The organism is Paenibacillus sp. URB8-2 (assembly GCF_013393385.1).
Classification (GTDB): Bacteria; Bacillota; Bacilli; order Paenibacillales; family Paenibacillaceae; genus Paenibacillus_AQ.
In genome coordinates, this window is record NZ_AP023239.1 from 4496181 (window position 1) to 4611523 (window position 115343).

A 115343-nucleotide genomic window follows, 5' to 3' on the forward strand; every position below is an offset into this window, starting at 1 on the left:
AGCATCGGCAAAACCGCTTGCTCCCCGGCCTGAGGCCCGTGGCTCAGGCCGCGCTAGAAATCGTCGTCGCCTACACTCCTCATTTTCCGTCCTAAACGGGTCCTTACGATCAGAACGAGCGCCGCTCCAGCGGCCAGCGAGCCAAGCGCCCTGAGGAGCGTGCCGCTTCCGGCAGCCAGCGGAAGCCACAACGCGAGCGCGAATGCCAGATGCGCCCGGAACACGAAGGAGACGGTGCTGCGGCTCCGGCTGTTCTCCGGCAGCGGATAGACCGTCAGCCAGAAGGATTCGCCGTGCAGCTTCGACAGGGCGGAGAGCTGGACGCCGATGATGAACAGGAAGAACAAATAAATCCCGGCGCCGACTAGGCTGCCGCGGTTCCACCACTCCAGCACCAAAGCCAAAACTCCAAGTCGCAGCACTATGCCCAAAATATCGCCGCGAGCAAAACTTTTGGTCAGTAGATAGCGGTAGGCGCTGTCCGGTCTCCAAGGAAGTCCCGCCCCCCAGCGAGAGAGCCAGCGGCGGAAATAGACACGCTGCTGGCGTCCGGGAACCTCGACGAACCAGCCGAGCAGCATTTGGGCCCGGCCGCTCTGAACCTTCTCCTGAGCGATCAGCCGCTCCCAGGGAACGGCGTGCCGGGCAGGTACGGCAAGAGCCGCCAGATAAGCCGCCGCCAGCAGCATGGAGAAGCCCATTCCTTTATGGAAAGGCTGCCACAGCCAGGCGGCGATGATCAGGCCGCCCACCGCCCAGCGCAGCAGGCGATACCCCGCAGAGGCGGCTAGGGAGAGCATCTTCAGCTCCCGCCAGCAGCCGTAAGCGGAGAGAAGCTTTACGCCAAGGAGCAGCGCGGCGGTGACTAACAGAGACTTCGGCGATTCCTCCGTGCGTATGTACAAAGGCCACAATATTAAGAGCGCCATAAGGAGCCGCAGGCTCTTCCAAACGGTTCCCCTGATCCAGGCCGGTGCAAAATACTCGTGCATCCGGTGCTCCTGCGGCAGCAGGAAGACGGCATCCGCAGGCTGCAGATAAGTGCGGAAGCTGCTATGAACCGCGGCCGGCAGCAGCGCCGCCAGCATGATCCAGCGGATCGGCACGCCGGATGGAATATCCTTCAGCACCGAAGTATACCAGGCCGAAAACGCGATAAGGATGAACAGCAGCACGAACGCCACGCCGCTCTGGATAATATAGCCCACATAGGGAAGGAGCTTGCCGGCCGCTCGGCTGCGCCGTTCCCCTTGCAGCTCTTTCAGATCCATGCTACTTCCCTCCCTGGACCAGCTCGTAGAACAGTTGCTCCAGCGGCAGGCCCGGCTTGCCTGCGGCAGCCCCTATTTCCGCCAAGCTACCCTCGGCGATGACCCTGCCCTGGTGCAGCACGATGAAACGGTCGCAATAGTTCTCGATCGTGGAGAGGATATGGGAACTGAGCAGAATGGATGAACCCGATTGCTTGATCTCCAACATGAAGTCCAGCAGCGAGCGGATGCCGAGCGGGTCGAGGCCGAGAAAAGGCTCGTCGATTACATACAGCGCCGGACTCGCGACAAAAGCGCACATGATCATCACTTTCTGCTTCATCCCTTTGGAGAGATGGCCGGACAGGCTGTCCATCTTATCTTCCATCCGGAACAGCTCCGAAAGGCGGCGGCTGCGGGCCTCGTAATCGGTGCGGCTCACACCGTAGGCCCTGGCCGTAAATTCCACATGCTCGCGGACCGTCATTTCTTCGTACAAGAGCGGCGACTCGGGCACAAAGGATAGCGCGCTGTGATACCCTGCCGAATCGTTGTCCCGCGTTCTGCCTTGAACGGCGATTCCGCCTTTATGCGGCGTCATCAAGCCGAGAATATGCTTCATGGTGGTGCTCTTGCCTGCTCCGTTCAGACCGATCAGCCCGACCATCTCCCCCGGCTGTACCTGCAGGGAAATATCGTGCAGCACCGGCTTGTTCAGGCTGTACCCGCCGGTCAGGCCCGCAATCTCCAGTACGGGAGCCGCACTCATTGCCCGTCACCTCCGGACCTTTTGTCCTTCAGCCATTTGGGCGCTCCCTTGTTCTTGCGGTTGCGCTCCCGCTCCGCGTTGCGGGGCTTGTTGCCCGCGGGAGCGGACGCCTGGGCTCCGCGCGGCCCGGAGCCCGTCCTGCCGCCCGGTGCCGCCGGGCGCGCCTTGCCGCCGCGCGGCTCCTCGTGACGCCCATTCTCGGCGTCACGGCCGGCCTGCCCGCGCCCGGCCGCGCCCCCCGGTGCCGGCGCGGCGTGCGGGCGGATGCCGGCGGTCCGCACCGCCGGCAGGCCGCTGCGCGGCTTCTCGCGGCGCGGGCCTGCGCCGCCGCGCACTTCCTCCGGCGGCAGAATTTTGCCGCCGTACAGCGCGCGTTCGCTCAAGTCGATGCCGAGCTCACGAGCGAACTTGCGCATAATGAACGTCTGCTGCGGCGTGACGATCGACAGCGACAGGCCGCTGCGGCCCATTCGTCCCGTCCGTCCCGCCCGGTGCACATAGTGCTCCGCGTCGAACGCGGGATCGAAGCTGACGACAAGCGGCAAATCCTCGATGTCCAGCCCGCGCGCCGCCACGTCGCTCGCAACCAGCACAAGGAATTTGCCCTCCCGGAAACGGCCCAGCACCGTGCTGCGCGTCACCTTGTCGGCGTCGCCGTACAGCGCCGCCGCCGTCAGTCCGAGGTGATTCAGTTTGGCTTCCACCTCCGCAATCGCCTCAGCCGTGTTGACGAAGACAATCGCCCGCTTCGGATTGTAATAGCGAAGCACCCGCCGAAGCGCATCGACCTTGTCCCGCTCCTCCACGGCGATATAAAGATGCTCCAGTCCGCGCGCCGTCCTAGCCTCCGGATCGATGCCGACCTCGGCCGGATCGTTCATGACCTTGGAGGCCAGCGCCCGCGTCTCCGGTCCGATCGTCGCCGACAGCATCACGAGCTGGCGGCTGCGCAGGGCGCTTGCGATAATCTTCTCCAGTTCGCCCGCCCCGCCGAGTTGGAACATTTGGTCCGCCTCGTCGAGGACGATCGTGGCGACCTCGTGCATCTTCAGCTTGCGCAGTCCGATCAGCTCACGCACACGTCCCGGTGTGCCCACGACCAGCTGCGGATGCTCGCGCAGCCTTTCGATCTGGCGTCCGACCGCCGCACCGCCGATCAGCCCGAGCGTACGGATGCCGCGTCCCTCGCCGTAACGCTCCGCTTCGCGCACAATCTGCATCGCGAGCTCCTGAGTCGGGGCAAGCACCAGCTTCTGGACCGCTCGGAGCTGCGGATCGATTCCTTGCAGAAGGGGCAGCAGGTAAGCCAGCGTTTTGCCCGTTCCGGTCTGGGAAGCTGCGAGCACATCCCGTCCTTCCAGCAGCAGCGGAATAGTCTCCGCCTGAACGGGAGAAGGAGAGGTGATGCCGAATTCCGTCAATCGGGCTTCAAGGTCTTCCTGGATGCCGATAGCCGCAAAAGAAGCTTTATTCATAGGGAAATTCATCCTTTTCACTGTATAGTATCCATTCATTATATGCCAAAAAGGCCTATCCACCAAATGGAAGGCCATCTGCTCTTCTTTATGCTATTTCCGGTTAAGCATCTTGTAAGTCAGCTTGTCCGCCAGCCGCGGGAACAGCCCGTACAAGCGAATGCTGGCAGCCGCCAGCCTTGGCAAATCCAGCTCTTCCTTATCCTTCTCCATCAGTTTCACTATCTTTTCGGCGACATATTGAGGACTCATCATGAAGCCGCCCACATTCTTGACGTAGTCTCCGGAGGGATCGGCCAGATTGAAAAACTCGGTCTCAATCGGTCCCGGATTGACCGCCGACACGGTAATGCCGCTGTGGCGCAGCTCCTGCCTCAGCGCGTTTGTGAAGCCGAGGACGGCATGCTTCGAGGCGGTATAGGCCGCCGCCCGCGAGGTGCCGATCTTGCCGGCCATCGAGGCCACATTGACGATCTGTCCGCTTCCCCGCTCCAGCATATGCGGAACTGCCGCCTTGGTGCAGCGGACGACGCCCATGTAATTAACGTTCATCATTTCATTGAACTCTTCGACCGGCATTTCCGTGAAGTCCCCGAACCTGCCATAGCCCGCATTATTGAGCAAAATATCGATTCTGCCGTACGCCGCAATAATCTTGGCGAAAGTCTCTTCCACTTCGCCGGAACGGCTCACATCGCAGCGGTATAGTCCGTACCCTCCCGTTATCCCTTCCGCAGCAGTCTTCAGCTTGTCCTCCGACCTGGCAAGCAGCACAGGAATGGCTCCGCGCTGTCCGAGCAGACGCGCCGTAAGCGCGCCGATGCCGCTGGAAGCGCCGGTGATGACTACGATTTTACCCTTAAGCTCCATCGCCCGACCCTCAGCTCCTATCTTGCTTGATGACATACTCTCTCTTACAATTCTAAGAGATCATCACCTGAATATCCAGCTCACCGATTCCGTCCATAACGAGGGGAATACTCAGCGCTTTGCGGGGCAGGAAGGCTACCAGATTTTCGGATTTCAGTACTTGGGGAGGCGTGATATCCACCACAACGCCCTGATTGGACAGCATGGTGCTCGCGTTGCCGCTGATCATGTTGCCTAGCTCCGAAATGGCGCTTTGCCCCATCTCGTCCATCTCCGCAATGGGATAGCCGCCCATCATGGCAGACACCATGCGCAGCGCCACATGTTCCGCAATGCCAAAAACGATATCGCCGCTAAGCTCCCCCGTCATTCCGACTTTTATCCATATATGGTTATCGAACAGCTCAATATCTTTTATTCCCAAATTTCCGGTCGATGGCGAGACTTGAATCACCTGTTCAATTACAACGCGCGCAGATTCCAAAAACGGATTAATCACTTCTGCCTTCATAATAGTGCTGAGTCCCCCTTTGCCGGACTTAAGTCATATTCCAAAAGTCCCACGACGATCTTGGTATAGTATATCTCATATATCGGCACAATTCACCAAAAATTAATGCTTGTCCCAAGGAAATAAACGAAGGGGTGAGCGGTGTCATTGCCCTGCCGGATAGAATCTCCTATAATTTAATTAAATGCCAACGTTCGGCGTAAACTATGTACATAACCGATAAGTCAACAAATGGTTGGCCAAGGGAGGTATTCCATGAACATCAGCCAACTGGAGACGCTTATCATGATCTCCAAAACGATGAGCTTCCGCAAGGCGGGAGAACTACTCAATCTGACCCAGCCGGCAGTTTCCGCTCAAATCAAGAGCCTTGAGGAAGAGTTCAAGACCCAGCTAGTGGACCGGAACCAGCCCGTTACGCTGACGGACAAGGGACAGGTATTCCTTACGCATGCGGAGCAGATCGTAAATATCGTCGACGATTTAAAGCTGAGGCTTGCCGACCTGGATGAAACGCCGCAGGGCCACATCATACTGGGGACGACGACCTCCATCGCGATCCAGATTCTGCCGCGTATTCTATCGTATTTTCAGGACCAATTTCCTCATATCAAAACATCCATCCAATCCATGTCCTCTACGCAGATCTATCAGCATGTCGAGAACGGCCTCGTCGATGTCGGCATCGGTTACCTGATCGGAAACAGTCCTAGCATGAGCACTTCCACCCTCTACTATGATACTTTCGAACTGGTCGTGTCCCCGAGACATCCGCTGGCTTCGGCGCCCGGAGGCGCCCGCGTCGAGGTGCTTGGCCAAACTCCGCTCATTCTGCTCTCGCCCGATACGGTCGGACGGATGTTCGCAGAAGAGGTGTTTGCCAAGCACGGCATTCAGACCCATGTCATCATGGAGCTGACAAGCAGTGAAGAAGTGAAGCGGATGGTGGAACTGGATCTGGGCGCAGGCATCATTTCCAAGCAGTCGGTGGCGGAGGAAGTCCGTGCGGGAACACTCAAGATTATTCCGATCATGGAGCTGGAGGTAACCCATCCCGTCGGAGTTATCACCAAATCGGGAAAATATGTCAACTCGGCCATGCGGCAGTTCCTCAGCGATCTTAAAGGGATGCCGGAGACGCAGTTTATCGGTTCGGAATAGGACGTCATTAATTTACACAATTTGGCCTAAGGAGATGTTCTTTCAATGAAATTCGACCTGCATACCCATCATTTCCGCTGCGGCCACGCCGACGGAAACATTCGTAATTACGTTGAGGCCGGCATTAAGGTAGGGCTCGGAGTCATAGGCATTTCGGATCACACCCCCTATTTCGGAGATCCGAGCGATCAAGCTTTTCCGCATATTGCCATGGCCAAATCGGAATTCGCCGCTTATGTGGAAGAAGTGCTCGCCTTGAAAAAAGAGTATGAAGGCGTAATCGACGTCCTGCTTGGCATTGAATCCGACTATTTCCCGGAGCATGTGGAGACGTACCGGAAAATGCTGGACGCGTATCCTTTCGACTACGTGATCGGCTCGGTGCACAACACGGGGGGCCTCAGCATTTTTAACAAAGGACGCTGGAAGGGCCTGGAGACCAAAGAGAAGATTGCGATCAAAACAGAGTATTACCGGCTTATCTCCGAGTCCGCCCGCAGCGGCATGTTCCAAATCCTCGGCCATATCGACGCCATGAAGGGCAACTATCCCGATTTCTCGAATATTCTTGCCCCGGGACCGCTCGACGATTGCCTGAAGGTCATTGCCGATAGCGGTGTGGCGATTGAGATCAACACCTCCGGAAAGACCAAGCTGAGCGGCGGCTGGTACCCTTCGGACGACATCCTGGAACGGGCGCTGCGCTTCGGCGTGGAGGTAACGTTCGGGTCGGACGCGCACAAGCCGTCAAGGGTAGGCGACGAGCATGAAGCGGTGGCGGCCCGGTTGAAGGAAATCGGCTTTACCTCCTGGGTTTACTACAAGCAGCGGCAGAGAGTAGAGCTGCCATTATAAGGATGGATAATCCGCGGCAGCGTGAGCTGGAGGGTGCAAGGATTAACATGGGACGGCGGGAAAAAGATAACAGCGGCAGTTCGGGAGACTTTGACAGGTCCCGGCTGCCGCTGTTTATTAATTCACCTCTGCATCTTATCCGCAAAATGTAATCCTTTGGCCGTCATTGCCTGCCTCAGTTGATCCAACGCTTTCGGACCCATTCCATGCAGTTTCAGAAGTTCCGCTTCGCCAGCCTCCGCAAGCTGCTCCAAAGTCAAATACCCCGCCCCCTGAAGCGCTCTTCTTGCCGGTTTGCTCAGTTTTTCGGGAAACCCGCTTTGCGGACCGGCAATATCGTGCTCGTCCATCAGATCCCTCCTTCCTTGTTCCCTGTACTTCCATTTTACCTATTAGGCTAATGATGGATACCCCCAATCGGCGCTCTCTATGGCAGGGCTGTTTCCCGCCCAAGTTACGGACTAAGGACATGTTTGGCTGAAACGCATTGACATAACGGCAAAACCGAAATAAAATTGGTAACACCAATATTGGTATTACCAATTCGATTTTTAAGCATTACTCAATGCATTCGGAATGGACTTACCCCGGTCTTTATGGGGAGAGGAGGACCGTCCTGTGATTACTCCCAAGCTGCGCAATACGGCTTTGCTTGTGGCCGGTTGTTATTTCATGGAGAACCTTGACAGTACCATTGTTACAACGGCGGTGCCCGTAATGAGCCGGGCGCTTGATGTCTCTTCGGCTCAAATGGGACTGATTGTTACCGCATACATGGTCACGTTGGCCGTGTTTATCCCCATCAGCGGCTGGCTTGCCGAGAAGTTCGGAACCCGGCCGGTATTTCTGTCGGCCATCGCGATCTTTACGATCGCTTCGCTTGCCTGCGCGCTGTCTCCAACTCTTGAAGTGCTTGTCGCCGCGCGGGTACTGCAAGGATTCGGGGGCGCGATGATGGTTCCGGTCGGCCGCGTGGTTGTCATCAAGCATACGGAGAAGCGGGATCTGCTGAAAATCATGTCTTATCTTGTCTGGCCCGGGCTGATCTCGCCCGCCATCGCGCCGCTTGCCGGCGGACTCATCATCACGTACGCCTCGTGGGAATACCTGTTTCTGATTAACATCCCGCTTGGCATTGCCGGATTTATCGCCGCCTGGAAACTGATCGACGACAGCGCCGAATCGGCACCGTCCAGACTGGACGTAACCGGAGTAGCGCTCACGGGCATCGGGGTAGGCGGTCTGACTTACGCGGCGCATGTGCTTGCAGATTCCGGGGCCGCCTGGAGCAAGGGTTTGCTGTTGGCAGCGGTCTTCCTTATCGTCGCCGTTATCGCCGTCAAGCATCTGTTGACCGTCTCCAACCCGATTGTGGAGCTGCGGATATTAACTATCCCGACCTTTCGCTCCTCTCAGCTCGGCAGTTCCCTGTACTGGATGATGGTCGGATCCGCGCCTTTTATGCTGACACTGCTGTTTCAGAACGTCTTCGGCTGGAGTCCGACGCTTGCGGGCGGCATTGTACTGTTTATTTTTGTCGGAAACATCGGCATTAAGCCTGCGACGACCTTCCTGATCAACCGGTTCGGCTTTCGCCGCGTTCTGATCGTTTCTACAGCAATCGGCGCACTGACCATGATTCTGAACGGACTGATTACGCCGGCTGTTCCGATCGTGCTTATTGCCCTGCTCACGCTGATCAGCGGCATTGTCCGCTCCACGGCGCTAACGGCTTATACCACAATGGCGTACAGCGATATTTCGCCGGAGAATACGCGTCATGCCAATGCGCTGGCGTCGACGATGCAGAACCTTGCCGCCGCCTTTGGCATCGCCTCGGCAACGGTGGTGCTGCGCGCCGGGGAGCCAATTGCGAAGTGGGCTACCGGATCTTCCGGCAGCTCGGGAGCTTATACCGTATCTTTCTTTATTTTGGGCATCATCGCTTCATTGGCGACGCTGGAGGCGGTACGGCTTGACCCGGCCGCAGGCAATGCTCTCCGGCGGAAGCAGACCGGCGAAAGTCTGAATAGTCCTAATTAAAGTCTCCAAGACGTCCGAACAAAAAAATGGACCCGATTTCTCGGGTCCCAACAAAATCTATATTTTCAAAAGGGGGTCATGTATACAGTTTACCCCGGCACTGTTAGAGTTTGATAACGGCATTATTTCATTTGTGTAACAAGTGCTGACCCGCTGTGGCCGCTATCCTTCCGTCCGGCGAAGGGTAAATACCGTCAGCTCCGGGCGGCACATAAACCGGAACGGCATATACGTTTCCCCAAAGCCCCGATTGACATACAGCTTCCTGTTCGGTTCCCCTACCGTATAGAGGCCGCTAATATACTTGGCCGACCCGTCCGGCAGAAAGGGAGGCCCCACAAACGGAATACGAATCTGTCCGCCGTGGCTGTGTCCGGACAGCTGAAGCTGAATGGAGTATTCCAGCACGAAATCCGCATAATCCGGCTCGTGCATGAGCAGCACCGTGAACATGCCTGGCGGGATGCCGCCCATCGCCGCCTTCGGATTGGGACCTGGGCTGTTGATCAGATAATCCTCCATTCCCGTGACGGCGATGGCTTCCCCCCCTTTCTCGAGAAGGACATGATCATTGCGCAGCACCTTGAAACCGGCAGCCTCCAGCAGACCGACCAGCTGCTCGGCATGCTTGTAATCATGATTGCCGAGCACCGCAAATTTGCCCATCGGCGCAGTCAGACCGGCAAACAGAGGAACGGACTCCACCAAATCCTCCGGATAGCTGTCGACGATATCGCCGCTGAAGCAGATCAGGTCCGGTTCCGCCTCCCGGATATGGCGCACCAGCCGCTTGACATCATCGGCATCCTTGTTGAAGCCGAGATGCACATCGCTGAAATGAACAAGCTTCATTCCCGAAAACGCGGCGGGAAGCTCTTTCCAAGCCAGCGTTAGATGGGTAATATCCAGCCAGCGCGTCTCTCCCTGCCAGCTGTAGCCGCCCGTCAGCAGACCCGCGCCGATTAACGTCGCCGCTCCGCGGGCCAGAAACTGCCGGCGCGTTATTTTTTTGCCGCCCGTTCCGGGTGATGAAGAATCGGCCAAATTGCCGTATCCGCCGCCTGCGGCGTTAACTGAAGATTTGTTTTGCGCCGGTTCGTTCATTGGCCTTTTCCCCTTTCGCACCTGAATTTCTTTGCTCCGCACCGGCTGCCGACCTCTCATTCGTCTTGCGCCGGCGCCCTGAGCGGTTTATTTACCGGGTTTTTGCCCGGCTTTGCTTTGCTTGTCCGCTCAATGTCCTCCACTGGATTTCAATTCATCCTTTACCTTGTCCTTCACTTCATCCTTAACCTCGGTTTCGATGTCCACTTCGATCTCGGCCTCAATCTCTTCCTCCGGCTCGTTCCCGAGAATTTTGCGGAACAGGCCCAGCATCGCCAGCGCGTAGTACACCGTAATGAAACTGAATCCGATCTGCATGATGACCACAAGCCGAGAAGTGTTGTCTATCGGGGCGATGTCCCCGTATCCGACGGTTGTAAAGGTCGCGACGCTGAAATACAGGAACGAGATCAACTGCGTGAGCAGGTCATTCCCGATTCCTTCTCCCTGAAAGGAGGACTGGCCTGCGAAGCCAAACAGAACAATACAATCAGGGTGCGCAAACCGCGAGTTCCCGTTACGAGAGAGTTCATGCTGATTACATTCAGCAAATCTCCCACGGAAAACAGCACATAGATGAGGAGCGGCACAACCAAAACGCCCTTGCTCACCCATTTGATCTTGACCCGGTAGAAAAAAACGGCCATCAGCACCACCACCGCCGTATTGAGGACCCACATCCATCCGTCCATGATTGTTCGCTCCTGTTCGAGGTCCCCCGGGCACCCGGGAAAATTAATCAGTCGCCGCTTTCGGGCTTCCGGAAACCGTCAAAGCCGCACCAAAAACTGCCGGGTCGGGATGGAAGCTCTCCGGCATCCGGCAGGCTCGAGGCCCTTAAGGCCGCCGCTTCAGTTCCCCTTCGGCTATGGTTACGCTGATTGGCGTCTCCGGCGTGGCGCTGTACGCCGCCGCAAGTCCTTGGGAGGCTGCCTCGCTCCGGGGCACCCGGCGCACCGGCAGCGTCACTTCAAACGATTCGGTGAACGGGTAAGGATCGAGCAGCAGCGTCGTTCCCCGCCACTCGGCCGTGATAATCCGTCCGCCGGTAAAATCAAATTCCTCTGTACCTGAGAAGCCATCCTTGAACCAGGGATGGATATCCTTCGTCTGCGTTCCGGGCTCGTGCAGCCCGATGAACAGCGACAGATCGTCGCAGAACTGCAGCAGCCGGCTGTCGTAATACAGCTCCGCCTCGCCGATGGCCGCTTTCGACTGTTCCAGCTCCCGGTGAATCCAGGAACGGCGCTTCTCCTCTTTCTGGAGGTAGATGGTCAGCTCGGGGCTGTTCTCGCCGGACACTTCGATCAGGCGTTCATAATGCAGGCTGCATAGCAGCGCGCCGTAAAGAGTCACCGTCTCGATCTCGTCCAGACCCCGCCGGTAGAAAGTCAGCTTCGGCACGACGGGGAAATCGATAAAGCTGTACGGCGCTTTGGCCGTATCGTTCCAGAAGGGAGTCTCATCCAGATCGACCCAGCCCCGGTCATGGTTGGCTATCGCATACAGCACTTCATCCGAATGGCGCTTCCGGGGCACCTCTTCCTCTCGGAACCTCGCTGCAAATTCTCCGGCCAGCCGCCCGTGGTCATGCTGTTTGATCATGACAAACTTCTCATCCTGCTCCCGACAAATCACCGCCATACCTCCCAGTAGATGCCATTTCCATGCATTAATACGGAGATTATAACATATTTGCCTGGGGGATTTGGAATCGGTGGCAGCGGAAGAAGCGGTGCATGAAGCGGCGAAAGAAGTGCCGGAAGAATAGCCGGAATGGGCATCGCGTTCGTTCGGGCGTGGGTCCCGGCCTTTGCCTTCGTCCAGGCTTGGACGTTTGCCTGGCGTTCGTCTAGCGTTCTTCCGGGCCACGGCGTTTGCCTGGACGGTTGTCCGGGCTTTCTCCTGAGCTTTAACCTTCGCCTATTCCCGCACCGATTATAACGGCTCGACGCCTGCCATGAAATAATCTATTACCTGAAGCAGATCTTTGGACAGTTCATCCGATTGCAAAAATGCCTTCATTTCGCGGACCACCCGTTCCCGGTCATGGCCGAACATTTCCACGGCTCGGGCTATCTTTTCCCAGTTCGCCAGATCGAGACGGAATTCTTCCCCGCTCATCGGAACCCCATGCGATTCCACATACCAGTCCGCGTTATACCCGTATGCCGTTGACAGCAGCTTCAAAAAGGCCGCGCTGGTATACTTGCGCGGACCGCCGTAAACGGAGGGTCCCAGCGCATCGCCTAGAAACAGCACCCGATCCTCCCTGACATGCAAAATGCAGCTGTCGGAGGAATGGTCCCCTCCCACATGCACCAATTCGCAAACAACGCCGCCGAGATCGAACTCGATCCGGTCCCGGAACAGAATATCCGGCTGAGTGATGCGGATGTCCCGGCGGCTGCCGTACTCCTTGCGAATATCGGCGGCGCTGTCTTCGCTAATGATCCCATCCGAAATCAAGCTCAGGAGACAGCCGTCCGACCAGTCCAGCCCTTGGAGCGAAGACAGCACCCGGCCTGTTTCCACATAGGCTGCTGCCGGGAGGTTCCAGGCCTGCATGCCAAAGGTGTGGTCCCAGTGCCAGTGGGTCAGCGCCAGAATTTCCGGCTGGCGGACCCCGCGCCGCTTAAGCTCCCTGCGGAACAGCTCCGCATGCCCCGGCGAATTGCCGGCATCCATGAGCAGAGTCCGCCGCTCTCCTGCAATGGCCGCGAGGATGGGACGGTCCGTTTCATGCTCGGCATGCATGATGATGACATGCGGGCTTAATTGTTGATAATGGTGTGTCATGTACAGCAGCTCCCCTTTTCCGCGTCAAGTGCATCCTTTGGACAAAAACAAAATTGGCGTACAGTGATCAAGCCAAAATTCGCGCGCTAATCAGGCATTGGATGGATGGAACGGAAATTCTCCCGCTTATTTTTCAAAAAGAGGGCTTGATTAGGGTCCAGACTGGAAAATCTCCATCATAATCCGGCAATTTGGTCGGTGATAGAGAAAATACGGACAATAAGACGGAGGTTTTCCCGTTTAACGTCTTAATTATTGTTTTTTTCGAAAATAAGACGGAGGTTTTCCCCTTCATCCCTGTGTCTGTACAAGATCGAGCGCTGGTATCATGCAACGTTTAGGCTTTGTGCGCATAATATCTCCATGTTGTATTAAAACCGGCTTTTATTCAAGGCAAAAGAATAGGCCGCCGCCGGATCGTTGTCCGGGGGCGGCCCGCTGTAGAGGGTCCGGCACCTGCTATGGATACTTGCTACGGATACTTGCTACAGATACTTGCTATGGAGCTTACACGCCTAGCCACCGCTTGAACATATGCTTAGTCGTCTGCTTGTTGATTTCGGCGATGGAAGTCGTAAGCGGGATGCCTTTCGGGCAGGCGCGCACGCAGTTCTGCGAGTTGCCGCAGCCCTCGATCCCGCCGTCCGTCATCAGCGCCTCCAGCCGGTCCTCGGCGTTCATCTCGCCCGTCGGATGGGCGTTGAACAGGCGGACTTGGGAAATGGCCGCCGGACCGATAAAATCGGTCTTCGCATTGACGTTCGGGCAGGCCTCCAGGCAGACGCCGCAGGTCATGCATTTGGACAGCTCGTAGGCCCACTGCCGCTTCTTCTCGGCCATACGCGGGCCCGGACCGAGATCGTACGTTCCGTCGATCGGAATCCAGGCTTTTACCTTTTTAAGCGCATTGAACATCCGGGTTCGGTCGATGACCAGATCGCGCACCACAGGGAAAGTGCTCATCGGTTCGACGCGAACCGGCTGCTCCAGATTGTCAATCAGGGCGGCGCAGGCCTGGCGCGGCTTGCCGTTGATGACCATGGAACAGGCGCCGCACACTTCCTCCAGGCAGTTTGATTCCCAGCAGACCGGGACCGTGGCATCGCCTTTGGCATTGACCGGATTGCGCTGAATTTCCATCAGGGCGCTGATCACGTTCATTCCCGGACGGTAAGGAAGATCGAATTCCTCTGTATAAGGCGCGCTCTGTGGATCGTCCTGGCGGGTGATGATAAATTTCACGTTTTTGGGAGCTGCCGCTGTTTCCGCCATAGGTTACCCCTCCTAAAAGTTTTGATAGCATAATCTGCTATGAAATCACTTCGCAAAACTGCTTCGAAAGCGTGGACTTAGTTTTGATAGCATAATCTGCTATGAAATCACTTCGCAAAACTGCTTCGAAAGCGTGGACTTAGTTTTGGTAGCATAAGCTGCTATGAAATCACTTCGCAAAACTGCTTCGAAAGCGTGGACTTAGTTTTGATAGCATAATCTGCTATGAATTCACTTCGCAAAACTGGCTTCGAAAGCGTGGGCTTAGTTTTGTCAGCATTGGCTACAATAGCTTGGGCTTAAGTGTAATAGCATCGGAACGAACCGATTATTAGTCCTTGGAGTAGTCGCGGACCCGCGGAGGAATCAGCGATACATCGACGCCTTCGTACGAAATGGCCGGGCCGTCCGGCGTCCAGGACGCCTTCGTCGTCTTCAGGAACTCCTCGTCGTTGCGCTTCGGAAATTCCGGCTTGTAATGCGCGCCCCGGCTTTCGTTGCGCAGCAGCGCACCGAGCGTCATCGCCTCAGCCAGCTCCAGCATGTTCCACAGCTGCCGGGTAAAGGCGACCCCCTGGTTGTTCCAGCGCGAGGTATCGCTCATATTGATGCCCCGGTAGCGCTCCTTCAGTTCCTTGATTTTGCCTATGGTTGCCTCCAGCTTCACGTTATGGCGGACCACCGTCATGTTGGCTGTCATCCACTCGCCCAGCTCTTTATGAAGGACATAGGCGTTCTCCGTCCCGCTCATGCCAAGCAACGATTCGTATTTGTCCTGCTGCACGCGCCGGTAGCCGTCGAATACGGAAGAGGATACGTCCTGCACTGATTTTTTAAGCCCCTTAATGTATTCAACCGCCTTTGGCCCCGACACCATGCCGCCGAAAATGGCCGACACCAGCGAGTTCGCGCCCAGCCGGTTCGCTCCGTGATATTGGTATTCGCATTCTCCCGCCGCAAACAGGCCGGGAATATTCGTCATTTGGTTGTAATCGACCCACATGCCGCCCATGGAATAATGGACCGCCGGGAAGATTTTCATCGGGATTTTGCGCGGATCGTCGCCCATGAATTTCTCGTAAATCTCGATGATGCCTCCGAGCTTGACGTCCAGCTCCTTCGGATCTTTATGCGAAAGGTCTAGATAGACCATATTCTCGCCGCCCACGCCAAGCCCCTGGTCTACGCAGACATTGAAAATTTCTCGTGTGGCAATATCGCGAGGCACCAGATTGCCGTAGGCCGGATATTTTTCCTCAAGGAAGTACCACGGCTTGCCGTCCTTGTAGGTCCAGATTCGCCCGCCTTCGCCGCGCGCCGATTCGCTCATGAGCCGCAGCTTGTCGTCGCCGGGAATGGCCGTCGGGTGAATCTGAATAAACTCGCCGTTCGCGTAGTGAACGCCCTGCTGGTACACGGCGCTTGCAGCCGTGCCCGTGTTAATGACCGAGTTGGTCGTCTTGCCGAAAATAATGCCCGGACCGCCGCTCGCCAGAATAACCGCGTCCGCCGGGAACGTCTCGATTGCCATCGTGCGCAAATCCTGCGCGCAGATGCCGCGGCAGACGCCCTCATCGTCGATAACGGCGGAGAGAAATTCCCAGTTCTCATGCTTCGTTACGAAGCCTTCGACCTCCCAGCGCCGTACCTGCTCGTCAAGCGCGTACAGCAGCTGCTGGCCGGTCGTCGCTCCCGCAAAAGCCGTCCGGTGATGCTTCGTTCCTCCGAACCGGCGGAAGTCAAGCAGCCCCTCCGGCGTGCGGTTGAACATGACGCCCATCCGGTCCATCAGATGGATGATGCCCGGGGCCGCCTCGCACATCGCCTTGACCGGAGGCTGATTGGCGAGAAAATCCCCGCCGTATACGGTGTCGTCAAAATGCACCCAAGGCGAGTCGCCCTCGCCCTTCGTGTTGACGGCGCCGTTGATGCCGCCCTGCGCGCAGACCGAGTGCGATCTTTTGACGGGAACAAGCGAGAAGAGATGGACATGAACGCCGGCCTCTGCCGCCTTGATGGTTGCCATCAGGCCGGCCAGGCCGCCGCCTACGATAATGATATCGGCTGTTGCCATGACAGGTTCACTCCCTTATTGGATGACAGTATTTGCAGTTTGGACAATAGCCTCAGCTGTATTGAAATCGCTGTCACGGAACGTGACGAGCGACAGCAGGAACATAAACGTCACCAGGACGAACAGGCCCATGCATAAATAGGACGATACCCGCTGCGAACGGGGACCGATCGTGACCCCCCAGCTAACGAGGAAGGACCACAGCCCGTTGGCGAAATGGAAGCAGGCCGCAACGATGCCGATGATATAAAAAGCAAGCCAAAACGGCTGGGTAACGATATTATGCATCACGCCGCCGAGCTCTTCATGCGTAACATGGCCAAGCGCCACTTGAACCCGGGTTTCATACAGATGCCAGATGACAAAAATAAAGGTGATGATGCCGCTGACCCGCTGAAGCGTATAACGCCAGTTTCGTTCAAGATTGTAACGATTCAGGTTCGGCTTTGACTGATAGGCGATATACAGACCGTAGACGCCGTGGTACAGCAAGGGAAGCCAGATAAACAGCAGTTCCAGGAAGAAGACGAGCGGCAGGCTGTTCAGCCACAGCACACTGTCTTTGAAGCCGGTAGCGCCCCCCTCCACCGCCGAGAAATTCGTCAGCATGTGCTCGATGAAAAAAAACGCGAGCGGGATTACGCCGAGCAAGGAATGAATCTTTCTGGAATAAAAGCCTCTCATAATGCGGGGTCCCCTTTCCGAATAAAACAGCGTTTTCATTAATCAGCATACACCTGCGGGGCGGTGGTTGAAACAGGAAATTGCAGGCTTTCATCTGCCAAAAAACCAGTTCCGCCAATCCTCTTCCGCTCCCGATAAGGCTTTGCTTCATTTTTCACAAATTATGAATATTTTGTGTCACTTTGTATGTTACTCTTTTTTATCTTATAAGGGAATTGCAATCTAATTATTATACGTTATAAATTATATGCATAAGGTGACAGTCAATTAATCCGTTCTGGAGAAGCCGGAAGGAGTGACGTTATGTTTGACGATCTTGATATTTTTGCCGCTGTTGTAGAACAATCAAGCCTGAATAGAGCTTCCCGTCAACTGAATTTGTCACAGCCCGCCCTGTCGCGCAAAATCTCCAAGCTGGAGGAACGGCTGGGCGTAACGCTGTTCAACCGGTACGGCAAAAAGCTGGAGCTAACCGAGGTCGGACGGTTGACTTACACCTATGCCTTGGAGCAGCGGCAACAGCGCGCCAAATTCTTGGAGGCGATCTCCAAGTTCAAGCAGGGCGAGCCGCTGTCCGTTGCGCTTGGCGCCAGCCTGACCACCCTGCAGACAACCCTGCCGCCTCTCGTAAACGCATACATGGAAAAATATCCTGCCGCCGAGCTGAAGCTGGTTACGGGCAAGACGCATGAGATTGTCACTTCGGTGCGTGAAGGACGGTCCGAAGTCGGCATCATCGCATCCGCCACCGCCGAGCCCGGCCTGCGCTGCATCCCGCTGTTCGAGGACCAGCTGCGGCTAGTCGTTGCCGGACATCACCCGCTCGCAGGGCTGCCCCGGCTTGAGATGGAGCATTTGAACGGGCTGCCGATGATCCTCTTCTCAAAGGGAACCTGGTACCGCCGCATGACGGACGACCTGTTCCAGCGCAGCGGCATTCAGCCGGATATCCGCATGGAGATCGATTCCTTCGAGGCGATCATCCGGCTGCTGCCGACGATCAAGGCGGCGGCGCTGCTGCCCAATTCCTACCTCCGTCCGCAGCTGCTGTCGGGAGGCGGACTGGCCTCCTTGCACATCAAGGAACTGGAGCTGACCCAGCGGACCACCTGTCTGATCTACCGCGACACCGGCGACCTAAGCGCTGCGGCGCGCAGTCTGGTGCAGGTGACGGAAGAGGTGTTCAAGGCTGGCCGGCCGGCCTCTCACTAAATTGGCTATGCTGAGAAAAAGAAAGACTCTCTTCAGCCGCAGGGCCGAAGAGAGTCTTTCCCATTGCATCTTCCATTGCGACTTTTGTCATCTGCCGAAAGCGTAAGGTCAAGCCTCCGTCTCCCCGCCGTTCATCGCGTCTTCCTCGAACCGGTCGATGCTCTCATTGGAGCCGATAACCACCATGATATCGCCCGCATACAAGTAATCATGCGCGGTCGGAGCGACAATAATCCCGCCTGCGCGGTTCAATGCGATAATGCTGCAGCCGTATTTCGCCCGGGGATTGATCTCGGCAAGACTCTTGCCGTCCATGCAGGACGGAACGGTCAGCTCGACGATCTTGTATTCCTTGGACAGCTCGATGTAATCGACCAGATGCGGAGTCACCAGCTGATGCGCCACGCGGACCCCCATGTCCCGCTCCGGAAAAATGACCCTGTCCACCCCGAGCTTCTCCAAAGCGCGTCCGTGCAGGATGGAAATCGCCTTGGCCACCACCATTTTGACACCCAATTCCTTCAGGAGAATGGCTGTAAGGATGCTGCGCTCCATATTGTCTCCAATCGCCACAATGCCGCAGTCCAGGTTCCGGACGCCCAGCGACCGCATGACGCCCTCATCCGTGGCATCCGCCATGACGGCATGCGTCAGCTTGTCGGTCATCTCCTCCACCCGTTCTTCGTTGTGGTCGATGCCGAGCACTTCATATCCCATCGCCATCAGTTCAAGCGCCAGACCGGCGCCGAAGCGGCCAAGGCCGATCACGACAAATTGCTGTGCTTTCATTCCCGTTATCCCCTTATCCGATAATCATTTTGCCTTCCGGGTAGCGATACAATTCCTTACCCTTTTTCGGTCCCAGTGCATAAGCCAGCGTCAATACGCCCAGCCTGCCGGCGAACATGGTGAGACAGATGAGGATTTTGCCCGCCATAGACAGATCCGGCGTAAGCCCCAGACTGAGCCCTACCGTAGCAAAGGCCGATGTCGTCTCGAACAGCAGATTCAAAAAGGGCGCATCCTCCGTGGTCGATAGCACCATCGAGACGGCGACGATCAGCAGCAAGGCCAGCAGAGTAATCGTCAGCGCCTTGAACACCCGTTCCTGAGCCAGACGGTAGCGGAACAGCACAATATCGTCACGGCCGCGCAACATCGCGATTACCGCTCCGATCATAATAGTAAAGGTAGTCGTCTTGATGCCGCCCCCGGTCGAACCGGGAGAAGCCCCGATGAACATTAGAATCACGATAAAAAACTGCGAGGCCTGCCTGAGGCCCGTCATATCCAGGGTATTGGCGCCGGCCGTCCGCGGAGTAACGGATTGAAAGAGCGCCGTCCATATTTTCCCTCCCCAGCCGAGTGAGCCCATCGTGCGCGGATTCGTAAACTCGAATATAAAAAGCACGAGAGCCCCGATCACGATCAGCGCGGCGGTCATGGACAGCACGACCTTGCTGTGCAGCGATAGCCTGCGTTTGCGCCGGTAATCCATAATATCCGACATCACGATAAAGCCGATGCCGCCGGAGACGATCAGAAACATAACTACGATATTGACAACCGGATCGTCGGCATAGCCGGTCAAGCTGCGGTATTCGCCGAACAGATCGAAGCCCGCGTTGTTGAACATTGAGACGGCATGGAACACGCCGAAGAAAGCCGCCCGTCCCAGCGGCATATCAAAAGCCCAGCGGAACGTAAGGAGAACTGCTGCGCAGGCCTCGATCACCAGAGAATAAATCAGGACGCTGCGGATCAGCCGGACGATCCCTTCCATAGAGCTCTGATTCATCGCTTCCTGCAGCACCAGCCGCTCCCGCAGCGAAATTCGCCGCCGGAACACCAGGGCAAACAATGTCGCCATCGACATGAAACCGAGGCCGCCGACCTGGATCAGCAGCATGATGACAATCTGCCCAAAGGTCGTGAAGAACGTGCCTGTGTCTTTTACAACCAGCCCGGTAACGCAGGTGGCCGATGTGGACGTAAACAGAGCGTCCAAAAAACCAATAGAATGCCCCGGAACATGCGAAACCGGCAGCATCAGCAGCAGGGCTCCAATCAAAATGATGACGGCAAAGCCGATCACCAAGATCTGGGGCGGTGACAGCTTCAGCCAGCGGAATTCGGAAACCTTTGATGCTTGTGCAGCCATAACCATCCCCCGTCCATAAAATCCGATTTCTCTTCATATACTATCATTAAGCGATATTATCAAATTTAGATTGCGATTTCACCGTTTTTTCAGTGCTTTCCGCCATTTATCCCTCATTATCCCCTAAATAATGGCTTTGGGCATGCCTGCTGTGATATTTTAAGATAGTTAAACCAATCTTAAGTTAGATCGTTTTATAGAAATCATTATCCAAGGAGGCGTTTCATGAATCCCGTCGGCCACCCTTTACACCAGCGGCCCATCTCCAGATCACTCGTTATCTCAGGCCTTATCGGTCTGGTTTTGTTTATCCTATTCCAGATTGTTCCCTCGCTTACTCAGGAAGGCTTCGGCAGCGAACCGGCGATCAGCAAGTCGGAGGCCCGCGAGAAGGCGGTGCTTTTTGCGACTAAACAGCTTGGATACATACCGGAACCCGGCGACCATTGGATCGTCACTTATAAGTCGGATTCCTCTTTTTACGGCTACATGTCAAGGGAAAGCCTCTTGAACGATTATAGCAAAAGAAAACTGGACCGCCTCTATCCCTTCGATACCTTTCATGCTTCCCTCGATTCCCAGGATGATAAATGGGCGAATCTGGCGGTCGATCTGAATATGTATACCGGCGAGCCTGCCGGCTTCACCCGCGTTCCCGCCGGAACCGGAAAGAAGGCGAACGAGACCGTCGCCGTTCTGAGCGGCAAAGATGACACCGCAGACGTCATCAGCGACGCTTCATTGAGCCCGCAGCAGAAGGAACGGCTGGCGGAGCCTTGGTTGAAGAAGTGGGGAGCCGACCCTTCGCGGCTGGAGCGGAATTCTTCTACAGGCAACTACGGCCTGATCTATACCGATCATTCGGTTAAGGTCGGCGAAGCGCCGCTGCGCTACGCCTTCAAGTTCACCACAGGCGAAGTATCCGTCTTCAAGCCCGGATTCTCCGCGCCGGAGTGGCATATCTCCTATGTGGAATCGCAGACTTCGTCGGCGACCCGGTTTACGCTGTTCGGGTACGGGCTGCCTACCTTCGCTCTCGGCGTTCTGGCGTTAATTTACAGTATTCTCCGCCGAAAGCACACTTCTTTTGCGCGCGGGGTCTTTTTAAGCATCGTCCACTTTGCCATTATGATGATCAGCACGTACAATATGCTGCCCGAAACGACCGGAACGGGCATGGAGGACCGGATTACGTCCATCGTCATGTTCGTCATTTATACGCTGTACAGCCTGCTGATGTCCTCGCTGCTCTATTTCTCCCTGGTCGGCGGAAACGGCCTGTGGCGGAAAGAGGAAGGGATGAACCCATGGCCCCGGGCCAAGGAGCCGGGCTACGGCAAATACGTCATGGATAGCGTCTACGCCGGCTATGTTTGGGCGTTCGTGCTGCTCGGCGTCCAGACGCTCATGTTCATTATTTTGCAATACACACTGCATAACTGGTCGACGACGGACGCCTCCCAGTCGCCTTACAATATGCGCTATGCCTGGCTGCTGCCGATTGTCGCATGGCTGGCCGGACTTTCCGAAGAAGCGGTTTACCGGCTGTTCGGCATCCGGATGCTCAAAAAAATCGTGCGCAGCACCCTGATTGCCAGCCTCATTACGACCGTTGTCTGGGCGTTCGGGCATACGCTTTACCCGATCTATCCGATCAGTTCCCGACCGATTGAGCTGACGGTGATCGGCCTGCTGTTCAGTTATATTTTTCTGCGCTACGGCTTCATCGCCGTCATGTTCAGCCATGTCGTCTTCGACAGCATTCTGATGGGCGCCACCCTGATCTTCATGCGGGAGCCGGTCAATGTGGCCGCGGGTTTGATTACGATTGTCATGCCGTTTATCGTCGGCTACATCGTCTATCGCTTCAACCCGCCGGGGCGAGAGCGTAAGCCGCAGTCTCTAGATCTCGGGCCTGGTCCGGGGTCGGGTCCAGGGATTGGGCCAGATTCAGAGCCGGGGCCTATCGTTTAGCCGCCGGATGGTTCCCAGCATCGGGAATTTGGGCGGGACGTCCGCCTATGCGGCGTTTTTCCTGCCGCAGCGAACGCAAGTCAAGACGATCCATGCAGGTCATGATGACTTCGGCCAGCAGTGACGAGTACAGGCAAAAAGGCAACAGCCCGGGAGCAGATAGATTTTGCTCTCGGGCTGTTTTTGTAGAATATTCGACTGTATAAATGGCTTGACTATCAACTGTTCTCAAAGGAGAGGCTTGGGTTAACCCGCTGCCTCATTATACCGTTTCTTCGTCTTTCAGCGCGTCCAGAATCTGCCGGGCGAGCTTGTCGCCGATGGACAGGGGACGGAAATCCTCAACCGTCGCTTCTTTGATTTTCTTGAGCGACCCGAAATGCTTGAGCAGCAGCTTCCGCCGCTTCTCCCCGATTCCCGGGATGGCATCAAGCCGCGAAGTGACCATCGACTTGCCGCGCTGCTCGCGGTGGAACGTGATCGCAAAGCGGTGCACCTCATCCTGAATACGCTGGAGCAGATAAAACTCCTCGCTGTCCCGGGCCAAATGGACCGGCTCTGGCGGATCGCCGACCAATAGCTGCGCGGTCTTGTGCTTGGCGTCCTTGACAAGACCGCAGACCGGTATGAACAGGCCCAGCTCGTTCTCCAGAATATCAACGGCGGCGGAAATCTGGCCTCTGCCGCCGTCCACGACAATGAGGTCGGGCTGCGGCAAATTATCCTTCAGCACCCGCTCATAGCGGCGGCGGATGACCTCGCGCATCGTTTCGTAGTCGTCAGGCCCCTGAACGGTGCGCACCTTGTATTTGCGGTACTCCTTCTTCGCCGGCTTGCCGTCGATGAACACGACCATCGCCGATACGGGATTCGCCCCCTGGATGTTCGAGTTGTCGAACGCCTCGATCCGGTTCAAGCTCTCCAGTCCAAGGCTCTGTCCGAGTCCCAGCGCCGCGCCGGAGGTGCGCTCTTCATCCCGCTCGATCAGGCGGAACTTCTCTTCTAGCGCCACGCGTCCGTTCTGGCAGGCCATGCGGACCATTTGCTTCTTCAGGCCGCGCCGAGGCACCAGCACCTTGACGCCCAGCCATTCCTGCAGCGCCGCCGCCCCGCCGGCGGCATCCACTACGCCTGCCGCCGCGGCTTCCACAGCGGCGGCTGCGCGGTGCGCCGTCTCTGCGGCCGTCTCCGGCGCTTCCTCTTCGGCGGCGGAATCTTCGGCAGTGGCAGCGGCGGCACTCTCAGCCGACACGCCGGCGGCTGCGAGGTCGACAGCGCCGCTGGAAGACGTTTTGCCGGCCTCCTCCGCGGCGGAGGCGTCAACGGTCGGCGCCGCGTTCCAGGCGTCCGCCGTTCCTCCCCCTTCGCCTGCACCAGCGCTGTATCCTTCTACGCTCTCCGCTACAGCCAGACCAACGTCCGCAGCCGGTTCCGGCGGAAGCACGGACGCCGCGTCCTGCACGAGCAGCGCTTCAGGCAGCAAAATCTCCTGCGGCAGCGCCGGATTCTCGCTGTAATACTGCGTCACATACGACATGAAGTCGCTGAAGGCTTCTCCATAGAACGGAAAGCTGGACGAGTGGCGCTGGATCATTTTCCCCTGTCTCATATAGAGAATCTGCACGCACATCCAGCCTTTATCCACGGCGTAACCGAATACGTCCCGGTCCTTCGTGTCTGCTGTGTTGATGTTCTGCTTCTCCATCAAGGCTTCAATATAGTTAATTTGATCCCTCAGCTCCTTGGCCCGTTCAAAATAAAGCTCCTCCGCAGCCTCCTGCATTTTTTGCTGAAGATCCTTCTTGACCGCTTCATGGCCACCGCCGAGGAACGTCGAAATGCTCTGGGTGATCTCGTCATACGCCGACTTCGGCACTTCCTTCTCGCACGGCGCCAGGCATTGGCCCATATGGTAATACAGGCATACCTCCTTCGGCATCGCCCCGCATTTGCGAAGAGGATACATCCGGTCAAGGAGCTTCTTCGTCTGTTGAGCCGCGTAGGCGTTCGGATACGGTCCAAAATACTTCGCTTTATCTTTAAGCACCCGGCGCGTCACTTCAAGGCGCGGATGTCTTTCATTCGTAATTTTGATGTAAGGGAAGGTCTTATCGTCCTTCAACTGCACGTTGTAGCGCGGCATATGCTTTTTGATCAGGTTGCACTCCAGAATGAGCGCTTCCATGTTGCTGGCCGTAACAATATACTCAAAATCGCGGATATCCGCGACCAGCCGCTGGGTTTTGCCGTCATGGCTGCCCGTAAAATAAGAGCGGACCCGGTTCTTCAGCACCTTCGCTTTCCCTACATAAATGATGGTGCCTTCTTCATTCTTCATCAGATAGCATCCGGGCAGGTCCGGCAGAAGCGCCAGCTTGTTGCGGATGTTGTCCATGTAATCCATTGTGGTTCTCCCCTCCTAAAATCCGCGGGCGCCCCTCCTAAATCCTCCCCAAGCTTACGCTTCCGATGCGAGCTTTCTTCCGGAAAACTTGCAGGAGGACCCCAAGGGCTCCGCCCTCTGGATGCCCGAATATGGACGAATGAGCGGCGCTGAGCCCGGGGTGGTGACCTGGTTTGAATCAAGTGGTCCCTTCTCGGCCTTGCCCCCGAAGGGCGGCCTCGGGACCTTTCATGCGGCGCTCCGGCATACGTGCAAAGCTCATGCGTGCGGACAACCGCTATCCCTTCGGGATTCGCTTAACTTCGCGGTTAGACGCTTGCTGTCTCATACGTGCGGAAGGCCGCTCTCCCCTCAGGAATCGCTTCTGTCCGGTGCAGAGCGCACAAAACGCCTTCGGTTTAAACCGAAGGCGCTGGGCAGGGCCAAGGGCCCGAACGTTGCGGTATATAAATTATTGGTGTTTGGCTACGATGTTTTTCAGCGATTCTTTGGAGTTCAGACCGACCACTTTATCGACAGGCTGGCCGTCTTTAAAGAAGATCAGCGTCGGAATGCTCATAACGCCGAAACGGGATGCCGTTTCCGGATTTTCATCCACGTTCAATTTCGCGATTTTCACGCCGTCTCCAAGCTCGGTGGACAATTCGTCCAGAATCGGAGCAAGCATTTTGCAAGGACCGCACCATGGTGCCCAGAAGTCCACCACTACAGTACCTTGACCTTGAACCTCATTGTTAAAGGATTGGTCAGACACGTTAACAATTGCCATGATTATGTTCCTCCTAAAAGTTTTGATAGCGTATGCTCCTTGAAATACCTTCGCAAAACTCGCTTCGGAAGCATCAGCTTTGTTTGTGGTGACGGGCCTCGGTGTAGAACTTAAGCAAAGCCCGCTTCAAAAGCGTGTTTAAGGGTTTTGCGAAGCAGAACTCGCTTCGTAATATGTGATGGTTGTGGATGTGCAAAGCGGATGCCCCCGCTTGGCCTATTCACCAGGTTTTGCGAAGCGGTGCAGTTTTCGTTTAACCCCGCTTCGTAAAGCTCTGCGTTATTGATGCATGCATGTAATATGATAACCAGATTATCATTCACCGACACGTTTTCAGTATAACATATTTGACTCGCATATGTGAAATGTCACATTGCCGTTATTTTCAAGATTATAACCCAATTAATCCGAAGGGGTCTAAGGCCAGGCATGACAATGGATGTTTAAAGAGCCCGCAGGCTTATCGCCAGCGCCGCCGCTTCGCCATCTTCTTCATTTAATCTCTATCTTTACAACTTGCCGGGGAGTCAGATATACTTTAAGAAAGCGCATTATATGTCAATGACTTTTTTCACACTCCTGCAATTCACAACGCTTGGCCATTTCTGCGAGGAGGTCAAACTATGGATGTCAATGTGCGGACACCAGATCCGCGGGAGCATGTGAACGAAGAGCCCCGCAATGACCTGGGCGATTTAATGAACGGTTTTTTTGGAATGACCACATTTATGGCCGTTGTGTTTTTCGGCATGGTCATCATCAAGTTCCTAATGTCGGAGTGAACAAACGGCAGGCCCGGTGATCGGAGCCTGCCGCTTCTATTTGTCTGCGTTAACGTTGAGCGGATCCCGTAGGGAGAGCGAGCCATGCTCGTTTGATGCGCAATCCGCCTCGCCGTCGCATGAAAGGTCCCGAGGCCTTGCCCGTAAGGGCAGGACCGAGAAGGGACCGCTGTACACACAGCTTTATCTCTCTTCCGCCTGCGCCGCTCCCCCGCAAAATTTCCGGGTGTCCAGAGGGCGTAGCCCTTGGGGTCCTCCTACAAGTTTTCCGGAGGAAAACTCGCATCGGAAGCATAAGCTTGGGGAGGATTTAGGAGGGGCAATCGACAGATTTAGGAGGGGTGTCCCGAGTATCCCCGCTGGTTCTCTCCCACCAGCTGCACCACATCCACGTAAGGCGAAATCCGGTTCATCAGCCGCTGCCCCTTATAAACCTCCTCGCCGTCCTTGCTGGTGAAGCTGAGATGTTTCTCCAGTCCCTCCAGCGGATAGTTCGACGTGTAGAAGGTCGGTTTGCGGTTCATCCGGTAGTTCAGAATCGGCCCCAGCACATGGTCGCGCGCCCAGGGGTTCAAATTCTCCGCCCCGATATCGTCAAATATCAGCAAATCGCAGTTCTTCATCGTATCGACGGTTTCTTTCAGCTTTTGGCCGTCCGTCATGATCGATTTCAGTTCCTCGACAAAATCAGGCATGTACACGATAACGCCGCTGAATCCGGCGATCGCCAGCTCATGCAGCAGGTAGCACATCAGGAACGTCTTACCGGTGCCGAAGGAGCCGTACAGGTACATCCCGCGTGCAGGCAGCCCCGTCTCTTTCGCACTCTCGATATATCGGAACAGCCGGCCCACTGCCGGAGCGCGCCGCGGGTCCTTACCCATAATTTCAATCTCGTCATAGCCTTCGCTCAGCACACGCTCATCGACATAGAAGCTGCGAATCCGTTTGCGGATGCGCTCCTGATTGTCTCTAGCGATCTGCAGCGGGCATGCAGTCTTGCGCTCGTACAAGTCGGGAAAGCCGCCCGCGCTCTCCACGGTCAGCTTGCTGTAATGCCCTGGAAAATCGTTGGGGCACCGTTCCAGACCCGGGCAGTTCGCGCAATTGCGGGATTCCTCCACATATTGATACAGGCGGCTTAAATGAAGCCTCAGCCTGGATTCTTCCAGTTCGGGGTGCTCTTCGCGCAGCCGAAGCACGAGCGGATGGTTCAGCAGTTCATGCTCCAAATCCCTCGAACGTAGGCGCAGAGCGGGATTATTCATCGAACGAAGCACTTCGCCCATGGACTCCACCCATAACACCTCACTTTTCTTACGGCTATTCCGCCGCTCCTTTTTTCTTGCTGGCCTTGATATTCGCCGCCATCTGCATCATAGCTGCGAATTCTTCCTCCGACACCGCCGCAGACTGACCGTCATCCATAGCAATCTGGATTTCGGGCTTGCCGGACCGGCCTCCACCCTTGGCATAGGAACGCGTGCGTGTTCCCGGCGAGCCGGAGGCTGCTTTTCCTTTTACCTTGGATTGATCGCGTATGTAGCGTACCGCCTTCTCATAGCTGTTGACCTGTTTAACCAGCATATTGGAGGCAATGGCTTCCACAAAATTGCGGTTGATCCGCTGCTCTCCTCCCGAGGCGACCATCGCCATCAGATAGTGAATGAGAATGTTGATGACTTCGCCCGGAAGCTTGTAATTCAAATCGATCTTCTCGAAAATATCCATCAGCTGGCCCGGCACCGCGCCCGGGAAAAAAGTCTGAAGCAGACGGGTATACGGCTCGTTGCGCAGCATCATATTATATTGGTGAATATCGCATTTGGAGAGGAACTGCGGGGGAACCTCCACATAATATTCCATCTCGACCGGCTGCTCTTCGGGGACGATCGGTTCCTCGCCCTGCTCGGCCGCTCTGATTGACACGACCTTGGCGGCGGCGGCCTCACGCTGCTCATGCCGCTTCATATTTTGCCGGAAATGCTGGCTTGCCCTGTGCTGAAGCTCGTCTAACATAACCTCGCCGTCCGGCGTAAAAACACCGTCCTCGTCAAGCAGCCGGCACAAATCCTGCGCGCCCAGCTTGTATTTGTGTGCCACATAGTTGATGACGCCCATCTGTTCAAAATCGAAGCGCAGCTTCTCGACATGCGCACGGTTGGCCGACTCCCGCGGAAACCGCAAAATAATGTCGCTGTAGCCGATGGCCAGCTTGCCTTCTCCATCCCGCACAGGTTGACGGACGGCGGCAACCTCGGTCAGAGCCTGTTCTAACTCGTAATCGATGACATGCGTGTTCAGTTCGAAAATATCGTAAAACGGCCGCGATATATTTTCCTTGCCTATGGCTCCCCGGCTCCAATCCTCCGGCTCCCGGCTCCAAAACTGCTCTCTCAGGGACAATACGGCGAATTTGCCGACCTTGTCGCGGAGCAGCAGCGTTAAGTGCTGGGTGGCGAAAAAATCGGACGGAGACAGCGGCGGCAGCAGCTCGTACTCGTACATATAATCTTCGGATTCCGGTATGAAGACCCGGCTGGTCTGAAGCAGACCGACCGCTTCCAGCTTGGAAGCCTGTTCAATCATCGTTCTGCGGCCCTTCTCGTTCGGTTCAATGCCGAGCGTCAGAAACAGGCGGCGCTGCGGTTCAGCGGCCGAATAGCCGATACCTTCCGCGGGAACATGTGAAAAAAGCAGACGGTACAAACTTATGGCAAAAGCGCCGACCATAGGCTGGTAGATGGAACTCAGCATACGTTCGTCGACGGGACTAAGACCGAATTCGCGGGAAACGCAGTACCGATGATGTTCGGTGAAATGATGTAAATGACTGATATGCATCTTCGGATACCTCCAATTCACGAATTCATAGGCGATTTCTATTCAAAGTAGAGTTCTATTCTATCATAAATCGACTGTCAATAAATGTGGAAAAAAGCCCAAATCAGGCGCTTTCTCCCGCTCGCTCGCATCCGGTCCGCCTTATCCTGTCCTATGCGGATTTTTTAGAAAATATGATGAAAACAAAAAGTCAAAACGGCCGCTCCCGCAAAAGTCAGGGGAAACAGCCGCTGCGCTTTCTCTTGTAGCCTTTTTCGTCAGAACATTTTATAGCCGCCGAGCCGCAGGCGCCGGATCGTCCAGCCGCTGAGCACCGCTCCGGCCAGACCGGCAATGCCGGTTAAATAGTCCACCAGGTGAAAAGAAGACAAATGCTCCCATAGCGTCATGGAAGACCGGTCCCAAATGGAATACACCACTACCGGCAAAATGACGAGCACGAACAGATAAGCCGGAAACCAAGTGGTCTTCATTAACATATTGAGGATAAAGCCGATGCCGAACATCATCACAAAGAACAGAACGGTGAGCACAAACACAGGAATAAATCCCATAGTTACCCTTCCCCTCTCTCTATAAAGAAACGTGCATAAAGCATCAACCCGTAGTCAGTTTACTAGAAAAAAGGGGTAGAAGCAACGAATTTCCCTGAGCGGACGAAGGCCCCGTTTGCTCTTCACCGCATGCTTGCGCTACAATGCTTAGAAGGACAACCATTTGAGGAGTGATCACATGAGTGAAGCCGCTTTGACGCTGGAAGGATGGTATGCGCTCCATGACTTCCGCTCTCTGGATTGGACCGCCTGGACGGCGGCCGATGATGAGGAACGCGCTGTGGCTCTGGATGAACTAAATGCTTTTATAGAGGAATGGTCCGGTGTCGAAGAGGCGAAGCTGGGCAGTTCCGCCTGGTATTCGATCGTCGGCCAGAAAGCCGATTTTGTGATGATCTATCTGCGCGAAAGCCTGGAAGAGCTGAACAAGCTCGAGGTCGCCTTCAACAAGACCGCCTTTGCCCCCTTTACAACCAAAGCTTACTCCTATGTCAGCATTGTGGAGCTTAGCAATTATAATCCGAGCGGAGAGAGCGGAGAAGACCCGATGCAGAATCCCCATATCGCCGCCCGCCTGAAGCCGATCCTGCCGCAATCCCGGCATATCTGCTTCTATCCGATGAACAAAAAGCGCGAGCTGGCCGACAACTGGTACATGCTCGATATGGCCAAGCGCAAGGAGCTGATGTATTCCCACGGGCTGATCGGCCGCGGCTACGCCGGCAAGGTGAAACAAATCATTACCGGCTCTGTCGGCTTCGACGATTGGGAATGGGGCGTAACGCTGTTCGCGGAGGACGCGCTGCAGTTCAAGAAGCTTGTCTACGAGATGCGGTTTGACGAAGTCAGCGCCCGCTACGGGGAATTCGGATCGTTCTATGTCGGCAATCTGCTGACTTTTGAATCCTTTGAAGAGATGCTTAAGGTATAGAATACGAGAAAAGGGTGTGCTCTACAGCGTTTATAACGCCGGGGCACACCCTTTGCCGTTTCATTATGCTTCCGAAGACTCTTCATCGTCTCCGCCGTCCTGCAAGCTCTTCAAATAATCCGCGGTCTCCCGGTCCCGCGCCCGGCTCTTCTCCTTGAGCCGCTCAATCGCGGGCAAAATGAGCAGGTCGACTTCTTTCTGGATCGTATAAGCCAGATCATGTCGTCCTTGATCCTCCAGGTAGGAGCCGGCCTCGATCAGGCCATTGTAACGGTCAAGCTCATCCCGGGTCAAAAGCCCCCGCACTTGTACGCTGCAGTGACGCATTTTACAGGAATCTCCCTTTCTTCAGCACCAGCGGAATCCCCCCGATAATAAAGAGGTAGCGCATATCCACGACTTTTTTCAGCTGGGCCGCCACAAAGCCTTTATATTTCTTGTCACCGACTACGGCGATTCCCTCGCCTTTGCCAAGCGAAGCTACCGTTCCTTTATTGCTGAATATGAATTTCTTCGGCTGCTGCCCCCGGATCGCAGCGACCAGATTATGGGCGCAGCACTCGCCCTGCTGCATGGCGATTTGCGCCGTCGGAGGATAAGGGCGTCCTTCCGGCGCAATCATCAGCGATCCATCGCCGATGATGAAGATGTTCTCATGCCCCGGAGCACGCAGGTATTCGTCCACTTTTACACGCCCGCGCATGGCCTCAAAGCCCGCCGCCTCGATCAGATGGTTGCCGCGAATGCCGCCCGTCCAGACGATCGTTGATGCCTTGATTTCCTCGCCCGTCGCAAGCAGGACGCTGCCCGGCATGCATTCCTTGATCGCTACGCCGATCTTGAAGGTTACGCCTTTCTTCGTCAGCACTTTCATGGCATGCTCCACAAGCTCCGGTGCGAAGCCCGGCAGCGCCGTTGGAGCGGCTTCCACGTTGTAGATGTTGACCAGGCTCGGATCAACGTCGTATTCCTTGCAGAGTCCCGGAATCCGGTCCGCCAGCTCGGCCACAAATTCAATGCCGCTAAAGCCCGCGCCGCCGACAACGAAATTGATATGCTCCTGCGGATTGTTCTCGTTCTTATATTTGGCAAACTGGTATTCGATATGCTCGCGGATGAGCCGGACAGAGTTAATGCTGCGAATCGTCATGGCGTACTTGTCCAGTCCCGGAATGCCGAACGTCTCCGGCTCGCCGCCGAGCGCGATAACAAGGTAGTCGTAGGACAGCGTGCCGTCCTCCAGAATAACCTTTTTCTGCTGGGTGCGGATTTCCTGCACCGACGACTTCACAAGATCGATCTTGAACTCGTCGATCAGCTTGGAAATGGAAACGCGCGAATGCTCTATGCTGTCCGTTCCGGCTGCAGGCATATGAAGATGGGTCGTAAAGTAATGGTACTCGTGGCGATTAACAAGGGTGACATCCGCCTCGTTGTAGTTCAATGCCTTTTGCAAACGCTGTGCGGTTAAAATACCTCCGTATCCCGCACCTAGAATTACGATTTTGGGAATACTGTTCATTTTCCGGCTCCTTCCAACAGGCGAATCTGATTTAATCTCTGTTCATTTTTAAGATTATTGTGAAATTATACACATAAAGTTGGAATAAATTCCAATAAAACTTAAGGGAATTTGAAAATAATCATATACATTGTAATCCTTACTTTATTATTAAGCAAATAGAATTCGATCACAACAATTGGCGGAAACTCCAGTTAATTCTGTAAAGCTGACCTTTGCAGGAAGGTCCCAACTATGTTTATAATGGGGTAGTATGGCATTTTGAATATATCAACTTGGAGGTGTAAAATCCTGTGACTTCCCAGCAATCCAATTCTCCCATTAGCGACCTGCTGATCATAGGCGGCGGCCCGGCAGGTATGTTTGCCGCGTTCTACGGCGGAATGCGTCAGGCGTCCGTAACCCTTATTGAAAGTATGCCTCAACTGGGCGGGCAGCTTGCCGCGCTCTATCCCGAAAAATATATTTACGACGTAGCGGGATTCCCAAAAATCACAGCACAAGAGCTGGTAGATAATCTTTCCCGGCAAATGAGCCTGTTCCAGAGCGATATCCGTCTGGAGGAAAAGGTCCTTTCCGTGGAAAAACGGGAGGAACGCCATTTTGTCGTGACTACCGACAAAGCGGAGTATCATGCCAAGGCCGTTATCATCACGGCAGGCGTCGGCGCCTTTGAACCCCGCCGTCTGGAGCTTCCCGAAGCCGGACGCTTCGAAAAAGCGAATTTGCACTATTTTGTAAGCGATTTGAATGCTTGTAAAGATAAAAAAGTACTGATCAGCGGCGGCGGCGATTCCGCGGTCGACTGGGCATTGATGCTCGAACCGATCGCCGCCGAGGTCACTCTGATCCACCGCCGCGACAAGTTCCGCGCTCACGAGCACAGCGTAGAGAACCTGATGAATTCCAAAGTCAAGATTATCACGCCTACCGAGATTTCCGCGCTGCATGGCGAAGAGTTTATTGAGAAAGTGACCCTTTCCAATGTCAAGACCAAAGAAACTCAAGACATTGAAGTAGACAGCGTCATTGTCAACTTCGGCTTCGTTTCCTCGCTCGGTCCGATCACCGAATGGGGCATCGACATCGAAGGCAGCTCCATAGTCGTCGATTCCCGGATGGAGACGAATATCCCGGGCCTTTTTGCCGCCGGCGATATTACCACCTATCCCGGCAAGCTGAAGCTGATCGCCGTCGGATTCGGCGAGGCGCCGACCGCCGTGAACAATGCGAAGGTCTACATCGATCCCGAAGCGAAGCTGTCCCCGGGCCACAGCAGCAATCTGAAGCTGTAACCGCCGGTCGTTCATACAATGGTCTTCGGAGTCGCCAAGTACCTGAGTAGGCTTCTTTAGCCAAAGCGCACGTTGTGGGGTTATTTTATATAAAAAGGGTATCCTAACGGGTTGAGGTAAATCGCAGCTCGCAAGGATACCCTATTTGATTTCTAGTAGCGGTATAGTTTTATGTAGTGCTTCATGGATAATCCAGAAGTCTATTAATGGAGTACCGCATGCTGTGGAGAGTGTAAGTTCCGTTTGAGAATTTCAACGAGCAGAAGCTTGATAAAATCATGCTCCAACTGAAGTTCTATGGCTTTATGATAAGAGTCCAACAGCATCTCGTCCGATAATTCGACCACAACGTTCACCTACCTTTCCTTTTTTTGGTTCTTCTCTATCATATCAAACTATCAATTTTCGAACAAGTGTTCTTATTATCCACAACCTGATGTGGAAATCCTGTGCATAATGTGTGAGTAAGGATGATTAGTGCAGTAAGAATGCGGTGGACAATGGGGATAACAGTTATACACAGGATTCGCCTTTGGTAGTATAATAAAAAAATTTCAACTTTGCTATAACCATTTTCAAAAATCGGTCTCATTTCCCCTGTTAAATGAACTAATATCGGAACTAAGGATACACACCTGGCGCGAAAATGTAAAACTCTTTTTATACATTTGCCTATTTTTTTGTCATACTGGTTCATTCCGTGATTATTGCGGTCTTGTGTTCACTTCCAGAATCCAGATTTTCCCCGACCGGTCCACGGCATAATCGAACCCCAGCTCGCCGATCCCAGGAAAATGACGCTCCATCACCTGGATGCAAGTCAGGGTCAAATTGCGCATTTCCTTTCTTTTAGCCGAAAAATTGATCCGCGGGAGCGATCTTCGGAGTCCTTCCCTGCAGGTCAGCATGGTGCCTCCCTTGCACAAATTGGTCACGAACAGTCCGGGTCTGGCCAGACGGCCAACCATGGAGCGGAATTCCCAATGCTCTCCATTCTTCACTACCTTAACTCTGTAATCTATCGGACGTCCGGCGATTCTCGCAAGCGATATGCCCTGCTGGATCAAATAGCCGCGCTTGACCCTGGCTCTCTTCAGCGATTCCGCCATACTTGCAAAGTCCCGGTATGTCCGTGTTTTGTCCATATAGGTAAAGCCGTAACCCCTGCCGTCCCGGAATACCTTAATGACGCCATAACCCCCGCCGCCGACAATCGGTTTGATCACGACATTTCCGTATTGGCCCAGCATGGAACGAAGCGTGGAATGGCTGTAGGGCATCGTTCTCGGAATATAACCGGCGACCCTTCCGTCGCTGAGCAAAGCTTTGGTCTTCCGCCATTTGCTGGCCAGTTGTCTTCCTGCCATTGCTCCTCTCTCCTTTCTAAAAGCCTGCTATACTGTACTCAAACGCCCCTCGGCTCTCTTGTATGATTGTCCGTGAGGGAAGGCGCTCGTGTAAAAAGGGGCGGCTATGCCGCGGCTAATATCCCCGCTTAAGTTCCATTGACCGAAAAAACATTCCGCGGAGATCCGACAGAATCCGAGCCAGCGGCATCCGGCGCGAAAATATGGAGGAAATGTCGTGGCGCCGCCCCAGACAAAGCGACAATTTACTGCAAGGATAAATGCGGTCCTGGAGTAAAATGTGAACAGCAATGCGGACGGGGATGGCGGTCAAATAAATGTAACCGCTTTTCAGATCGGTGCCGTATCGCTTATATTTATAGTAGACCTTTCCTTCGTTTACCCTAGAGGAGGCGTTACGATGGCTCAATTGTTTGAGATCTTGTACTGGTTCGCCATGATCGGCTCGTCCGTCGTATTGGCCGCAACCACCCTGCTGGTCTGCGCGCTTGGCTTCAAATTCTTCATTAAAGACCGGCGGAGGGTGCTGGGCGCGGGCTGCATCGCCTTCTCGCTCGTATCCGCAGCCCTGATCGTGTTTATGATCAACTCCAAGTTTATATTGGCGGCTTGAAAGCGCCGCGGTTCCACTGCTGCAAGCACAAAAAGATGCCCCGCTACTGGGAGGCCACTGAAAAACTTACGTATTTTTCTTTGACGGCTTATGTCTCAAACAAAAAGACATCCATTTCCCACCTTTTAGGAACGGATGTCTTCTTTTTTAGGTCAAGTACGGCTCCATCATTCGGTAATTCTTAGTCTGTTAACTTTAAGATTCGTTTTAAATTCACAGCGAAAATTGTCATCGCCCCTTGCATTTCCATGCCAAGCAGACCCGAGGATGTCGCGACATCATACCCGTGTCCATGTTTGAGTTCACTGTTCTTCGCTTCAATTTTGTAGCGTTCCTTGGATTTTTCCTTGAAATACTCTGAATCTTGGAACGTCATTTGCTCGGTGTGCTCATCGGATTTAATACTTACCGAATAGCTTTTGCTTTTAGCGCCTTCTTTGTAGCACCCTTCCTTGAACGGACAATGCTTGCATAGTTTCACATCAAAATAATAGGTGTCTGTTTGATTTTTGCCGACCCCTTTTTTACCCTGCCGAGCCTTTCGAATGGCCATATGTCCAGCTGGACATACGTACATGCCTGCATCTTTGTTGAATAAAAATTCGTCTTCTTTCTTACGCGCACCTTGCGTGACGAGGGGATTTAGTTTGGCCACAAGTTCAATTTCATTTGTTTTCGTGTACGCAATATTATCTTTTTCGGAATATGCAGTATCCCCAATCACCGTTTTGACCTGCATGCCAGCTGCCTTGCTTTTTTCGATAAGGGTCTGCAATTGCTTGCCGTCATTCTTTTCACCGGTTGTAATGACAGCCGCCGTAATAAGGCGTTCCTCAGTCATCGCTAGATGAGTTTTGTATCCAAAAAATGCGGAATCTGCGCTCTTGTGGCCAACGCGCGCATCCGGATCCGCCGCCAGGCGAAGTTGCTCGACGTCATCCGCAACCGTTTCTTTCAGCAGGTTAAGCGGCTCCAGAATTTTTGGCACTTGTGCAATGCCACTCTCATTTTCGATGAAGTTGACGAGTTTTTGGCAGTACGCAATTTCATCTTCGAGTTCGCTCGTTGTATTCTTTGCCGGCATTTTGACCTTGACTGACTCATCCATGGTGTACACGGCTTTTCGCAATTTCCGTGCACGGTCTTGTAGAATTTCTTGAGGCGTTTTCTGGTTGTAACGTGCTTTCGTATGCGTGGCGTCGACGATGATGGAATTGCTCTTTAGGATATTTTGCTCGATGGCAAGTTCTACGGTCTTGCCGATGAGCATGTCCAAAAGGTTGATATCTTTCAAACGTAGTTTACGGAACTTCGTTAAGGAACTCGGATCGATGACCGGGTCTTCCGGCGCCATGCCGAGGAAGTACTTGAACGACAGGTCGTACTTTGAACGCTCCACGATGTCGACGTCAGAGAGTTCAAAAATGGCTTTCAGCAGTAAATATTTAAACATGCGCACCGGATCAATGGCGTTGCGTCCATTATCCAAGCAATACTTTGTTTCCAGTTCTTCGTATATGAAAGTGAAATCCACCAATTCATTGATTTGACGGAGTATATTGTCCTTCGGGACAACGATGTCATACAATGCCGCATAAGGACTCAAAACTAAGGTTTGTTGTTGCCGAATCATCCACTCACACCCGCTTTTTTGTTAGATGACTTCAGTATAAAACAAAAAAGGTACAGCCTCTTCAATTTTCTTGAAGATCTGTACCTTTTCCTATGAGACGGACTTTTTCAGTGGCCTCGCTACTGGTGCGGGGCATCTTTCGTTCAACCCGAATACCGGCTTCAATTCCCGGCATTCAATATATTCGCAATCGCTTGAGCCGCTTCCGCGCGGGTCGTCGTTCCCTGCGGGACGAACGCTGCCGCGCTTCTGCCTTTCATCAGGCCAAGTCCCGCGGCTGTGCCGACGGCTTCCCGCGCCCAAACGCTGATTGCGCTTTGGTCCTTGAAGACCGGCGCGGCAGCTTCCGGTTTGGCCTGCGGATGGAGGACGCTCCAGGCTCTGACGAGCATCGCCGCCATTTCCTCGCGGCTGATGGTCTGCTCCGGTTTGAAGAAATCGCTGCCAATCCCCTTGATGATTCCGGCCTGATAGGCTGCCGCCACTTCATCCGCGTACCACTTGCCGGCAGGAACATCCGTGAATGCCGCGCCGCCTCCGCTCAGTCCCAGCGCCCGAACCAGCAGCGCCGCGAATTCCGCACGCGTCACTTTGCGGGCGGGAGCGAACTCCCTCAGGCTGATCCCTTCCACTACTTGCTTCGCCGCCATTTCCGTAACGGCGTCATATGCCCAGTTTCCGGCGGGAACATCCGTGAATGTTTTGCGGTACTCCAGCACCGCGTATTTGCTGAAATGACTCGTTCTGCCGCTCGCCACATTTCCTGAAGACAGGCTGCCGATATACTCAAGCTCCCCTGCATTGGAAATATAATAGAGACCGGCCAGCTTGCCAGTTGCTAGCCCGCTTGCCTTCAACTGGAGCGTAACCGGATGCCCGAATGCGGAGACCGCCGTTTCCGCTCCGCCGGCCGCAATCAGCTTCAGCTTGAATTCGTATATTTCGCTTCCCGGCTTGATTTCGGCAAACTGGCGCTGCTTCGCGAGCGCCAGCAGGGACTCGCCGTCGGCAGGCGGCACCTTGGCGACACTAACGGCCACTTCCCCGCCTGCTTTGGATGCCTGGGCAAGCAGTTCGCCGAGCGTCTGAGCGCTCAGTTTAAGCGTGAATTTGTCACCCTCCAAATTGAGACCGTTGCCGCCCTGCGCAAGCTTTTCCAGCAGAGCGACCGGAATGCGCGCCTCTGTGCTTGTTCCAAGTGTGAACGTCGCCTCTTTTAGGCCTTCGTTCAGGGTGAGCTTATCCTCCGTTACCCGCACGATATTGGCGGGAGAGGGAGAAGGCGCCTGGGATGCCGGCATGCCCGAGCCGCCCGAACCGGAGCCCGAACCAGCTGAGGGCGTTGCGCTTGCGGTTGCACTTGGCGTTGGGGTTGGAGTTGGCGCCGTCAGCCCGTATGTAAAGCTGGTTTTGTACGGAGCGCTGCTGTTCTCCACGCCGAGCTGAACCTCATACTTGCCCTCGGCGGAAAGGTTCCATTTAAATGTGAACACACCGCCGTCCCCGCTTTTTATACTGTCAAGAAAAAATTGGCCGCCGGGATCCACTACCTTCAGCGTCACCAGCTGTCCGGCTCCGGACGCCACTTTACCTGTAACCGCAGCCTGCTTGGTGGACGCGTCGGCGCTTGCGGCAACATCTGTAAACCAGACGGGTTCCGCAGCGGAGGCCATTGCCTGCCAGAGTGTGGAAAAGAGAAGGATTAGGATTAGCGCGGTTATGCTTTTCTTCATTGTTTGCCTCCTTCTAAAAGGAGCCCCGGCGGGGCATTCCCGCCGGGTTCCTTCATCTAATAGTTCAAGGGGTCAACTCCACTACGTCGGCTAGAGGCATCATGGTTGTGTTCATCAGATCCTCACCTTCCCAAACCATCAGCTTGACCTTGTATCCCGCCACACTGGAAGGAAGCTGGAATCCGGCGTTCAGCTGCAGGGTCTGGCCCGCTTTGACCAATGAGGAGCTGTAGGCGTGATTGACCATCTTCAATCCGCCATTCTCATCATAAAGCGCGGCAATGATCAACACTTGCTTGTCTTCGGACAAGGCGTTCGTAATTTTGACCTTGGCGTCCAAATATTTGCCGGCTTCAAGCTTATTCATGTTGAAGGACGGCTCCATCTTAAAGCTGTCTTCCATCCGCTTCAACACCGTATAGTTCAGCGTATACGCTGCGCTTCCGGCTTCGACCCGGATCTGGTACGGACCCGCGGGCAACGTGGCCGGGAGCGGCAGAGTGAGGCTCGCTTTGCCGCCGGCAATGGAACCGGAAGCTGCCGGAACGCCCTCATACGGCAGGGCATTTTTCAGCAGAATCGCCTTGACGGCCGTTCCGTCAGCGACGTTAACCGTATTAACGGCGATTTGCACATCCTTGGCGCTTCCGGCACGGTGCATTTCGGCGCCTAGCGTTACGTCTTTAATGTTCGAAGTACCTTTAGCGGAAAGCACGGCTGTGATTTGCTGCGCCTCGGAGGTCGCAACCTGCGCCGTTCTGACATACAGCTTGCGGGCGGCGGTGTCGTAGTGCCAGACATCTTGACCTGCGTTCACAGCGTCCTTGGAACCAACCTCCGTCAGTTCTTTGGTGCCCCGCTTGACGGAATAGACCGTCTTGTCTTCGGCTCCGATCTTCACTTCGGTAGACCATACTCGGCTTTCGACCTTGCCTGTGTAGCTGCCCTTTATAGCGGCAATGTTCAACGACACTTTATCATTGTGTTCGCTCGCTGAAATCTCGGTTGCCGCCGATTGGCCGTTCTCGTAAGCGTAGGTTTTGCCGTCATCCTCATAAAGCGTGAATTTCGAAGTCTCGCCGCTGCTTAACGGATACACTTTGAGCGTCAGTTCGTTCGCTGGAGTCTGGCCGGTAAAGTCCTGCGCTTCTCTGGTCGGAATGATGCCGCCTTCCTTCACCAGCATCGGAATGGTGTTCAGATCGGCGTTATACGTAATTTCCTTGCCGCCGGTAAACTGCTGTTCAGAGTTCCAGTCATACCAGTTTCCGCTTGGAAGGTAGATCGTTCTGCCCGTTGCTTTCTCCTGATGAACAGGAGCGGCCAGAATGGAGCTGCCGAACATCCACTGATCCTGAAGGTTGTAAACATTGCTGTCGTTCGCGTAATCCATAACCAGCGGCTTCATCAGCGAAGTTTCGCCATCCGCCGTCTGTTTAGCCGTGGAATAAATATACGGCAGCAGCTGGTAGCGCTGATTAATCGCTTTGGTCACAGCAGCTTCCGCAACGGTTCCGTACGCCCAAGGCTCTCTGATATTGGTCGGATCCGAAGGATCGTCTCCGAGAGCCACATGGGAACGGAAGATCGGCATCAGCGAAGCCGCCTGCATCCAGCGGGTATACAGCTCCGGCGAAGGCTTGCCGTTAAAACCGCCGGTATCGTTGGTGTAATACGAAATGCCTGATGCAGCCGCGCTAAGACCAAGCTGCAACTGATGCGAGAAGGAAGCCCAGCTGGAGTCGATGTCTCCGCTCCAGACGGTGGTGCCATACTGCTGAATGCCGGTGAATCCCGATCTGGCCAGTGTCCAGACGCGGTCATTGGTGTAGCCGCGCTGTCCGTCGTAGAAAGCTTTCGCTTCATTCAGCGCGTACACATTCGTAATCTCCGCCGCGCTGCCCGCCGCAAACTGGTCTCTTACAGAATCGGTTGGCTGCTCCGGTTCGTTAAGGTCGATCCAGTAGCCCTTCACGCCAACATCATGCAGCTTTTTAACTTGAGAGCTGTACCACTTGGCCGCTTCGGGATTGGTGAAGTCGATCAGTCCCGCTTTGCCGTACCAGGCCGGATAAATGATTGTTTTGCCGGAAGAATCCTTGACAAAATAACCTTTGCTGTCGCCCTCTTTAAAATTGGAAGCCGTAACTTGGACGTAAGGGTCGACGATGGTTACGATATTCACGCCTTTATCCTTCAGCTCAGCCATATTTGCCTTCGGATTGGTGAAATTCTGCGCAGGATCATCGTTCCAGGTCATATCAAAATAATGATTTTTCTTGGCCCAGTACACATCCAGCACCATAGAGTCGAGCGGAATATTCTTATCGCGGAAGGTATCCACGATGCCGTCCACCTCGTTCCAGCTTCTGTAGCCAAATCTGGACTGCATATAGCCTAGTGTCCACATCGGCGGAATCGGAGCGGTGCCGGTTAGCTTCGAGAAACTCTTCATAATGCTGTTCAAGGAACCGTTGTTCTCGCCGGCCATGAAGTAGTACAGCATCTCTCCGTTTGGCGCGCTGAAGCTGTAACGGTCGGCATCCGCCTTGCCCATGTCGAAGGCCACATTCTCGTACGTATTGTCAAAGTAGAGTCCATAGCCCTTCGTGCTGGTAAAGAAGGTGCTGGAAACGTCGGACGTATTGCCGCCGTAGCCTCCGGTCATGGCATTGTTCATAACCACTTTCTTGCCTCTGCGATCAAACGACTGCGCGTCGCGGTCCATACCGAGCCCGAAGATATGCTCATCCTGGGCCAGAGCCATTTCGCTGTAAACGCCGGTGTCTCCGTCGTACCCGAAGCCTTCGCCGCCAATTTGCTCGGAGAGCAGCTTCGTGTTCGAAGCGTCATAGTAGGCCAGGCGGAACGGCGATTTGTAGGCGCGTACGCTCATGGCATCCGTTTGAATCAAAATATAGCCTTCGTCTTCCAAATCTGTAACGGAAGGATTTACTGATCCCTGCTCACTGTCAACGACAAAAGTGTCCTTCTTTGCAAACGTTCCGGTCGGCTCCATCCATACCTTGGCCGTATCGGCTTTCACGAATTCAAGCTTCACCTTCGCGCTGCCCTGCGAATTCAGCACAACCGCCCGTCCGCCTGAGGATATCTGATACGGATCGGTTTCTGACAGACTTTTTACAAAGGTAACGTCTTTAAACTGCTGGTTGCTGTCCTTTTGCAGCTTGAAGTCGTCGATACCCAGCATACTTCCCGCTTTGCCCTCGGAGATCACGCCGACCTTGACCACTTCATTCATGGCCAGCTGAATATTCGGCAGCTTCAGCTCCGTAAATTCCGCCCCGGCAGGAATATCAAGCGTCTTGGTGCCGCCGGAATAAGTTACATATACCTGGGCTTTGCCGAGATCCCCGGTCTTGCGGGTCTTCAGCGTCAGCTGATATACACCGTCTGTCGGCGCATTGCTGAACTGCCATAAATCGGAGGAATAGTCACTGGCGCCGCCAATTCTTGCAAAGGCATTATCCCCGTCTTTGGCAACAGCCTGATGCGTCATGTTCGTGCGGCTCCATCCGGTGAAGCCTTCGTCGAAGCCAGGATTATATAAACCAACCGATGGGGCTTCGCTCACAACTTCCTCTGATGTAAATGAAACATTATCGATCTGCATGGAAGTATCTACCTTGGGAGCCTCCAGGATGAACTTGATCGTAGCCTCCTGCTCCGTTATATCCGCTTCGGCCTTGAATTCCTTGTATTCAAAGTCGCCTGCTTCCCATTTCGTCTTGCCTGTCGATGGAATTCCATCCTTCAGGCTAGGCGTAATATTAACCGTCACATCGTCTTTACCCGGCTGTGAAATGATCATCTTCGCTTTTCCGCCCGCGAATGTCGGGTCGGTATGCGGCATTAGTTTGACCATAGCCGACAACGTGTAATGCCCGCTCTTCAGACTGGTGATCTTTTGCTGGGAGATCGCTTTTCCGCCCGCATCCGGAGAGTACAAGTACTGCTTGTGGCCTGCATAAGCATCATTGGTATCTACGCCGTGCCATATCGTCGTGCCCTGCGTATCTACAGCCCATCCGGTTTCGTTCCCTGCTTCAAAATCACCGTTAATCAATTGGCCGGTTCCGGAACTGAACGATATGGAATCAATATGAACTGAACCCGCGCTGTCTTCCGTTTGTTTCAGGGTGATCAGATTCATTCCTTTTTTCAGTGAAACCGTCTTTTCCGAACTGCTCCATTTATCCCACTTGTCTTTGCCCAAACTATTGAAAATGAGCGAGTCCGAATCAACGGGGCTGCCGGCCTCATCTTCCACAGACACCGCCAGAGAACTGTCCGCTTCGTTTCCGTTGGCATAGCGGACATTGAGCGGATAATCGCCGTCCTGTGGAACGCTGACTGCAAAGGTCAATTTGGCGTCTTTTTTATCCAGCCCGCCGATGTAGCCGAAGCCCTGATAGCCTGCCTCATCATTGCCGAAAATCGCTCCGCCCTGATACGAGGCCACTTCCGCCTGATACGACTTGGAGGCCGTCTTCGGAATCAGCTTCAGCACGACAGCGTCATGCGGCTCCAGCGTCTTGGAGTATATCGTTTTGTATCCAAGGTCTTTGTGCTCCCAAATATCGCGGACATAGGCTCCGTCTGCCAGTCCAAGCTCTTTCGCGAAATTCATGGAAAGCGTCTTGGATTCGTCGCTGCGGTTGAAGAGGGCAACGGCCCATGTTCCATCCGGCAGCTGTCCGGCCCACCGTTCGCTGTCGCGGCTGGCGTTGTTCTTGTAATGCTCGCCTGAATAATAAATCGGCTTGCCGACAAAGCCCGATTTGTTCAGCTCGATCAGTTCCGGGTTCTGATAGAACTTGGCATTGTCCCCGATCGTGTCGTATTGGTCGGCAATCGTTATCGGAGAACCCGCCATCGTGAACAGAGACAGGGCCGTCTTCCGCTCGTTGTCGGCGAATTGGCCGCTGTAGGTGTTCAGGCGCAGGAAGTCGCCGTCATTAATCATCGAGCCGCGGCCCGAAATATCGGAAAAGCCGGTGAATCCCTGGAAAGAGTTGGCCCACTGCGACCAGCTGGCCGTCCAGTTCTGACGGCGTCCGCTGGTATGATCCCAGCCTCCCCCGAATACGTCCTCGTCGATGCGGATCATGTCGCCGAACTGCTGCTCATACTTGGCATGGCCCTTCAGGTCCGGCATAACCAAACTGAGGAATACATGATTATCTGCGGATGCTTCGTCCATCCACTGCAGCGCTTTGGCGTATTCCGTATCTGAGTTGTGGCCCGTTCCTATCTGGCCTAGGCCTTGATCGTAGCCCGATTCATACCAGGACAGGAAATCCACGCGCAGGAAGGAAGCGCCTTGCTCGGCCAGGAACTTCACATAACCTTGGAGATACTCTTTCGCGCCCTTTTTGTTGACATCCAGCCAGTAGAGCGCCTGGTCGGCGCCCTGTCCGCCGTCGAAGCGGTCGCCGTTCAGCTGCTTGCCGTTGCCGAGATTGTACGGCTCCGTCTTAACCAGGCTCGCTACCGGAATCTGCTCGGTGCTGCCGTCTTCATTTTTCACAGTGACATGGTATTTGTCCGGATGCTTCAGCACTTCGGGGGTGACCCACAGCGGGTTATAGTAAATTCCCAGCTTCATGCCTTTGCTCTTGATGTAATCTCCCCAGTACTTCCAGGTGTGGCCGTCCGGGTAAACCTCGGAAGGATAACCCTGCCAGTCATTCGGCCCGGCCCATTTGACTTCCACATCGTCCACATCAATCCCCGCGAAGCCGGCCTTTCCTTTAGGGTCCACAATGAACCCAAGATCCAGCTTGCCGGACGTTACATCCACAGTCATGGAGTAGTCGGTCCAGTCCTGGCTGGACACCGTTTTGGCCAGTGTTGCCTCCGGTACCGCGTTGTTGTAGCCGTTCACTTGAAATACTGCGGTCGCTCCATTTTTGATCATGTCGTTCTTGGTCTTGGCTTTGGCTTTTACCGTATACAGACCGTTCGGCAGATCAATGCTTTGCGAAACCTTTTGTACCTCATCGGCCCCCGGATTCCAGGTGTACAGAGATTTGTATACGCCCATTTCGTTTTCATTAATGCCGAATCCGCCGCCGCCCGTGCCGGTAATATTCCAGCCGTCCGTATTTCCCTGATTGAAATTCCCGTTGACTACGTGGTTCGAAGTATCGACCTCATCCGTAACCTTCTCAAGCTTCACATCGTCAAGGTCCAGCCCGGCGCTTTTCTTCGATTTGGCTTCCGCATCATAAGAGAATTCCAGATACACATTCGGATTGGTAATGTTCAAGTCGACGCTGTAATCCGTCCAATCTTCATAGGTAATGGCGGTTACCGTTTCGGCCGCAGGATCAGCTGCATCATAGCCCTTAATCTTCATGTAGACCGGAACGCCGTCTGTGTACATTCCGTTCTTGGTCTTCGCCTTTGCGCTCAGACGGTACAACCCCGTATCCTCCAGATACACGTTCTGGCTGACGGTTTCCTTATGGGGATCATCCATCCACGTATACAAGGAATCATTGCCGTTGTCGGTATTTCGCCCGTGGGCGGCCGGTCCGGTGAAGGTCCAGCCCTTTGTCTCGGGAGCGCTGAAATTACCATTGACCACTCCATATACGGGCCCCGTATCGCTATCATCGCTCGAACCCAGCGGATCGGTCATCCATTTATTGTTATGCGATACAATGTAACCGTTCTCATTTAATAGCGTGGCACCTTCGATCCATCCGTCCGTACTGACCATATCGTAGCCGTACGGCTGAAAATTTTCCGCCATCCAGTCAATATTCGCTTTCCAGCGGTCTTCCGGCATGTACGTATTTTGGGTCCATTGATGCTCGTACGTAATCCAGTACATCGGCCCGGAGCCTTTTCTGGTGAACTCGCTGTCCCTCGCCATCGCGGGAACGGAGCCGAATGCCGGCACGATCAGGCTTAACGCCATAACCGAGGTCATTATTCGGTGTAACCGCTTCCTATTCTTTTTTTGCATCCCCTAGTACAGCATCAGAATTAAAATAGTTAACTTTTGGTAGATATGATATAGTCGAGAGAAAAAGAGGTATCGACTATGAAACTACGTGCATATGCGGTTTGCTTGACCCCGGATCAGCAGAAAGAATTACAAGGGGTGTGCTCAAAAGGGAAAGTGGCCGCACGCTCACTCCGGCGAGCACAAATTCTGTTGTGGGCGGACGAGAACCGGGTGGGCGGCAAGCTTTCGGACACCACCATTGCGGAGCAATTACACATCCACACCAACACGGTATATCTGGTCCGTAAGACCTTTTCGGAAAAGGGATTACAGGCTGCTGTCGAACGAAAAAAGAGACTGACACCGCCAAATCCTCCAAAGGTTACCGGCGAACTGGAGGCGAAAATCATCGCGCTCAGTTGCAGTACTCCGCCCGCTGGAAGAAGTCGGTGGACCCTTCGACTTTTAGCAGACAAGACCGTTGAACTGGGTTACATTGACAGCATTTCGTACGACACGGTGGACCGCATTTTAAAAAAACGAACTCAAGCCCCATCTTCGTAAGTGTTGGTGCATTCCACCGAAGCAGAATGCAGCGTTTGTGGCAGCCATGGAAGATGTATTAGAGGTCTACCATTTACCCTACGACAGCGAATGTCCCGTGATTTGCATGGATGAGAAACCGTTCCAACTGCTGGATGACGCTCGAAAACCGATCCCGATGAAGCCCGCCAAGCCGCTGCGTGAAGACTCCGAATACGTACGTCATGGGACCTGCAGTATCTTTATCTTCACTGAACCGCTTGTGGGCTGGAGACACGTCAGCGTTCGTCCTCGCCGCACAAAAATGGAATGGGCGGAGCAAGTTCGAGAACTGTTAGACGTACATTACCCGAGTGCACCCAAAATTCGTTTAGTGATGGATAATTTAAACACGCATTCGATCGCCTCGTTGTATGAAGCCTTTGAACCGGAAACCGCCTTGCGTCTAGCCAAACGGCTCGAAATTCATTACACCCCCAAACATGGCAGTTGGCTGAACATTGCTGAAATTGAGCTGAGCGTAATGACGCGCCAATGTTTAGCAAGACGAATTCCGTCAATAGAAGAATTAGCAAGCGAACTGACCGAATGGGAATCTGCTCGTAACGCTTCTCAAAGAGGTATAGATTGGCAATTCACTACCAAAGATGCACGGATAAAACTTAAAAGGCTTTACCCACAATTTAAAGACTGATGCTGTACTAGTGTCCTCCCGTTTGATTAGAGTGGATAACCCTACCTGCAAAAGCATCGCACCCGGCTGCGAAATTCACCTCCTTAAAAAGGAATTTCCGGCATACATTCAAGCGCCGGCCTCTTCTTCCGCAGAATTCTGTCAGCTTCATCCCCCTTCTTTCGTGTTACATATTTGCGGCTCTAACCAGCTTCACCCAGGCTTTCGTTAAATCCTCAAGCACCTCATCCTTTGACTTGGCATGGGCTACGTACTCTTGAAACAGCGCCCCCAGCTGCGTATCGAAACCGTCCGGCCAATATCCTTGAACCCAGGGATAGGTCTTGCCCTTCTTGATATAGCGGATCGTCTCGGCGGCAAGCTGGCCGCCTGGAACCGCTCCGCCCTTCACGACAGGAACCTCGCCGTGCCATCCGTAATGCTTGATATAATCGGCAACGATGTAATCGAGAAATTGTTTGGCTTCCTTTATATGCTTGGAGCTGTCGCTGATGCGAAGGAGTACGGAGGAGTCGACCATCAGCCTCGCCTTGGAAGGATCGTCTCCGACCGGTTCCGGGAAGAAGCCGAGCTCAGCGGTCGGATTGGCCTTCAGCATGTCCCCTTCCGCCCAGTTCCCGTTATGAACCATGGCCGCCTTGCCCTGAGCCACCAAAGCAAGTCCTGTACCATAATCCGTCTCCAGCGGCTTATCGCTGCCGTACTTGACCATCAAGTCAATCATGTTGAACGTTCTGCCAAACAGCGGCAAGTCCTTGAATGTCTTTGTTCCTTCCGATATTTCCTGCGCCGTCTGCTCATAATTCCCTTCTTCGGCCGCAAGAGTCTGGGAAGCAATATGCTTGAGCACCCACCATTCCTTGAATGAGTTGGCAAATGGCGTAATGCCTTTGGCCTTTATCCGCTTGGCTGCCTGCTCCAGTTCAGAATAGGTTTCTGGCAGGGAGGCAATGCCGGCAGCAGCGAACACTCTTTTGTTGTAAATAAAGCCGTACGATTGAATGCTGAGGGGAACCCCGTATATTTTGCCGTCCAATTCGGCGGCCTTCAGAGCGCTCTCTTCAATTTGTTCCAGGAAGGGCTCACCGGTGAGCTCCACCACGATGTCCTTATACGTCCGGTTCGTCGCATAGCCCTGAGTCATGAAGATATCCGGCACGTCGCCGGAATTCAGCTTTGTTTTGAGGACCGAATCGTATTCGTTGGAAATCAGCTCGGTTTCTATCGTAACTTCGGGATGGAGAGCGTGATATTTTTCCGCCATATCATGAAGCTGCTCCGACAGGCCTTCACCGAAGCTGAACATTGTCAGGATAACCGGCCGGGGCTGAGCGCTGGCATCCGGAACTTCCGTAGAATAACTGCCGCCAACAGAACAGCCGGTGAACGGCGCGGCCATGAGAATCAAGCTTAAAGCGAGGAATACCGGTTTCTTCTTCATCCTGAAGCTCCTCTTTTCAGGCTCCACGTAAACGTTTAAGGTCCCTCTATGCCAGAATAACGCGAAGCCGTCGCGATTGAAATGTACAAAAATGATGGATTTATAGGAATATCCTGAACCCCACAAGCAAGAGCCGACACTGCTGAAATTGAAAATGAACGCCCGGGCCATTCACATGCTTTTTTTGGATTGCAGCATAAGGTTCCGATATTCGCTTGGCGACAGACCGGAGTATTTCTTGAAAGCCTTGCTAAAATAGGCGTTGTCGTTGAAGCCGACTTTGCTGGAAATCTGCTGGATTTTGATGGCCGGATCATCTAGCATTTCCTTGGCCTTGTCCATTCTTACTTTGAGCACATACTCGTAGATGCCGAACCCGAATCTTTCCTTGAACAGTCTGGATAAATACTCCTTGCTTAAATAATATTGCTCCGAGAACATCGTCAGATTGATATCGTTAAAAAAATTGTCGTCGATATAGTTTTTGATGCGAATAATGTTGAATGTTTCCGAACCTTTCAGTCCGGCCTGAATCCTGTCGAATACGAGCGAGATGACTCGAAACACAAACTCGCTGAAATCCTCGAATGAAGGATAGGCCTGGGCGGTTCCATAGGACATCGGCTTTCCCTGCAAGTCTTCAACAATCCCCAGCTGAAGCGCAATATCTTCAATCATGAGGATAAATTCGGTAGCCGCCCTTCTCGCGTCGTCCATGCTGAAATACCCGGCCTGTTTGACATGTTCAAAGTACCGGCTCACAATCCCCCGGGTGAACTCGATATTCCCGCTCTCGAAGGCGCGGATCAGCAGCTCCTTTTTGTTCATGATGGATGATATTCCCGCCTTGCGTCCGGTTTCAATTTCAGTGAATACCCGGTTTTCGATTTTCAGAATATTGATGCCGGATTTAACGGCATGCGCTTCGCTGTAAGAGCCGCTGAGTTGTTCAAAGGAAGGGGAAAAGCTTCCGACCCCGGCGATGGAAGAGAACCCGAACAGGTCCTGCAGCGCAGCGATGAGTTCTGTCATTTTGACGGCGCTGAAATCTTTGGGCTCCGGATGGTCGCAGATTTCAAGCACGACAATAATTTCATGATCGGACTTATAGCTTCGGAAGCTGAAGCCCTGGCTCCAGGGAGCGCAGCATTCATCGATCATATTCGTCAATGCAAAATAGCAGGAGAATGAATCCTCCTTGAATCTAGCAGCGCATACACTATTGAAATTAAGAAGCTGAATAATCGCACAGCCGTAAAGAACGCCCTGCTTCGTCATGGAAGTCAATTTCTTGTAATCCTCAATAATGGGGGGATGAACGCGGTCGCCTTCGATAATCATGGTCAGCAGCTTTTCCTTGAACAGAGGCAGGGACAGATTATTCATCATTCTTTGGCGCTGCTCTGTCTCCCGGTCTTTTCTATCCTCGTCAAGCTGCCGGATCGCCTCACGCAGGGAGCGGTTCAATTCCACCTTGTCGACGGGCTTCAGCAAATAATCCAATACCCGGTAATGGATGGCTTGTCTGGCGTATTCAAACTCGTCGAAGCCGCTGATAATGATATATTTGGCTTCCGGATGCTCGGCACTCGCCCTGCGCAGCATTTCCATCCCGTCCATGACAGGCATCTTGATATCAACCAGCACGATATCTGGCTTCCACTCCTTCAGCAGCTGAAGACCCGTACGCGCTTCGGGCGCCTCCGCGATTTCGGACACCGCAAGCTTCTCCCATTCACCGGCCAGCCTGATCGCCGTCCGGACAGGACGCTCATCATCGACAATCAACACCTTATACATGCGAAGATCCCTCCCGTTTGATCGCTCTCTGTCTATTCTACTAGTCTTCTACAGGAATGATGATTTGTACGGATACTCCTCCCTCCGGACGGTTCCGGATATCCAGCCTGGCTTTGCTGTGTATGAGCAGCTTTAATCTTTCGGATAAGTTCTTCAGCCCGATGCTTTCCTGGTGTTCACTCATCCAGTTCTCCTTCAGAAGCAGTTCCTGCAGCTCCTTAAGCCGGGCTTGAGGAATGCCGGGACCGTTGTCGCTAACCTCGATGATGGCCTGGCCTTCTCCAAAATAACCCCGAATCTGGATCAGTACCGGGTCCAAAGTCTGTTCCAGAACATGCTTGATCGAATTCTCCACCAGAAGCTGAACGGCCATTTTGGGAACGGGGATATCGCCGATGCTTCCTTCGAGGGCAATGTCGACGGATAATCTCTCACCGTACCGGGCCTGCTGCAGCATGACATAGCTTTCGACATTTTTCATTTCCTGGGCCAGATTCACTTTGTCGCCGGTCCTAATCGAATACCGCAAAATATAAGCCAGCGCCTGCACCATCCGGTCAATATGATCGACCCTGTGAACCAGTGCCTCCGTGGAGATCGTCTGCAGGGCATTATATAAAAAATGCGGATTGATCTGCGCTTCGAGCGCCTTCATGCGCGCGGTCTTCTCACCCAGCTTGGCTTTATACTCCTCATTAATCAATTCGTTGATCTTGGCAACCATCGCGTTGAATTTCTTCGAGAGATAGGCGATTTCGTCGTTTCCGTTAATATCAATCATCACGTCGAAATTCGCTCCCCCTACCTTCTCCATCTGCTTCGACAGTCGCTTCAGCGGTCGTGTAATCGTTTTCGTTGCAAACGTGACGAGCAGTGTACCGATCAGCAAAAAGGCCAGTCCGATTAAAAACTCCAGGTTTCTCGTATTTGTGGCCCGCTCGTTCAAGGCGCTGGTGGAGATCAGCTTGATCAGCTTCCAGCCGTCCCCCGGCGAAACGTCGTACGTGACCAGATAATCCTGCTTTCCGCTGCTCCAATTCAGATAGCCTTCCGGCTTCGTCCAATCAATGGACCGCAGCAAATCGGCCTCATGACTTAATGTTTTCCCGCTGCTGTTATAGAAGGACATATTGTTCCGGTCAAAAATCGCAATAACCTCGGCATCCTGCTCCAGAATATCGCTGATCATCTTATCCCGGTAAGCAGAGTTGATCGTAATGGACACCATACCCATGGGCCTCTGGCTCGGAATATTGATGAGCGCTCTGTGAAAAATAAAAAACAGCCGCTGGTTCTCCGCATCATAAGCCCCGGCTGACGGTCCCGGCGCCGGCGGCTCAATGCTGCGGAATGCATTGGCTCTCGTGCTTGCCTCCTTGTACCACCCGTTCGACGTGATGTTCCGGGGATGATCGACCACCAGCTTCGGAGAATCCGTCAGCCTCGATATGGTGTACCTGGCCCCGGTCCGGGGAATATACAGGGAGACGGCAGCGATGTCCCCGCTGGAGGAGTAGAACAGATTCCGCAGCTGGTTCTCCATGTAGAGTCGGCTTGAAAAATCTTCTTCATCGTTCATCAACGCCTCCATAAAGTTGTCATCCCGCCTGAACGACAGCGACAACGCGTCAATCTGCGCCACATAGTTATCCAAGCTTTCGTTCATGTGCTTCAGCTCTTTGGCCGTATTGGAAATATAGTTGTCTTTAATAATCCAGGTTGTCCGGTAATAGGAAACGGTGGCCAGCACCAGAATCAGCACACAGACAATGAGCGAAAAAGCCAGCCCCAGCTTATTACCCAGCTTACGGGTGAAATTTCTGAACCGATTCAATAGAAAAAGCTTCATCCTGTCACCGCCGGTACCAATATGATGAATGCGTTTTCAAGATAGATTAATCTTATCACACTTCATTTGGGGGCTCTATTGGTTAAGTGAAAATAAAAGAAATTTATCAATTCATTGATCTCTGGACGCGGGAAGCCTGAGCGACTGGATCAACTATGAGGAGAATCCGGTGGCAACCGGGGAGGAATAAATGTGAAAAGCCCGCGACTAAAGCGGGCTAAAGGTAAAGGGCTATGCACTGGTGCTGCGGCCTTTTTGTCGTTCTACACAGATGATCTGTAATTAAGAGCACGGAGAATAGCTTGTTTGGGATTTATGTGCAAGTCCAAAGTAAGCAAGGATAGCCAATAAACTGGTCGACAAGATAATAACTCCCATTGGGACTGCCGTATATTCACCGGCAATGCCAACCAATGGAGAGGTGAATGCTCCCAGCAGGAAAGGCAGTAATCCAAGAAGTGCAGATGCGCTCCCTGCCATATGACTTTGTGACTCCATAGCCAGAGAGAAGGAGGCTGTTGAAGTTATTCCGATAGACGCAACAAAAAAGAAAAGCGGAATAACCAATGCCAGTAATGGGCCGTTTAAAAGAATTACAATTAAGGCCGCAAGGCTTGAAGCGCCGGATAACAGCAATCCATAACGCAGGAATCGCCGCTCCGAGATCACATGGGTAAAGCGTCCAACGATTTGAGAACCGATAATTAAGCTGATCCCATTTGATCCAAATAAAATTGCAAACAGCTGGGGAGAGGCACCGTAGATATTCTGGTAGATAAAAGGAGTCCCTGATACATAAGCGAATACTCCTCCGATCATAATGCCTTGTGCCAGCGCGTATCCGGTAAACTCGCGATCTTTAAGCAAGGTTCGAATACCTCTAATCAGTTCGCCAAAGTTGCCTGAAATTCGATTCTGAGCAGGCAAGGTCTCTTTAAGGTTTACGGTTGCAAGGATAACTAAAACCAATCCAACCGTACCCAAAACCACAAAAACACCCACCCAAGTAGTAAAGGATATTACGCCGCTTCCTGCCACTGGTGCAATTAAAGGGAATAGATTATTCACTAACATGAGCAGTGAAAAAAACTTGGTGAGTTCCGGTCCGCTATAAACATCGCGGATGATCGCCCGTGAAATAACAATTCCTGCGGAGGCGGCAAAGCCTTGAACAAAGCGTGCTGCTATGAAATAAATGATATTAGGTGAGACCGCACAGACAAATGAAGCGATCAAGTAGATAATAAGTGAGATTATTATAGGCTTGCGTCTTCCATGAACGTCACTCAAAGGGCCCATAATCATTTGACCTAGACCTAATCCTATTAGGCAAGCAGTTAGACTAAGCTGAACCAGTGAAGCACGGGCATCAAAATCAGCAGCGATTTCAGGAAATGACGGCAAATACATATCAATTGTAAGTGGGCCAAGTGCCGAAAAAGCGCCTAAAAGCAAAACAAGTCTAAGCCGGTTAACATTTTTTGTTGAAGACATCGTTTGATTTTCTCCTGACTTATGCAAATATATTTATAGTTAGTTACCTTAATTCATTATAGACTGGGACACCTATGGTTTGACACCTTTTTCTCGGTAATTTGGGTAAAATTATTGAAATTGGCCCTAAGCAAGAGATTCGCATAGGGCCAATTCTGTGTTTTTTATCAAGATTATCATTTAACTTCCTGCAGTCGGTATACTTGCCGTGACTCGATAAGATCCTCTATATTGCGCCGGTATTGCTTATAATGGTCAGTCTCAATATGGAGGTTGATATACTCTTCATCTTTCCAGATTTCATAAAACACAAAAACGTCGGCCCTGGAAGAACCGAGTTGACAGTTACATTTGTTCCTTTGGCCACTTCCGCCAAACCTCTTGAAAGCGTAATGAGTGAAGTTTTAGATATACCATAAGGAATAAGTTCAGGATAGGGTTTGATTCCGGCTTCACTTGCAACGTTAATGATTCGTCCTGCATTGCGTTCAATCATCTTGGGCCGAAACCGAAGTACGCTTGGTTTTGATGAGTATTTGCTATTATAGTTCTAACGGACACAAATGAACAGTAGGTACTTTTTCGTAATATAGGTACTAAAAAGTAACGTCTGAGTTTGCAGCTGATTGTTGTTTAGGAGGACATTTTGTGAAGAGGACTACCAAGAAGACGGACCAGGGAATATCGGGAGTAGCTGGGGAACTTTGAAGTTTGAGCAACCCTGTCAGAAGACTATCTTCCGGGAGTCATTCATCTTCTCAAGGTACATCATCGTCAATTTCTCATTTATTACTTGTGACTTGAAAACCTGGTATCCATTCTTGCCATACAAATAGAGATTCTTCTTGCTCTTGTGCCCTGTAAACAACTCGTATCTCCGGCATTCCTTAAACACCTGTTCGACTTCACGAAGTAACCTTGTGCCAATTCCCCTATTTTGAAAATCCGGATGAACGATTAATCTTCCAATATAACAAGTATCCCCGCTAACAAAAGCTCGTACAGAGCCAGCAATAATATCCCCCTCTGCAATCGCTTTAAGTAAAGTCTGTGTTTCATACTCCGATTTCAGTTCATCGATGGTCTGCCGCAGCGGTTGAATCGTGTAATCATTGTATATGGCCGCTTCTACCATAAAAGCCTTACGCTGCAATTGCAAAATTTCTTCAATATCCGTTTCTTCCGCTCTCGTAATAAGCATGTTTCAAAATCTCCTTTTGTTCGTTTCCATTTCTCTCTGACTGGACTCTTTGCAATAAAAGTAAGGTCCGCAGTCTTCTTTCATATTCACTTGGATCAATTCCGAAGGAAAAATCAGAACCCGGTCCATATCCGGTTTGACCTATTTGAATCTGGCTTCCATGGAGATCGGTTAGTTGAAAATCCTCTGGCGACCCTTTAGTTGTATATGTACTGTCATCAAAAGATCGAGTTTTATTGAAGTATCCTTTTTGGTGATAGCATAATGATTCCGCTCCAAAATATTCTGTATTATTCTTTGATCTACAATATGATCGCTATAATATTCATAGCCTTGGTAACCCCCATATAAAAGAAACGAAATGATTAAGATAACGATTAAGGCCTTTGGCAATACGTTATAAGTTACCCCTATATAAAGATACCATCGAAGAGACGTATTTTAGGTGCGCGTATTTTTTCCAGCCATTTTCCAACTTCATCCGAGTCCGTTATTGTTGAAAAGAATGAAAGATATGATCGATTTTCTGGAGGCGCATGGAATTATCCTTTCATGATATGTTATTGTAATCACGGAACCTACTGGCTTAAAGGATTTTGCGAATAGGGAGCCGCATTAGAATTCGCTATGTAATAACGATGATAGTCAATAGTTTTATCTTCGTTCAAAATTCTCTTAGGAATACTGTTAAAATTATTCTGTGCTCTTTAAGGTGAAAGTTTCCTTCTTATTATCCCATTCCACTGTAACCTCTATCACCGAACTCTTGGTTTCAAATGCACCATTCCCAGAAGAAGATGACACAAACCGCTTTTCTTTACTACCCTTGTCAAATGTGCGTTCTTCGTTTCCTCCGATAGCATTTCCCTGATATTTGTATCTTAAATGCCTTAAACTCTTTAGGTCCTCAAGATCTCCTTTATACTCCAACACAAAAGTGTGTTTTGAAGAAGATTCATAGTATGATTTCTTATCTTTCTTGTCATACCTCTCTTCAGTATGTACTTTCATTTCTCCTGTCCAGTTTGTGCTTTCACCTTTAAGACTAAAGTCATTGAATTTTTCGTTATGATTTGTACATGCTGTCATCAAAAGGTTTAATACAAGAAAAATCGTTAAAAATATAAATTTTTTCATGATTTCCTCCTTGAATGATATTGAAGATCTTTCAGCTAATGATCTCTGCCGTTCAGTCAGTCAAAGTAGGTTGTTATCCGAAGGAATGTTCTAGTTTATTTTATTTCCTAAAATCATTTATCTTCTCAAGATACATCATCGTCAAATTCTCATTCGTTACTTGTGACTTGAAAATCTTGTATCCATTCTTGCCTCTGGCTTACCATGAAGTGACTTATGAGAAATCATCTATAATTTCTACCACTTCAATTTTTCCGTTAATTAATAACTCAGGAAGCTCGTTTTTTACATTACCCTTCCAATAGTTCTAGTCTTGTACAACTCCAATTCTTTGAGCTAAACTTATTGATTTCTTTCCACCCTCTTTTCTTTAATTCTTTATAAATAAACAGGTTGATAAATCCATGTCCAACTAGAGCCACTATACCCTTCTCTGACGCTCTCGTAAGTATCTCACTGGCAGCTATAGCCCGTTCCACTACTTGCTCTAACGTCTCATGTTCTTTAACTAAGCCACTATACCAAAATGCTCCAGTTAGAAATGTCCATAACCGCGTACTTAATCTTATGCCCTTTAAATTAGGAGACCTAAAATTCACCTCATTAAAAATATCATTAGGAGTTGCTTTGATACCTGGTGTTAATAAAGTCAAGGAATGTTGTGACCTATATAACGAACTTGTAAATACATATTCTGCTCTTGTAATGTGTCTGGATGCTTCTACAAAAAACTTACTCTTTGACTCTATTACACCTAACCTATCATATTCATCTTTCCAGTTCTTATACTCATTTATAGTTAATTTAGGAATATTTGAACGTTCGGATTTCCCATGCCGTATTAACATTATTTCCATAATTGTTTTCTCCCTGAATTGATACAATTGATTTGTGTTTAGTTAGCGAAGTAGCGGGGACATGTTGTTAGACGCAGCTCTTCACTTGATCCAATCACTTACTTATACTTTCTTATAATGTCTTCAACCTTGAAATCAATTCCATAGTCTTGTTACATGTTTTAGTTTGTTCTCTTCAAATTCCAATTTATAAATGTCTGGCATCGTTGTCGATTTCCAAAATGCAAAATCATATGTAGGATCAAAATAATTCATCATTAATGTCATGATATCTCCATGCGTGCCAATAGCGATTCTCTTACCTTTAAATTCTTCAAGAATCTTGTTTAGTATGCTTATGGCTCGTTCTTGTGCCTGCTTGCTCGATTCTCCACCTGGAAATGAATAATTTCGGTCTTCATACACTCTCCTCTTCGATTCAAAAAATTGTTCTTTAGTTATTTCATGTCCTTTCCCCGTTAATTGCCTTTCCCTTAAGCCTTCTTCTAATCTGATGTCCATATTTAATTCAATAGCTAAATCCTTTATTGTAAGAATGGCTCTTTCGTATGGACTTGAAATCAATACATCTATATGTTCATTCAATAAAACATCCTTTACCTTACCGGCGTCTAACTTACCCTTTTCCGATAAACCCCGAGATTGTTCCATTCCTGTAAAAAAAGGAGATTCGGCATGCCTTACGAAATATAATAAGGTTCTTATAATAATCACTTCCTCGTTTATACTTTCATCAACGATCTTCCAGAAGACCCAATGCCATTGACCCGCAGCGAAAACACAAACAGGAAATATAATCAATGTTTTAAGTAAGGTCATATTAAAGGATATATCAAAGGTAATAGATTAATTATTCTCTAAAAAATCAGTAAGAAAAGTAAATATTATCGCCGTTGGTATCCCCCACCCAATTACCCCATTATAAATGAGAAAATTGTTTCTTCCCTTTAGCTCTTGTTCTTTCCCATTTATTTTTTTGAGATGCTCTCATTTGTTTTATTCACCTTTTCTTTAATTATCATTACTTCAGATATCTAGTCGGCTTCACCTAACGTTGTTGCATTCAAGCACAGCTCTTTCCAATGTTCCCATGCCTTTAGATATTCAGATAAATCATTTGGATGGTGTTTTACGCTAAGCCCCACTCGGCAATATAGTTGTACTGACACCTCATCAATTAACCTTACTTTGTCAATGCGTCCTTGTTTAAGATTATCATGTGCTGCAAATAAAGTATCAATATTAATATCGTCGGGAGAAGAACAAAAAGCGTAAATAAAATCATAAATTAATGGTCCCACCATAGGTGATGGATCTATGACACCAATTAAAGAAGATTGATCAAATACAAAATTATGTACCCCTGTATCTCCATGCAATAAATATCTTTCTCCTTGTACTTTTTCTTCTCCAAACAATTTAATAATTTGTGATTTAACAAAGATATAGTCATCTGTTGTTAAAGCATTACCAATATTGATTCTAGCTTCCTCCACACTTATTTCATTGAATTCCCTCCAAGAACGAAGAGGATACTCTAATCTCCCCCAAATGTCTGTATGATGATATTTGTTGTATTTATTGAATAATTCCTTCACTAGTATGGTTAACCATTTTTTCTTTGATCCACGGTTAATATGAGTTGTACCCTTGATATAAGTGTAAATAAAATGTGATCTATCTTGAGAGGTAAACAGAACTTTTGGTAATAGCACCGAACTTTGATAAGTATTGAGCAATTGTTCAACCATTTGGATTTGATTTGGTTCATCAAATTTCAATATATAATTATTGTTTTGATTGGAATCAAGTCTATAAACACGGCCACTAGTTGTTCCAGATAACCTTTTAATTTTTACGATCTCATCGTTGACAATATGTAGTTGAAATATTCTATTAATTTCTTGGATAGTAGGTTCAGTTATCATTCGTCCTTCTCCTTATTGTATCTACAAGTGGGTTAGATAATATAGTGTTCTTCCTATTTCTTTTCCAAAATAATAAACGATATCGAACACTAAGATAGCCAGGAAAAGTATTGCTAGTTTGGGATACTTCTTGATAAATCCCGATACAGTAAAATTGAAATTCCTCATATGAACTCCTCCTTATCAATTCATTTGATGCCCTAATGCGTGAATGGTGTTACGTGAAGAAATTCACTTCCTAGAATACTCATACAAAATCATCCCCGAATAACTTACATTAAATCCGTTTCGAATTCGCTCATATTCACTTGGATCAATTCCAAAGGAAAAATCAGAACCTGGTCCATATCCGGTCTGACCTATTTGAATCTGACTTCCATGGAGATCGGTTAGTTGAAAATCCTCTGGCGATCCTTTCGTTGTGTATGTACCGTCATCATTAATTAACATGTTGTATAGAAACTTACCGTTATTGTAGTTCAAATCAAAGGTTGTATGGAAATTAAAATAAATATCATTGCCTTTATTCCACACTTGTTGGAGTATGATATTGGTATTTTGGCTTTCTGCAATCTTAATATTAGGGTTTTGTGGTTTTTCCGTATCGAATGGAATCCATTCAGGTTTAATAGAAAGATCGAGCCTTACAGAGTATCCTTTTTGGGTACTGACTAGCCCTAAAATTACTAATATCATAAAAAAAATAGATAACACAATAATCTCACCTTCCAAAAATGTATCTATTTGTCATTCCTATATATCATTTCGCTTCATCATTAAATACTTCTACTATAGCCTTTGAGGAATTGGTCAGCTTTTCAAGCGGATGATCGACAATATAAGCCTTTTCATGGTTCATGCTCTCTTCAACCGAATTCCCGTCTTCAAATGTTATTTTCATTTTATTGCCTTGCTCCAGTACATCATCTCTATGAATGATAACTCCCACAAAAGGTGTTTTCTGTGTAGCAGCCGTTATATCTATCCGGTCAGGCCCGCCACTCCATGAGCTTCCTACATACTGAAATTCGTTATCTGCTGTTATGGACAAGGTGTATACAGAGGCATCACCAAGAATGATGGCATGATCTTTGTAGTTTTTTACTGCTAATGCTTTAACTCCTTCAGTACTTAAAAAACGTTCCAATTCTTGCTCTGTGGGTGTTCTATTAAAGCGACCGATCATTTGTTGTAGATTCTTTCTATCGGAAAATACAAATATAAATCTCCATTTGCTTCTGATGGATTGTAGTATTCATGCACGGCTCCTACGATTGAATAATTGTGATTGGGAATATACTCATTAACCATGTATTTGAATTTATCCCGGTATGTATTTTGGTTGCATTTCATTACTGCAAACTTATATGAAGGTATAACCCATTTAGTCCAACCGTTTGGGGCTACGGAGCCATCCAAAACTTCACAACCAGCCAGATATTTCCCTTGCTCTGTCCACCTTTCAAATCTCTCAGAAACATCACTCATCGCACCCCAAATCCCAACCAGATTGCCTGCACTGTCTGTCTTGGCTAAACTACTAATTTCACTAAAATTTCGATTAGCTTCTTGCCACAGCTTTGGGATCCACTCTGTACTTTCGGATGAAAGTCCCTGTCCCACCTTTCCGATAACTGTAAAAGATTGCTTTTCTTCAATGAGTACTTCCATGATTACACTCTCCTATTTGTTTTTTTGGATTTAGAAGTTAGATAGCGTTTTCACATTCACGAAAACAAGAGGCTTAAGAAGTGTGAAATCCGGGATGTTAGACTTAGTCTCGCAGGGTTTTCGCAAGCAAAATTATCGAAATGCCTATGGCGACTCAAGGGTTGTTTACGATCCACAGTATGAATACGTTGTTAGACGATTTTCTATCATTTCCTTTTTGCAATTACTGTTATTATTTCTGAGTCTTCTTCATATTCTCGTCCAGTTATGTCTGAATAAAATTCAAGTTCTTCAAAGCCAATACAACTCAGAATTGAAGAAAGCTCATCCAATGTATATGTCTTATCCCAAATATTATATACTTGTAAATCCTCATTATCATCTATCACTATGGTTTGGTGTAAATGAACTCTTTCTTCCGGGTACCAATAATTGGAGCTTAGACATAAATGAGGAGTCGGTCTCCAAAAGCCGCATTTATATGAATTCCATGTTCTTGAATCAGTATGATTTCTATATTTATTAGGTGTAAAAACATCAAAGACAAACTTTCCGCCGGGCTTTAAATTACTGTAGATATTATGCAGCAATGCATTCCGTTCGTTTTCGTTAAGAACCCCAAAATCACAATATATGAGTAGGACTACATCAAAGTCATTAGTAACATTGAGGGTCAAATAATCCTGACAAACATAATTGACATGCAGATTCAACTCCGCTACCTGGTTCCTCGCATATTCAATGGAACGGCTTGAAAAGTCTATCCCCGTTACATTATTAAATCCCTGCTTAGCCAAGCGATTGGTATAAAGTCCGGGCCCGCATCCTAAATCAAGTACTTTCTGCTCAGCGTTGTTGCCACAAATATATTCTTTGATCCATTTCACCGAAGCATCAATTGTATATGGCTTCCTGCTTGCTGCATCAGTATTGGGATCTAAATGAGCCTCCAGCATTTGTTGTGATATATGTTCGTCAACCCACATCTGTGAACTACCCTTCTCAAATAATGAAGGTCTTTTTGTTTTTTCAATTATTTTATTTATCTTCATGAAAGATCTCCTTCTTTCAAAATATTAACAATCCTTGTGATAAGGTAACCGTGAGCCGGCATGCAAATTCCCAAACTAAATCCTGTTCTTTAATAAATATGTTCTTGGATAAAATCCATATTTCTCATAAAATTTCAATGCTGGTTCATTTCCGAATAAAACAGATAGACAAATATTATGAATGCCATTGGTTTCAAACCAATCAAGCGTCCGTTTCATTAATGCATTTCCAATGCCCATACCTCTAAAATCATCCAATATAAAAATCGAATCGATCTCTCCCTGTTTCATTTCGCTAATCGAACTAATGCAATATCCTATTAACTCCGTCGTTACCGCTTCACGAGCTAATATGATCTTTAATGATCCTTGTTTAGATTTGTTGAATAAATCTCTTGATCGTTCTTCAAACGTATTTCTTGATATGTGCTCTGAAAAGTATTTGGACAATGAAGCATGGTGGTCTCTAAGCCGTTCCCATAATGGTTTGACTAATTCAAGAGATGTCTGATCTGTTTCTAGATACTCAATCTTCAATGAAATCACCCTGGATTTGTATAGTGTGGTACTTAAAAACTACTTCTCTTTAATTCTTTATTGATTTATTAAAAGAGGTACTATTAAGAGCCCTATTGAAATTGTTATTAAACTTCTTGTAGCGATTTTATTTAGTTTCTTGTTTTTTTGGGATTTATACCAGCCCTTAAACTGAAAATAATTCCGGTACAATATAAAGAAAATAATAATATTCCCAACGGTCATACTCCAATGGAAGATAGCTTTACCCTTTATTACTTCATAAATGATTCTTTCCATTCCACCTAGAAGAAGTAATGTTAAACCTAGTAATATACTCAAACGGAGTAATTCTAAAATAAATGAAACAAACTTTTGCATTAGAACTATTCGTCCTTTCAGGTTTGTCCGCTACATCCCGCTTCTCTGGATCATCTTCTGACGGATCAAGCGTTAGTGACGCAGCGTGAATACGTTGTTTTGCGAAGGATCACTGTGTTGCCTTAAGAAATTCCTTATTATTTATCTTCAATCAATCGTAGTTTAGGCCATAGTTTAAGCCACTTCTTGCTTTGTACCCTTTTGTAAAAATAGTCTTGGTCCTTATAATATGGACTTCTTCGAATCACCAAATCGAATAAATCATTCAATCCATGAGGTGCAACGATTTCAATATTCTGATTTCTATCCAAACTTATCCCAACGGACGTTGCTGTTTCTGGCCAACGCTTCATTGCGTCTTCCACTGAACCATAAGGATGATCTTGATTTCTTATATGCATTCTCGCCTGATTCTTACAGCTCCAGTTATATTCTTGCAAATTAGTCTTTAATTTCGTTTCAAATTTCTTTTCTGATTCTTCGCTCAGGTCACTTGGATCATAGTAAAGGATATCTACATCATTCAATGGAGTTCTACTAGAATATCCATGCAAATAATCCCACACATAATTTCTCACATAACCAGCTGCGATCCACCAATTGGGTAGTTCAAGTTGTCGGACCAATTCAAGATCTCTATTCAAAAAATCATGGGTATGCATAATTTTGATAAGTCGTTCTACAAGCATCATTAATCCACCTACCTACTAAAATATCTTCGATCTTTCACCTAACGTCCCGGCGAACCCAAGAGGCATAAGGCGTGCCAGCACCCGGTCGAAGACCTAGGCTGTCCGGGTTCTGGCTGCCATCACTTCCTCGAAATCTTCATTTGCAAACCAAAGAACATTAGGGACCGCAGCGTGAATACATTGTTATCGGATGTCGGCAGCCCCATCGAATATGCTACATTAATGTTTGAAAAAATCTATTTTTCACTTCTTTTTTGTTATGTTCTGCCCATTCATTTAATCTCTCTAATCCTTTTATTTCCTGGCTCTTATCAAAATAAAAACACAAATCCATAGGAACCAATCGCTTACCCTGCAATTTAAAGCCGATCCTCTTGTAACTCATATAAATACATTCAATTTGAGATGAATAATACTTCTTAGTGTTTGAGGATATTACATAATCTGTTCCTAAAGTAATGCTCAGTTTAGTGAAAAATAGGCGTTTAATTATCGTAATTATATAGGCTAAAGCGATGAACATCATAAAAACAATTAAATATGTGAAAATATTATTTTGGTTAATCGAAAAGTTGATAAGTAGACATCCTTCAAGTAGCATCATGGTCAATATACTTAATTTTGCTCTTGGATAAACGGTTTTAAATGTAATTTCCATCTCTTTATTCCTTTCTCGCCGATTTCCGATAACGTTTCGGCATTCACGAATGAAAGCCTTAAGTGAACGGTAGCGAACGGGTCGTCAGACTTAGGCACGTAGAGGTTGTCTTCCTGAATTCCTAATTTCTTCGGCCGGACCAAGGAGCGTCAGCGATGCAGCGTGAATACGTTGTTAGGCGATGCAGCGATGATTCACTTACAAAAAATCTTTCAGGTAATGCTTATTTACTTCTCTTGAAAATTCAATAAATACATCAAACGCTTCTTTAATTCCACTCATTACTCCACTGATCACTGTCTTAAGGCCGTCAGGCCGGGTGGCTCTGCCACTTAGCCAATGCAAGGTGTGTTCGCCTGAATCTACTTCCCCGAAATTCCTCCGGCGGACCAAGGGATAAGCTTGCTGGCCCGTAGCGCGAATGCGGTGTTATACGTCAAGATAGATCTTTTCCATGTTTATCATTTAAGTATCCTCCAAGTTGTATTAAATTTCATCTAACGTTCCCGCATTCACGATCCCGAGAGGCTTAAGGCAGCTTGCTAGAGTGTTATTCGGCCACTTAGCCTCACAGAGTTGTCTGCTGAATCTGCATCTCCGAAAAGCTTCAGCAGACCGAGGGACCGGAAGGTCCCGCAGCGTGAATACGGTGTTATATGTAGTCCTAGCCTTCTTCAAATCCAGAAAATACAATCTTTCATATACTCTTTCAATCCGCCGCTTTCGATAAATAATATTGATGTTGAGTATTGAGCAGGTTTACGATTTCGGGAATATCATTCAGTGTAATTCTTTGTATACTTATTAATTCTCCGCCACATCTAAAATACTTACGCCCATCTGAATATGTGTACTCATATCCCTCTAAGTTGTCCTTACACTTTCCACAGTTGTAACATCCAGTATACTTGTAGTTATATTCTTCTATAACTGCTCTTACGCTTTCATGAAATATATAGGAGTAATCTGTTGAAGCATAAAATTTCATTTTCAATATTGCTTTGCTCTTTTCAATTGAAAACTTCATAATATGTTTTTTTGTCTTGTTACTATTGAAAACATAATTTATTGCTTGGGTTTTTGCCTTTTTAGGTTTATAACCGAGTTGAGTTGCAAAATTTGCAATTTCAGAGTACATATTCTGATCCTCGGCAGACAAACACTGATAAAATTCTTCGAGCCCCATACGAATCGCTCCCTGTTTATTCTTCATCGAATTAACTTCAATATTATTCATTAGCTGGGACTGCATATAACGTTCTGGTATTCACGACACCTCACCACCTTAAGGGAAGCACAGAGCCAAAAGCGAAGCTGACTCCCGACCGGCCGCGATGCGGTTATGTGGTGCGGGTGTCGCCTGAGTTATCCTCCCCGAAAAGCAACTGGCGACCAAGGAGACTTCAGGGTCGCTGCGGGAATGCGTTGTTAGAGGATGTGACTGCCTTCTACGAGAATCCCAACAAATCATTTCTTAATTGCCTTCCATATATACCGATATTCTTTCATGCATAGTTTTTCGTTTATTGTATTCTCTTGAATCTTATTGCTTAACTCTTTTTTTAATTTAGGGGAAGTATAATCAGGATTTCCCGGTATTCCTGTGATGAACTTAGCAAATTCATTCTCATCAGGGAAATAATAAATCGCACTACTAAATTCTTCGATTTCAATGTTGGTAAATCCATTACTTTCTAATCGTTCTTTTTTCTTTCTCTAATGAACCTGAATGAATGCCAAATACAGTTCCCCCAGTTTGGAGTATTCTACTATGGTTTAATATTGAGGTTGGCCCTCTTCTGTCATAAATTAAGTCAAATTGCTCGTCTTGAAAGGGTAACTGTGTTTTGGTTGTAGCATAAATAAACTTTAGATTGCTCACTTTACTTTCTTTAAGTAATGAGTTGGCGATGTTCATCAGTTCAATAGAATTATCGAAACCTACCAATGATTCTGTATATCTTGACATCTTTACGGTAAATTCTCCATGCCCACAACCGGCATCTAAGACCGATTTATAATTAGGTAGCATACCAATTAATCGTTTCGAAAATCTCTTCTGCTGAAATCCCCTCTACCGTAAATAGAGCATTACTCTTATATCCGCCATTTCTTCTGGCGATAACGTCGTACCATTCGACTCCCATGAATTTACCCCCATTGGTTTATAGTGTTTGCAGCCATTTCCTCTAACCTTCTGGTATTCACGAAACGCCCCAGCCTTAGATAGCTCTTATCTTAGGCTGGGGCGTTTGTTGTCTGAGCTTCTTCCATGATTATACTTCTGACAACCAAGGGGCGGTAGCCCCTGAATAGGGTGTTACCTGATGCCAGTGACTTCTGAATTGAAGTTTCCAGGAAAAAAGTTGCTTCCAGGTGAGAGGGAAACGAAAGGAAAGCATGGAAGGCTAAAGCAATCGAGGAGGGGCACAAGCCGGAGCTTAGGGGACTTGAAGATGTCGGACAATTCAGAGGGCCCAAGGCCCTCCCTTGTCCGAAGTCGATTCATCCCCTGCCTGCAGAGATAGGGGTCTTCTCTCCTATTTCTGATAAAGCAAGTACTACCTTATTTGTTATAAATCCTATAAAGGAACACTGCAGCTTCAGCTCTTGTTGTATTTCCTGCAGGATTAATTCCACTTTTGGATCCAACAATTAAACCTTCCTTAACCAGAGCTGCAATGCTATTTGCTGCATACCCTGAAATCACTGATTTATCACTGTATTTGTCCAGATCAGAGGAAGAACCTGTTGCACTTATTTTCTTCACCATTCTCAGGGCTTTTTCTGTAAGTACCATCATATCCTGCCTTGATATTGCAGCTTTAGGGTTAAACAAATTATTGCCTGATCCAGTAGCTATACCAAGTTTTTTAGCAATACCTACTGCATTATAGTAATAATCTCCCTCTTTCACATCCCCAAAGTTGCCGTTCACATCTGCTGTAAGTCCAAGTGTCTTGACAAGCAGCATCATAAAATCAGCCCTTGTAATGTTTGCTGCCGGTGAGTAGATTTCTGCCCCTGTACCTGAGATGATGCCTTTTGATGAGAGCACTTCTATCTGCTTTTTCGCCCATCCATAATTTTTTATATCGCGGAAGGTGTTATATACCGATACAACTGCATATTTGCTGAAATGGGTGGTGCTGAATACGACCATGCCTGTTGCCGCATCATATTTCGCACTCGGTACAGGGATTAAGCTTCCTGACCCGTCGATGTAGAATACGGTAATATGCTCCGGATCATTCAATTCCTGTGCAGTCGGAGTATACTCCACTGCAATGGTAACCGGGGCGTTATTGTTGCTCCAGACAGTTGATTTTCCATCCACTACCAGTTCCAGATCAATAACAGGCTTATCGCCTATGTATGTTCTGGCTTCTTTCGTAAGCGTTGAAACATTTGCTTTGGAAACACTTAACGTTACGTCCTTTGCATTCGCTCCTTGAGCTTTATCCAGCATGTTACCCGGTAAGGTGACTGTCGCAAACTCTGTTTTCAGTTTTACCTTCTTTTCAGAAGTATTTTGTGTTAAAACGCTGGCTGGAAGAGTAATCAAATAGGCCTTTATCCCTTCTACCTTCGGAATGACCACAAGGACTGTCTTTGATCCATCTAAGCTGCTCTGAACTTTTGAGAATTCGGCAGTGATTGATTCCAAATCTACTGCTGCAGTTGCTATTCCTGAGTCTTTATCGAGAATCTGTATTTCAGCCGTAATTATTCCAGCCTTCCCCGAATCGGCGCCGACAGTGATCGTATAGGTCATTTTTGTTTTCCGATTCTGGGCAGTCACAACAAGGGTATCCCCTGTGGCTACAGGGTCATGCACATTACCTGTGTCCCAGGTTTGATGGCTTTCCCCCTTGGCAAGAAGACTAAGGAATTTCTCTTTTGATGTGTCCTCAGGTACATTTTTTATGGTTCCGCTTGTCGGACTTGTAGTACTGACGGTATATGTATCCGATGTGATTTTTGCTATTGAACTTAGACTCGCTGACTGGATGATGAAGGAGTATCTCCCATCCATCCCCAATATCGGCTGTCCGTTTTCGTTAGTCGACTGTCCGGAACCGCCAAACAACCCGGCAATTATATTAACATAAACAGGCATGTCGGATGCAATATCGAGGTCCGGCGTCTTGGGCAGTTCATAATAGATCCACATGGCTGCCGGATCAACAGTATCCATTCTGTAGTCGCCGCTGTAGTTGATGACATATTTGTTGGTGCATAGATTATAGGGATTCGCTGAATCGAGCCCTCCGTTCGTGATCTGATTCTCCACCTTCAACCATTCCGGATCATCCCCAGGCGTATATGTGGTAGAGCTTCCGCCGCTGTAGCCAGTAGCATCCTTGCTGGTACGGAAGAGATTGGTAAAGAAGGTACTCATGTTCTTGGCACTGGCCCACTGCGTTGGACCCGTACGGGTATCAACCACGATCTTGATCAGCTTTTTCCCTGTGCTGTTCGGTCCCATTGTTCCGCCATCGCGGATGTCCTCTTCAGTCAGTTCATTTCCTTCTACCTTTTTAACATAATAGGTGGAACTATAGGGATACAGCGATGAAGTATTTTTATCATAACTATTAATGCGGCTATTAAAGGAAAATACGCCCGCTTCGTTTGCGCGGCTCGCATCGACATATTCCCAAATCTCCGGATGCAATTTCACCTCCTGAATTGTGAAATAGCCATCCACATTAACGACATCATTTACACCTTTGACCACGCCCGCAGGAAGCTCGGCAGACAGCAGGATATCACCGTTAGCAATCTGGATGCCCCCATTCACTACAGGTACCGAATTCGTAAAGGTGGAGAAATAGCCGTTAGCTGCATCATTTGTGCACCGGATCACCAGATTGCCGTTACTGTCGACACTGACGGTTGCTCCAGCTTTCAGGGCGTTAATGATACCCTTTTTCACACCGGGATATTGTTTCTTCAATTCATCGGTGACTGAGGCAATACTGCTTGCTCCCTTGGGGTCCAGTCCTACAAAGCGGTCATATGCCGTAATGTTATTGGTTTTGTCAACATATGGAAAATACGCACTACTGTACGCATTCAATACACTAGTTATAAACGTATCATAAGAAACCACATCGTATTCGTTTTTCGATTTAGCGAACTTCACACCATTGAATATCAAACCGTCAATAATGGCATCTTTATACGCTGAGACATTGTCTACAAAGCTGGATCCACTGCTTAACGCAATAGTGATCGTCAACCCATTCCCGTTAACATCCCATTCCGTTACCGTTTGTGTTCCTGAAAAACTGGCCGTTGCCGTTGCAAGCTTGATACTCTGAACTACTGTCACATCCATATAGTTCTGAGCTTTGATCACAATTGTATAGTCATTGGTACCGGTGAAGAGATCGCCGTTCAAACTGATTTTCCCTTCACTGATTGTATACCTGTCAGCCGTCAGATTGGTTCCGTTCACACTGATGCTTGTAATCGCTGCCCTATAGGCGGCATCATCGGCAAACGTTAAATCTATTCTCCTTCCGACATAATTGTCAGTATCATCTGCAGTAAAATCAGGCGCTTTCTTCTTTACCGCTATGGTATTAACCGTTATGGTATAATTTGCTTTTGTTGTGCCGTCCTGTGCGGTTACGACCAATTGATCCCCTGTTACTACCGGGTCATGCACATTTGCCGTGTCCCACGTCTGATCGCTTTCCCTCTTGGTCAGATTCCCGAGAAATGTCGCTTTCGAGGTATTATACGGCACATTGGTGATCGTTCCCGCCGCCGTATTGATGGTGTAGTTGCTTGAAGAGATTGTCGTTACAGTACTGGGTACGGTATTAACCGTTATGGTGTAAGTAGCTTTTGTTGTACCGTCCTGGGCAGTTACAACCAAGGTATCCCCTGTTACGACTGGGTCATGCAGATTGTCTGTGTCCCACGTTTGATGGCTTTCCCCCTTGGTCAGATTCCCAATAAATGTCGCTCTCGAGGTATTATACGGCACATTGGTGATCGTTCCCGCCGCCGTATTGACGGTGTAGTTGCTTGATGAGATTGTTGTTACCGTTGATTTTGGGCCGTCTGCTTTAATGGCAAAGGAGTATCTCCCATCCATCCCCAATATCGGCTGTCCGTTTTCGTTAGTCGACTGTCCGGAACCGCCAAACAACCCGGCAATTATATTAACATAAACAGGCATGTCGGATGCAATATCGAGGTCCGGCGTCTTGGGCAGTTCATAATAGATCCACATGGCTGCCGGATTTATTTGATCCATTCTGTAGTCGCCGCTGTAGTTGATGACATACTTGTTGGTGCCTAGATTATAGGGATTCGCTGAATCGAGCCCTCCGTTCGTGATCTGATTCTCCACCTTCAACCATTCCGGATCATCCCCAGGCGTATATGTGGTAGAGCTTCCGCCGCTGTAGCCGGTAGCATCCTTGCTGGTACGGAAGAGATTGGTAAAGAAGGTACTCATGTTCTTGGCACTGGCCCACTGCGTTGGACCCGTACGGGTATCAACCACGATCTTGATCAGCTTTTTCCCTGTGCTGTTCGGTCCCATTGTTCCGCCATCGCGGATGTCCTCTTCAGTCAGTTCATTTCCTTCTACCTTTTTAACATAATAGGTGGAACTATAGGGATATAGCGATGAAGTATTTTTATCATAACTATTAATGCGGCTATTAAAGGAAAATACGCCCGCTTCGTTTGCGCGGCTCGCATCGACATATTCCCAAATCTCCGGATGCAATTTCACCTCCTGAATTGTGAAATAGCCATCCACATTAACGACATCATTTACACCTTTGACCACGCCCGCAGGAAGCTCGGCAGACAGCAGGATATCACCGTTAGCAATCTGGATGCCCCCATTCACTACAGGTACCGAATTCGTAAAGGTGGAGAAATAGCCGTTAGCTGCATCATTTGTGCACCGGATCACCAGATTGCCGTTTCCGTCGACACTGACGGTTGCTCCAGCTTTCAGGGCGTTAATGATGCCCTTTTTCACACCGGGATATTGTTTCTTCAATTCATCGGTGACTGAGGCAATACTGCTTGCTCCCTTGGGGTCCAGTCCTACAAAGCGGTCATAGACTGTGACATTGTCTACCGATACACCGTCTTGTACATGGAGAAACGGGAAATAAGAGCTGCCATATGTATTCAATGCACTAGTTATAAATGTATCAAAGGGAATTACATCGTATTGGTTCGTCGTTTTGTTGAACAACTCCCCGTAAAATGTCAGCCCGTCTATAATGGCATCCTTATAGTCCGAAACATTGTCTGCAAAGCTGGATCCACTGCCTAACGCAATAGTGATCGTCAACCCACTCCCGTTAACATCCCATTCCGTTACCGTTTTTGTTCCTGAAAAACTCGCCGTCACAGTATAGGTTGCTTCATAAACAGAAGTGTTGACGCCGGCATAGGTTGCGGCCGCTTCGTTGCTTGAGCTTGAAGTTTCTGCAAACATCGGTATTGTACCAAAAACACTTGTCAAAATGAGTAAGAAACTAAGCAGCAACGTGAAGTGGGAATACCCCCTCATTCTTCTTTTCTCTGTAGATTTTTGCACCTACTTCACTCCATTTCATTTTTAAAATAAAGGCAGCGGTTTCTGCCCGAATTTTTTTCAAGTTTATATAAAAACAGCGATATCTGCTGCTTTACACAGCATAGCCTGCTGTCTGGATTTTCAATTTTCAAGAAGAAACGCCTGATTCTTATATTTAAAAAAAAGAATATTTTGCAGACGAGCCTATCGGCCCTTCTGCAAAATATGGATTCACCTTATTTTTAATAGAACGCGGTCTCTCAAAAGTCTAGATAGAGGTTTTCTTATATAGCCAATTACTATTTGTTATAGCCCCAGCTTGTCCATGAATGTTTTGAGCATGACCGTACCTTCGGCACGGGTAGCATGACCCAGCGCTCCAAAGCTTCCATCCGGGTATCCATTGATAATACCCAGGGTGTAGACGCTCTGAACTGCATCATTGGCCCACGCGCTAATGCTGCCTTTATCGGTGAAGGCTAGATCTGTAAGTGTACCTATCTTGCCTCCTGCATAGCTGTATGCCCTATTGATCATTACTGCCATTTCCTGGCGGGTAACAGGATCACCTGGATGGAAGTTGCCGTTAGAGCCCTGGATTATTCCGGCTTTTGCTGCCTTCTTCACATCGTTTGCGTACCATTCACTGCCTGTTATATCTTTAAATGTACCTTCATCTGCAGCATCAGACAGTTTCAGTACTCTCGACAGCAAAGCAGCAAATTCTGCACGGGTGATATTGTTCTGTGGAGCAAAGGTATTTGCGCCTGTTCCGTTTATGACATTCCTTGCCACCATGACTTCGATATCAGACTTAGCCCAGTGGGATGCAAGATCTCCGAAAGTCTTCCAGGATTCAGCCACCATATATTTTGAGAAGTGGTTTGTGTTGAATTCCAGTTTACCGTCAACGATTCTTCCTCCCACGTAATCCCATTGCCCGGTTGTTTCATTGAGGTAATAGACACCTAATTTTCCCAATTCCGTAACCCCGGCTGGAATTGGAAGGGTTATTGTAATTGATTTAGTAAAGTTATGAATTGCCGTTTCACCAGCCCATGCATCGAATGAGTAGACCGCTTTATTTTCAACATGTCCAGGAGCTGATGCAACTGTCTGACTTGACACCTGGGTTGTGCTGAAGGTCATATTCTGTCCCTGTATCAATACCTCAGACGGAATAACTATTTTCAGCCCACTGTCCTGAATGACTATTGGTTTATTCGCAGCTTTAGCAAGGTCTATTACTTCAGCTGGCAGCTGTACTGCTTTACTTTGACCTGGTTCTGCTGTTACTTGTGAAAGGTTGATAACCAATTCACTTTGTGCAGCGTCCTTCAGGAGATCTGCTGCTTTTTTTGCATCTACCTGTAAGGTTGCTGTGTTTCCAGACTGGATAACCTGCCCTAAATCGGTGGTAGGCGTCTGCGTAGTAGTGGTAGGTGTCTGAGTGCCACCACCGCCACCGCCGCCACCGCCGCCGCCGCTTCCGCCGTTGCCGCTTGTTGCCGCAGCATTTACAGTAACCTGGCAGGTATCTTTGAAGCTTCCGTCTGCCGTTGTTACCGTTATGGTCGCTGTTCCTGCTCCTACTGCTGTAACAACTCCGTTAGTTACTGTTGCTACAGTTGAATCACTGGTTGTCCAGGTTACATTTTTGTTTGTTGCATCCGCTGGAGCTACTGTCGCTGTTAATGTTCCGGTTGCTCCTGCGGTCAACGTTATCGCATGCTGATCAAGTCCTACTCCTGTGACTGCTACTGCTGCTGGATTTACAGTTACTTCGCAAGTATCTGTGAAGCTTCCGTCTGCTGTTCTAACCGTTATGGTCGCTTTCCCTGCTCCTACTGCTGTAACAACTCCGTAAGTTACTGTTGCTACTGTTGAATCACTGGTTGTCCAGATTACATTTTTGTTTGTTGCACCTGCCGGAGCTACTGTAGCTGTTAATGTTCCGGTTGCTCCTGGGGTCAATGTTATCGCATGCTGATCAAGCTCTACTCCTGTGACTCCTACTGCTGCTGGATTTACAGTTACTTCACAAGTATCTGTGAAGCTTCCGTCTGCTGTTCTAACCGTTATGTTAGCTGTTCCTTCTCCTACTGCTGTAACAACTCCGTAAGTTACTGTTGCTACTGTTGAATCACTGGTTGTCCAGGTTACATTTTGGTTTGTTGCATCCGCTGGAGCTACTGTCGCTGTTAATGTTCCGGTTGCTCCTGGGGTTAATGTTATCGCATGCTGATCAAGCTCTACTCCTGTGACAGATGTAACAGAATTTGAGAGAATTGTATAGTCAGCCGTCATCACGTCACTAACTTCTCCAAATGCTTTCGCATATGCCTTTATGGTTGTATCAGAGTTGATGACAATGGGTTGATCATATAGACCAAATGTCACAGTTGCCGGATCAATTCCTGCTGAGTAAACAGCATAGTAAACCGATGCTCCAACTGTCGGAGTGCTGAGTGTAACCTCTGTGCCAGAGGCTACTGCCCCTGCTCCGGGATTAGCTGCGGGCATTACCGGATTTGTAGTTTTAATGATGAAGCTGTATCTGCCGTCCATACCACTGAATGGCAGACCTGTAAAGGTATCGCCGCCGATCATCTGCCCCGAGCCGCCAAAGAAACCGCCGATTTCATTCAAATATATCGGCATGTCGGAAGAAATGTCGAAATCGGGCGTCTGCGGCAGTTCCCAAAACATCCACATCTTCTTCGAATCTACCGTATCCCTTCTGCTGTCACCGCTGTAGTTGACTGCATATTTATCAGTACCGACTGTTTTTGCTGTTGCAGCAGCAACTATTTTATTCTCAACCTTGGACCACTGCGAATCATCAGCAGGCGTATAAGTATTGCTGTCATTCCAACCATAACCGGTTGCAATCTTACTTGTGCGGAACATGTTATATAGGATGGAGAGTTTCGGTTTGCCTTCAGCCCATTGCGTAGGACCGGAACGCACGTCCACTACCATTTTGATCAATTTATTGCCCGTGCCGTTGGGACCCAGTGTTCCTCCGTTGCGGATATCATCCTCGGTCAGCACATCTCCTGGGACTCTCTTTACATAATAAGTAAGTGTATTTGTCTTACCATTAGCAGCAACAGTCCCAGTCGCATCTGTATAATATGTTGTACCGGTATTATCCACTTTGCGATCAAACGAAATGACATCCGGTTCGCTTGCATGGCTGGCATCAACATACTGCCATACTTCAACATGAGCTTTTATTTCCTGGATGAGGAAGTAATTATTGACCGAAACCGGCTGGCTGTAATTAAGAACCACGCCTGCCGGAAGCGTACCAGACAGAGCAATATCGCCGCTGGCAGCTGCCGCTATACCGCCGTCAACCACAGGCAGATCACTTGTGAAATTCGCAAAATATCCATCAGCGGCATCCTTGGAGCAGTAAATGACCAGATTTCCGTTAGCATCTATGTTTACAGTGGCGCCTGCTTTCAAGGTATTGATGATGCCCTGTTTAACACCGGGATACTGAGCCTTCAAAGCATCGCTTGGATTGATCACATGGCTTTTAGCGCCGGGAGGATTCAAACCCACAAAGCGGTCATAAACGGTCACTTTGTTGGCATAGTCCAGATAAGGGAAATACGTCTCATCTCCCGAGGTGGTACCGTATTTATCCAATACAGAAGTAATGTAAGTATCCCAAGGCTTCTGGGTGTAGTAGTTGGAGTCGGATAACGTTTTATTAAACTCCATGCCATAAAACGTGAGGCCGTCGATGATGTCGTCCTTATAGACTGCCAAATTGACGGAGTCAAAAGTATAGCCCTCCGGCGGAGCAATTCTAATGGTCAAGCCATCTTTATTGACGTCCCGTTCCGAAACAACATTGATTCCTGTGAAGCTTGCCACGGGTTCAGGATCTGCCGCAAACGCTTTTTGAGGAACGGAAATAAATATCGCACAAAAAAACAGCACAAACACTAATATGTAGCTTATCATCTTCTGTTGATTGAATTTTACTGTCGCAACTTGCATTTTTACACATCCTTCTTATTTGGCTTACTTTTTTCCATAACGTTCTTCGTTTTAAATGACTTTTTTATCCCCACTATTGCAGTTTGGCTGCGCTATATTTTGAAAACCGCCTAAAAATGAAGCATTTTAGGGGATTCATTGCTATGTTTGCTGGAATTACTGCCAGCTCAAAGCAGGGTAGCTGTAGCTGTTGAACACGTTGACGCCACTTTTCGTTTGCCAGGCCGATCCCCCATTATTCAGAGCTGACGCAGTCAGAGTCCCTGCACTAAAAGAATAGCAATTGCCAGTATTAGTGCTACCTGTGTCTGTGCCAATGATATTGCTGCTCATGCCGGACAAATACCAACAGTTGGTTAGAGTCAGGCTAGTGGAAGCGTTGTTAGCAACCAGGGCCCCGGTAGTTCCTCCCGAGTTGTTAAGAGAAGCAGCTACATAGCTGTTGCTTACTGTTACGTTAAAACCGGAGTAAATGTGGCCGACCAATCCGCCCACCGGATTGCTAGAGGTGTTGCTGGTGAAAGTCCCCAGCGCAGCGGAGTTTGTAATAGAAATTGTGTTGCCGCCGGTTGTCTGGCCGGAGCCGAACTGGCCGACCAGGCCGCCGATGGAATTACTCGCGCCATTGCTTAGGGTCAAGGTCATATCGGCAATGCAGTTTTGTATGGTCATGCCGCCTAATGCTCGTCCAACAATACCACCTATAAAACGATTGGAGGTCACGCTGCCGGATACTTTCAGATCTTTGATGGTGATATCCTGGACCAGATTAAACAGGCCACCCTTTGGGCCTACATACTGTGTGTTAGTGAGCGAAATTCCAGAGATCGTATGACCATTCCCGTCAAAGGTACCCGTGATGCCGATCCAGCTCTGGGGCACTCCGATACCTTGCCAGTTGGATACACCGGACATATCAATGTCGGCATCAATTTCGACATAGTAGTCGCCCAGAGACGGACTTGAGCCGGAGCCGACGGATTGTGAGTTGATCGTGTTTGCCAGATCAACTAGTTCTTGGGCGGTGTCAATATGAACAGTAGTTTGTGCGTTAACCGGCACGACACATAGAAGGCTGATCACCATGGCCAGTGCAAGGAATAGGCTTACTTTGCGCGTAAAAGCTTTAATCTGTGATTTCATTTTTTCTACTCCCCTCTTTCATACCAATTTTGTGTTTGATAGCTTCTTTCATTATTATTTGCTTCCCTCAATCATAGATCGCCCCCTCTTACCAAATAACCTTTGATGATTTATGTTTGCTGAATAACAGCGGAACTTACAATAATAGCTTTTATTTGGTATAGATTCTGTACAGGATGACCGCAGCTTCCGCCCTGGTAGTGCTGCCAAGAGGATTAATCCGGCCACCCGCCCCCGTTACCAAGCCTTCGCCGATCATTGCGGACACACTGTTTGCCGCATATCCTGATACTTGCGCTTTGTCCTTGAATTGTTCCAACATTTCTATTGAAGCGGACCCTTTGATCTTGTTTGCAGCCCTTAATGCGCGTTCGGTCAGAACCATCATGTCCTGTCTGGATATCTCCGCTTTTGGATTAAATCTGTTGTCACCTGAGCCTGTCGCAATTCCTGATTGTTTGGCGATGCCAACCGCTTCATAGTAATAGGCCCCCTGCTTTACATCCTCAAAGTTCTCTTCTATATCCGCCTTCAAGTCCAGTGTTTTTACAAGCATCATGATGAAGTCGGCTCTGGTAATATTTGCGCCTGGAGAATAGGTTGTTGCCCCTGTACCTGAAATGATTCCTTTGGATACAAGTGCTTCAATCTGCTTCTTGGCCCATTCGTAGTTTGCAAGATCATCAAAGGTTTTGGCACTTGTGTTATCCGCCGTTCTTGTGTTATCCGCCTTTATAGTAAAAAGGTATCTCCCATCCATCCCCAATATGGGCTGACCGTTTGTTGTGGTTGACTGACCGGAACCGCCGATAAATCCGGCAATCAAGTTTACGTAAATCGGCATATCGGATGTAATATGAAAGTCCGGCGTTTGGGGCAGCTCAAAAAATATCCACATCTTGGCCGGGTTTACCGTATCCATTCTGCTGTCACCGCTGTAGTTGACTACATATTTGTTCGTGCATACATTATATGGACTTGCACTATCTGTGCCTCCATTTGTGATTTGATCCTCTACCTTCAGCCATTCCGGATCATCGGCTGGTGTATAGGTAGTATCGCTCTTGCCTCCATACCCGGTTGCATCCTTATTGGTGCGGAAGAAGTTGGTAAAGAAGGTGCTCATGTTCTTGGAGCTTGCCCACTGTGTAGGGCCCACACGGGTATCCACCACAACCTTGACCAGCTTGCTGCCGGTTCCACCCGGTCCCAATTTCCCTCCTTCGCGGATATCTGCCGCGGTCAGGACATTCCCTTCTACCTGCTTCACGTAATAGGTAGTGTCATAAGGATACTGTGAGGTCGTATTCCGATCATAACTATTAATCCGGTTGTTAAATGAAAATACACCGTCTTCGCCCGCACGGCTATTATCCACATATTCCCATATCTCTGTATGTACTTTTACCTCCTGGATTGTGAAAAAGCCATTGACCTTAACAACCTCATTGACATTCTTAACTACACCTATCGGGAGTTCTGCAGACAGCAGGATATCGCAGTTCGCGATTTGGATACCTCCATTTACTACGGACACCGAATTAGTAAAGGTTGAGAAATAGCCGTTTGCGGCTTCTTTGGTGCATCGGATCACCAAATTCCCATCCCTGTTGACACTGACAGTTGCTCCGGCTTTCAAAGCATTCAAGATTCCCTTCTTCACACCAGGATAAGCAGCTTTCAATGCATCGGAGACAGCTGACGTACTTCTTGCTCCCGCCGGATCCAGTCCTACAAAACGGTCATAAACCGTAACACTGTTGGAAATATCAATATACGGGAAATATCCTGAGTTACCGTATATATCCAATGCGCTGGCTACAAACATTTCATAGGGAACGACATTGTATTGGTTCGTCTTTTTGTCGAATAACAAACCGCCCAAGGTCAGTCCGTCGATGATTGCATTCTTATAGTCCGTAATATTGTCTGAAAAGCGATAGCCATTAGGGAGGGCAATGGTTATTGTCAAACCATCAGCGTTTACATCCCATTCCGTCACCGTATTGGTTCCTGTAAAGCTGGCCGTCACCGTATTTTCTGCGGCATCCTCTGCATACACCGCAGGGATATCACAAGTCAGAATGGTAAACAGCATAATCATTAAAAACACGAAAGACAGACATGTATTTTTTTTCTCGATTCTAACCATCGCTATTCTCCTATAAATACAATTTAAGGCGTTTCAGAAATCATATACATCTTTCCTGTTACAGGATCCTTATACAGCATCCCCATTTTTTGGTATTTATCGTTTTTATTCATCATCTGATCCAGATTTTTCTGCACGGACTCTATATTGCTAACCTCTTTGCCCAGATCAACGTTCATATCCACCAGCCCGGAAGAAGCATTACCATTCAGAAATACAGACAGCATAAGGCTGCAGGCTAATACCAACATGGCATCAATGATGTTGACCATTCCTTCCAAAGGACTGCTGTTATCTTTGCTTCTTTTATGCCGCAATCCGCTGCCGCCTCTCAGACTACTCATGACCCAATCATTCCTCCTTCAAAATACATTCCATTAAACTTTCCATAGAGACCAAATAACTGTCATACCATCCCCTTCTGATTTTGCTGATTACCAAGCATACTGCCGCACTAACCAAGCCGCCTATCGTCATGTCAAATGCTACCAACAAGGCATTGGCAAGAGTCATGGTATCTCCCTGTCCCAAGGCAATAATACCGGGACCGAGTGGTATTAATGTACCCATCAATCCAAACATGGGGGCGATTTTAGAGATCGTATCCGTCCATCCCAGAATTCTTTCATACCGTTCTTCCTCAGACACAATCAACCGTTTCGCAATGGCCCTCTTCTCTACTGATGTCAGGCTGCTATATTGGATCAACTCTAATAAAATTGCTTTTTGCCGCTTCAATAATTTACTCTCTTTAATAATTAATGATAATTCTTCTTTGTCTTTTCCATGAAATGATGACAGCAATAATGGAATATCCTCTTTTAACCCCCTGCGTTCCGTTAAAGCTTCCGAAATGATGCTGCCGATAGCCCACACAGCCGCCAGACTTAGGAAAGTCACAATGACAATGGTAGGCACCATCAGCCCCTGAGTAAATGTGTGAAATATATGCTGAGCCTGATTTTGTACGTCCATGTTAACCTCTCTCATCTCTATATTTTTTATATCTACTTCCAGCCCCCCCAAATACCAGGCCTCCTATTGCAATGAACAGTACTGCAGCATTATAATCCCGAGCCATTGGAATTTGAGCCGCCGTCATGCCGTTCACTTCATAAATGTGTACACCCTTCGCATTGGAAGACTTCGGTAAGGGTTCCTGTGAAACTTCTGATGGTCCTGCTGCTTCTGTTGCTGCTGTTGCTTCTACCGCTTCTGGTTCTTTTGTTGCTTCTGTTTCTTCTGTTGCTTTTGTTGCTTCTGATGCTAATTTACCTTCCGGTTTTTGTGTTTGCTGCGAAGTTGTTCCCTTACTTTTTGCCCCAATCAATGAAGCATTTTGAACGCTGTTCCCCTTTTCATCAGGCGGACTTCCCAGCAACTGGATTTCAACCGAGTCAATCCATTTGACATGCTTGGATACCGTTTCAGATCTCGTATTGGTTTGACCGAATATCAGCTTGAACCTGTTATACCCATTCACCTTGTAAAAGTCAGGTGCTGTAGCTCCCTGCTGCTGCAAATCCCGGAAGGCGATGATCGTGTCAACCTGCAGCGCATCTACCGCAGCCCCTGCAGTTGGACCAGAGCCATTCCACCGGAGCGGAAGGTTAGGATAGAAATACCGCGGTGTATCCAGAAGAAACCCCCTTGAAAATGAGAGACGCTTCTTCTCTCTATTTTCTGTAAAAGTAAAAGTGATCTTTTCTACAGAATTTCTATCGATACCCGCAGCTGCCAAAAGGTCTTTGAGCCTTACACCCACGGCGGTCTCCATCACTACCTTTCCAGACGAATCAACTGCTGTGTATGCTTGCGTAACCCTCGGCAGTGACTTTATTTCCTCAAGTGAAAATATTTTTCTTGGCAAATACTCAAGCCCGAAGTAACCAACGTTGAAAGTAAGAGTCGTAGGAAGTTCATCCAGTTTATCCCCAGTTTCTTCAGAAACAGCCGGTCCAAAAACATCATTATCATCAATAGTCTTTGTCTTTGCCTGCTCTATTTCATTGATTTTGGGTCTTACAACAATTTCCATCCGATTGATGTTGTATCCATACATCGGACTAACTACGTCGGAGATTTTCATCTGTCCGTAGCATATCTTTATTCCTTCCTTATTGCTGATGGTATCCCAACCCTGCAAATTTTCATCAGTCCGCTCTGCGTATCGAAGAGCCAGCATCGGCAATACTTCCTGATATTCCTTACTTTTGTCTATTATTCTCCCTTCTCCATCACTCAGATTACCGCTGACCAACTCAGGATAACTATACCGTTTGCGATCAAAGAGGAATGTTTTGGTAAAACTGCTATCAAGACCGTCGGCGTAGAAAAAACGAAGATTTATGACATCATTAAAGTCCACTCCCGCAGACTCAATCAGCTTTATGATGGGAACTCCCTCAGCCAATGTGGTCTCTGGCTTACCCTTTTCATTTATGGAAGTATAGTACTGCCGTTCCTTCTCAAATTGTTCGAGTTGTTGAAAGCTGTATGGAATCTCACGTTTGATGTCATCAGTCCCAACTCTTATGCTGATTTTAAAGTCCGGCTCCTTTTTTTGCCCGTATGTACTGTCATCTTTCAGTATGACAATAATCTTTTGAATATTCCCTTTCAGCATGGCACTGCTGATTTCATCCGGATTCTGCTGGCCGTAGCATAAACGCAAGCCTGATGTGCTATCCAGCGCATCCCCATTCTCCTGCTGCTCATCCAATACCGTTGACCGCAATGCCAGCATGGGTGGAACTTCGATTCCGACAGTCGGGTTATAGGTTTGCTCCGTCACTGTTCCGGATTCTGCTATCGATGTGTCCGATTCTGTTTTTAATTGATCCGTATAACGATACCTCGTTGTTTCCAGCAGTTCTTTTGCAGTAAATGCAGCAGGAGCCCCTTCTTTCCAATAAAGATATACATCCCGAACTTCCTCTAAGTTAATTTCCAGAGCTTTCAGATAATCTGAAAGTGTAATCCCCTCCCCCAATATAGTTTTGCGTTCCCCATTCGCGGTCATTGTGCTGTACTGGTTGCGGACCCTATTCAAATTCTCATTCTGCTCAGGCACCGCAGCTTTTTCCAGCACTTTGCGCTCTCCAACCTGTACCAGAAGCTTCGCCCCTCCTGCATCTTCGCCGCTAGCAATCCCGGGATAAGGGTTCATAGCGAACAGCACCATTACTATTAAAAAAACAGGGATGCATCTATTGCAGCAGATCTTGCGGCAGTGTTTTTTTAAGTTCATACTATTTTTCCTTTTCTCCTGAGCTTTTGTTTCGAATCCCGTTGCCGGAAAGAATAAGCTCGTAAGTATGATCATCGATTTTCAAACCGAGGATATTATTATAGAAATCCAGCACTTCTTTCTTTAGATCTACATCTTTGTACTGTTCCGGGTAAATCGTAGTTCCCAGCCATAAAATGGCAAAAAAGGTTTCCAGGCTGCCTCTCTGTCCCCATCTTGTTGCGCCTACGGGAATGTTATAAACCCTATGCTCCTTGACAGCCCTCAGTCCCTGCCATTTTGAATCCTCCATCAAATAGACCACCGTGTCTGCCTCATTGCAGATTATGATATCCGGATCCCACTGATAGATCTGTTCCATGCTGGCAAAGTAGTCGTTCTCATAAAACTTAAGCTGCCCTCCAGCGGATATGTCGATGGCTCCCACGGACGAAATCCAGTCATTCCCCAGTGTTTTAGCCCCATCCGTACGTACGATCTCATTAATTGCATGGTAAACGCGGAATCTGTCCTTCTCGGATATTTGCTTTTGAATCTCCTTAGCCTGAGCAATAACTTTCCTATAATATTGATTGATGGCTGCCGCTTTTTCTGCCGCGATTGACCCAATGGACTCCCCTATCATATGTAAAGCATTAATCTGCTCCTCCATACTGTCATATCCAACTACCAGATAGGGTACGCCAAGCTTATCCAGCTTCGCCCTCTCTCCCTCTGTTGAATACATGGCTTCCTTAATGAAAATCAAATCCGGTTGTAAAGCCATCAGAGACTCTCCATTGATTGCAGCGCCCGCCATCGGAACTCCAACTTTCTGCATATTGGGGTAAATTCTTTGTAAAAGGAGATCTGTCTTGACTCCGTTAGGAGCAGCTATCATTTTATCTCCAGCCCCTATCATCACCATGGCTTCTCCTGCAAAAGAGTCCAGCGCAGCTATTCGCTTCGGAGAGGCTGGAACTTCTACTTTCCGCCCTATGCAATCCGTGGTTAGTTTGTATCCCTCTCGCGCTACAACACTTCCATTCGGTTTCTCAGTCAACCTCGAAGTATTACCGTAACAGGCTGTAAGTGAAGAAATGATTGAAATAACAAGTATGATGCACATCAATCGCCAGATTTTTGATCTTTTGCTAGTATTCATAGGCAAAGCTCCTTTTTCATTCACACTTTCACAAGCTGCCACGTGGTATGATCTGACGCATGATTCCTTGTTCATCTTGATATACAGCCCTTTTAGCCTCTATCCGGTATACTTGTCTGATCGTTTCCTCTGTAAGCACTTCGTCGGGTGTTCCTTTTTGAAGAATAGTCTGATTCCCCATAACAGACACTTGAACAGATAGCCCCTTGTTTTCAAAATAAAACGCTTGGTTAGGCGAGTGTGTGGCCATCAAAATACCCACATTTTTTTGTTGCACCAATTTGGCAACCGTCTCCATAAATAACAGTTCATTGCGGAAGTCCAAGTGTGCTGTGGGTTCGTCCATTATGATAGCCGGAGTTTCCTGAACCAATGCCCGTGCAAGAATAACAAGCTGGAGCTCTCCTCCACTGAGCTTTGTATAAGGCCGCTCTGCCAGATGCAGCATCCCCACAGTCTCTAAAGCCTCAAAAGCTAATTCCCGATCTTTTTTATTCGGACCGGCAATCCCATTCCCATATGTAGTCCGTCCCATCAGTACAATCTGTTCCACTGTATAAGGAAAGGAACGCGTATGCAGCTGTGGAACATATGCGAATTGCCTTGCCAAATCTGCAATTTTGTATAATAAAAACGGTCTGCCCCCTAAAAAGATTTCACCGCGGCTTAATCTTAAAAATCCCAAGATACAATCAAGCAATGTACTCTTTCCGCATCCATTCGGCCCCATCAGACAACAGATCTCTCCTTTAGAAACCGAAAGATTCACATTATTAAAGATTTCTTTCTCCTCATAAGCAAATGAGGCATTTCGAATATCTATAAGAGTCATTACCGCCATCCCCCACCCTTGGTTTTCTTGATAAGGTAGATAAAAAACGGTGCTCCGACCAAAGAGGTTAGTATGCCTAGCGGGATTTCCGATTCTATAATTGTCCTGCTGAGCGTATCAATCAGGATCATAAAGGCAGCACCCAGTGAAATGGACAACGGAATCAGTTTGCGGTTGTCGTTTCCGGCTACCATACGGCCAATATGGGGAATTACCAAGCCAACCCAGCCTACTACGCCGGCCATACAGACTGCTCCTGCAGTGGCAAGTGTTGCCCCTACAATAATAATGGCCTTCGTTTGTATAACATCGACGCCCATGGTTTGCGCCTCTTTGTCACCCATGGAAAGTACGTTAACCTTCCAACTGAACCCGATCAGAATCAGAATCCCCATCCCAATAGGGATCAGTGCCCAAAAGTCCTTATAAGCTACGGAAGATAAACTTCCCATCAGCCAATACACAATCGCGGGAAGCTGGCGATCAGTATCTGCCACAAATTTCAACAAGGAGACCAGCGCATTGAAAATACTGGATATGATTGTTCCGCCCAGCACCAGCATAATGGTAGGTACTGTTTTGTAAATACGCGCAACCCAGTAACTTGCAGCTACCGCAATCAATCCAAAAACAAAAGCAAATGGATAGGTCGCCCAACTGGCTTGAAAAAGAATGATTGCAAGTGCTGCTCCAAAACCCGCACCAGAGCTAACTCCCAAGAGACCGGAGTTAACCAGGGGATTATGAAAAACCCCCTGAAATGCAGCCCCACTGACAGCAAGCCCAGCGCCTACAAAGGCAGCAGCAATAATTCTGGGTAACCGCAGCTGCAGAACAACAGTAGCACTCTGTATCCCCACATTCGTTCCGCCCTGGGTAAATAACTGGGTAAACGTTAATAAAACCTCTTTGGGATGAACATGATACCGCCCCAAAAACAGACTGACCACAGACAGCAGAAATGGTATTATTCCAATAAGAATCAGATGTCTAGTTTTCATAATGACTGTTCCTTGCCATAATGATCCTTTATTTTCGTAATAGTCAGACATGGCAACTTTGGAGAACCGCCCCATTTTATCCTGACAACTGTTGAAAGAATAAATGCCAAGATTAGTATTACAGCTACTAAAATCCAAGATATTCGGGAAGTAATTCCTGTACTCTGTATCTGCGTCTGTGTCTGCGTCTGCGTCTGCGTCTGCGTCTGCGCCTGTTTCAGTGTCAACGCCTGTGCCTGAGGTTTTATCTCCATCTCCTTTTGCGCTTCTTCTTCTGCTGCTGCTTCCTCCTTTACACTTTCCTGTGTACTCTGTATTTCCTGTGTAGTCTGTATCCGCGTCTGTGTCTGCGGTTTTATCTCCGTCTCCTTTTGCGCTTCTTCTGTTTGAGCCGACATTTGAGAAGCATCTGTCTGCTGAACCATCGCCTCTGACTCTATCTGCTTATAATCCGTAATATCTTCAGATTGGATTGAATGTTCAGAATGATCAGTGCTGTGTACATTCTCGACAGCCTGCTCCTCTCCAGAAGCCTTGTTTTCAACGTCTATCAGCAAAGGCACCGAATAATTTTTGCTTCCAGTAACAAAGCTAAATTGTTGTTCCTTTTCTGTGGCCATACCGTTTTTGGCCTGTACTCCTTCTTGCACATTAACGTAATACGTCGTATTTTCTTCAAGCGGATTTATCGGAGATAAATATATGTATTGGCGTTTATCAAATTCTATTTGAACATCTGCCGCAAATGCTTTGATTGGAACATCCGTCCCATCCACTTTTCTTAAAGAAAACAACGTTTTATTTCGCTTCTGGACTTCAAACTGCGCCACATTATGGCTGAACTTGCACTGGATTATTGGATTTATACTGATATTGGTCTCACCATCACGGGGATATGACCAATCCATATAAAGCGGAACAGCAGGACCTCCTCCCCCTCCACTTCCATCACCAACGTCAGCGAATGTGGTAAGAGGCCAGTACATAATCGCAGCCGTCAACAAAATAATAAATACAGCTATTACCCGCCACCAGCTTTTACGTATTACCACAAATTCACTCCTTTCCTCATGGAAGTCCAAGCAAGGTATTGATCATTTTGCATGCTTCTGCTCTGGTTACATTGGCCTGAGGCCCCAACGTTTTATCAGAATAACCATGAATAATCCCATTTTTAATTGCTATTTCCATACTATCCTTTGCCCAGTCTGATACAGTAGCTTCGTCTATGAAGTCAAGCAAAGTTGCTGCACTGCTGCCCTGGAGCACTGGTGTTTTAGCTCCGTCACTGCTGCCCTGATACACTTCTGTTGTGACGCTGCTTTCCTTACTGTTGTCTTTGGAGGGATTCTTGTCTTTCAAATTCAGCCCCGATGCCCGGATCAGCATTACCACAAGCTGCTCACGTGTAACCTTTTCGTTCGGAGCAAATCTATCTGCATTAATGCCTTTAACAATACCGCTTGCAGCAGCAGTTGATATGTAATTCTCAGCCCAGTGGTTCTTGGTGTCATTAAATGAGATTGTAGTATTACTCTCCAAGTCAAAAGCTCTCACTAAGATAGCAGCGATTTCAGCTCTAGAATTATATTCATTCGGATGATATGTCCCATCAGCAAATCCATTTATTATCCCCAAATCAGCCAAGGCATTTATTTCATCCCTTGCCCATGAGTTTGCGATATCTGTAAAGTAGGTGAAGTTGTTTTCAGCAACCTCTTGATCCGCATCATCATCCGATCCCGGCTTTACCGATTTAAAATATAAGTTAATCGGGCTTGACATTGTGCTTCCGTTTTTCGCCGATAATTCCTTCACAACAACAATCTTGTACTCCGTACCCTCCTTCAGCGGCAGAATAGGCTTAATCACAAAATCATTGACCGTTTCCCCCGCTTTCACCTCAATAGGAATTGATTTGGTACCCTCTTCAAATAGGAAAAACAATTCGGAATTATACGTCAGCATTTCCGGTCCGGAAACATTAAAGGAAAAGGTCAGCGTTATAGATGTGTCCACAGGAACTCCTTTTTGCGAATTCTTTATGGACGACTCTGTCATATACAAAGGAGGAATCGTAACATTATTAATAGGAAGCGGTACTGTCGGACCCCACTTTATTACCTGAGGATCAGCAGATAGATTAAATAAAATCTCATACGGCGATCCAAGGCTGTTGCCCATGTTGGCGTATAAATCCTCATCTATGTACAGAATATAGTCGGTTTTTGGATCCAATCCTTCCGCATACACATAGAGATATTTTGATTCTTCGGTATGCTTAAGCGCTTGAGGATGAGGAGTCACTTTAACAGGAATTTCCTTCCCGCTCTTTGCTTCTTTCATATGAAACTTTGTCAGGTTTTTAGCATTATAACCGGTCATATCATAGCGGTCTTCCTGTGTCTCATCAATAAAGCCTACATTGTTTGAAAACTTCAAGTGAATTTCAAAGCTGCTGCTTTGTCCGCTTGCAATCTCAACCTCATCCAATTTCGGATACATCTTCAGCGGCCTTGTATTATAGGCCGCAAAAGCCGGAACAGTTGCCTGGATTATTAAAATAATCATCATCCAAACGCAAATCATCCACCGCATCAATTTTTTATAGTTGTCATTTTTCATAAAGTCCCCTTTTCCTTCACGTCGTCCATAACCAATCAGCCAATTTACTTATATAGTAATATAACTATCTATATCAAAAACACTAAATAAACAATTATTTAAATATGTTTCGTTATATTTAAGTATATTTCGTTATATTACAACATTATACGTCAATCACTCCGAATAACAATCAGAGTTTAACGTGTAAATTCAACAATTTTATTACAGGATGACTTTCAATGTAAATATCATGTAGTATTAAGCGACACAATTCTATCATAGGTTGAGACACAGGAGCGTGATAAATAAGTTATTTATTACAGAATGACTTTCGATGTAAGCATCATGTAGCATTAAGCAACTATAATGCTCCCATAGGTTGAGACATAGGAGCGTGATAAATAAGTTATAATAAAGCCATGGAAAAACGGAACGGATACACCCAGAGTTTAAAACGAAGGTAGTGCTGGAGATCTTACAGGAAGAGCAGACGGTGAACGAGATTCCCGCCAAATATGAAATGAGTCCCGTGATGATTAGCCAGTGGAAAGCCGAGTTTCTGAGCCGGGCGTCCATGGTGTTCGAGAAAGGGACAAGTGAAGCGGACAAGATGAGAGGGGAGTACGAAAGCAAGCAAATGAACCTTTAGCCGAGCGTAAGGCCATGGTTGAACGAGATCATCCCAAGATCACCATTAAACGGCAAGCTACGCTGCTTTCGGTGAACCGGACAAGCATGTATCGCTCAGCGCCTCCCTACTATGGTTATCGCCGAATGACACGGGCGCTGAAGAATCAAGGCTACCCTATGAACCGGAAGCGTGTACACCGCCTGATGAGGCTGATGGGGCTGGAGGCAGTGTATCCGCGCGACGGACAACAGCCGTACGGAACGATATTTTAAGTCTCTAAAATACGAGTGTATCTTTATTAAATGAGTTTGAACCCCCGTGATTTGCGAAAAGGCATTACGAATTACGTGAAATTCTATAACACTGAACGTCCCTTCGTGTCTTGACAATGGGGAGCATTACACAGCGCCGAAGCGATGCCCTCGGCTTCTCAAGTGTGTTATGATGTTTGAAAAATGTTATTGTTGTCAATTTTCTTATTAAGGGGTGAATCAAATGGCTATTAGTAAAAAAGAACTGAATGAATTAATTGACAAACTTTCTGAAAAAGATATTCCTCTTGTTGCTGATCTGGTAAAAAGGTTAATTCATCCTGCCGATTATTATATCCCTTATGATGATGAACCTTTAACCGACGATGACGTTCAAGCAATTAGAGAAGGCCGAGAAGAATTCATTCAAGGTAAGACCATTAAATTAGAGGATATCTTACATGACCTTCAAAATTGAATTATCGAATAGATCTGTTAAGTACTTAAATAAGCTCGATAAGCCCTTGAAAAAACGTATCTCAGATCATCTTTAACTTTTGAGTGAAAATCCTCGGAATTTGGAACTTGATATTAAGACCGATAGGTCCGCAGCGGGAATGCGGTGTTATCGGATGTTCTTGCCCTCTTGGAATTACTAAAGACATCCTTATTAGATTCTCTTCTTAGGTACTGATGTTGTTACATACTCTCTGTCCTTTATCATCTTCCCAATATAAAACACCTGTCCCATATGTTCTGAAAAGTGTGTCGCGCACTGTATCAATACATCTAAATTCGTTCTTTCCCTGTCTCTCACTAATTGTGTTTTCATAAATGTTTCTTCAATCATGCTCTTTGTCGTTTCAATTAATTCGCGCAACGATACATTCGTTATTTGAATTAACTCTTGTTTCGTCCTATAAAGTTCTTCAAATTCTTCATCTCGATTTCTTGTGTAATCTTTATTATTAATTCCTTTGCTAACTCTGTTACTAGATTCATTAGGACGCCAATTGACCTGTTCATCGCTTAACTGATCTAAAACTAATACTATCCTTCTCTGTATCTCCTCGAATTTCGCTATTAAAATGCTTTTTACTACATCCATGAGATCACCCATCCATTAATAGTTTTTTTAGTAGCTTTGCAGGAATTTCTGATAATGTTGTTGCATTCACGACGTCTCACTGGCTTAAGGCCCGCCAGGGCCTGGTGGCTTCGCCACTTAGCCAGTGCAGGTGTGACCGCCCGAATTTATCTTCCTGAAAATCCTCGGGCGAATCAAGGGACAGCTTGCTGGCCCGCAGCGTGAATGCAAACCTAAGCGAGCCACACCATAATTAAAGCCAGCGTCAAAAAAGCCATAAAGATACAGGCCAATTTGTCATAGCGAGTCGCCAATCGGCGGTAATGCTTCACTTGCCCGAAAAAGCATTCGATCATATGACGTTCTTTGTAGAGATCTGTCATACTGTCAGGAGGAACTGTTGGAGAGAGGGTGGTTCGCGGTAATGATAATGCAGAGCCGGGCTTCCTCCGGAAGGCTCCGAAGGAAGCGACGACGGCTTACGTGCAGTGGTGCAAGCGCAATAGAGCGAAGAGCCTGCAGGCTTCGGGAGAATCGAACACTCCGCAAGCTTTGCCCGGCTGATTCCATCAGCAGCGTCATGACGAGAGCTATGCGCTGGCGCTTATAGCGGTAGTGAATATTTTCTCAAGAAGCTGTAATGCACCTCTGTATCCGATATAGCTTTTGTTCAGAACCACTTCATAGGACGCCGGAAATCCGACTTCGACGATGTTGCCCTTCAGCGCCTTGGCCGTGTCTCTTTCCCATGTTGTTCCAAAAATAATCGGAGGCTTATGCCCAAAATCAGTCTCTCTCAATATTTTGCCGACGATATAGCCATCTTCAACAAAATCGACAGTGGTGGCGACATCATGAGCGAGCTTTTGATATTCTTGAGCGATGGCTTCTCTATATTTTTCCGGCGTATTATCGGTGATGATTTGTCTCCTTGGAATTAAGCCGAGCTGATTCACCAGAAACTTGTTTAAGGCCAGATTGTACGTGCTGTCCCCGACTACGGCATAGGTTGCCGGCAGCCCCCACCAATATTCGGAGTAGAAATCATTGAAATGTTCCAGGTAATAATAATATTCTTGCTCTTCCTGCTCGATAAACGACTCGGCTGGTGCAGGGTCAATACCCGCGTACTCAACGACCTGTCTAATAAATGCTGCTGTTTGCTGCGCACCGATAGGTAACACAGGGATGTGCAAATACGGCTGATTGTACTTTTGTTCCAGATGCTTGGCCGTTTTCAGCCCGAGCCATGGCGACACGACCAGATTAAACTGGGCATGAGGGATCGTCTTCCATTCCTCGACTCCACCCGATTTGCCGCCGAACAAAATATTGACTTTGAAGCCGGCACCCTCAAGAATCCGCTTCAGCTCGGTCAGGTCCCCGCGCCAGAATGTATTCTGATACGGCAGTTCCGACCAGACATTAATGAGCCCTTGTTCCCTGTGGTCCTTGTCAACCGCATATTTATCAACGTATTGATCAATGATGGCAGTAGTTATGATCTCATGGCCGACGAAGTTATTGCCCTTAAAGCCGCCGGTTTCGGCATACACAATGGGGACTCCCTGCTTCTGATATTTACTGACGACCGCTCCGACATCATCTCCGACCAATTCTCCGATGCACCCGTTCAGCACAACAAACAAGTCGCCCTCTATGATCTTAAGAGTGGATTTAATTAATTCGTCCAAGCGCTTCTCGCCGCCGAAGACCACTTCTTTCTCACCGGCATTGACGCTTGGAGAGACTGAGCCCCCCGAATACCCGCTGCCCTGAAAGCCGTTGTAAAAGGCAAGGCTGGTATATTGCTTGTCCATGCAGCCCGGTCCGCAGTGGCCGATGGGAACGGCGCCCGGAATGGATACGACGCTGTACAGGGCTCCGACGGCACAGCCGTAGCGCACTTGATTGATTGAATTGGTCTGCCCGTGCTCATTTTTGGTAACAGCCATGGTAGTTCTCCTTTTCTATGAAAATCATTGTTTACGCATCGATCAATTCCGGGTGCTTGGCGAGAATGTAGGGGTCTTTTTGTTCAAGCCACCACTTTTTGTAGGGGAGTTTTGCGTGCTTTTTCAGATCATCGTGAAATTTTTTATGGGCGAGAATGTTCAGAATCGCTTCACCCAGATTAACGATGCCTTCGTAGCCGATCGCGATATGTTCATCGCCCAGCGGGGCTGCGGGGATACCGAGCTTGGAAGCCAGCGGCGCGAGACCGTTATGTCTGATCAGGATAAAATCCGGCTTGACCTCCTGCAGCAAACCGTAAAATTGATACTGCTGCCTGTTGCTCACATTAAACGACGGGACCTCGCCGTAATGTTCAATCAGGTGCCCCAATGAATCCTCTCTGGCATCTCCGCTGTCATAAACGGGATCATGGTGGAACACTAGCGAGCCGTCTACCTGAATATCCAGCTCTCTCAATACTTGAATCAGTCCGTGGGCGTAAGCGGAGCCTGTAGCTACGTATCCTTTTAAGCCCTGAAGCTTCTTCTTAAGCTCGGCGATCTTCGGCTTCACTCTGGCGTGTTCCTTCGCGATGTACTGCTCTACAAGCTCTTCCCGATGGGTGACTTTGCCGAGCTCGCGAAGCCATGCATCGGTTCCGGCGAAGCCGTAGGGCATCGGAGCTTTGACTTCGGGCACGCCAAATTCCTGCTCCAGCGCCGCCGCCATATACGATGAGAGCGTATAGCAGAAGCCTACGGTTGCCGCCGCTTCAGACAATTGCTCGAGATCGGAGACGGATGCCATATCCACAACATAATTGACTCTTAGATTAAGCTCTTTGAACATAGGGGTAAAGATATCCGAACCCCAAAGACTGATGACATTGACGAGATCCTCTTGTTTTTTCGTGCTTTTTTTCACAATCTGTCGCAAAATGCCATGCTGGGTCGCGTCAAAGCCGGTACTCCAATGCTTCGATCTGAATCCTTCACAGAAAAGAGGAATGACGGGAATCCCCAGCTCCTCTTGTTTCTTCCTTGCAACACTTTCAATATCTTCGCCAATGATCCCGGTAGGGCAGGAGGTTCCTATGAAAATGGCTTTGGGCGAATATCTTTCCCATGCATCGTCAATGGATTGCTTGAGTTTGCCAAGCGCGCCAAACACCATATCCGTCTCCTGCAGGTTTGTATTGATAATTCGAATATTCTCGACTTTATGGCCTCTCATGGCCAATCCATTGCGGTAGATTGAATTGTAGGGAACTTGTCCGGCGCCGCAGCCGATAGGTGAATGCTGGATCAGCACCGCATCTCTGACATTGCCTGCCTGACATTCAACCATTTGCTCACTGCACACCGAGCCTTGAGTGAAAGGTCCTTTGGCTTCACACAGCCGGCATCCATCTTTATTGCTTTTACATCCGCTTCCTCTTTGCTGATAGCCTGATTGCGTGTGCAGATCCGATGCTGTTCCGTTCCAGGCGATGATTGTGCCGAGCCGCCGCTCGCGATTCTGAACTTCAGTCAACCTCAAATTGATCTTGCCCATTCGCTATCCATCCTCTCTTACCCCATTTGACGCCCGGTGATCCGTAAAGGCAATAGTCACAGTAATATTTCATACTAAATAGCTAGGATTTGTATACAATGACCAAAGTATATATTTACGTTCATATTCTGTCAATATATTCTATGGTTTATTTTGTAAAGTAAATTGCCAACAAGTTGAAAAAATCTATGAACAGGGGTATTTCCGCTTTTGCTGATCGGATACTTGTTCTGGCTCGATTGGCGGATGGCGCTTGTGCTGCTGGTTCTGGTCATTTTTGTGTTGTGGCTGCAGGGCCATGTGTATTGCCAGTGAAGAAGGGAAGCAGGATTACCGGGATTACAATTCTTTTCTGGAGGAAATGAACGCGGCGGGCGTCGAGTATGTGCGGGGGCATCCAGGCGGTGAAGATTTTCGGCGTGACAGCCAAATCCTTCCTGACCTTTAAGCGGGCAGTGGAAAAATACCGGGTTCTGTCGCATAAACCACCGATATGTACAAAGCCTCCTATAGCCTGTTTGTCGTGATCGTGCTCTCACTGATTTCCTTCGTCGTGCCTGTCGGCATGCTGCTGCTCAGCGGCGATCCAGGCAACCCGGAGTTTACGCTTACCTTTACCGTGTTAACTGCGTGGATTTGTGAGTGGATTTGGGTTGTCAAGCCTCCCCGGGATCAGCCAATGGCCTGCTGAAGGCCCCCCTTTTGTACCCGCTCCATATTAATGAACACGTACAATCGTCGCATCGATCATGATGCTTTCAAGGTCGGGTTCAATCGAGACATGCTCTTAAATCCAGTCCCAAATGCCGGCGATTTGCCAGCGGCGAACCCGGCTGTAGACGGTGGACCAGGAGCCGTAGGTTTCCGGTAAATCTCGCCAGGGCGCACCTGTTCGCGCCACCCACAGCATGGCATTCAGCATCTGGCGATGGTCTTTCGGGGTGTTCCCTCCTTGGGGTTTTCGTTCCGACGGCAGATGATCCTTGATTTTTTCCCATTGGTTATCACAGATTTCGTATCGTCTTATCACACCTACTATTTACCCAATTTTTAAAAAATCATAGTTTGCATACATGCCCTAGATATTCATTTGTTGGTATAAAAACAATTTCACCGTAACTGTTTCTACTTTCTCTAAAATTAAGGTTGCTATAGTAAAATTTCAGTAGTTCTTCTCTTAACGGTTATTTAATTGGGAAATCTTCCTAATTTTTATTGGTAGTTCGTTATAATACTCCACCGACAATTACCCCCAGAAGCCCGCTAACATATTGAGAATCTAACTTATAATCTTTCATAATTTTATAGGTGAAGAGTACTAAGAAAAGAACTATAACTATGAGTAGTAATGTATTTTTTGCAGTCTCATCCTCGATACTCCTTAAAAATATAATTATCAAGTGGTTTCATATAACGTTGGTGTATTCACGAACCCTCACCACCTTAAGAATCCGAAGGACCGGCCGCGACGCGGTTAGGTGGTGTAGAGTTGTCCGCTGAATCCGCTTCTTCGAAATCCATCTGGTGGACCGAGGGCCGAATGCCCGAAGTGGGAATACGTTGTTATACGCTGTGCTACTCTTCTTTGAAATACTTTTCTAGGCTTACAGCTACTCCATCATGATCATTGCTATCGGTTATTTCATCAGCAATTTCCTTCAATCCCTCAATAGCATTTGCCATGGCGATGGAATATCCAGCTTTCTTAAAAAGACCTATATCATTATGATCATCACCAAATACAATAACTGAATCCAGCTCTACATTATACAAATTGCATAGTTTAGTTATTGCTGACTCCTTAGATGCTAGGAGCGGCATGATTTGTATCAATTGATTATTATCCGTAGTTATTATATTTATTTTATCTTCAAACTTAGTAAACAGTCCCAGAATCTGATTATTTCCAGAGAGGAGTATCTTCGTTGCTTCATATTGCTTCATCTCATTTAAGGGTTTAACAATGGGGTTTGATCTTGCATTCATCGAGGTAATATAATCAAGCTCTATTAAACTAAACCACTCGTCATTCACTTCCATCGTGAGTTCAATCAGAGGATCATGCTGCAAACAGTAATCAAGAATTTCTGAAGTTACATTAGCAGGGATTGATTCACTAAATTCTATCTTAGATTTCTTACATATTACCTGTGCTCCGTTGTAATATACAAAAGCTCCGATATCCAATAAATCCTTAGGAAGAAACCAATTAACAGCCCTAGGCGGTCGAGCTGTAGCAATGATAATTCTCATTCCTCTTTGATAACACGATAAAACGGCTTCTAAGTTTCTCTTTGATACTTCTTTCTTAGAGTTTAATAATGTACCGTCCAAATCAAGGACTACTGTTGAATACTTCAATGATCCAACCCCCAATAACAAATCTCTTCGTTATTTCATCTAACGTTTCCGCATTCACGAACTCGATAGTCTTAAGGCGCGTCAAGCCGGGTCGAAGACTTAACCTCGTAGGGTTGTCTGCAGCATTAACTCCTCGCCTCTACTTCTGCAGACCAAGGGATCGTTAGGGCCCGCAGCGTGAATGTAATGTTAGAGGAAGTCATTGCTTTCTCTGCAATTCATCCATGATTCCTTATTTAGTACCATTTCAATATTATTCCATTCTTCGTTCTTTAAAGATCTATATACGTTTTCTGTTATCTTTCCTTTCTTAAATCCTACACTTCATAGCACTCAATTGCTCGCTTGTTGATATCATAGACATTAAGTTTTATTCTGTTCAATTGAAATATCTCAAATCCCATCTGAACTAATTGATAAAGTGCTCGCCTTCCTATACCTTGTCCCCTGTAACCTTCATCATCTTTCATTAAAAATCTTCCAATAATCGCTTCCTTATTGTTTATATCGAACCTACCTATTTGAATTGATCCTATTGGTTCGTTATTTGTTAAATCTTTAATCATATAAAGGTACACATCAGATTCTAACGAGTTGATTCCTTTAGAGTAATGTTCTTCCACCTGTTCAACGGTAAGAGGAAACTGATATGTTGGACCTGCCCATTGCATTAAAAAGTCTTGATCATGTTGATTTACCCACTCAACAACAACAGAAAAATCTGATGTATTTAAAGGCTTTAATTCTATCTTCATTGAATCTCCCCCAACATGGCTTTGCATTGATTTCTTCTAACGTTCTTGTATTCACGAGCCTGAAAGGCTTAAGGCGCGTCAGGCCGGGTCGAAGACTTAGCCTCGCAGGGTTGTCTGCTGAATCCATTTCTTCGAAAATGCTTCTGCAGACCAAGGGTCGTAAGGCCCGCAGCGTGAATACGATGTTATGTGATGCCGCCACATCTTCGAATCACTGAATAATTCACTTCCATGTTTCGTATTCTTCTACAAAAGCCATGCACCAATATCCTGTATTATCAATTATTGATATGGCTTTCCTACTATTTATAATCTTACTTAATTCATTGAAATGATAAGCTTCAATTCTATCTAAACTATTCACTTCATCATAATAACGATACATCATGAGCACTTCAGATCCTTGCTTCAAATTTCTTTCTCCTACCAAATTATTGAGATATGTTATTCTCTCTTTACTTTCAACATTTTGGATTCCTATTACATAATGTGGTACATAATACTCCTCTGTCTTACAAAATAATTTATCAATCGTTTCAATATCTTTTTTAAATAGATTTTCTCGTTCGAGATGTAGAACAACATATAAATAATTCTCTTTGTCGATTCTTTCATCCCATTTCCACCACGACAAGTCCATCGGCCGTGATCTACCATAATCCAAATTAGGTTTCGTATCTTCTACAAATGAGAATAGGCCAAGCATTTCACCCAAATTCGCAAAGTAATCAATCTCTCTTTTGGTAAACATAGAGCGATTAGTTGCTTGATGAAGGTTTAATTTTCTATAGTTCCTTACATATCCTTCCATAAAACTCATGAGATTGAATTGTTCTTTTGTCATTTGGTTCTCCTGTTTGTATTTTTAATTTTTTTTAGCGGTTTCACATAACGTTTCCGCATTCACGAACCCGAGAGGCTTAAAGCGCTTAAGCGCCGGGTCGTAGACTTAGCCTCGCAGAGTTGTCTGCAGCAATAACTTCCCCGCCTTTGCTTCTGCAGACCAAGGGAACGAAAGGGCTCGTAGCGTGAATGTTATGTTATGTGATGTGATGTAATCGACTTCTTTGATTTACTACATAATTACTTGTCGTAAGCTACATTCACTTATAGCATCCTCAATACTATCCTTATCTAAATTCATTTTAATTCCATCCGCTATGCTTTTCATTGGGAAAAAAGCCATTGTTATTTGTTCCTCTAAATAAAATATAATTCCGTAATCAAATCTAATTATTTCTTCACCGATGGTCTCTGCCCTATCATATATCTCTATTTTATTTACTTTTAATGATCTAGGCAGATTAAATGAATAATGTGGACCAAAATAGCATTTGCGATTACTATCATAATTTATTCCTTCGGGTTTTGTTGATCTTTCTATAGTTAATTTCCAGTAATAATTATAATGTTCTGTTTCAAGCCACTCATTCTTAATAATTTTAAAAAAAGTCTGGTTCAATTTGAATGCTAAAATTATAGTATGAACCAATATAAGACGATTTGTATCTGGTTTCCGCTCCTGGGAATTAATTATTTGTACTGTTCTTCCTATATAACTCTTTAAAATCATTATTTGTTCTTTATTTAAAAAAGAAGTGTAGGTTTTTATGTTATTCACCTGGTTTCCTATTATTTCACATAACGTTCTTATATTCACGAAATGACCCAGCCTTAGATAGCTCTTATCTTAGGCTGGGTCATTTGTTGTCTGAGCTCCTTCCATGATTATACATCTGACAACCTAGGGGTGGTAGCCCCGCAGCGTGAATACTATGTTATACGCAGTTGCATCATCTTCGATTAACATACTAACTCTTCATGAAGTACCAAAAAATCTTTGAATAACTGGCTCCATCGCTGCACCCAAGATGAAAATGATAATTGACCAAATAATTAATAACAATGGTGAGCTTCTTACTATTTCAATTACTCCTAAAAAACTTAATCCATATATCTCTGTTTTCTTTGACTTTATCTTGGTGTTATCTTGTTCTAGTAAATTCAATATTCTATCAACCATTTCAACTTTCCTCATAGTTGACATATGTAGCTTTAAATAGTCCTTATTTTCAAATGCTTCAGCTTCGTCTTTACCGGTAAGAGCATCTTTTGTGGAAATCGCATTTAAATGTGACATATTAAGTAACTGTCCTGATGGTTGATGCTCAACAAAATTATATGTATATAACTTACCTAAGATATCAGACAAGTCAAATTTTTGATCATCTTCAATTGTAAATGTTCTACCTCCTACGATCCTACACCTATTTGCGATTGCTTCAAACCCATAACTTGCATTTCTCATATTCCAATGTACCCAGCAATACGGACTATTTTTTTTAACATATGAATTAAATTCTGACAACATTTCTTTCTCCAACAAATCAATATCTTGTACTGATGCAACAGCTAAATTTATCTTTTTGAACTGAGCTTGCAAATGTATAGAGAACGCTTTAGATTCACCACTTGCTCTGTTTTTCACACAAATACTTGTAACACGAGGTGTTCTACCTTCAAGATTAAAAAATGATTCACACGAATAGTGAATCACTAAAGTTTTATTTCTATTACTTTTTAATTTATTCAGTTTTTCAATGCCTTGCTGTCTCTCATCTAATCTATGTGAACGAAAAATTCTCATAATTCCCCCTAGATAATGTAAATTATACTTTTCTATTTTATTTTTTTATTTCATAAAGTGCAATTGCGTATAACGTTTCCGTGTTCACAACGTCCCACCACCTTAAGGCCAGTAGGGCCGGCCACAATGCGGTTAGGTGGTGCGGATGTGTCACGGTAATTACTCCCCGACTTATCTCCCGGGACCAAGGTAGCCTGTCTGCCGATGCGTGAACACATTGTTATACGACATTGACTCTTCTTCGCTTCCGCTTTCAAAAATTATTCTTGTTAATAACCATCATAAATATAAGTCCATTAATTAGATCAATAAACTTCTTTGTTTCATCTTCTGAAGGAAAGTATTCACTTTGAGTAACTTTGGTCTTTAGTGAAAATATGGTCATTAACATTTGTTTTACTTCTGTTTTATCATATCCATTAACAACTGCTAATTCTGTAACAGTAGGTCTAAATCCGATTAATCCTGGATTATTCTCTTGCCAGGCTTTCACGTACTTATCAAATACAGTAAATGCATTTATAACTTGATCTATAGGTTGTTGATCAGAATTATAATCGATTGATGGCAAATATTTAATATCAGGTAGCTTAAACTTCTGTGATTCTGGCTCCATTAATCTGACATATCGCTCAGGTAAAATGTTGTTAAAGTCCAGTTGTAATTCTTCGGTAGCAAATCTTTTTATAAAATGATATGCAACATCTACAAGAAACTCGGTTGTCATCTCATCAGGCGTAATGCCCTTATGTTGAATTGTATTGCGTAAATCATGTATCTCTTGAAGTCTTGGTAATTCTATTATCTTGATTTCTTTTAAACTATTTAGTGTTTCATGTAATGAGAGTGTGTTGCCATCAGACTTATATATTGATTTACCAAGTTGAACTACTTTTTCTTTTAAGAACAATTCTAATGCATGATCTATGTGAAGAACGGCAAATTTTCTGCTTACAATAGTGCCATCTAAATAATGTTCAACTCCATGTTGGAACGATTCAATGGCATGATTCAGCATTGGTGAAGTCTTCATAAAACTTACCTCCAAAAATATTCTCTAATCAATTTCGTATAACGTTTCCGCATTCACGAACCCGAGAGGCTTAAGGCGCGTTAGCGCCGGGTCGGAGACTTAGCCTCGCAGGGTTGTCTGCAGCATTAACTCCTCGCCTCTACTTCTGCAGACCAAGGGATCGTTAGGGCCCGCAGCGTGAATGCTTTGTTATCTGATGGAATGCCAGCCTTGAATTAACTTCCAAAATCCTTATTTCTTAAATAAACATCCATCTCATCATCTGTCTTGATCGGATCATACTCACTCTTTACTTTTCCTATCTTAATATCCTCAGTTATATGTATAAAAAACTTTTTGAAGTTTTCATTAAGTCCAATTAGTCTATCTATTGTAGTCCAATCAAGATCACTTCTATCTCTAGCTGGTAATATAATCTCGCTCTGTGATACAACCTCACTATTAAGCTTGATAATCCCAATACCAAAAGCACTACTTAACCTTTGTAACTCGTTCATCAATTCCGCATCATCTTTGATCTCTAAACAAACTAAATATCCTTCATTAGCCCAACTTGAATTCGAGACAGCTTGAAAATAATACTCTCTTAAATTAGAAAAATTCAAATTAACTTTAAGCTCAAATGAATATAGTTTAATCGAATTTACTGATAGTGATTTCTGTACATCAGTGGTCAATTTATCGAAATCTTCAAACGGAAAATAAACTCCTACAATATCTGGATGAATCCATTTATTTTCACCTTTTTGCTTTTTAAGCGAGTATTCGTGATAAATTGTGCGAGAATATGCCTTAAAGTGTTGATCTTCATTAATAAATTTTACGAGTATAGGATGCAAATCTCGTTCATTAAACTTATAATTTTTTTTGAATTGCTCTTTACTTTCTAATTTTTTCTCTATCTCTGAAGGAATTTCTTCTTCCTGATATTCTCTTAAATAAAATCGAGTTGGACGTTTTCCAACCTTAACATACTTCGAATTTAAATTATCTCTCATATTCACATAAATTCTTGCGCTAATAGTCTTCCATGGAGTCTTACCTACACTACCAACTTTCTTATCGACCCCTAATTCTTTTGCTTTATCCCATATCTCTCGCTCAGATAGAGGTTCTTTTACCTTTTTGAATACTTCATCTATTAAATCGAAGAATGAATAGGAAGCCATTGAATTTCCCCCTCTTGAATTACACTATTATAATCATTTTATTTAGTAAGCATTCTTTCAGATAACGTTGTTGTATTCGCGACGTTCATTCACCCTAAGCTGCCAGAGTCTTGCGTCGAGCACGATCTCGGCTGGCCGCGATGCGGTTGGGTGAATGGATGTGGCCTGGCAACTACATCTTCGACTTATCTTCCGGGACCGAGGCGGCTTGTCCGCCGATGTGTGAACACATTGTTATCTGATGCCAGCAACTTCGAAGATTCACCCTTAAAATCGCTTTATTCATGCTTTATTTATTTGTTTATTGGCGACTTTTCCTTTTCCCATTCTGTAGGCCCTTCATTAGAAGGTATGAATCTCCTCCAATAGTCACCGGTTTGTTGATCAAATATTATGATATTGTTTTCGTTTACATTTATCATTTGATATCGATTGCCATTTTGGTCTTTACTGTCGTTCTGATTTGATTCTCCTTTAAAAGATATACCTAATAGAAAGCCAAATATTCCAGAAATGAGAACTAGCGTCAAAATAGAGACTGCGATAATTGTCTTGTTTTTCATTATTCCTCTCCCTCAATTCACTAGAAAATCCATCTTGCTGGTTTCAGATAACGTTCTGGTATTCACGAACCCGTTAGGGTTGTCTGCCTGCCAATCGCTTCCCCGATTTCTCTTCCGCAGACCCAGGGCGTTAGCCCGCAGCGTGAATGCTGTGTTATGAGATAGTTCGGGCCTTCCTTGAATCTGCTAAATTGTTCTTAATCTTAAGCACGTTCTCGATCTTAAAATCAGTCTTTGATCTGGATCGTCCCTTGAACTTAAATTATTTGTTTACGAATTTAACTATGTGTAGCCTGATCTTCTCGAATCGATCTTGTTTTACATTGTGTTATAGAGTAGTTAGGAGCTGGTTAGTTACTATAATCAGTTTGTGGTATTCCTTGAATTTACCTTTCAAAATATCTTTTAATATGTCTTTCTAATGATTGTATGATGTCGTTCTGTCGTCTTCTTCATCTCTAAGATTTCAAATATTCCTTCAGGGTATAAGGGTTTGATTCGTAATTCATCAATTGTTTTCCATTTTAACTTTATTCCTTCACATTCTTTATGCAATTGAACTGTACAAGATCTGATTCGGTGTTAAGTTTACACCAATGAAGTAATGTACAGTCATGTCTTTGCTTTCCGTCATACTCTATAATACTTTCATTTATTAATGCGAGGTCCCAACTGAAACTGTTAAATCAAATCCTTCTAGTAATTCTCTAACTATTGCTTCACTTGCTGTTTCACCAAATTCGATGCTCCCACCAGGAAATCTGTAAAAGGATTCATCCGTATCACATTGAACTAAAAATCTTGTGAATTCATGATTACAAATAATTCCTTCCGCTCTTTGTAGTGGCTTTGGCATACACTATTCATCCTTCTCCTATTATTTCTTGTAATTTGATCTTAATGGTTTATTGTCTTTATGTTATAGACGGTTTCCGATAACGTTCCCGCATTCACGAACCTGAGAGCCTTAAGGGCATAGGCCCGGCCGCGACGCGGTTAGGTTCGCAGGGTTGTCGCCTGAATCTGCTCCCCTGATATCCCTCTGGCGACCAAGGGACTCGGAGAGTACGGCAGCGTGAATGCATTGTTATGTGATGTCAACGACATCTTCGAATTACTGGGAGAGCCCTTTCAATGATTACTTCTCACGGATTCCGACTTATCTATTATTCTGGTCACGCATTCGGGAAAATGTGTATTAAATTCACGACGCTTAGATTGAATTGTCGTGGTGTTAACATCAATAAAATCACATTCTCTAGCCAGTACTATGAATTGTTTCGGCAAATTTTCTTGAAAAGTTATATATGCCGTTATACTGTGTCCATCACTTTTATGTGGCCTGTCCTTCCATGGAGTCTTAGTGCCCTGACAAGAATATTTAGTTCGAAGTCCCATTAAGTTTAATCTATTTATTATGTCTACAATTTCCTCATCAATTTCATTATTGTTACGTCGCTCCACGGTATCCTTCTTGATATTGAACTGTTCCCGGTAATTTATGTCTCCACAAAATTTTGAAATAAATCGTTTATAATGATTGTCACTATAGTCACTAACGAGAAAGTGCCTATAATACTCATCAACAATATGGTTATTGATATCAAACAGTCTAATATTACAAGTATAGCAGCCTTCATTGTTATCAGGTTGAAAATCATAAGTATATGCAGACAATGTAAATACAGCCCTTTTGCCTTCCTCAATTTTCCGCCTTGTCTTTTCTTCCAGCATGAGCCCCACAAAATCCCTCCTATTCAGAACATTTCATGATCTTACCGTTGATTTCATATAACATTTGTGTATTCACGACGTCCCACCACCTTAATCCCGTAGGGCGGCCGCGATGCGGTTAGGTGATGCGGATGTGTCCAGCTGATTACTCTCCTCTGAAATGCCTCGGGCGGACCGAGGGCCGAATGGCCCGAAGCGTGAATATGGTGTTAGACAAAGGATCACTCTTCCTTGTATAAACTATCAAAATACTCTCTCCAATAGTTCACTATCCAATCATTATATTTAACATAGAGATGTCTTAATTGTTCCTTAGATCTAGAATGAATGATACAACCTCTATCATCATACATGTTAAATACAATGTTCTTATCTTTACTAATAAAATATACTCTTTGACCTATAGATGGCTCTATGCCCTGCTCATAATGACTAATTCCTTCAAGTATTTCTCTATATGGAAATGATGAAACGAGCCCTGTTAAGACTTTGATTTGATATTCATTTTTTATTTCAATTCTATTTCCTTCATCATCCACGTCTTCATCTAAATCAAATAATGTTTCTTCTTCTATTGTCTTACCATTCAGTAGTTCGTAAATATATTCATGTGTTGTATTACCAAACATAGGATCTTCTTGATTACCCCAATCTTTGATAAAAACATAGATAAAGTCACTTTGATTAAATGTTTCTTCAAATATAGTTACAACTCTTTGGTTTACTTGTTTTATTCTTCGATTGGATCCATTACGAAATGGTTCTCCTAGTTCAAATCTAATATGAACATCACTTCCGAAATTCGGAAAGTTATTATCAATGTATTCAATAATGTTTTTCATTTGACACTCCTATAATCCTTAATTAATAGTTCTTGTGATCTTTCGTCTAACGTTACCGTGTTCACGACGTCCATTCACCTTAAGCTGCCAGAGTCGTGCGACTAGCACGATCTCGACCGGCCGCGATGCGGTTAGGTGAATGGATGTGTCCCGGCAATCAATTCCTCGACATACCTTGAGGCGGCTTCTCCGCCGATACGTGAACACATTGTTAGATGAAGTAAATGCCTTCTTTGAATATCCTGGATAATTCTTTATTGTTCTATTTCAAATCTAAAATGACTACCTATTTCAGCATTCTTTCCTGTACACTCCTCTAACTTATATTCTATTGTTGTTCCATTAATATTCTTGGTAAAATTGTTACATACTGTACTTTTCACATTGCTCGAACCAAATTTATCATTTGAATTATCATATTTGTATGTAATGGATTTTCCATCAAAATTAAAATCATAAAATATTGGATCGCCTTCAATTGTATACCGGGTTATTCTTATTTTATCTTTCCTTTTTTCTTCTATATTGAGAATAAATGAATCTAATTTTTCTGCGTTCGTGACTTTTCCATGAAGATCAACAATATCGCCGCGATTAATCGCGGCATTAGAATCATATCCTCGATCACTTTCTTTAATATAATCATCTGAACTACTGCATGATATTAATGTTGTAAAAACTATCAATAGAACGATTGGTATTAATATATTCTTCAATGATATTCCCCCTCAATAACCTTGCATATATTTCACCTAACGTTGTTGTATTCACGAACCCGAGAGGCTTAAGGCAGCGCAGCTGCCGGGTCGAAGACTTAGCCTCGCAGGGTTGTCTGCCTGCCAATACCTCCTCGAAATTTCTTCCGCAGACCCAGGGCGTAGCCCGCAGCTTGAATGCATTGTTATGTGAAGTAACATGCTTTCAAGGGTAACCCTCAAATATCTTTATAAATAATCTCTATATTAGGTTTCTTAATCTCTATAAAATATCTAAATACTTTCTTTCTAAGTCTTAATAAAATTGATGCTGCCCGACCCAGAGTATCAAGAGATTTCTTTAGGTTCTTTCCTTCTCCAAGATATTTAAATACTAAATGCGTTGATATTAAGTCAGAAATAAAGCCCTCTCAGTCCCTTCAATAAGTTCAAATAATTCCAAGTCATAATTCTTTACTTTTTTGAGAACTTGTTTTAAGTCTTTATTATCTAACTTTGGATAATGAAATGAATTGTTCCTAAAGCTATTTAAGTTTGTGTATGTTCTCTGTTCTTCTTCTGTATCAAAAATCATTAATAATTCGTTAAAATCTTCTTGATCCTTACAATTAAACATAGAAATAAAGTCAGTTATCTCCTTGTACTGCATTGAGTCCTTAAAAAAATCTACTGCTTCTTTTAAATGAGAAGAAGCTAATTTAAAAAAATAAAGCGACAATGCAGAGTGTTCTTCTTGCTTGGAATGTTGTTCAATCTTTGAATTAGTAAATAAAAGGTCATTACTAATTGAATAAAATTGAATTACCCACCTGGATACAGCATCGTTTGAGTCAAATATTTCACCAATTCTCATTCCCCCTATATAACCCCTTTATAATTTTTTGTATTCCGTGTTATTTCACATAACGTTTCAGCATTCACGAACCCGAGAACCTTAAGGGGCTTTGTCCCGGCCGCGACGCGGTTAGGTTCCCAGGGTTGTCCGCTGAATTCACTTCTCCGAATTGCCTCTGCGGACCGAGGTCGGCGGATGCCGACCGATATGTGAATGCGGTGTTATGTGATGTTATCGCCTTCATTGAGTTTACTTCCAGTATCTATGCCATGTATTGATACGTATCGTCAATCCTAATAAATCCATTAACATTCTTAAGTCGATCCCTATGGAATATGCCTGATCGATTGTGAAAATTACCTTCTGCTGTAATTACTTTATCCTTGTCCATGCCCAGAACCACTCCAATGTGATCTTGGGGCCCGTCACCTAAAATGTTATCGAAGATAATCAAATCCCCATGTTCTGGGGTATAAGTTAGGTCACTTGCTTGAAAGTAAAATCCAGTTAATTGACTCCAATCTAACCAAGCTTTAACCCATGCAAAATTGCAAGTAACGGGTTCCGGATATCGAATTGGAAGCTTCAACCCAGCTTCACAGCAACAGTGATATACAAAAGCAGCACACCAATCGAATCCTATATTCTTATCCTTCCTAGGAAAATACCCAAGTATTGGTTCTAAATCAGGTCCACATTTCTTATCATTTCCAACCAAAGGTCTTGAGGCTAGTTCTTTGGCAATTTCAGCAATTATAATTCTTCTACTCACGGCTGTTTCTCCTCGAGACTTTTTGTTTTTGCGATAATTTCACATAACGTCCTGGTATTCACGAACCCGAGAGCCTTAAGTGAGCGTAAGCGAACGGGTCGTCAGACTTAGGTTCGCAGAGGTTGTCCGGCTGATTCTGCTTCCTGACTTCTTAACTTCGGCCGGACCAAGGAGCGTTAGCGACGCAGCGTGAATACGGTGTTATGGGATGTTGACAACTTCTTCGATTAACCAATATAAATCTTTGGATAGTTCCTTAGTGTTTATAGCCTTTCCTAATCATTCCATCATGAAATAACTCGATCACATAATCATTTTCCTTATATATCCATACATCTGGAGAAACAGCTGTTACATCATCAATATTCTTTAGAATCTCAACTAGTTTTGCTTCGATAACCGGTTCTTCGCCATGACTCCATACAATTAGGCACCGTTCTTCTAAATCAGTCAGATTCTTATTTAGATCTTCGATAGTTATCTCTTGATATTGCTTGTTCTTCCAGTCTATTCGGCCATACGTAGTAAATGGGTATTCTTCTTCAAATTTTTGATAGATCTCTTCCGTTTTCTGTTGGCTATAAATAGCCACTTCATCCCCAAGAGCGACCAAGCATTCTTCAAATAAAGAGTTGGACATTTTCTTTTTGTTTTTCGACTTTTGTCGTTCAAGTAGGTATTGAAGTCTATTTCTTCTTTCATTTACATCCATGTCTAGCCCTCACTAATAGTTTTGTGTCAATTTCCCATAACGTTGTTGCATTCGCGAACCCGAGAGGCTTAAGGCGCACCAGCGCCGGGTCGCCAGACTTAGCCTCGCAGGGTTGTCTGCCTGCCAATCGCTTCTGTGATTTCTCTTCCGCAGACCGAGGGCGTTAGCCCGCAGCGTGAATGCTGTGTTATACGTAGTTACCGCCTTCCTTGAGTCGCTTAAAAATCACGCTTGCTTCATTAATATGTAATAATCTAGATTATCCTTCAATTCTACTTGTTTTATAAAATTCATTTTGTTAAGTAATCTTTGTGAGCGTATATTTTCATTTTCGACGGTTGCTTCAATATAGGTTAAATCCATAATATCAAAACCCATTCTAATAACTTCTTCTAATGCTTCTTGCATTAAGCCTTGTCCCCAATATCTAGACGATAAATCAAAACCAATTTCTGCTCTTGAATTTTGTCCTTTTTCCCAACAATGGAACCCACACGTTCCAACCAATTCATTATTAGTCTTATCAAAAATCCCGTATCTGCACCCTGCATCATCTATATGAAATTGTATTATCTCCTCTGCTTCTCTGATATCTTGACATACCTCTATATCCATATATCGTGTTACTTCTGAATCGGAGAAGTGCCGGAGAACCAATTTAGCATCCAATAAAGTCAGTTCCCTCAGTAACAATCTTTTCGTTTCAATCTTTGGGAATTCCACCATTCGAAGTTCGCCCTCACTATTCTATTTTTGAATTTCCAAAGCGGTAATTACGTATAACGACTTATCTCTGAACTTCCTATATCTCTTTAATACTGGGTATCTCTGTACTTCGTGAATCCAACATTGGATTCTTTATTCATGTACCAGCGCACATCTACCCCACCAGTCGCCTCCAACCATATTCCTGCCCTACATCCGGTCCAGAGGACTCTGAATCCGCCGGATATCCTTTACACTTACATGGGTATATCGCTCTGTCGTACGAGAACTCTGATGGCCGAGCAACTCCTGGATATAGCGCAGATCAATTCCGTTTTCAAGCAGGTGAGTGGCAAAAGAATGACGCAGCGCATGGATGCCTAACTTTTTCATCACACCGGAGGCGGAGAGCGCCTTTTCGAATACTTTTTGCACGGATCGTTCGGTCAGATGTCGGCCGGGAGTTTGTCCGGGGAACAGCCAAGGTTCGGGTTTCTCCTGCTCCACATATTTACGGACCAGCTGATAAGCGGCATCGGACAGCAGGGTAATCCGGTCTTTCCTTCCCTTCCCTTGGCGCACACGCAGCACCTTCCGAGCGTTGTCGCAATCCTCAATCCGGAGCCGAACCACCTCGCCAACCCGCAGGCCCGAAGAATAAGTCAAGTACAGAATCGCCTGGTGCTTCAGGTTGTTCACGGCTTTTAGAACGAGCATCACCTCATCAAGCGAAAGCACATTCGGCAGCTTGTTCTCCTTTTTGGGCCTGATATAAGGAGCGGTTTCTTTCAGGTTAAGAACATGCCGGAAATAGAATTTCAGCGCGCTGATCGCCTGGTTGACGTAGGCATGGGAGTACTCCCGTTTGAGCAAATATAGAGTATACGACTGAACGAGAGATTCATGGGTCCAAGAGTTCCGGTCCACCTTCACTTCATCATTAGAGCAGGCATTCAGCAACTTTTCGATGTTAACGATAGTGTAGGGAATCGTCCATATGCCTTCGTCTGGCATCCACTTCCTCCCCGGTATAGATTTTAACTTCTGGATGTCCGCTTTGCCGAACCTGTTGATTTGGATCCCAATCGTTCGCTCATCGCGCACACTCAGCCTAATTCCCACCTCATTTTCCCCTCCAGTATAACCTCTTTTCAAAAATATGGGATATAAAAAAAGAGACTCCAAGGCTCATCGCCTCAAAGTCTCCGCTGCTTTCGGAATCAAGTATTCTGCTGTTTTTACCTACCTCAGCAAGGCTCCTCGCTCGGTTTCCCTTCATCCGTCGCCGTTCTGAAGCTGTGCCCGCACCCGCAGGTGGCGCTGGCGTTCGGGTTGTTGATGGTGAAGCCGCCGGTCATGCCGGATTCCTCGAAGTCGATTTCGAGGCCCTCGAGAAGACGCAGGCTGTCTTTTTCCATGACGACCTTGAGGCCCTTCACATCCATATAGACGTCCTGATCGGTCTCGTTGTCGTCAAAACCCATCGCATACGAAAATCCGCTGCATCCTCCGGGGTTTACGCCAAGACGAAGGAACATGTTCGGAATCTCCTGCGATTCGCGCATGGTCTTAAGCTGCTCCGCAGCCGCATCGCTGATAGAAATCATGGTTTCCAGCCTCCTTTAATTATCTATGGTATCGGCCGAGCTCGGCCAAAAGTTATTGTCTATATAAAGTAAAGTATACTTCACTCCACCCCGGTCCACAAGCCGCAGATGAAGGGACGAGAAGAATTCGGGGCGGTTGCTCACCTTTCAAGAGAGGTTTATAATAGGAAAAAGTAATACGCAAAATTCGAAATTTTGTCACGCGCGGCTTGAGACTTCATCAAAAATGAAATTGCTGCCGCTTCGATATGTTGTTCTTGAAAACATCTGCGTCGTTTTTTCCTTTGCGAGAAACAGCGGGATGTTTTCTTATTGGTAGGCCGCAACGTTATGCCCATGCTGGCTAAGCCTCTGATCTCAAACCTTACTAGGAGGAATCATAATGTCTACTCTTATTACTCCCCACACCGATGCCAGAATGGCTGATATTATTGAAAAGGTTCACGCCGGCGAGCGATTGACCTTGGAGGATGGCGTTTATTTATATGATAGCAGCGATCTGCTGACCATCGGCCAGCTCGCAAACGAAGTCAACCGGCGGAAGAATGGGAACAAAGTGTATTTTATCGAAAATATGAGCTTGTACTTTACGAATGTGTGCGAATCGCGCTGCGCGTTCTGCAATTTCCGCAAGGATGAGGGCGAAGAAGGCTCGTATACCCTCTCCGGCGAGGAAATGATCTCCTATGTGGAGCAGCATATTCACCCCGGCGTGCGCGAGTTCCACATTGTGGGCGGGCATAATGCGGGCGTTCCCTTCCAGTACTACGTCGATTCGCTTCAGGCGCTGCATGACCGCTTTCCGGAAGTTACATTGAAAGCTTATACGGCGGCGGAGATCGATTTCTTCACCCGGATCAGCGGTCTGAGCATCCGCGAAGTGCTGGAACGCTTGCAGGCGGCAGGCCTTAAGACGCTGACGGGCGGAGGAGCGGAAATTCTTTCCGATCAATACCGCCAAAAAATGCATGTCGACAAAGCAAATGTCGAAGAATATTTGGAGGTGCACCGGCAGGCGCACAAACTCGGCATGCGGACCCATACGACCATGCTGTACGGCTCCATTGAGTCCCATGAGGACCGCGTCCGGCACATGCTGCAAATCCGCGAGCTTCAGGACGAAACGAACGGCTTCATGGTGTTCATCCCGCTGTCGATGCAGCCCAAGAGCAAGAACGCCGGCATCATGCGCCGGAACTCCGCGTACGAAGATCTCAAGACCATCGCCGTCAGCCGGCTGATGCTCGACAACATCGACCATATCAAAGCTTACTTCATTAATATCGGGCCGCAGTTGACCCAGGTATCGCTGAGCTTCGGCGCTTCGGATGTGCACGGAACGATTCTGAAGGAACGGATCAGCCATTCCGCGGGCGCGCTGACTCCCGAAGGTCTTACACGTGAAGAACTGATTTGGATGGTGAAGGGCGCCGGCAAAATCCCGGTTGAGCGCGATACCTTCTACAACGAGATCAAGGTATACGAATAACCACACCCATTTCACAGTTGAAAGGAAGACCGGACTGCATGAAGAAACTGCTTGTACTCGGCGGCGGCTACGGCGGCCTCGCATTGATCCAGGAATTGCTTGAGCACCATCTCCCGAGCGATGTGGAAATCGTCCTGATTGACCGGATGCCCTTTCAAGGCATCAAAACGGAATATTATGCGCTTGCCGCCGGTACGGTTTCCGATCATGATCTTCGTATCTCCTTTCCCGTCCACCCGAAGCTCTCCATCAAGTACGGCGAAGTCGGTTCCATCGATCTGGAGAGACAGATCGTCTTCATGGCAGACGGCGAGCCTGTACCCTACGACCTGCTCGCTATCGCTCTGGGCTGCACGGATAACTATCACGGCATTCCCGGCGCCGAGGAACATACCTGCAGTATCCAGACTCTCTCGGGGACAAGAGAGACCTACCGCCGCCTGAACGATGTGAAGGCGTACGGCACCGTCAACATCGTCGGCGGCGGCCTTAGCGGGGTCGAGCTTGCAGCCGAGCTGCGTGAAAGCCGGCCTGATCTGAACATTTCTATTCTCGACCGGGGCGAGCGGGTGCTGTCCGCCTTTCCCGCCAAGCTGTCCCAGTACGTCGAGGAATGGTTTAGCGAGCATCAGGTGCAGACGCTCAGCCGGATTTCGGTCTCCCACATCGAGAAGGATGCGGTCTTCAACGGTTCGCAAGCGATCGTTTCGGACGTTACGGTCTGGACTGGCGGCATCCAGCCGGTCAAGGTCGTACAGGCTCTAAATTTGGACAAGGACCGCGGCGGAAGAGTGATTCTCGGCCAGTATTATAACGTCCAGGAATATCCTGAGGTTTATGTGATCGGCGACTGCGCCAGCCTGCCGTTTGCGCCCAGCGCCCAAGCGGCGGGCGCCCAGGGCGAGCAGGTGGCGCAGATTTTGCGTGCCCTGTGGCGAAATGAGACGCCGAGGCTGCATAAAATCAAGCTGAAGGGAACGCTTGGTTCCTTGGGGAAAACCGAAGGCTTCGGCCTTCTAGGCAGCCGTTCCGTCATGGGCCGGGTGCCTCGCCTTCTGAAGAGCGGAGTGCTGTGGATGTCCAAGCGGCATTTCGGTTAATGCCCGGCCCGGTCAGTCTATTTCGAGATTGTCCCAGGCTTCCAGTTCCTTGATCTTGGTCTCAATGGCGGCCTCCAGCTCTTCAGCCGAATCGGCGGCAATGATTTCACCGTTTACCATGGCGAACGGCTCAAAGCGGCACTGGCTGCAGTTTCCGAGACAGCTGTACTCGACAACATCGTAATCCGGATTTTGTTCCAGTTGATTCTTAAGCACTTCGGTGCCATGTCCCAGGTTGCTGACACAAAATTCAATAATTGGTCTCATGTTGATCTCCTTGGCCCTTACTAACCGTTTTATTTTTTAAATATTTGTACTATAATATACGTACGAAAGGAGTGATTGAGAAATGAGTGAGAATACACAAAGCACTAGCATGTACGACGAAGTGCTGGAAGTTCTTGATAAACTGCGCCCGTTTCTGCAGCGCGATGGCGGTGACGTTGAACTGATCGACGTTGAAGACGGTATCGTGAAACTGAAACTGATGGGTGCCTGCGGCAGTTGCCCAAGCTCCACAATTACGCTGAAAGCCGGAATTGAACGTGCTCTGATCGAAGAAGTTGAAGGCGTCCAGGAAGTCGTTCAAGTATTCTAATTTTTGCGTATACACCGTCCCGGTTGTTTGCTTAGGCAAACGGCCGGGATTTTTTTGAGTTTATATTTCGGGGCCATTTTGCGCCCTCCCTAACCTATCGGTCATTATATTAAATTTTATGTTTCTCTACAACCTTGTCTCCTACCTAGGAGAACCGCCCAGTCCATTAAAAAATCCCGCACACCCAAAATCGGGCGGTGCGGGATTTGTTCAAATAGCGGATGATTAGAACGCCGGGATGATGGAGCCTTGGTACTTGTCTTCAATAAACTTCTTCGCTTCCGGGGAAGTCAGCGCGGCCGCCAGCTTCTTGATCGCGTCTTTCTCCTTGTCATCCGGACGGGTTACGAGCAGATTCGCATATGGGGAATCTCCGCTCTCGATGAACAGGGCGTCCTTCGTCGGAACGAGTCCCGCTTCCAGAGCGTAGTTGGCATTGATCAGCGCAAGGTCGACTTCATCCAGCTGACGCGGCAGGTTGGCGGCTTCCAGCTCGATGATCTTGAGATTCTTTTTATTTTCGGTGATATCCGATTTGGTAGACGAAATATTGTTAGGGTCCTTAAGCGTAATCAGACCGTTCTTCGCCAGCAGAATCAGCGCACGGCCGCCGTTGGTAGCATCGTTAGGGATGGCCACTTTCGCACCGTCTTTCAATTCGTCGATCGATTTAATTTTTTTGGAGTAGGCGCCAAAAGGTTCAACATGGACAGCGGCGACCGATGTCAGATTCCAGCCGTTCTTTTGGTTCTGGTCGTCCAGATAAGGCTTGTGCTGGAAGAAGTTCGCGTCCAGTTCGCCTTCGGCAAGCTGCAGGTTCGGCTGTACATAATCGGTGAATTCCTTGACTTCAAGCTTGATGCCCTGCGCTTCGAGCAGCGGAGCGATGGCATTCAGAATTTCGGCATGCGGAATCGGAGAAGCTCCGACAACCAGGGTAATCAGTTCTGCGCTCGGTGCAGCAGAAGCTCCGGCAGCAGGCGCATCGGATGCGGCGGCATTGGAGGCTTTGTTTCCTCCGTTGTTAGAGCCGCAAGCAGCCAGCACCGCAATCAGCGTCAGGCTGAGCAAGGTCAACAGCAATTTTTTCATTTGTAAATCCCCCTCTGAAGTATGTTTGTTTTTTTAACGGAAGCCCGTACGGTTCCCCAACCATCAGGTCCGCCAATTTCGGCGAAAGCCTCTGCTTCCAAGGAAGCTGAATGCGCCCTCGCCTGAATAAGGTATTTTATATAAATAGGCCTTATTTTCTTGTGAAGTGTCTTACCAGCCGGTCACCCGCCATCTGCAGCAGCTGTACCAGCACAACAAGCAGAATAATCGAGACAATCATAACTTCCTTCTCGTAACGCTGATAGCCGTAACGGATAGCCAAATCGCCCAGTCCGCCCCCGCCGACCATGCCTGACATAGCCGTGTACGAAACGAGCGTAACAACGGTTATCGTAATTCCGGCGAGCAGGCCCGGACGGGCCTCCGGCAGCAGCACACGCATCACGATCTGGGCTGTCGAAGCTCCCATTCCCTGCGCTGCTTCAATCACACCCCGGTCCACCTCGCGCAGCGACGTTTCAACCAGACGAGCGAAAAACGGCGCGGCTCCGATCACAAGCGGCGGAATGGTTCCCAGAACGCCGATTGAAGTGCCGACCACGGCCCGGCTGAACGGAATCAGCGCAATGACCAGAATGATAAACGGCACGGATCTCAGAATGTTAACAATAAAGGAAAGAACCGCATAAAAGCTTTGCACCAAAGGAATTTGCGATCTTCCCCATAAATATAACACAATTCCGAGTGGTAAACCAAGAATTATTGTGAAGACTGCGGAGTTTCCCAGCATTTTCAAGGTATCCAGCGTGCCGGTAAGCATTTCATCCCAGTCAACGGCTGAAAAATCAAGTCCGAATATCATGATAGCACCTCCACATCAAGTCCCTGCGCCGTCAGTTCGGAGATCGTTCTGCCGATGGCTTTGGCGTCCCCTTCGAAGCGGACAATCAACTGGCCGTACGGAGTGTCTTTAATGGTGGAGATGGTTCCCTGCAGGATTGCGAAGTTCACTCCGGTACCGCCGGCCACGCGCGACAGCGTCGACTCGTATGTCTTTTCCCCAAGAAACGTAATCTTGACCGCCGTCGCCCCGGTCGGATGCGGAGCATGCAGAGCCGCAAGGAGCGGACTATCGTCCTGGGCTTCGCTGCGGATGAACTCCTTCGTCACCTCGTGCTTCGGCTTCAGGAACACATCGGTCACCCGGCCCTGCTCAACTATCCCCCCGCCGTGGATCACGGCAACCCGGTCGCAAATGCTCTGAATGACATGCATTTCATGCGTAATCAGCACAATGGTCAGATTAAACTGCTTGTTGATGTCCAGCAGCAGCCTGAGGATCGAATCGGTCGTCTGCGGATCAAGTGCCGAGGTGGCCTCGTCGCACAGCAGCACATCCGGATCGCTGGCCAGCGCCCGGGCGATGCCGACACGCTGCTTCTGTCCGCCCGACAGCTGGGCCGGGTATTTGCCGCGGTGTTCCGTGAGGCCCACAAGCGCGAGAAGCTCATTCACCTTTCGGTCTACCGCGGCCTTCGGTGTGTGCGTCAGCCGGAGCGGAAAAGCGATATTGTCATACACGGTCGCCGACGAGAGCAGGTTGAAATGCTGAAAAATCATGCCGATCTTCCGCCGGCGCTCCTGCAGTTGGCTTTTGCCCAGCCGGGTCAGCTCGGTGCCGTCGATCCACACTTCGCCTTTCGTCGGACGCTCCAGCAGATTGATGCAGCGGATCAGCGTACTTTTACCCGCGCCGGAGTGGCCGATCACCCCGAAAATTTCCCCTTTTTCAATGTTAAGATTTACGCCCGAGAGCGCAGTGGCGGCGCTGCCGCCTTTTCCGTACACTTTGGTCAATCCTTTTAACTCTATCACTCTTTCTGCCCTCCCTATGCCCCCGAAAACAACA

103 protein-coding genes and 4 pseudogenes are annotated in these 115343 nt (G+C 47.8%); 19 read left to right on the forward strand and 88 right to left on the reverse strand.

Translation table 11 applies throughout. From position 1 onward, the window contains the following. Positions 1-53: 53 nt before the first annotated feature. From PUR_RS20755 to PUR_RS20775, 5 genes are all read right to left on the reverse strand, one after another. A complete protein-coding gene (locus PUR_RS20755) occupies positions 54-1271 on the reverse strand; it encodes an ABC transporter permease (protein WP_179036880.1) in 1218 nt (405 codons plus the stop codon). A gap of 1 nt (position 1272) precedes the next feature. Beyond that, positions 1273-2019: an ABC transporter ATP-binding protein gene (locus tag PUR_RS20760; protein ID WP_179036881.1), complete on the reverse strand. Its 747-nt coding sequence runs from the start codon at positions 2017-2019 to the stop codon at positions 1273-1275. After that, the gene (locus tag PUR_RS20765) at positions 2016-3494 is read right to left on the reverse strand and encodes a DEAD/DEAH box helicase (protein ID WP_179038016.1); all 1479 of its coding nucleotides are present in this window, start codon (positions 3492-3494) and stop codon (positions 2016-2018) included. Before PUR_RS20765 ends, PUR_RS20760 begins: the two co-directional genes overlap by 4 nt. Positions 3495-3587: 93 nt before the next feature. Beyond that, a complete protein-coding gene (locus PUR_RS20770) occupies positions 3588-4364 on the reverse strand; it encodes an SDR family NAD(P)-dependent oxidoreductase (protein WP_179036882.1) in 777 nt (258 codons plus the stop codon). 52 nt (positions 4365-4416) lie between these two features. Further along, positions 4417-4875, reverse strand: a complete 459-nt coding sequence (locus PUR_RS20775) for a chemotaxis protein CheX (RefSeq protein ID WP_179036883.1) — start codon at positions 4873-4875, stop codon at positions 4417-4419. A 255-nt stretch (positions 4876-5130) separates the two neighbouring features. On the opposite strand from PUR_RS20775, the gene PUR_RS20780 reads away from it, so the two are divergent. Next, positions 5131-6036 carry a LysR family transcriptional regulator gene (locus tag PUR_RS20780; RefSeq protein ID WP_179036884.1) on the forward strand — a complete coding sequence of 302 codons (906 nt, stop codon included), beginning with the start codon at positions 5131-5133 and terminating at the stop codon, positions 6034-6036. A 45-nt stretch (positions 6037-6081) separates the two neighbouring features. After that, complete coding sequence (locus PUR_RS20785; protein ID WP_179036885.1) at positions 6082-6891, forward strand: histidinol-phosphatase; 810 nt, start codon at positions 6082-6084, stop codon at positions 6889-6891. 122 nt (positions 6892-7013) lie between these two features. On the opposite strand, the gene PUR_RS20790 is transcribed toward PUR_RS20785, so the two are convergent. Then, positions 7014-7241, reverse strand: a complete 228-nt coding sequence (locus PUR_RS20790) for a helix-hairpin-helix domain-containing protein (protein ID WP_179036886.1) — start codon at positions 7239-7241, stop codon at positions 7014-7016. 268 nt (positions 7242-7509) lie between these two features. Here PUR_RS20790 and PUR_RS20795 point away from each other — a divergent pair, with 268 nt between their 5' ends. Continuing rightward, a complete protein-coding gene (locus tag PUR_RS20795; protein WP_197970104.1) occupies positions 7510-8934 on the forward strand; it encodes an MFS transporter in 1425 nt (474 codons plus the stop codon). A 162-nt stretch (positions 8935-9096) separates the two neighbouring features. Here the strand turns inward: PUR_RS20795 and PUR_RS20800 are convergent, their stop codons facing one another. The 8 genes from PUR_RS20800 to PUR_RS20830 all read right to left on the reverse strand — a co-directional run bounded on the left by PUR_RS20800 (position 9097) and on the right by PUR_RS20830 (position 16867). Further along, positions 9097-10038, reverse strand: coding sequence for a metallophosphoesterase (locus PUR_RS20800; RefSeq protein ID WP_179036888.1), 942 nt, complete (start codon positions 10036-10038; stop codon positions 9097-9099). Between the two features lie 129 nt (positions 10039-10167). Further along, positions 10168-10452 carry a potassium channel family protein gene (locus tag PUR_RS25880; RefSeq protein WP_197970105.1) on the reverse strand — a complete coding sequence of 95 codons (285 nt, stop codon included), beginning with the start codon at positions 10450-10452 and terminating at the stop codon, positions 10168-10170. Next, complete coding sequence (locus PUR_RS25885; RefSeq protein ID WP_197970106.1) at positions 10449-10730, reverse strand: hypothetical protein; 282 nt, start codon at positions 10728-10730, stop codon at positions 10449-10451. The genes PUR_RS25880 and PUR_RS25885 overlap by 4 nt, the downstream gene beginning before the upstream one ends. A gap of 145 nt (positions 10731-10875) precedes the next feature. Beyond that, on the reverse strand, positions 10876-11682 hold the full coding sequence (locus PUR_RS20810) for a DUF3891 family protein (RefSeq protein ID WP_179036890.1): 807 nt from the start codon (positions 11680-11682) through the stop codon (positions 10876-10878). A gap of 294 nt (positions 11683-11976) precedes the next feature. After that, entirely contained in the window at positions 11977-12837 is an 861-nt protein-coding gene (locus tag PUR_RS20815) for an MBL fold metallo-hydrolase (RefSeq protein ID WP_179036891.1), read from the reverse strand. Positions 12838-13344: 507 nt separating this feature from the next. Beyond that, positions 13345-14109, reverse strand: coding sequence for a succinate dehydrogenase iron-sulfur subunit (gene sdhB, locus PUR_RS20820; protein WP_179036892.1), 765 nt, complete (start codon positions 14107-14109; stop codon positions 13345-13347). A gap of 331 nt (positions 14110-14440) precedes the next feature. Beyond that, positions 14441-16183, reverse strand: coding sequence for a succinate dehydrogenase flavoprotein subunit (sdhA, locus tag PUR_RS20825; protein WP_179036893.1), 1743 nt, complete (start codon positions 16181-16183; stop codon positions 14441-14443). Positions 16184-16198: 15 nt separating this feature from the next. After that, positions 16199-16867 carry a succinate dehydrogenase cytochrome b558 subunit gene (locus PUR_RS20830; RefSeq protein ID WP_179036894.1) on the reverse strand — a complete coding sequence of 223 codons (669 nt, stop codon included), beginning with the start codon at positions 16865-16867 and terminating at the stop codon, positions 16199-16201. Between the two features lie 303 nt (positions 16868-17170). On the opposite strand from PUR_RS20830, the gene PUR_RS20835 reads away from it, so the two are divergent. Further along, positions 17171-18079 (forward strand): LysR family transcriptional regulator, encoded by a 909-nt coding sequence (locus tag PUR_RS20835; RefSeq protein WP_179036895.1) that lies wholly within the window; start codon positions 17171-17173, stop codon positions 18077-18079. Positions 18080-18187: 108 nt separating this feature from the next. Here PUR_RS20835 and PUR_RS20840 read toward each other — a convergent pair whose 3' ends face one another. Both PUR_RS20840 and PUR_RS20845 read right to left on the reverse strand, forming a co-directional pair. After that, positions 18188-18868, reverse strand: coding sequence for a potassium channel family protein (locus PUR_RS20840; protein ID WP_179036896.1), 681 nt, complete (start codon positions 18866-18868; stop codon positions 18188-18190). A gap of 13 nt (positions 18869-18881) precedes the next feature. Then, positions 18882-20240 (reverse strand): TrkH family potassium uptake protein, encoded by a 1359-nt coding sequence (locus PUR_RS20845; RefSeq protein ID WP_179036897.1) that lies wholly within the window; start codon positions 20238-20240, stop codon positions 18882-18884. Between the two features lie 225 nt (positions 20241-20465). Here PUR_RS20845 and PUR_RS20850 point away from each other — a divergent pair, with 225 nt between their 5' ends. Next, the gene (locus PUR_RS20850) at positions 20466-22214 is read left to right on the forward strand and encodes a CPBP family intramembrane glutamic endopeptidase (protein ID WP_179036898.1); all 1749 of its coding nucleotides are present in this window, start codon (positions 20466-20468) and stop codon (positions 22212-22214) included. Positions 22215-22476: 262 nt separating this feature from the next. On the opposite strand, the gene uvrC is transcribed toward PUR_RS20850, so the two are convergent. Beyond that, complete coding sequence (gene uvrC / locus PUR_RS20855; protein WP_179036899.1) at positions 22477-24618, reverse strand: excinuclease ABC subunit UvrC; 2142 nt, start codon at positions 24616-24618, stop codon at positions 22477-22479. Positions 24619-25069: 451 nt separating this feature from the next. Continuing rightward, complete coding sequence (gene trxA, locus PUR_RS20860; protein WP_025688833.1) at positions 25070-25387, reverse strand: thioredoxin; 318 nt, start codon at positions 25385-25387, stop codon at positions 25070-25072. A 623-nt stretch (positions 25388-26010) separates the two neighbouring features. On the opposite strand from trxA, the gene PUR_RS20865 reads away from it, so the two are divergent. Further along, positions 26011-26169: a YqzM family protein gene (locus PUR_RS20865; RefSeq protein WP_179036900.1), complete on the forward strand. Its 159-nt coding sequence runs from the start codon at positions 26011-26013 to the stop codon at positions 26167-26169. 332 nt (positions 26170-26501) lie between these two features. On the opposite strand, the gene dnaI is transcribed toward PUR_RS20865, so the two are convergent. The 3 genes from dnaI to PUR_RS20880 form a co-directional block, all read right to left on the reverse strand. Then, entirely contained in the window at positions 26502-27467 is a 966-nt protein-coding gene (gene dnaI, locus PUR_RS20870; RefSeq protein WP_179038017.1) for a primosomal protein DnaI, read from the reverse strand. A 25-nt stretch (positions 27468-27492) separates the two neighbouring features. Then, entirely contained in the window at positions 27493-29013 is a 1521-nt protein-coding gene (locus PUR_RS20875; protein ID WP_179036901.1) for a replication initiation and membrane attachment family protein, read from the reverse strand. 257 nt (positions 29014-29270) lie between these two features. Continuing rightward, on the reverse strand, positions 29271-29567 hold the full coding sequence (locus tag PUR_RS20880) for a YuiB family protein (RefSeq protein ID WP_124695018.1): 297 nt from the start codon (positions 29565-29567) through the stop codon (positions 29271-29273). 178 nt (positions 29568-29745) lie between these two features. Here PUR_RS20880 and hemQ point away from each other — a divergent pair, with 178 nt between their 5' ends. Then, complete coding sequence (gene hemQ / locus PUR_RS20885) at positions 29746-30498, forward strand: hydrogen peroxide-dependent heme synthase (protein WP_179036902.1); 753 nt, start codon at positions 29746-29748, stop codon at positions 30496-30498. 63 nt (positions 30499-30561) lie between these two features. Here the strand turns inward: hemQ and PUR_RS20890 are convergent, their stop codons facing one another. Both PUR_RS20890 and PUR_RS20895 read right to left on the reverse strand, forming a co-directional pair. Further along, on the reverse strand, positions 30562-30825 hold the full coding sequence (locus tag PUR_RS20890) for a hypothetical protein (protein ID WP_179036903.1): 264 nt from the start codon (positions 30823-30825) through the stop codon (positions 30562-30564). A gap of 1 nt (position 30826) precedes the next feature. Then, positions 30827-32020: an NAD(P)/FAD-dependent oxidoreductase gene (locus PUR_RS20895; RefSeq protein WP_179036904.1), complete on the reverse strand. Its 1194-nt coding sequence runs from the start codon at positions 32018-32020 to the stop codon at positions 30827-30829. Positions 32021-32313: 293 nt separating this feature from the next. Between PUR_RS20895 and PUR_RS20900 the strand changes: the two genes are divergently transcribed. Next, positions 32314-33315, forward strand: a complete 1002-nt coding sequence (locus tag PUR_RS20900) for an NAD(P)/FAD-dependent oxidoreductase (RefSeq protein ID WP_179036905.1) — start codon at positions 32314-32316, stop codon at positions 33313-33315. Positions 33316-33518: 203 nt separating this feature from the next. Here PUR_RS20900 and sda read toward each other — a convergent pair whose 3' ends face one another. Both sda and PUR_RS20910 read right to left on the reverse strand, forming a co-directional pair. Continuing rightward, complete coding sequence (gene sda, locus PUR_RS20905; RefSeq protein WP_179038018.1) at positions 33519-33662, reverse strand: sporulation histidine kinase inhibitor Sda; 144 nt, start codon at positions 33660-33662, stop codon at positions 33519-33521. A 357-nt stretch (positions 33663-34019) separates the two neighbouring features. Then, a complete protein-coding gene (locus PUR_RS20910) occupies positions 34020-34682 on the reverse strand; it encodes a YheC/YheD family protein (RefSeq protein WP_179036906.1) in 663 nt (220 codons plus the stop codon). 400 nt (positions 34683-35082) lie between these two features. On the opposite strand from PUR_RS20910, the gene PUR_RS20915 reads away from it, so the two are divergent. Next, positions 35083-35295, forward strand: a complete 213-nt coding sequence (locus PUR_RS20915) for a hypothetical protein (RefSeq protein ID WP_179036907.1) — start codon at positions 35083-35085, stop codon at positions 35293-35295. A 181-nt stretch (positions 35296-35476) separates the two neighbouring features. Here the strand turns inward: PUR_RS20915 and PUR_RS20920 are convergent, their stop codons facing one another. The 3 genes from PUR_RS20920 to PUR_RS20930 form a co-directional block, all read right to left on the reverse strand. After that, positions 35477-36928 carry an IS1182 family transposase gene (locus PUR_RS20920; RefSeq protein WP_179033663.1) on the reverse strand — a complete coding sequence of 484 codons (1452 nt, stop codon included), beginning with the start codon at positions 36926-36928 and terminating at the stop codon, positions 35477-35479. Between the two features lie 161 nt (positions 36929-37089). Next, a complete protein-coding gene (locus PUR_RS20925; protein WP_179036908.1) occupies positions 37090-38661 on the reverse strand; it encodes an S-layer homology domain-containing protein in 1572 nt (523 codons plus the stop codon). 64 nt (positions 38662-38725) lie between these two features. Then, complete coding sequence (locus PUR_RS20930) at positions 38726-45622, reverse strand: TIM-barrel domain-containing protein (RefSeq protein ID WP_179036909.1); 6897 nt, start codon at positions 45620-45622, stop codon at positions 38726-38728. 114 nt (positions 45623-45736) lie between these two features. Between PUR_RS20930 and PUR_RS20935 the strand changes: the two genes are divergently transcribed. Then, positions 45737-46877 (forward strand): IS630 family transposase gene (locus PUR_RS20935; protein ID WP_179033643.1). Its coding sequence is split into 2 segments (ribosomal slippage): positions 45737-46176 and positions 46175-46877, totalling 1143 coding nucleotides; the frame shifts between segments, so codons are not numbered across the junction. 166 nt (positions 46878-47043) lie between these two features. Here PUR_RS20935 and PUR_RS20940 read toward each other — a convergent pair. The 33 genes and pseudogenes from PUR_RS20940 to PUR_RS21090 all read right to left on the reverse strand — a co-directional run bounded on the left by PUR_RS20940 (position 47044) and on the right by PUR_RS21090 (position 87282). Continuing rightward, a complete protein-coding gene (locus PUR_RS20940) occupies positions 47044-48318 on the reverse strand; it encodes an ABC transporter substrate-binding protein (RefSeq protein ID WP_179036910.1) in 1275 nt (424 codons plus the stop codon). A gap of 171 nt (positions 48319-48489) precedes the next feature. After that, positions 48490-50118 carry a response regulator transcription factor gene (locus PUR_RS20945; protein ID WP_179036911.1) on the reverse strand — a complete coding sequence of 543 codons (1629 nt, stop codon included), beginning with the start codon at positions 50116-50118 and terminating at the stop codon, positions 48490-48492. Between the two features lie 40 nt (positions 50119-50158). Then, complete coding sequence (locus PUR_RS20950; RefSeq protein WP_179036912.1) at positions 50159-51952, reverse strand: cache domain-containing sensor histidine kinase; 1794 nt, start codon at positions 51950-51952, stop codon at positions 50159-50161. A gap of 297 nt (positions 51953-52249) precedes the next feature. Further along, positions 52250-53461 carry a multidrug effflux MFS transporter gene (locus tag PUR_RS20955; RefSeq protein ID WP_179036913.1) on the reverse strand — a complete coding sequence of 404 codons (1212 nt, stop codon included), beginning with the start codon at positions 53459-53461 and terminating at the stop codon, positions 52250-52252. Between the two features lie 313 nt (positions 53462-53774). Then, positions 53775-53969 (reverse strand): annotated as a pseudogene (locus PUR_RS20960) (SDR family oxidoreductase); the annotation flags it as partial. Between the two features lie 216 nt (positions 53970-54185). Continuing rightward, positions 54186-54662: a GNAT family N-acetyltransferase gene (locus PUR_RS20965; protein ID WP_179036915.1), complete on the reverse strand. Its 477-nt coding sequence runs from the start codon at positions 54660-54662 to the stop codon at positions 54186-54188. Positions 54663-55355: 693 nt separating this feature from the next. After that, positions 55356-55799 (reverse strand): hypothetical protein, encoded by a 444-nt coding sequence (locus PUR_RS20970; protein WP_179036916.1) that lies wholly within the window; start codon positions 55797-55799, stop codon positions 55356-55358. Between the two features lie 214 nt (positions 55800-56013). Continuing rightward, positions 56014-56103, reverse strand: a pseudogene (locus PUR_RS26660) (DUF2441 domain-containing protein); the annotation flags it as partial. Continuing rightward, positions 56090-56656 carry a histidine phosphatase family protein gene (locus tag PUR_RS20975; RefSeq protein ID WP_179036917.1) on the reverse strand — a complete coding sequence of 189 codons (567 nt, stop codon included), beginning with the start codon at positions 56654-56656 and terminating at the stop codon, positions 56090-56092. The pseudogene PUR_RS26660 and the gene PUR_RS20975, both read right to left, overlap by 14 nt. Positions 56657-56791: 135 nt before the next feature. Beyond that, positions 56792-57475 carry a histidine phosphatase family protein gene (locus tag PUR_RS20980; protein WP_179036918.1) on the reverse strand — a complete coding sequence of 228 codons (684 nt, stop codon included), beginning with the start codon at positions 57473-57475 and terminating at the stop codon, positions 56792-56794. Positions 57476-57690: 215 nt separating this feature from the next. Next, positions 57691-58584 (reverse strand): phosphotransferase, encoded by an 894-nt coding sequence (locus PUR_RS20985; RefSeq protein ID WP_179036919.1) that lies wholly within the window; start codon positions 58582-58584, stop codon positions 57691-57693. A 231-nt stretch (positions 58585-58815) separates the two neighbouring features. After that, on the reverse strand, positions 58816-59298 hold the full coding sequence (locus PUR_RS20990; protein ID WP_232101591.1) for a hypothetical protein: 483 nt from the start codon (positions 59296-59298) through the stop codon (positions 58816-58818). A gap of 46 nt (positions 59299-59344) precedes the next feature. Continuing rightward, entirely contained in the window at positions 59345-59770 is a 426-nt protein-coding gene (locus PUR_RS20995; protein ID WP_179036921.1) for a hypothetical protein, read from the reverse strand. Next, complete coding sequence (locus PUR_RS21000) at positions 59767-60255, reverse strand: GyrI-like domain-containing protein (RefSeq protein WP_179036922.1); 489 nt, start codon at positions 60253-60255, stop codon at positions 59767-59769. Before PUR_RS21000 ends, PUR_RS20995 begins: the two co-directional genes overlap by 4 nt. A 206-nt stretch (positions 60256-60461) precedes the next feature. Continuing rightward, on the reverse strand, positions 60462-61307 hold the full coding sequence (locus PUR_RS21005) for a class I SAM-dependent methyltransferase (RefSeq protein ID WP_179036923.1): 846 nt from the start codon (positions 61305-61307) through the stop codon (positions 60462-60464). A 75-nt stretch (positions 61308-61382) separates the two neighbouring features. Beyond that, entirely contained in the window at positions 61383-61844 is a 462-nt protein-coding gene (locus PUR_RS21010; RefSeq protein ID WP_179036924.1) for a GNAT family N-acetyltransferase, read from the reverse strand. Positions 61845-62341: 497 nt separating this feature from the next. Further along, positions 62342-62896, reverse strand: a complete 555-nt coding sequence (locus PUR_RS21015; protein WP_232101592.1) for a nucleotidyltransferase family protein — start codon at positions 62894-62896, stop codon at positions 62342-62344. A gap of 214 nt (positions 62897-63110) precedes the next feature. Beyond that, on the reverse strand, positions 63111-63554 hold the full coding sequence (locus PUR_RS21020; protein ID WP_179036926.1) for a hypothetical protein: 444 nt from the start codon (positions 63552-63554) through the stop codon (positions 63111-63113). Between the two features lie 709 nt (positions 63555-64263). Then, entirely contained in the window at positions 64264-64791 is a 528-nt protein-coding gene (locus PUR_RS21025) for a hypothetical protein (RefSeq protein ID WP_232101593.1), read from the reverse strand. 450 nt (positions 64792-65241) lie between these two features. Continuing rightward, positions 65242-65586 (reverse strand): class I SAM-dependent methyltransferase, encoded by a 345-nt coding sequence (locus PUR_RS26150; protein WP_232101594.1) that lies wholly within the window; start codon positions 65584-65586, stop codon positions 65242-65244. Beyond that, positions 65576-65701, reverse strand: coding sequence for a hypothetical protein (locus PUR_RS26325; protein WP_269474680.1), 126 nt, complete (start codon positions 65699-65701; stop codon positions 65576-65578). Before PUR_RS26325 ends, PUR_RS26150 begins: the two co-directional genes overlap by 11 nt. 419 nt (positions 65702-66120) lie before the next feature. Beyond that, a complete protein-coding gene (locus PUR_RS21035) occupies positions 66121-71139 on the reverse strand; it encodes an S-layer homology domain-containing protein (RefSeq protein WP_179036928.1) in 5019 nt (1672 codons plus the stop codon). A 285-nt stretch (positions 71140-71424) separates the two neighbouring features. After that, the gene (locus PUR_RS21040) at positions 71425-75135 is read right to left on the reverse strand and encodes an S-layer homology domain-containing protein (protein WP_179036929.1); all 3711 of its coding nucleotides are present in this window, start codon (positions 75133-75135) and stop codon (positions 71425-71427) included. A 156-nt stretch (positions 75136-75291) separates the two neighbouring features. Next, complete coding sequence (locus PUR_RS21045) at positions 75292-76278, reverse strand: hypothetical protein (protein WP_179036930.1); 987 nt, start codon at positions 76276-76278, stop codon at positions 75292-75294. A 151-nt stretch (positions 76279-76429) separates the two neighbouring features. Beyond that, the gene (locus tag PUR_RS21050) at positions 76430-78430 is read right to left on the reverse strand and encodes an S-layer homology domain-containing protein (protein ID WP_179036931.1); all 2001 of its coding nucleotides are present in this window, start codon (positions 78428-78430) and stop codon (positions 76430-76432) included. A gap of 23 nt (positions 78431-78453) precedes the next feature. Then, positions 78454-78774: a hypothetical protein gene (locus PUR_RS21055; protein ID WP_179036932.1), complete on the reverse strand. Its 321-nt coding sequence runs from the start codon at positions 78772-78774 to the stop codon at positions 78454-78456. Positions 78775-78781: 7 nt separating this feature from the next. After that, entirely contained in the window at positions 78782-79456 is a 675-nt protein-coding gene (locus tag PUR_RS21060; protein ID WP_197970107.1) for a MotA/TolQ/ExbB proton channel family protein, read from the reverse strand. Beyond that, positions 79407-81680 (reverse strand): molybdopterin-binding protein, encoded by a 2274-nt coding sequence (locus PUR_RS21065; RefSeq protein ID WP_179036933.1) that lies wholly within the window; start codon positions 81678-81680, stop codon positions 79407-79409. Before PUR_RS21065 ends, PUR_RS21060 begins: the two co-directional genes overlap by 50 nt. A gap of 1 nt (position 81681) precedes the next feature. Further along, entirely contained in the window at positions 81682-82824 is a 1143-nt protein-coding gene (locus PUR_RS21070; protein WP_179036934.1) for an ABC transporter substrate-binding protein, read from the reverse strand. A gap of 28 nt (positions 82825-82852) precedes the next feature. Beyond that, entirely contained in the window at positions 82853-83656 is an 804-nt protein-coding gene (locus tag PUR_RS21075; protein WP_179036935.1) for an ABC transporter ATP-binding protein, read from the reverse strand. Beyond that, positions 83656-84657, reverse strand: coding sequence for a FecCD family ABC transporter permease (locus PUR_RS21080; RefSeq protein WP_179036936.1), 1002 nt, complete (start codon positions 84655-84657; stop codon positions 83656-83658). The genes PUR_RS21075 and PUR_RS21080 overlap by 1 nt, the downstream gene beginning before the upstream one ends. Continuing rightward, positions 84654-85709 (reverse strand): Ig-like domain-containing domain, encoded by a 1056-nt coding sequence (locus tag PUR_RS21085; RefSeq protein WP_179036937.1) that lies wholly within the window; start codon positions 85707-85709, stop codon positions 84654-84656. The genes PUR_RS21080 and PUR_RS21085 overlap by 4 nt, the downstream gene beginning before the upstream one ends. A gap of 16 nt (positions 85710-85725) precedes the next feature. Then, positions 85726-87282 (reverse strand): S-layer homology domain-containing protein, encoded by a 1557-nt coding sequence (locus tag PUR_RS21090; protein WP_179036938.1) that lies wholly within the window; start codon positions 87280-87282, stop codon positions 85726-85728. A 475-nt stretch (positions 87283-87757) separates the two neighbouring features. Here PUR_RS21090 and PUR_RS26665 point away from each other — a divergent pair, with 475 nt between their 5' ends. The 3 genes from PUR_RS26665 to PUR_RS21105 all read left to right on the forward strand — a co-directional run bounded on the left by PUR_RS26665 (position 87758) and on the right by PUR_RS21105 (position 88624). Further along, positions 87758-87913 (forward strand): hypothetical protein, encoded by a 156-nt coding sequence (locus PUR_RS26665; protein WP_442953736.1) that lies wholly within the window; start codon positions 87758-87760, stop codon positions 87911-87913. A 14-nt stretch (positions 87914-87927) separates the two neighbouring features. Continuing rightward, the gene (locus PUR_RS26670) at positions 87928-88167 is read left to right on the forward strand and encodes an IS3 family transposase (RefSeq protein ID WP_179036940.1); all 240 of its coding nucleotides are present in this window, start codon (positions 87928-87930) and stop codon (positions 88165-88167) included. Positions 88168-88390: 223 nt separating this feature from the next. Further along, entirely contained in the window at positions 88391-88624 is a 234-nt protein-coding gene (locus PUR_RS21105) for a hypothetical protein (RefSeq protein WP_179036941.1), read from the forward strand. Positions 88625-88816: 192 nt separating this feature from the next. On the opposite strand, the gene PUR_RS21110 is transcribed toward PUR_RS21105, so the two are convergent. Next, on the reverse strand, positions 88817-89254 hold the full coding sequence (locus PUR_RS21110; RefSeq protein WP_179036942.1) for a DUF1572 family protein: 438 nt from the start codon (positions 89252-89254) through the stop codon (positions 88817-88819). A gap of 212 nt (positions 89255-89466) precedes the next feature. Beyond that, positions 89467-89628, reverse strand: a pseudogene (locus PUR_RS21115) (transposase); the annotation flags it as partial. Between the two features lie 16 nt (positions 89629-89644). On the opposite strand from PUR_RS21115, the gene PUR_RS21120 reads away from it, so the two are divergent. Beyond that, positions 89645-89797 (forward strand): hypothetical protein, encoded by a 153-nt coding sequence (locus tag PUR_RS21120; protein ID WP_179036944.1) that lies wholly within the window; start codon positions 89645-89647, stop codon positions 89795-89797. 26 nt (positions 89798-89823) lie between these two features. Here the strand turns inward: PUR_RS21120 and PUR_RS21125 are convergent, their stop codons facing one another. After that, positions 89824-91188 (reverse strand): nitrogenase component 1, encoded by a 1365-nt coding sequence (locus tag PUR_RS21125; RefSeq protein ID WP_179036945.1) that lies wholly within the window; start codon positions 91186-91188, stop codon positions 89824-89826. A 31-nt stretch (positions 91189-91219) separates the two neighbouring features. Continuing rightward, complete coding sequence (locus tag PUR_RS21130; RefSeq protein WP_179036946.1) at positions 91220-92743, reverse strand: nitrogenase component 1; 1524 nt, start codon at positions 92741-92743, stop codon at positions 91220-91222. A 298-nt stretch (positions 92744-93041) separates the two neighbouring features. On the opposite strand from PUR_RS21130, the gene PUR_RS21135 reads away from it, so the two are divergent. Together PUR_RS21135 and PUR_RS21140 are read left to right on the forward strand one after the other, a co-directional pair. After that, positions 93042-93191 carry a hypothetical protein gene (locus PUR_RS21135; protein WP_179036947.1) on the forward strand — a complete coding sequence of 50 codons (150 nt, stop codon included), beginning with the start codon at positions 93042-93044 and terminating at the stop codon, positions 93189-93191. A 45-nt stretch (positions 93192-93236) separates the two neighbouring features. After that, positions 93237-93434, forward strand: coding sequence for a hypothetical protein (locus PUR_RS21140; RefSeq protein ID WP_179036948.1), 198 nt, complete (start codon positions 93237-93239; stop codon positions 93432-93434). Between the two features lie 96 nt (positions 93435-93530). On the opposite strand, the gene PUR_RS21145 is transcribed toward PUR_RS21140, so the two are convergent. From PUR_RS21145 to PUR_RS21235, 19 genes and pseudogenes are all read right to left on the reverse strand, one after another. Further along, on the reverse strand, positions 93531-93773 hold the full coding sequence (locus tag PUR_RS21145; protein WP_179036949.1) for a transposase: 243 nt from the start codon (positions 93771-93773) through the stop codon (positions 93531-93533). Between the two features lie 545 nt (positions 93774-94318). Next, a complete protein-coding gene (locus PUR_RS21150; RefSeq protein ID WP_179036950.1) occupies positions 94319-95104 on the reverse strand; it encodes a Cof-type HAD-IIB family hydrolase in 786 nt (261 codons plus the stop codon). A gap of 317 nt (positions 95105-95421) precedes the next feature. Beyond that, positions 95422-95859, reverse strand: coding sequence for a GNAT family N-acetyltransferase (locus PUR_RS21155; protein WP_179036951.1), 438 nt, complete (start codon positions 95857-95859; stop codon positions 95422-95424). Between the two features lie 223 nt (positions 95860-96082). Then, positions 96083-96703: a hypothetical protein gene (locus PUR_RS21160; protein WP_179036952.1), complete on the reverse strand. Its 621-nt coding sequence runs from the start codon at positions 96701-96703 to the stop codon at positions 96083-96085. Between the two features lie 231 nt (positions 96704-96934). Further along, complete coding sequence (locus PUR_RS21165; RefSeq protein ID WP_179036953.1) at positions 96935-97519, reverse strand: hypothetical protein; 585 nt, start codon at positions 97517-97519, stop codon at positions 96935-96937. Positions 97520-97678: 159 nt separating this feature from the next. Continuing rightward, positions 97679-98506, reverse strand: a complete 828-nt coding sequence (locus PUR_RS21170) for a hypothetical protein (RefSeq protein WP_179036954.1) — start codon at positions 98504-98506, stop codon at positions 97679-97681. Between the two features lie 253 nt (positions 98507-98759). After that, entirely contained in the window at positions 98760-99539 is a 780-nt protein-coding gene (locus tag PUR_RS21175; protein WP_179036955.1) for a hypothetical protein, read from the reverse strand. Between the two features lie 215 nt (positions 99540-99754). Continuing rightward, positions 99755-100708 (reverse strand): COG2958 family protein, encoded by a 954-nt coding sequence (locus PUR_RS21180; RefSeq protein ID WP_179036956.1) that lies wholly within the window; start codon positions 100706-100708, stop codon positions 99755-99757. A 293-nt stretch (positions 100709-101001) separates the two neighbouring features. Next, complete coding sequence (locus PUR_RS21185) at positions 101002-101271, reverse strand: hypothetical protein (RefSeq protein ID WP_025336302.1); 270 nt, start codon at positions 101269-101271, stop codon at positions 101002-101004. Positions 101272-101676: 405 nt separating this feature from the next. Continuing rightward, positions 101677-102127, reverse strand: a pseudogene (locus PUR_RS21190) (NUDIX domain-containing protein). Positions 102128-102402: 275 nt separating this feature from the next. Continuing rightward, positions 102403-103014, reverse strand: a complete 612-nt coding sequence (locus tag PUR_RS21195) for a hypothetical protein (protein WP_179036957.1) — start codon at positions 103012-103014, stop codon at positions 102403-102405. 212 nt (positions 103015-103226) lie between these two features. Beyond that, positions 103227-103847: a DUF3885 domain-containing protein gene (locus PUR_RS21200; protein WP_179036958.1), complete on the reverse strand. Its 621-nt coding sequence runs from the start codon at positions 103845-103847 to the stop codon at positions 103227-103229. A 254-nt stretch (positions 103848-104101) separates the two neighbouring features. Next, complete coding sequence (locus PUR_RS21205; protein WP_179036959.1) at positions 104102-104563, reverse strand: DUF4362 domain-containing protein; 462 nt, start codon at positions 104561-104563, stop codon at positions 104102-104104. 388 nt (positions 104564-104951) lie between these two features. Further along, a complete protein-coding gene (locus PUR_RS21210; RefSeq protein ID WP_179036960.1) occupies positions 104952-105416 on the reverse strand; it encodes a hypothetical protein in 465 nt (154 codons plus the stop codon). Positions 105417-105660: 244 nt separating this feature from the next. Further along, positions 105661-106170 (reverse strand): CHAP domain-containing protein, encoded by a 510-nt coding sequence (locus PUR_RS21215; RefSeq protein WP_179036961.1) that lies wholly within the window; start codon positions 106168-106170, stop codon positions 105661-105663. Between the two features lie 256 nt (positions 106171-106426). Continuing rightward, positions 106427-106882 (reverse strand): CDI toxin immunity protein, encoded by a 456-nt coding sequence (locus tag PUR_RS21220; protein WP_179036962.1) that lies wholly within the window; start codon positions 106880-106882, stop codon positions 106427-106429. A 225-nt stretch (positions 106883-107107) separates the two neighbouring features. After that, positions 107108-107608, reverse strand: coding sequence for a GNAT family N-acetyltransferase (locus PUR_RS21225; protein WP_179036963.1), 501 nt, complete (start codon positions 107606-107608; stop codon positions 107108-107110). A gap of 189 nt (positions 107609-107797) precedes the next feature. Then, positions 107798-108601: a tyrosine-type recombinase/integrase gene (locus PUR_RS21230; protein ID WP_179036964.1), complete on the reverse strand. Its 804-nt coding sequence runs from the start codon at positions 108599-108601 to the stop codon at positions 107798-107800. Between the two features lie 233 nt (positions 108602-108834). Further along, positions 108835-109194, reverse strand: coding sequence for a HesB/IscA family protein (locus tag PUR_RS21235; RefSeq protein ID WP_179036965.1), 360 nt, complete (start codon positions 109192-109194; stop codon positions 108835-108837). Positions 109195-109576: 382 nt separating this feature from the next. Here PUR_RS21235 and mqnE point away from each other — a divergent pair, with 382 nt between their 5' ends. Together mqnE and PUR_RS21245 are read left to right on the forward strand one after the other, a co-directional pair. Continuing rightward, entirely contained in the window at positions 109577-110683 is a 1107-nt protein-coding gene (gene mqnE, locus PUR_RS21240; RefSeq protein WP_179036966.1) for an aminofutalosine synthase MqnE, read from the forward strand. A gap of 38 nt (positions 110684-110721) precedes the next feature. Then, entirely contained in the window at positions 110722-111783 is a 1062-nt protein-coding gene (locus PUR_RS21245; RefSeq protein WP_179036967.1) for an NAD(P)/FAD-dependent oxidoreductase, read from the forward strand. A 12-nt stretch (positions 111784-111795) separates the two neighbouring features. On the opposite strand, the gene PUR_RS21250 is transcribed toward PUR_RS21245, so the two are convergent. Continuing rightward, positions 111796-112050, reverse strand: a complete 255-nt coding sequence (locus tag PUR_RS21250; protein WP_179036968.1) for a YuzB family protein — start codon at positions 112048-112050, stop codon at positions 111796-111798. A gap of 82 nt (positions 112051-112132) precedes the next feature. On the opposite strand from PUR_RS21250, the gene PUR_RS21255 reads away from it, so the two are divergent. Beyond that, positions 112133-112381: a NifU family protein gene (locus PUR_RS21255; RefSeq protein WP_124694973.1), complete on the forward strand. Its 249-nt coding sequence runs from the start codon at positions 112133-112135 to the stop codon at positions 112379-112381. A 225-nt stretch (positions 112382-112606) separates the two neighbouring features. Here PUR_RS21255 and PUR_RS21260 read toward each other — a convergent pair whose 3' ends face one another. From PUR_RS21260 to PUR_RS21270, 3 genes are all read right to left on the reverse strand, one after another. Beyond that, complete coding sequence (locus PUR_RS21260; RefSeq protein ID WP_179036969.1) at positions 112607-113473, reverse strand: MetQ/NlpA family ABC transporter substrate-binding protein; 867 nt, start codon at positions 113471-113473, stop codon at positions 112607-112609. A gap of 151 nt (positions 113474-113624) precedes the next feature. Further along, positions 113625-114293 (reverse strand): methionine ABC transporter permease, encoded by a 669-nt coding sequence (locus tag PUR_RS21265; protein ID WP_179038020.1) that lies wholly within the window; start codon positions 114291-114293, stop codon positions 113625-113627. Then, positions 114293-115309, reverse strand: coding sequence for a methionine ABC transporter ATP-binding protein (locus PUR_RS21270; protein WP_179036970.1), 1017 nt, complete (start codon positions 115307-115309; stop codon positions 114293-114295). The genes PUR_RS21265 and PUR_RS21270 overlap by 1 nt, the downstream gene beginning before the upstream one ends. Positions 115310-115343: the final 34 nt, after the last annotated feature.

Excerpts from the sequence above, each read along its gene's own strand:
- PUR_RS21075 (WP_179036935.1), bottom strand. The coding sequence starts at position 83,656 with ATGACTCTTATAGATATTCGAAATGCCTCATTTGCTTATGAGGAGAAA.
- PUR_RS20880 (WP_124695018.1), bottom strand. The coding sequence starts at position 29,567 with ATGGGATTTATTCCTGTGTTTGTGCTCACCGTTCTGTTCTTTGTGATG.
- PUR_RS21080 (WP_179036936.1), bottom strand. The coding sequence starts at position 84,657 with ATGAAAACTAGACATCTGATTCTTATTGGAATAATACCATTTCTGCTG.
- PUR_RS21185 (WP_025336302.1), bottom strand. The coding sequence starts at position 101,271 with ATGAAAAACAAGACAATTATCGCAGTCTCTATTTTGACGCTAGTTCTC.
- PUR_RS20985 (WP_179036919.1), bottom strand. The coding sequence starts at position 58,584 with ATGATAACTGAACCTACTATCCAAGAAATTAATAGAATATTTCAACTA.
- PUR_RS20760 (WP_179036881.1), bottom strand. The coding sequence starts at position 2,019 with ATGAGTGCGGCTCCCGTACTGGAGATTGCGGGCCTGACCGGCGGGTAC.
- PUR_RS20910 (WP_179036906.1), bottom strand. The coding sequence starts at position 34,682 with ATGGCAGGAAGACAACTGGCCAGCAAATGGCGGAAGACCAAAGCTTTG.
- PUR_RS21090 (WP_179036938.1), bottom strand. The coding sequence starts at position 87,282 with ATGAAAAATGACAACTATAAAAAATTGATGCGGTGGATGATTTGCGTT.
- trxA (WP_025688833.1), bottom strand. The coding sequence starts at position 25,387 with ATGGCAATTGTTAACGTGTCTGACCAATCCTTTAACAATGAGGTTCAA.
- PUR_RS21040 (WP_179036929.1), bottom strand. The coding sequence starts at position 75,135 with ATGCAAGTTGCGACAGTAAAATTCAATCAACAGAAGATGATAAGCTAC.
- PUR_RS21160 (WP_179036952.1), bottom strand. The coding sequence starts at position 96,703 with ATGACAAAAGAACAATTCAATCTCATGAGTTTTATGGAAGGATATGTA.
- uvrC (WP_179036899.1), bottom strand. The coding sequence starts at position 24,618 with ATGGATTACATGGACAACATCCGCAACAAGCTGGCGCTTCTGCCGGAC.
- PUR_RS20850 (WP_179036898.1), top strand. The coding sequence starts at position 20,466 with ATGAATCCCGTCGGCCACCCTTTACACCAGCGGCCCATCTCCAGATCA.
- PUR_RS25885 (WP_197970106.1), bottom strand. The coding sequence starts at position 10,730 with ATGGACGGATGGATGTGGGTCCTCAATACGGCGGTGGTGGTGCTGATG.
- PUR_RS20790 (WP_179036886.1), bottom strand. The coding sequence starts at position 7,241 with ATGGACGAGCACGATATTGCCGGTCCGCAAAGCGGGTTTCCCGAAAAA.
- PUR_RS21210 (WP_179036960.1), bottom strand. The coding sequence starts at position 105,416 with ATGAGAATTGGTGAAATATTTGACTCAAACGATGCTGTATCCAGGTGG.
- PUR_RS21065 (WP_179036933.1), bottom strand. The coding sequence starts at position 81,680 with ATGAACTTAAAAAAACACTGCCGCAAGATCTGCTGCAATAGATGCATC.
- PUR_RS21015 (WP_232101592.1), bottom strand. The coding sequence starts at position 62,896 with ATGATGCTTGTAGAACGACTTATCAAAATTATGCATACCCATGATTTT.
- PUR_RS21050 (WP_179036931.1), bottom strand. The coding sequence starts at position 78,430 with ATGGTTAGAATCGAGAAAAAAAATACATGTCTGTCTTTCGTGTTTTTA.
- mqnE (WP_179036966.1), top strand. The coding sequence starts at position 109,577 with ATGTCTACTCTTATTACTCCCCACACCGATGCCAGAATGGCTGATATT.
- PUR_RS21250 (WP_179036968.1), bottom strand. The coding sequence starts at position 112,050 with ATGAGACCAATTATTGAATTTTGTGTCAGCAACCTGGGACATGGCACC.
- sdhA (WP_179036893.1), bottom strand. The coding sequence starts at position 16,183 with ATGGCAACAGCCGATATCATTATCGTAGGCGGCGGCCTGGCCGGCCTG.
- PUR_RS21130 (WP_179036946.1), bottom strand. The coding sequence starts at position 92,743 with ATGGGCAAGATCAATTTGAGGTTGACTGAAGTTCAGAATCGCGAGCGG.
- PUR_RS20925 (WP_179036908.1), bottom strand. The coding sequence starts at position 38,661 with ATGAAGAAAAGCATAACCGCGCTAATCCTAATCCTTCTCTTTTCCACA.
- PUR_RS20780 (WP_179036884.1), top strand. The coding sequence starts at position 5,131 with ATGAACATCAGCCAACTGGAGACGCTTATCATGATCTCCAAAACGATG.
- PUR_RS20915 (WP_179036907.1), top strand. The coding sequence starts at position 35,083 with ATGGCTCAATTGTTTGAGATCTTGTACTGGTTCGCCATGATCGGCTCG.
- PUR_RS21070 (WP_179036934.1), bottom strand. The coding sequence starts at position 82,824 with ATGAATACTAGCAAAAGATCAAAAATCTGGCGATTGATGTGCATCATA.
- PUR_RS20920 (WP_179033663.1), bottom strand. The coding sequence starts at position 36,928 with ATGATTCGGCAACAACAAACCTTAGTTTTGAGTCCTTATGCGGCATTG.
- PUR_RS20845 (WP_179036897.1), bottom strand. The coding sequence starts at position 20,240 with ATGGCTGCACAAGCATCAAAGGTTTCCGAATTCCGCTGGCTGAAGCTG.
- hemQ (WP_179036902.1), top strand. The coding sequence starts at position 29,746 with ATGAGTGAAGCCGCTTTGACGCTGGAAGGATGGTATGCGCTCCATGAC.
- PUR_RS20890 (WP_179036903.1), bottom strand. The coding sequence starts at position 30,825 with ATGCGTCACTGCAGCGTACAAGTGCGGGGGCTTTTGACCCGGGATGAG.
- PUR_RS21055 (WP_179036932.1), bottom strand. The coding sequence starts at position 78,774 with ATGAGTAGTCTGAGAGGCGGCAGCGGATTGCGGCATAAAAGAAGCAAA.
- PUR_RS20975 (WP_179036917.1), bottom strand. The coding sequence starts at position 56,656 with ATGGAAATAATGTTAATACGGCATGGGAAATCCGAACGTTCAAATATT.
- PUR_RS20895 (WP_179036904.1), bottom strand. The coding sequence starts at position 32,020 with ATGAACAGTATTCCCAAAATCGTAATTCTAGGTGCGGGATACGGAGGT.
- PUR_RS20970 (WP_179036916.1), bottom strand. The coding sequence starts at position 55,799 with ATGAAAAAATTTATATTTTTAACGATTTTTCTTGTATTAAACCTTTTG.
- PUR_RS21225 (WP_179036963.1), bottom strand. The coding sequence starts at position 107,608 with ATGGTGGAATTCCCAAAGATTGAAACGAAAAGATTGTTACTGAGGGAA.
- PUR_RS20940 (WP_179036910.1), bottom strand. The coding sequence starts at position 48,318 with ATGAAGAAGAAACCGGTATTCCTCGCTTTAAGCTTGATTCTCATGGCC.
- PUR_RS21025 (WP_232101593.1), bottom strand. The coding sequence starts at position 64,791 with ATGAATAATATTGAAGTTAATTCGATGAAGAATAAACAGGGAGCGATT.
- PUR_RS21110 (WP_179036942.1), bottom strand. The coding sequence starts at position 89,254 with ATGGATGTAGTAAAAAGCATTTTAATAGCGAAATTCGAGGAGATACAG.
- PUR_RS20810 (WP_179036890.1), bottom strand. The coding sequence starts at position 11,682 with ATGGCGGTGATTTGTCGGGAGCAGGATGAGAAGTTTGTCATGATCAAA.
- PUR_RS26670 (WP_179036940.1), top strand. The coding sequence starts at position 87,928 with ATGGTTGAACGAGATCATCCCAAGATCACCATTAAACGGCAAGCTACG.
- PUR_RS20840 (WP_179036896.1), bottom strand. The coding sequence starts at position 18,868 with ATGAAAGCACAGCAATTTGTCGTGATCGGCCTTGGCCGCTTCGGCGCC.
- PUR_RS20965 (WP_179036915.1), bottom strand. The coding sequence starts at position 54,662 with ATGCTTATTACGAGAGCGGAAGAAACGGATATTGAAGAAATTTTGCAA.
- PUR_RS20955 (WP_179036913.1), bottom strand. The coding sequence starts at position 53,461 with ATGTCTTCAACAAAAAATGTTAACCGGCTTAGACTTGTTTTGCTTTTA.
- PUR_RS20980 (WP_179036918.1), bottom strand. The coding sequence starts at position 57,475 with ATGACCTTACTTAAAACATTGATTATATTTCCTGTTTGTGTTTTCGCT.
- PUR_RS20800 (WP_179036888.1), bottom strand. The coding sequence starts at position 10,038 with ATGAACGAACCGGCGCAAAACAAATCTTCAGTTAACGCCGCAGGCGGC.
- PUR_RS21045 (WP_179036930.1), bottom strand. The coding sequence starts at position 76,278 with ATGAAATCACAGATTAAAGCTTTTACGCGCAAAGTAAGCCTATTCCTT.
- PUR_RS20995 (WP_179036921.1), bottom strand. The coding sequence starts at position 59,770 with ATGATCGGTCGCTTTAATAGAACACCCACAGAGCAAGAATTGGAACGT.
- PUR_RS20930 (WP_179036909.1), bottom strand. The coding sequence starts at position 45,622 with ATGACCTCGGTTATGGCGTTAAGCCTGATCGTGCCGGCATTCGGCTCC.
- PUR_RS21260 (WP_179036969.1), bottom strand. The coding sequence starts at position 113,473 with ATGAAAAAATTGCTGTTGACCTTGCTCAGCCTGACGCTGATTGCGGTG.
- PUR_RS20785 (WP_179036885.1), top strand. The coding sequence starts at position 6,082 with ATGAAATTCGACCTGCATACCCATCATTTCCGCTGCGGCCACGCCGAC.
- PUR_RS21155 (WP_179036951.1), bottom strand. The coding sequence starts at position 95,859 with ATGAAGATAGAATTAAAGCCTTTAAATACATCAGATTTTTCTGTTGTT.
- PUR_RS21220 (WP_179036962.1), bottom strand. The coding sequence starts at position 106,882 with ATGGATGTAAATGAAAGAAGAAATAGACTTCAATACCTACTTGAACGA.
- PUR_RS21125 (WP_179036945.1), bottom strand. The coding sequence starts at position 91,188 with ATGGCTGTTACCAAAAATGAGCACGGGCAGACCAATTCAATCAATCAA.
- PUR_RS21235 (WP_179036965.1), bottom strand. The coding sequence starts at position 109,194 with ATGATTTCTATCAGCGATGCGGCTGCGGAGCAGCTTAAGACCATGCGC.
- PUR_RS20830 (WP_179036894.1), bottom strand. The coding sequence starts at position 16,867 with ATGAGAGGCTTTTATTCCAGAAAGATTCATTCCTTGCTCGGCGTAATC.
- PUR_RS21020 (WP_179036926.1), bottom strand. The coding sequence starts at position 63,554 with ATGGAAATTACATTTAAAACCGTTTATCCAAGAGCAAAATTAAGTATA.
- PUR_RS20770 (WP_179036882.1), bottom strand. The coding sequence starts at position 4,364 with ATGGAGCTTAAGGGTAAAATCGTAGTCATCACCGGCGCTTCCAGCGGC.
- PUR_RS21200 (WP_179036958.1), bottom strand. The coding sequence starts at position 103,847 with ATGAAAAACATTATTGAATACATTGATAATAACTTTCCGAATTTCGGA.
- PUR_RS20755 (WP_179036880.1), bottom strand. The coding sequence starts at position 1,271 with ATGGATCTGAAAGAGCTGCAAGGGGAACGGCGCAGCCGAGCGGCCGGC.
- PUR_RS20835 (WP_179036895.1), top strand. The coding sequence starts at position 17,171 with ATGTTTGACGATCTTGATATTTTTGCCGCTGTTGTAGAACAATCAAGC.
- sdhB (WP_179036892.1), bottom strand. The coding sequence starts at position 14,109 with ATGGCGGAAACAGCGGCAGCTCCCAAAAACGTGAAATTTATCATCACC.
- PUR_RS21105 (WP_179036941.1), top strand. The coding sequence starts at position 88,391 with ATGGCTATTAGTAAAAAAGAACTGAATGAATTAATTGACAAACTTTCT.
- PUR_RS20775 (WP_179036883.1), bottom strand. The coding sequence starts at position 4,875 with ATGAAGGCAGAAGTGATTAATCCGTTTTTGGAATCTGCGCGCGTTGTA.
- PUR_RS21005 (WP_179036923.1), bottom strand. The coding sequence starts at position 61,307 with ATGAAGATAAATAAAATAATTGAAAAAACAAAAAGACCTTCATTATTT.
- PUR_RS21000 (WP_179036922.1), bottom strand. The coding sequence starts at position 60,255 with ATGGAAGTACTCATTGAAGAAAAGCAATCTTTTACAGTTATCGGAAAG.
- PUR_RS20945 (WP_179036911.1), bottom strand. The coding sequence starts at position 50,118 with ATGTATAAGGTGTTGATTGTCGATGATGAGCGTCCTGTCCGGACGGCG.
- PUR_RS20815 (WP_179036891.1), bottom strand. The coding sequence starts at position 12,837 with ATGACACACCATTATCAACAATTAAGCCCGCATGTCATCATCATGCAT.
- PUR_RS21230 (WP_179036964.1), bottom strand. The coding sequence starts at position 108,601 with ATGCCAGACGAAGGCATATGGACGATTCCCTACACTATCGTTAACATC.
- PUR_RS21245 (WP_179036967.1), top strand. The coding sequence starts at position 110,722 with ATGAAGAAACTGCTTGTACTCGGCGGCGGCTACGGCGGCCTCGCATTG.
- PUR_RS21180 (WP_179036956.1), bottom strand. The coding sequence starts at position 100,708 with ATGGCTTCCTATTCATTCTTCGATTTAATAGATGAAGTATTCAAAAAG.
- PUR_RS20875 (WP_179036901.1), bottom strand. The coding sequence starts at position 29,013 with ATGCATATCAGTCATTTACATCATTTCACCGAACATCATCGGTACTGC.
- PUR_RS21140 (WP_179036948.1), top strand. The coding sequence starts at position 93,237 with ATGTACAAAGCCTCCTATAGCCTGTTTGTCGTGATCGTGCTCTCACTG.
- PUR_RS20865 (WP_179036900.1), top strand. The coding sequence starts at position 26,011 with ATGGATGTCAATGTGCGGACACCAGATCCGCGGGAGCATGTGAACGAA.
- PUR_RS21170 (WP_179036954.1), bottom strand. The coding sequence starts at position 98,506 with ATGAGAATTTTTCGTTCACATAGATTAGATGAGAGACAGCAAGGCATT.
- PUR_RS21175 (WP_179036955.1), bottom strand. The coding sequence starts at position 99,539 with ATGAAGACTTCACCAATGCTGAATCATGCCATTGAATCGTTCCAACAT.
- PUR_RS21255 (WP_124694973.1), top strand. The coding sequence starts at position 112,133 with ATGAGTGAGAATACACAAAGCACTAGCATGTACGACGAAGTGCTGGAA.
- PUR_RS26325 (WP_269474680.1), bottom strand. The coding sequence starts at position 65,701 with ATGGGAGTCGAATGGTACGACGTTATCGCCAGAAGAAATGGCGGATAT.
- PUR_RS21135 (WP_179036947.1), top strand. The coding sequence starts at position 93,042 with ATGTGTATTGCCAGTGAAGAAGGGAAGCAGGATTACCGGGATTACAAT.
- PUR_RS26150 (WP_232101594.1), bottom strand. The coding sequence starts at position 65,586 with ATGCTACCTAATTATAAATCGGTCTTAGATGCCGGTTGTGGGCATGGA.
- PUR_RS20765 (WP_179038016.1), bottom strand. The coding sequence starts at position 3,494 with ATGAATAAAGCTTCTTTTGCGGCTATCGGCATCCAGGAAGACCTTGAA.